Consider the following 113593-nt stretch of genomic DNA (forward strand, 5'->3'; position numbering starts at 1 on the left):
ATACGACCTGCGAATAGCGCCATCCCCGGCAGTGTTTGGGCAGGTGGCATTCACCGTTCGTTCACCGGGCGCGTCGTGACGATTCAAGGCCAATGCCCGTAGGCTTGATCCATGCGGACCGCGTACCACGAGCAACTGGATGCCTTGACAGCCCAGCTCGGCGAGATGTGCGGGCTGGCGGGCGCTGCCATGGAGCGCGCAACGCAGGCCCTGCTGCAGGCCGATTTGGTGCTGGCCGAGCAGGTCATCACCGACCACGAGCAGATCGCCGCGATGAGCGCCAAGGCGGAGGAGTCGGCTTTCGTCCTGCTGGCGCTGCAGGCGCCGGTGGCAGGAGATCTACGCGCCATCGTCGGGTCCATCCAGATCGTCGCCGACGTCGACCGGATGGGCGCCTTGGCCCTGCACGTCGCCAAGATCGCGCGGCGCCGGCATCCCAACCACGCGCTGCCGGAAGAGGTCAACGGCTACTTCGCCGAAATGGGCCGTCTGGCAGTCGAATTGGGCAACAGTGCGCAAGAAGTCCTGATCACGCGTGATCCGGAGAAGGCCGCAAGGATCCGTGAAGAAGACGACGCGATGGACGACCTGCACCGCCATCTGTTCACCGTCCTGATGGACCGGGAATGGAAGCACGGGGTGGCCGCGGCCGTCGATGTGACCCTGCTGGGCCGGTTCTACGAGCGGTTCGCCGACCACGCGGTCGAGGTGGCTCGTCGGGTCATCTTCCAGGTCACGGGCAAGCACCCGGACGAGGAAGAGATCCCCGCCCCGCGCTGATCCCGGCCGTCAGGGCCGCAGGATGATCTTGCCTCTGGTGTGGCGTTGCTCCAGCGTGCGGTAGGCGCGCTGGACGTCGGCGAGCGGAATCACCTCGGCAATCGGAACCTCCAGCTCACCGGCCGCGACGAGCCCAGCCAGCTCGGCGAGCACATCCGCGTTGGACGCATCGGCGTTGCCTGCCATTTGCACGCCGAACCGCTCAACAGCGGGGAAGTCGATGATGGTGTCCACACGCTCGGGAGCGATACCTAGCTCGGACACAGCCAGTTCGACGTAGCCGCCGCCGAAGAAGTCGAGAAACGCGTCGATCCGTCCACCCGGCGCGGCCTCCCGTAGCCGGTTCGCCAAGTCGTCACCGTAGTTGACCGGAATGACGCCGTGCTCGGTCAGCCAGTCGTCGTTGGCGGGGCCGGCGATGCCGAGCACCGTCGCACCGGCGCGCTTGGCGAGCTGTACGGCGATCGTGCCCACACCGCCTGCGGCACCGGCAATTGCGACGGTGTCACCCGGCTTCAGCGCGACCGCACGCACCGCGGCGTATGCCGTTGTGCCCACGACGTAAAGCCCGCCCGCGACGTCCCATGGCACCGCATCGGGTTTCGCGGTGAGCTGCTCGGCGGGCACGGCGACGAACTCGGCCTGGCTGGTGCGTTGGTCGGTGAAGCCGAGCACCTCGTCGCCGACCGCGAATGCCTCTACGTCGGGACCGATGTCCGCGACCACGCCCGCCAGATCGCTGCCTTGTCCGGACGGGAAGGTAGCCGGCCACCGGTCGTGAAGCGCGCCGCGGCGAATCATGGCTTCACCGGGATTGATTCCGGCCGCCTTGACCGCGACGAGTACCTCGCCTGCGGCCGGCACCGGCTTTTCGACGTCGCGCACCGCAAGGACGTCAACATCGCCGTACTGATCGAATTGCACTGCCTTGCTCATGGAAGTAACGACAGGGCAAGAGGGCGCACTATTCCGGCGCAGCGATCCGTACCCCGACTTTCTTGGTGGCGAGCAGATCGCGCAACACCTTGGAGATGACGGCGAGCTCGGCGTTGCTGTACCGCGACAGAAAATCGTGCAGTCCACCCCGCATCTCCTCGTGAAGTCGCCGGTGAACATCGGTGACGATCCGCCCGTCCGCGGTGAGCGTCAGGGTTACCTCCTTGCGGTTACCGGGGATGGGCGACCGCTCCACCAGCCCCGCTTCGACCAGGCGCTGCACGTGTTTGGATACCGTGCCTTTCAGTCGGCCTGAGCGCGTGGCCAATCCCACGATGCTCACCGGGCTCTCAGCGATTTGGGCAAGTAGGTGCATGCTCAGCGTGGGTAGCCGGCGCACAAGCGGTTCGAGTCGTTTCGGGCAGCGTTCGGCCATGAAGTCGCGTTCGGCGTCACGTTCGGTGTCGTCGAACTTGTCCCCGACGGCTCCGATGAGCTCGTTGATCTCGTCGACCAGCACCGTCTTTGTTTTCACGGAAACCATATTGCCATCTGGCCTCGGCCATGCATATAGTTTCTATAGAAACCATCTATTCGGAAACTTTAGGAGAGACGTGAAAGCAGCTGTAGTCCAGGAATGGGGCAGGCCACCGGTGTACACCGATTTCGACGAGCCGTCGCCGTCAGACGGCGCCGTCGTGGTCGACGTCGAAGCGTCGGCGCTGACCAACCTGACCCGGGGATTGATGTCAGGAAAGCACTACGCCAGCAAGGAGATTCGATTGCCCAGCGTCGCCGGAGTGGACGGCGTCGCTCGCCTGGCAGACGGCCAGCGCGTGTACACGGGAGCACTCGCGCCGTACGGGATGATGGCCCAGCGCGCGCTGATCAGCCCGCACGGTGCGATTCCGCTACCCGAGACGGTGGATGCGGTTACGGCCGCGGCCGTCCCGAATCCCGGGTTGTCCGCATGGGCATCGCTAGAGTATGCGGCGGGCGTACGCACGGGCGACCATGTGCTGGTGTTGGGCGCGACTGGTGTCACCGGCTCGATTGCCACCCAGCTCGCGAAATCGGTGTTCGGCGCTGGTCGTGTGGTCGTCGTCGGCCGAAATGCACAGCGGCTGCAGTGGTTACGCAACGTCGGGGCCGACGACGTGATCACGTTGGGTGATGACGACCTGGGCACGCGTGTCGGCGCGGCGCACGCGGAACGGCCGTTCGACGCGATCCTCGACTATCTGTGGGGTGAGCCTGCCGAACAAGTGCTCGCTGCGCTGGCATCGAGCCATCCTGCGGCGCATTACCACGCCACTCGATTCGTCCAGATCGGGTCGATGGCCGGGCCGACACTGAGCCTGTCGGCGGGAATCCTGCGCGGCAACGGGATCTCCCTTGTCGGCCTGGGACTGGGCAGCGTGCCGCCTGAGGTGCTGGCCCGCGCCCGTGTAGAGGGTCTGCCGAGGCTCTTCGAGATGGCCGCGACCGGCGAACTGCAGATCCAGACCAGACGCCGTCCGCTGTCCGAGGTCACGCAGGCCTGGACGGAAACAGAACCGTCGGGCGTCCGCGTGGTGTTGACGCCCTAGCCGAAGCGGCCGGAGATGTAATCCTCGGTGGCCTTCTGGGTCGGGTTGGAGAAGATCTTCTCCGTGTCGTCGATCTCGATCAGCCGGCCAGGCTTGCCAGTGGCTTCGAGATTGAAGAACGCGGTCTGGTCGCTCACGCGGGCGGCCTGCTGCATGTTGTGCGTGACGATCACAATCGTGTAGTCCTGCTTGAGCTCCGATATCAGGTCTTCGATCGCCAGCGTTGAGATCGGGTCCAATGCGGAGCAAGGCTCATCCATCAACAACACCGCGGGCTGTACGGCAATCGCGCGGGCAATGCACAGCCGCTGTTGCTGACCACCGGACAGGCCGCCGCCCGGTTTGTCGAGCCGGTCCTTGACCTCGTTCCACAGATTGGCGCCTTTGAGGGAACGCTCCGCGACCTCGTCGAGAGTCTTGCGGCCCCGCACACCCTGCAGCCGCAGTCCTGCCACCACGTTGTCGCGAATCGACATGGTGGGGAACGGATTTGGCCGCTGGAACACCATGCCAATGGTTTTGCGGACGCTGACCGGATCGATCCCGGCGCCGTAGATGTCCTCCCCGTCGAGGAGAACCGACCCCTCGGCTCTCGCACCGGGCAGCACTTCGTGCATCCTGTTCAGCGTGCGCAGCACCGTCGACTTACCGCAGCCCGACGGGCCGATGAACGCCGTCACGCTGCGCGGCGGGACGGACAGCGCGACGTCCGCAACGGCGTGAAATGAGCCGTAAAAGATATTGAGGTCTTTGATGTCTATGCGCTTGGCCATATCCGCTCCTAAGATCGTCAAGCTCGTTTGCGGGTCAACAGCCGGATCACGAACGCCGCGGCAACATACAGCGCTGCCACGATGATGATCAGCGTAAGCGCAGCACCCCAAACTCGGGCCCGTCCCGCTGCCTCCGGGTTGATCAGTTCGGTGTAAATCAACAGCGGCAATGACGCCATGTTGCCTTCGAACGGGTCGTAGTTGATCGACCTGGCGTAGCCGACCAACACCAGCACCGGAGCCGTCTCTCCGATCACCCGCGCCAGAGCCAGCAGGATCCCGCTGATAATGCCGGGCAGTGCCGTGGGCACGACGATCCGTGCGATGGTCTTCCATTTCGGAATGCCAAGTGCATATGACGCTTCGCGCAGCTCGTCGGGCACCAGTTTGAGCATCTCTTCGGTATTGCGCACAACGACCGGGAGCATCAGCAACACCAGGGCCAACGACACCGCAAAGGCGCTCTGCTCAAAGCCCATCGTGGCGATCCACAGCGCGAAAACGAATAGCGCAGCCACAATCGAAGGCACACCGGCCAAGATGTCAACCATGAATGTCGTTGTCCGCGCGAACCATCCGCGTCCGTATTCCACCAGGTAGATGGCCGCCATGACACCCAATGGCACCGCCAGTATCGCCGCGATCCCGGCCTGGACGATCGTGCCGTAGATCGCGTGGTACACGCCCCCGGCGAACTGCTCCGGAAGAACACCGGCCAACGACTTGTTCCACCACGTGGACGAAATGACCGCGCGATAGCCTCGCGAAATGACGGTGAACAGCAGCCACACCAGGGGCACCATTGCGATCAGGAAAGCTGTAGTGAAAAGCGTTTCCGCCAAACGATTCTTGGCCTTGCGGGCGAAGCTGATCTGATGAAAGGTCGGCGCCTTCACCGGGGCGTCAAGCGTGGCTTCGGTCATCCGCCGCTCACCCTTCCTCCGGCTGCCAAGCGAGCAACCGCGTTGACGACAAATGTCAGGGCGAAAAGAACGAAGCCCGCCGCGATGTATGCCCCGGTGGGCAGCGGCGCACTGAATTCCGCTGCAGCCGAAGCGATCTTGGACGCGAAGGTATATCCGCCGTCGAACAGCGACCAGTGCCCGGCCTGCGCAGCAGTGCGCAGAATGATCAGGACCGCGACAGTCTCACCGAGTGCCCGGCCCAATGCGAGCATCGAGCCGGCGATCATCCCGCTGCGGCCATAGGGATAGACCGTCATCCGGATGACTTCCCATTTGGTGGCACCCAATGCCTGCGCAGCCTCGACGTGCCCCTTGGGGGTGAGGCTGAACACTTCCCGGGACACCGACGTGATGATCGGCAGGATCATCACGGCCAGCACGACACCTGCGGTGAATATGGTGCCGCCACCCGCGAGCGAGACATTGCCCTTGCCGAACAAGAAGATCCAGTTCAAGTTGTCGTTGAGGAACCGTTGGATCGGCTCGAGTTTGGGAGCGAGTACGAAGATGCCCCACAGGCCGAAGACGATCGAGGGCACCGCCGCGAGCAGGTCGACCAGGATCGCGAACGGTCGCGCCAACCGACGCGGTACGTAATTGGTCAAGAATGTGGCGATCCCGATCGCAATCGGCACCGCGATCGCCAGGGCGAAGAACGAACTGAGCACCGTCACCCGGAACAGATCGGCGATACCGAAACGCAGATCGTGCTCGTCCGTCGTGACGAATTGTGAACTGGTGATGAAGTTTGCGTTGTTGGCGGCAAGCGAAGGAACCGCCCTAATCAACAGGAAAAGGCCCATCAGTGCGATGGCGCCGATGATTGTCGCGCCTGCCGCGATTGCGATCGAGTAGAAAACTGTGTCGCCCCACCGACGGTGGCCTCTCAGGGCCGACGCCGGTGTGGCTTTGGTCGACATATCTGGAGTATCCCCGATCTGCTGTGGGCTCGCCCCCGTTGTTGACGAGCCCACAGCGGTCGAGTCAGGCTTCAAAGTCATTGCTGCCTTTGACTAGGAGATGGCATTGATGGCCTCGGTCAGCTTGGCCTTGAACGTGTCCGGGATCGGAATGTAGCCAGCGTCCTGCAGGCCCTTCTGGCCATCGGTCGTCGCGACGGTCAGGAATGCCTTGACTGCGGGAGCGACCTCTGCGTCGGGGTACTTGGAGCACACGACCTCGTAGGTGCCGAGGATGATCGGGTACGCGCCAGCGACACTCGGCTTGTAGAAGGACGACGTGTCAAGCACGAGGTCGTTGCCCTGTCCCTTGATCTTGACCGCATCGATCGACTTTCCGGCGCTCTCCGCCGACAGCTTCACCGGATCAGGTCCAGCGGAGGTGATGATGTCCGCCACCTGCAGGCCCTGCTTGGTCGCATAGGACCATTCGTTGTAGGTGACCGATCCGGGGGTGCTCTTGATCGCCGCCGAGGTTCCCTCATTGCCCTTGGCGCCCTCGCCGACACCGCCGTTGAAGGTCTTGCCTGCGCCCTTGCCCCATGCGTCGCCACCGGCCGCGTTGAGGTACTTCTGGAAGTTGTCCGTGGTGCCGGACTCGTCGCTGCGGAAGACCACGTTGATCTTGTCGCCCGGCAACGTCTTGCCGGAGTTCAGCGCCGCGATCTCAGGGGCGTTCCACGTCGTAACGGCACCGTTGAAGATCTTGGCCAGAGTGGGCCCGTCGAGTGCCAAGCCGTCAACACCCGGCAGGTTGTAGGTCACGGCGATCGGGCCGAAGACAGTCGGCAGGTTCCATGCGTCGGCACCGCCGCAGCGGGTCTTGGCCTTCTCGACCTCACCCTTGTCGGGGTTCAGCGGCGAATCGGTGCCGCCGAAATCGGTTTGGCCACCGAGGAATTCAGACACGCCCGCACCCGAGCCGCTGGACGTGTAGTTCAGGGTGTACCCCGAGCACGCCGACTCATAGGCGGTGACGAACCGAGTGACAGCATTGGCCTGCGCCGACGAACCGCTGGCCTTCAGCGCCTTCTTGCCAGCGCAATTGACCTTGGCGGCGCTCCCCGAGGTTGAGGCGCCTGAACTGGACGTCGAGGCGTTGTTGTCGCTGCCACACGCGGTCAGCGTCAGCGCGGCGATCGCCGTCGCAGATAGTGTCGTGCCGAGCGCCTTGCCAATGCTGTTGAGCTTCACTGATCCCACTTTCGGTTGACGGCTTTGAACTCTCCGGCAACGTATGCGGCGCTGGTCAACGGCTCACGGATGGAAAGTGAACGCAAGGTGAACAGGTACAGCTAGGTCCCAGCTTCTAGCGCATAAGCGGCATCCACCGAAAACACGTCGAAACCTAGTCTTTGATACGTATTAACGGCCGCCGAGTTATCTGCCTCGACGTAAAGCATCACCGCCGGTTGTTCACTTTCCGACAACCGCTCTGCGAGATGGTGCAGTCCGATCAGGGTCAGCGCCGCCCCGATACCGCGGCCCTGAGAGGCGGGGTCGATGCCGACGACGTACACCTCGCCAAGGTCGCCTGAGTGCACCTTGGTCCAGTGGAAGCCCAGCAGCTTGCCGGTTGCCTCGTCTACGGCCATGAACAGACCAGCCGGGTCGAACCACGGCTCGCCGCGACGTTCGGCGATGGCGTCTTCCGTCCACCCGCCCTGCTCGGGATGCCACGCGAACGCGGCGTTGTTTACGCGCAGCAGCTCGGCGTCGTCAGCCGGACCGGAGTACGTGTCGATGCGAACACCGTCGGGCACCGTGATCGCAGGCAGGTCCGTGAGCGGCCGCCGCATCTGCCACAGTTCGCGCACGGCGACCAAACCCAGCGCGGCCGCCGTCGCGCGCGCGGGTTCGAGGTTGCCGTGAGCCCAGATCCTGGCGTCGTGCCCGCCCTCGGCGAGCCCGGTCCTCGCCATCGCCGATCCGATGCCGCGGCGCCTCGCGTCCGGATGCACGACCAGCTCAGCCATCGGCGGTGACGCGGTGAGGTTCAGATAGCCGACGACACCGGAGCTGAAGTCGTCGTCGACGGCGAGCAGGTGCTTGGTGCGGTCGTATGGAAGCTCTCGAAGGACCTGGTCGCCGACGGGGGCGACGCCGTCGAGAGTTGTGGCGGCAGTGATCAGCGAACGGATCTGGCGTTGCTCGTCATGGGACAAGCCCGTGCGCCAGCCGAAATCGGTCACTGACTGCGCAGCGGGTCAACCAGCGCGTCGGACAGGCTGTCGGGCGCGTCATAGCCGCCCACGTCGTCGACCATGTCGTCGGACATATCGGCCCCGGGCGCCGGCGGGCGCCCCCGCGCAGGCCGCACCGCCTTGTAGCCGACGTTGCGCACGGTGCCGATCAGCGATTCGTATTCGGGGCCGAGCTTGGCGCGCAGCCGCCGCACATGGACGTCGACGGTGCGGGTCCCGCCGAAGAAGTCATAACCCCAGACCTCTTGCAGCAACTGCGCGCGGGTGAACACCCGACCCGCATGCTGAGCCAGGTACTTGAGGAGTTCGAACTCTTTGTAAGTCAGGTCGAGCGGACGTCCGCGCAGCCGCGCGGTGTAGGTGCCTTCGTCGATGACGAGCTCGCCCAGGCTGATCTTGCCGACGTTCTCCTGATTGGCCACGCCACCGCGACGGCCTACCAGCAGCCGCAGCCGGGCGTCGATCTCGGCAGGCCCAGTGCTCGGCAACAGAATTTCATCGAGGCCCCATTCGACGTTGACGGCCACCAGGCCGCCTTCGTTCACGACGGCCACGACGGGCACCGACGTTCCGGTGGTGCCCAGCAGTCGACAGAGGCCGCGTGCGGCGGCCAGATCAGTGCGCGCGTCGACGATCGCCACGTCGGCTGTGCCGGCCTCCAATAGAGAGGAAACCTCGGTCGGCGCCGTCCGCACGTTATGCGCAAGCAGAGACAACGAGGGCAGCACAGATTCCGGATGTGGGTCGACCGTCAGTAGCAATAGATCCAACTGGCCCTCCAGCAGCCATAGGGACCTCGCCCGGACAACGATGTCGGTGGTGACTTCCCAGATTCACGCCTGACACATGGCCGTTACCCGGCCGATGGTCATCTAACGATAGCGCGCCACCTGCTCGTTAGCCGCGCTGAGCCGGGCAAGCCTCGTCTGTGGGCCAGAATGTGCGGGTGCGGAAGCTGCTGATCGGGGTGATCGCGACCGTGACGGCGATCGTGGTGGGCGCCGTCGGGGCCGACTTCGGGACGGCGATTTATGCCGAATACCGGCTGGCCAGGAGCATGCGCGCCGCCGCGAACCTGCACTTCGACCCCTGGGTCGGCATCCTGGGGTTCCCGTTCATCTCCCAAGCTCTGCGCCACCGGTACAACGAAGTCGAAATCAAGACCAGTGGTGTTGATCACCCCATCGTCGGCAAGGTGGGCCTGGAGGCGACCCTGCATTCGGTCGATCTCACCGATACGTCCTGGCTGATCAGGCCGGACGCGAAGTTGTCGGTCGGAAAGCTGGAAAGCCGCATCATCATCGACTCCACGCATGTCGGGCGGTTCATGGGTATCCCCGACCTGCTGGTGGAGGCGCCGACGCGGGAAAGCAATGACGCGACCGGCGGGACCACGGAGTCGGGCATCTCCAGCAATCGCGGGCTGGTTTTCACCGGGACTCCGCACAAAGCCGACTATGACAAGAAGGTCAGCGTTGCGGTCGACCTGTCCATCGCGGGGCCGGATCAGACGACGCTGATCTTCACCGCTACCGGCGTGCTGACCGGGGCGGGCACCGCCGACCAGCAGGTTCCCGAGGACAAGCTCCCCGCGGTGCTCGCCGCGTTTTCGACCAGCCTGCCTGGCCAGAAGCTGCCTTTCGGTGTGCGGCCGACCAGCGAGGGGGCGCGCGGCTCGGACGTCATCATCGAAGGCATCACCGAGGGAGTAACCGTCGCGCTCGATCAGTTCAGGTTGTCATGAGCTCTTCATGGATCGTCGTCATCGCGGTACTGATCGCGGCGTTCGGCGTGGCGTTGGTGGTCGGCAGGCTGATGACCCTGCGTGCCGGGATGCTTAAGTCCGCCGCCGAAGCGAGCAACGTCGACACGTCCGACCTAGGGCTGTCGTCGACCGGGCCGACCGTCGTGCACTTCAGCGCGGTGTGGTGCGGGCCGTGCGCCGCCGTGCGGAAAGTGGTCGAGCAGGTGTGCGACGACCTCGGCGGCGTGGCCCACCTCGAGATCGACATGGACGCGAATCCCGATGCAGCCCGACGGCTTTCGATCATGTCGCTGCCGACCACGTTGATTTTCGACAGCGACGGACGGCCGCGGTATCGCACCACGGGCGTGCCAAGGGCTGCTGACCTGCGGTCGGCGGTCGAACGGCTGTTGGCTTGAACAGGCCTTCATTGGGTAAGCTGTCGGGCGTGTCCCGCCTCGAGCCGATGCTCACCAAGCGCCGCGCAGTCGATCTGTGCCGCGTCGCGGGTTCTTGCTGTTGTTGTTGTAGCTGCTGAGCGCAGCCGCGCGGTCTAAGCGCGCTCGCTCGGAGCAGCCGTATCGGCTTGCTCGAAACCAGCCCATCCAACACAACAGGAGTGTGACTGTATGTCGACAAACACCAACATCGCCCAGGTGGACGTTCGTGGGCCCAGGTTCGCCGCCTGGGTGACGACGGCCGTGCTGGTGGTGACATTGGTGGTTTCGGCCGTCAGCCCGATCACGGCGGCGGTGATCCTCGGCGCCCAGGCCGTCGTATTCGCGATCGGCGCGGCGCTCGGTCCGCGTAGTCATCCGTATGGGCAGGTGTTCGCCAAGGTGATCGCCCCGCGGCTGAGCCCGGTCAGCGAGCGTGAACCGGTGCCGCCGCTCAAATTCGCCCAGCTCGTCGGGTTCGCGTTCGCCGTCGTGGGCACCATCGGATTCGCCACGGGCGTAATACTTCTCGGCTCGATCGCCACAGGCTTTGCTCTTGTGGCGGCATTCCTCAACGCGGCCTTCGGCATCTGCCTCGGTTGCCAGATCTATCCGCTCATCGCGCGGCTGCGCCGCGCGCCATCCCCCGCATAAACGTTCGAAAAACCAAGCAACCGAAAGGATTTCGTACATGGCACGCTCCGACGTCCTAGTCAGCACAGACTGGGCCGAGAGCAATCTCACTGCGCCGAACACGGTCTTCGTCGAGGTCGACGAGGACACCAGCGCTTATGACGGCGGCCACATCGAGGGCGCCATCAAGCTGGACTGGAAAGAGGATCTGCAGGACCACGTCAAGCGCGACTTCGTCGACGCCCAGCAGTTCTCCAAGCTGCTCTCTGAGCGCGGCATCGCCAACGACGACACCGTGATCCTCTACGGCGGCAACAACAACTGGTTCGCGGCCTACGCGTACTGGTACTTCAAGCTCTACGGCCACGACAAGGTCAAGCTGCTCGACGGCGGCCGCAAGAAGTGGGAGCTCGACGGACGCCCGCTGTCCAGCGAGCCGGTGAGCAGGCCCGCCACCAGTTACACCGCCAAGCAGCCCGACAACACGATCCGGGCATTCCGTGACGAGGTCATCGCGGCCATCGGCGGCAAGAACCTCGTCGACGTCCGCTCCCCCGACGAGTTCTCGGGCAAGATCCTCGCGCCCGCCCATCTCCCGCAGGAGCAGAGCCAGCGCCCCGGGCATATCCCCGGTGCCATCAATGTTCCTTGGAGCAAGGCGGCCAACGAGGACGGGACCTTCAAGTCCGACGAGGACCTGGCCAAGCTGTACGCCGAGGCCGGGCTGGACGGAGAGAAGGAAACCATCGCCTACTGCCGGATCGGTGAGCGCTCGTCGCACACCTGGTTCGTGCTGCAGGAACTGTTGGGACACAAGAACGTCAAGAACTACGACGGCAGTTGGACGGAATACGGCTCCCTGGTGGGTGCCCCGATCGAGTTGGGAAGTTGATATGTGCTCTGCACCGAAGCAAGGCTTGACGTTGCCCGCCAGCGTCGACCTCGAAAAAGAGACGGTGATCACCGGCCGCGTCGTCGACGGCTCGGGTCAGGCCGTCGGCGGCGCGTTCGTGCGCCTGCTGGACGCCTCTGACGAATTCACCGCCGAGGTCGTCGCGTCGGCCACCGGTGACTTCCGGTTCTTCGCGGCACCGGGCACCTGGACGCTGCGCGCGCTGTCCCCCGCGGGTAACGGCGACGCCAGCGTCGCACCGTCGGGCGCGGGCATCCACGAGGTCGACGTCAAGGTCGCCTGACGGCACGATCCCCGGCGAGCACTGACGTCTCGCCGGGGCGCCCCTCGCGGGGCACCCAGACAGCTGACCTGACGGCGGGCCACTAGACTCGTCGTCGTGGTGTTGTTCTTCGAGATCATGCTCGTCGCGGCCGTCGTCGTCATCACGTGGTTCGCGCTGTACGCGCTGTATCGCCTCATCACCGACGAGTCGTGACCTCAGGCGACGAGGCAGTCGCCGCGGCCGCTGAACGGGCCAAGACCACGGCGGCTCGCAACATCCCGGTATTCGACGACTTGCCCATGCCGGCCGATACCGCCAACCTGCGCAAGGGCGCGAACCTCCACGACGCTCTGCTTGCGCTGCTTCCCCTGGTCGGTGTGTGGCGCGGCGAGGGCGAGGGCCGCGGACCCCACGGCGATTATCGGTTCGGCCAGCAGATCGTCGTATCGCACGACGGCCGCGATTATCTGATCTGGGAGGCACGCAGCTGGCGGCTGACGGAAACGGGTGAATACGAAGAGCCGACGCTGCGCGAATCCGGCTTCTGGCGTTTCGTCAACGATCCCGCCGACCCTTCCGAATCCCAGGCCATCGAGCTGATGCTGGCGCACTCGGCGGGCTACGTCGAGCTGTTCTACGGCCGGCCCCGGACCCAGTCGTCGTGGGAACTCGTCACCGATGCTTTGGCTCGCAGCAAGTCCGGCGTGCTCGTCGGGGGCGCCAAGAGGCTCTACGGCATCGTCGAAGGCGGCGACCTGGCCTACGTCGAGGAGCGCGTCGACGCGGACGGCGGTTTGGTGCCACACCTGTCCGCGCGGCTGACGAGGTTCGTCGGCTAGTGCGTTCGATTCGGCTGGCCGCCACTCTTGGCGCGGCAGGGTTTCTGGTCGCGTGCTCGTCGACCACACCGGCTCCGCAGCAGTCGTCGACGTCCATCGCCCCGACCGGCCATGGCGCCCTTGCCCATTGCCTCGGTGAGCACGGTGTGCCCGCCGCGCCTGGGCCCGCGATCGCGCCGCCACCCGGCGTCGACCCAGGAACCTGGCACCAGGCCATGCAAGCCTGCTCGTCGCTGACTCCTGGGCCGTCGAACTAAGCCAGCACCGGCGCCTTGCCTGCACCGGCCAGCCACTCTTGCTGCAGGTGGGCGAGCGTTCCGTCCTGACGCAGCGTGTCGACCGCCCATGACACGCATCGCGTCAGCGGACTGTTCTTGTCGAGCACGATGCCGAACTGCTCGACATCGCCTGAGGCGTCAGGCAATTGACCGACCATCAGCCCGTTGCGCAACTCGTTGGCGACGGAGAACGCGGTGGGCAGGTCGGCGACCAACGCGTCGATCTCGCCGTTGGTCAACGCCATCTTCGCGTCGCCGTTGGTGTTGTAGACCTCTACCGGCTTGCTGCCGTCCACCGCGGTGGCCGCCGTGTAACTGGTGGTGCCGACCTGTACGCCGAGCCGCAACGCCCTCAGCTCCTGTAGCGTCTTGACGCCAGCCGCGGGCGACGACTTGACCGTGACCACCGCCTGCGTCACGTCCAGGTAGGGCGAGGAGAAGTCGACTGCGGCCCTGCGCTGATCAGTGATCGAAAACTCAGAAAGATTGGCGTCGAACGACTTTGGGCCCGGCGCCAGTGCGGCGTTGAAGGGCACGCGCACCCAGCGAACGTCGTCCCGGGTGTAGTTCATCTTGTCCGCAACGGCATAGGCGACCGCGGATTCGAAACCTTCGCCGCTGCCGGGATTGTCACCCATGTACCACGGCGGATATGCGGGCTGGTCGGTACCGAACGTGAAGATGCCGGAGTACAGCGTGCCCAACGCATCCTTCTTGCAGACTGCGGAAGTTGCCGTTGCGGTCTTGTCAGAGATCGGCGCGCATGCCGCGACGGTCGCCAGCGTGGTCGCCGCCACCACCGTGGCGAACTTCCACACAATGCGCATGGCCCGCATCATCGCGCACCTGGCTAACGCACGCCAGCACTAGTTACGTCATCCATAACCCCCGCCCAGCTTGCTGATAGTCGGCACCTATCCGGCCGCCATACCGTCGCGAGCGCCCACAACTCGAATCGAGGAGACAACTGTGACCCCTCTCTTTCTCCGACGCGCCGCCGTCGGCGTCATGGCCGCGGCGTTCGTGAGCGGTGTGATGGCATGCTCGTCGGGCACGCCCCCCGCCGCACAGAGCACCGCCTCGTCAACGAATCAGACCAGCGCGTCGCCCGGATCAGCGGGCAGCCATGAGGCCTTCACAGAGTGCATGGCGGACAACGGCGTGCCTGTTCCGCCAGAAGGCAGCGGCCCTCCGCAAGACGGGGCACCGCCGGAGGGTTCGCCGCCACAAGGGCCGCCGCAGCACGGCGGCTCGGGTACGCCACCGGCCCCGCCCGGCGTCGACGAGAACACCTGGGACAAGGCGATGCAGGCGTGCTCATCGCTGGCCCCTGCGCCGCCACAGAACTAGGCCCAGACATGGGTCGGCCCCCGAGCCGATGTTCCAGGTTGGACAGACCGAGGGCTCGGGGGCCGGGTGGCTGCGGGGAATTCGCAAGCGCGCGCTTTGGGATTCCTCGCTCGGCGCTGCTAGCGCGCAGCCACCTCACATGTCCATAAGTCACTCAATTTGACGGACCACCTCCTTCCCTGTGTACGAGCGAAAGTACTCGCGCACCGGCACACCGACAAGCGATTTTCGTATGCTGTCAGCGATCACTCAGGATGGCGGCGTCGATCAGTTCGGCGAATTCGCCTGCCAACGGTGCATGCCGCAGTAATTTGCCGTCCAGTGTGTGCACCCGCGCTGCGAGTGTGATGCTCGAGACCAACCAAACACCTTGCGCGGCAAAAAGATCCGCGGGTCGCAGGACGCGGTAGTCGCAGTCGTAACCCTTGTTGCGGGCCACCTCGAACAGCGCCTGCTGCGTGGTGCCCCGCAGGATCGGGTACCACGGCGGCGGGGTGAGCAGTGCTGGATTGCCGTCGAGCTCGGTGGCGATCACGACAGTCGAACGCGGACCCTCCAAGACGTCGCCGTCGGAGCTCACGAAGATCACGTCGCCCGCGCCGTTACGCTCGGCGTGCCGAAGCGCCGCCATGTTCACCGCATACGACAGCGTCTTCGCGCCCGCCAACAGCCAGGGCATGTCCGCAGCGCCGTCGGACGGCAATCCGCGGGCCAGCGTCAACGCCGCAACGCCCTTGCGACGGGCGTCGGCCACTCGGGTCGGCAACTCCCCGATCGTCGCGAAAGCGGTCGGGGGCGAGCCACTTTCGCGGCCGCGGCTGTACACCAGCCGAAGCACTCCCTCGGCACCGCCGTCGGCACACCAGCGCTCGACCCCCGCGGCGATCGCGGCGCGCCACAGAGGAAGGTTCGGCACGGGTAGGTCGGTCATGCGCGCGGAATGGGTGAGCCGGGCCAGATGCGACTCCAGCAGGCACGGCCTGCCGTCGCGGACCAGCAGCGTCTCGAAGATGCCGTCACCACGCACGGCGGCCAAGTCGTCCGCGAAAAGCAGGGGCGCTGACGGGTCGTGCAGTTCGCCGTCGAGAGTCACCACAACGCCGGGTTGGCTCGCCATGGCCAAAAAGCGTAGCTCCGTAGAGTTAGAGGTATGTCAGCTGTACCCGCGCCAGACTCCGGACCAGATGCCGGTGCCGTATGGCATCACGGCGACCCGCTCGGCGAGCAGCGCGCGGCGGCCGATGCGGCCGTAGTGGTGGACCGTTCACACCGCGCGGTGATCACATTGACGGGCGACGACCGTAAGACCTGGCTGCACAACATCTCCTCGCAGCACGTCAGCGAGTTGCCCGACGGCGCGGTCACCGAGAATCTGAGCCTCGACGGGCAGGGCCGTGTCGAAGATCACTGGATACAGACCGAACTCGACGGCGTCACCTATCTCGACACCGAACCATGGCGCGGCGAACCCCTGCTGGCCTATCTGCGCAAGATGGTGTTCTGGGCCAAAGTGGTCGTCGAACCGGCCGACCTCGCGGTGTTGACGGCGCTCGGGCCCCGGCTCTCCGACGCGTCCGTGCTCGACGTGCTCGGCCTGGATTCGCTGCCGGCAGAATCGACGGCCGTCGCCCTGCCAGACGGTGGTTTCGTCCGTCGCATGCCGGGTCCGACCATCGAACTCGACCTTGTCGTACCGCGCGACCAGGCGGCCGATTGGCGGCACCGCCTCGTCGACGCGGGCGTGCGGCCCGCGGGTGTCTGGGCGTACGAGGCGCATCGGGTGGCTGCGCGCCGGCCGAGGCTCGGCGTCGACACCGACGAGCGCACGATCCCCCATGAGGTGGGCTGGATCGGCACGGCCGTACACCTGGACAAGGGTTGCTACCGCGGCCAGGAAACCGTCGCGCGCGTGCATAACCTGGGTAAACCGCCGCGGATGCTGGTGCTGTTGCACCTCGACGGCTCCACGGATCGGCCCGCTACAGGCGATCCGTTGCTTGCGGGCGGACGCGCCGTCGGCCGGCTGGGCACGGTCGTCGACCACGTCGACGAAGGTCCAATCGCCCTGGCGCTGCTCAAACGTGGCCTGCCCGCGGACACCGCCTTGACCACCGGCGGTGAAAGCGAAGTCGCGGCGGTTATCGACGCCGACTCGATGCCGGCAGCCGATGGCGTCGGTGCCGGTCGGCTTGCGGTGGAACAGCTGCGCGGCCGAGCGCGTTGACGCGATGGGCCTGCCAGCGCACGACCGCCGGGCACGGTAAAGTGTTGGCAGGACGATAAACACACACAGATCGGAGCCGCCTTCTAATTGGGCCGCTCCGTTATTGCGCGAGGGGGTCCCCCCATGGGCCGCGGCCGGGCGAAGGCAAAGCAGACCAAGGTTGCTCGTGAGCTCAAATACAGCTCACCGCAGACCGATTTCGAGCGGCTTCAGCAAGAGCTGTCGGGCGCTCCTGCGCCGGACGACATCGACGGCGCCGACGACGAATGGGCGGACGAGAGCGAGTGGCGGCGCTAGTCCGCACGTGAGGCTGGGCGCTTGGCGCCCGGCGGCAATTTCTCTAGAAACGCGGGTGCTGACCCACGAGCTGGGCACGTGGACCGTCCTTGCCGCCCTTCTTGACGGTGCCGACGGTCCAGCAATCCAGGTGACGTGCGGTAAGCACCGCGAGCGCCCGGTCGGTGTCCTCTGGCGCGACGACCGCCACCATGCCGACGCCCATGTTGAACGTCTTCTCCATCTCGGCCCGCTCGACCCGGCCGCGTTGCGCGATCATGCCGAAAACCGGCGCGGGAGTCCAAGTGCCACGGTCGATTTCGGCCACTAGCCCCTGTGGGACCACTCGTTCGAGGTTGCCGGCGAGCCCGCCGCCGGTGACGTGACAGAAGGTCCGGACCTGAGTTTCGGCGGCCAGAGCCAGGCAGTCTTTGGCGTAGATACGGGTCGGCTCGAGCAGCTCTTCGCCCAGTGTGCGGCCGAATTCCTCGACATGCCCGGCCAGGTTCATCCGGTCGATCTCCAGCAGCACCTTGCGCGCCAGCGAGTAGCCGTTGGAGTGCAATCCCGTCGCGGCCATCGCGATGATCACGTCCCCCGGCTTGACCCGGTCGGGCCCGAGCACGTCGTCGGCCTCCACGACCCCAACGCCGGTAGCGGAGATGTCGTAATGATCCGGCGCCATCAGGCCGGGGTGTTCAGCGGTCTCGCCGCCCAGCAGCGCACAGCCGGCCATCACGCAGCCGTTGGCGATGCCGGAAACAAGTTCGCTGACGCGTTCGGGCACCGTGCGACCCACGGCGATGTAGTCCTGCAGAAACAGCGGCTCGGCCCCGCATACCACAAGGTCGTCGACGACCATGGCGACCAGGTCAATGCCGACCGTGTCGTGCTTGTCCATGGCCTGGGCGACCGCCAGTTTGGTGCCGACACCGTCGGTCGACGACGCCAGCAGTGGTTCGCGATAGCCGCCGCGCAGGGCGAACAACCCGGCGAATCCACCGATCCCGCCCAGCACCTCGGGCCTGGTTGCCTTTTTGGCCAGCGGTTTTAGAAGTTCGACGGCGCGGTCACCGGCTTCGATATCGACCCCCGCCGACGCGTAGGAAATGCCGTGTTGTTCGGCGCGCTCGGTCATCGAGAGCAAGGCTACCGTCGTTGGCTGTGGCTGGGTAACTGCGGATTCATGCGGCGGTTCCGCGCCGATCCGCGGCACGATCGCCGACGGTGTGGGAATGTGTCCGACCATGAAAACAGTTCGCTGGTTTGCGCTGGCTGCCACCGCTACCGTGCCGCTCTCGCTCTTGGTGTCTCCGACGGCGCTCGCCACTCAGCCGGTTGGCGTCGAGGCGGTCACCATCTCGCAGGCCACGGTCAACGGAAACGACTACATAACCCGTGAGATCACCATCCAGCCCGGCGGCAGCACCGGCTGGCATTATCACGACGGCCGCGTGTTCGGCGTCGTCCGGGAGGGCACGCTGACTCGCACCATGTCGGACTGCACGGACGTCGTTTCAGACACTGGCGCCGCGGTCATTGAGGACAGCGGCTCGAATCACGTGCACAACGGCCGCAACCTCGGCCCTGTTCCGGTGAAGCTGTGGGTGGACTACATCCAGCCGGCCGGCACACCGTTGGCGGTTGAAGTGCCCGATCCCGGCTGCGGACCCTGAGGCCAGATTCCCACCGCGGGTTTGCCCGACGACATATCTGGTCATCCGAGGGCGCATCGGCTCCGAATCCCTTCGAGAGCTGATGGTCCGAGGATGGAGATCAGATGTCAGAAGGGGAATTCCGCTGCCTGGTGACGGGGGCGACCGGCTATATCGGTGGGCGGCTGGCACCCCTGCTGCTCGACAAGGGCTACGCGGTGCGGGCCCTGGCGCGAAACCCGGACAAGCTGTCGAACTTGCCTTGGCATGATCGCGCCGAGGTGGTGCGCGGCGATCTCGGCGACCCGGATTCGCTGACGGCCGCATTCAGCGATGTCGACGTCGTCTATTACTTGGTCCACTCGATGGGCACTTCACCGGATTTCGAGGCGGACGAAACACGTTCGGCCCGCAATGTCGTCGCCGCCGCACGTCGCGCCGGCGTAGGGCGGCTCGTGTACCTCGGCGGGCTGCACCCACCCGATGCCGGCCTTTCGCCGCACCTTCGCTCACGAACGGCGGTCGGTGAGATTCTGCTCGACTCCGGCATCGAAACCCTGGTGCTGCAGGCCGGCATCGTCGTCGGAGCCGGGTCGGCGTCCTTCGAGATGATCCGGCACCTCACCGATCGCCTTCCGGCGATGACGACACCGAAGTGGGTGCACAACAAGATCCAGCCGATCGGCATCGACGACGTTCTGCACTATCTGATCGAAGCCGCGACGGCGGAGGTACCCAAGTCACGCACGTGGGACGTCGGCGGCCCCGATGTGCTCGAGTACGGAGAGGCGATGCAGGTCTACGCCGAGGTGGCTGGATTGCGCCGACGGTTGATCGTCGTGCTGCCCTGGCTCACCCCGACGATCGCCAGCCTGTGGATCGGGCTCGTGACACCGATGCCGTCCGGTCTTGCCCGACCGCTGATCGAATCGCTCGAATGCGACGCGGTCATGGCCGACCATGACATCGATACCGTCATTGCACCGCCCGCAGGTGGCCTGACGGGTTACCGCGATGCGGTCGCACAGGCGCTGCGCCGCGGCCCGCTGCCGAGCGATCCGGGCTGGGCAGGGCCGCGATGGAAACTACGGACGGGGTAGACCTTTAGCGGCGAATTGAAATTCTTTGTGTAACAGCGAGTTTCGTGCCCAGCGCCGAACCCCTCTGTCGGACACGAACAGGCGAGGTTACGGACGGCGTAGCGCCGAGGCGTTGTCGTTGTCTGGCTGGACCGGAACCCCGGTGCGGGCGGCGGTGGCCAGCATGTGTTCAATGACGTTCTTGCCCAAGGCCGTTTCGCCGGGAAGCTCGATCGGGTACTTGCCGTCGAAGCATGCGGTGCACAACCTGGAAGCGGGTTGTTCGGTGGCCGCGATCATGCCGTGCTGGCTGATGTAGCCCAGTGTGTCGGCGCCGATCGCATGTCGGACGGCCTCGAGCATCTCGTCTTCGCTCTCGACGGCGTTGGCGATCAGCTCTGCCGGTGTCGCGAAGTCGATGCCGTAGAAACACGGCCACTTCACCGGAGGTGAGGCGATCCGCACGTGCACCTCGACGGCGCCGGCCTCGCGCAGCATCCGCACCAGCGCGCGCTGAGTGTTGCCGCGCACGATCGAGTCGTCGACGACAATCAGTCGCTTGCCGCGGATGACCTCTTTGAGCGGGTTGAGTTTGAGCCGGATGCCCAATTGGCGGATGGTCTGCGACGGCTGAATAAACGTCCGTCCGACGTAAGCGTTTTTCGTCAGCCCCTGCCCGTAGGGAATGCCGGACTCCTGCGCGTAGCCGACGGCGGCGGGTGTGCCGGACTCCGGAACACCGATCACGAGGTCGGCTTCGACGGGCTTCTCCTGCGCCAGCCGACGACCGATGTCGACGCGAGCCTTGTGCACGGACCGGCCTGCGATGGTGCTGTCCGGGCGGGCCAGGTAGACGTATTCGAAGATGCAGCCCTTGGGCTCGGGGTTGGCGAACCGGGTGGAGCGCACGCCGTCGGCGTCAATGGCCAGCAGCTCGCCCGGCTCGATATCGCGGACGAACGAGGCGCCGACGATGTCGAGCGCGGCGGTCTCCGACGCCACCACCCAACCCCTGTCCAGGCGCCCCAACGACAACGGCCGCACACCGTAGGGGTCGCGGGCGGCATACAGGGTGTTCTCGTCCATGAACGTCACGCAGAACGCGCCGCGCACCGTGGGCAGCAGCTCGAGCGCGGCCTGTTCCAGCGTGGCATCAGCCGCGCCGTGCGCGAGTAGCGCGCCGAGAATGTCGGAGTCCGTGGTTGCCGTTGGCGCTCCACGCGTTCCCAGCAGCCCGGCCTCGCGGGCCCGGCCGGCCAGCTCGGTGGCATTGACCAGGTTGCCGTTGTGGCCGAGCGCGACGCCGGTGCCCGCAGCGGTGTTGCGGAAAACCGGCTGGGCGTTCTCCCACGTGGTCGAACCGCTGGTCGAGTAGCGGCAGTGACCGATTGCGACGTGGCCTTCCATCGCGGCCAGCGTCTGCTCGTCGAAGACCTGACTGACCAGGCCGAGGTCCTTGAACACCAGAACTTGTGAGCCGTCAGCGACGGCGATGCCTGCGGCTTCCTGGCCGCGGTGCTGTAGCGCATAAAGGCCGTAATAAGTGAGCTTGGCCACTTCCTCGCCAGGAGCCCAGACGCCGAATACGCCGCACTCTTCTCTTGGTTCGTTTTCGGGCTGCTCGCCGGTCACGGTATGGCTGCTCCAACGGGGCGGTGAGGTGACGCGTTCAGTCTACGGCCATCACGGGTTAATCACTGAATCGAGTGGTGTGTCGCACGTATGGATAGCAACAAGGGGGACCACCGACTCAATTCCCCGCGGCCAGCCGTGCTACTCGTCCAGACCCACCAATGGCAACCAGTCCGCGACGTCGGCCGCCCTGCTGCCCGACAGTCGCAGCGCGCCGCTGGATGAAGCCTCCGCAATCGTCGTCAGGCCAGTGGCAAGCAGCAGCCAGGTCCGGGGATCGGTTTCCACGACGTTGGGCGGATTGCCGCGACGATGCTCAGGACCCGAAATGCATTGCACCGCAATGAACGGCGGAATCCGAACCTCGACACTGGAACCGGGCGCGATGGCGGCAAGCGTGCGGGCGGTGAGTCGCACGGCCTCTGCGAGTTCCGCCCTGGCCGGCGCCGGAACGCTGTCGTCGCGCAGCCAGTCGCCCACCACGGACACGGCGGCGCGTGTCTTAGCTGGATCGGCACTGTCGCGGGCGGCCATACCTTACTGTCTCAAAGTGTTTGTCGACCGCCATCATCCGCCGTACAAGGCGGCTGGGGCGGTTCTCATGGCGGTGGTCGTGGTCGCGGCGGCCTTCATCTATCTGCAATTCCGCGGCGACCTCACCGACGAGGCTCGGCTGACGGTGTTGTCGCCGCGGGCAGGGCTGGTCGTCGAACCCGGCGCGAAGGTGACCTACAACGGCGTGGAGATCGGCCGTGTCGCGCGCATCGACATGGTCGACGACCACGGCACGCAGAAGGCCAAGCTGTCCCTCGATGTCAGTCCGCGCTACGTCGAGTCGATCCCGGTCAACGTCGCGGCCGAGATCAGGGCCACCACCGTGTTCGGCAACAAGTACATATCGTTGAGCTCGCCGGAAAGCCCATCGGTGCAACATGTTTCGAGTGGTGACACGATCGCCGCTGCCGCAGTCACCACCGAGTTCAACACTTTGTTCGAGACGGTCATAGCGATCGCCGAACAGGTGGATCCGATCAAGTTGAACCAGACCCTGACCGCGACGGCCGAAGCACTGACGGGCCTCGGCAACCGGTTCGGCGAATCGCTGCTCAACGGCAACCAGATCCTTGACGACCTGAACCCGCGGATGCCCGAGATCGCCGAGGACAGTCGCCGGGTGGCCGACCTCGCGGACGTCTACGCCGGCGCGTCACCGGATCTATGGGCCGGGCTCGAGAACGCGGTACGGACCGCGAGAACCTTCAACGACCACCGCGCGGATATCGACGACGCTCTGATGGCCGCTCTTGGCTTTGCCGGCAATGCCGCCGACAGCTTTGAACGAGGCGGTCCGTATCTGATCCGCGGTGCCACCGATCTCGTGCCGACCACCCAACTGCTCGACGACTACCGCGGGATGATCTTCTGCACGTTTCGCAACTTCGCCGAAATTCAACCCAGGGCCGCCGCAGTGCTTGGCGGCAACGGCTACTCGCTGGCGTCGTCGTCGGGCACCATCGGCGGCGGTGCCAACCCGTACATCTATCCCGACAACCTGCCGCGGGTGAACGCCCGCGGCGGCCCCGAGGGCCGTCCTGGCTGCTGGCAGAAGATCACGCGTGACCTGTGGCCCGCGCCGTACCTGGTGATGGACACCGGCGCGAGCATCGCGCCGTACAACCACCTGGAAATCGGCCAGCCGTGGCTGATCGACTACGTATGGGGCCGCCAAGTCGGCGAGTTGAGCATCAATCCGTGACGTTGACATCAACAAAAGTTGAGGTTCTACGTTGGCGGCATGACGTTCAAACCGCACGAAATCGAGTTCATGCACCAGGCCGACCTCGGCCGGTTGGCCACCATCCAAGCCGACGGGACGCCACAGAACAGCCCGGTCGGGTTCACCTTCAACGAGCAGCTGGGCACGATCGACGTCGCCGGTTACCGGATGTCGAAAAGCCAGAAATTCCGCAACATCGCCCGCAACAACAAGGTGGCGTTCGTTGTCGACGACATCACCTCACGCGACCCATGGCGGGTGCGGTGCCTGGAAATCCGCGGCACCGCCGAGCAAGCCGAGATTGCGCCGTCGCATGGCGCGGCCGGTGACGAGCTCGACACCGCGATCATCCGGATCACGCCACGGCGCATCATCGGCTTCGGCATCGACGATCAAGTCAGCGAGCCGCACCAGCTGGTGGCGGACATCCGCGACGTGTAGCGCGCTTTCGTTGCGCGAGCAGACGCAAAGTGTCCAAATTCATCGGCGTGTCGGGGGCTTTTGCGACTGCTCGCGGGGGCCCCGCCCGCGGGTGGCCCTGGCTTGCACGGCCAGGGCCGCCAGCCCTGCGGCCTCATTGACGGCCAGGTGTGCCAACATCGGTGCGGCCAGGCTGCCCGACCGCATGTGCAGCCAGCCGAACACCCAGCCGGCCGCCCCAGTCGCCAGCACCTCGCGAAGCACCGGCTGCTTGGTGACGCGGGCGTCGACGATGTGCCACAACCCGAACGCCGTCGCTTGCACCAGCCTGCCAACGACCGGACCGAATGCCTCTTCGGCGGCGGTGCCCAGCACCGCGCGGTACGCGAGTTCCTCGGGCCATACGGTCCCCACCGGGATATCCCAAAGCAGCCAGCGACCCGTCGCCTCGGGCAGCTCCCGCTCGGACATTTCTGCCCGCACTTGCGGCAGCGTCGTCGCCGCCGCAACACCCAGGCCCACCACCGCGGCCGCCGCCGCCCCATACCGCAATCCTGGCAAGAGCGCGGGCGGCCGCAGCCCCAACGGAGCACGGGTGATCGCGAGGAGCCCCGTTCCGAGCGCCGCGTTCGGCACCGGATGCCAGCGCACCTTGGGCGCCGCAAAGCTCCACCCAATCAGCGCCGCCGCCAATGCGAGCACCCTCGTCTTCTGAGAACTCTTGCGCTTCATTGGAATTCGGGACCGTTGGCCGACATGACCTTGTCCAACGAGCGACGGATTCGCTCAGTGTCGGCTTGGGTCCAGCCAGCCGGTGCGGCCACCGCCGCCCAACCGTCCAGCTGGGTGTCGTTGTAGTTGTGGCCGTGGCCCGCAGGCATCGCGGATGCATTCGTCATGTCGAAAGCGACCTGCCAAAACGTCACGGTCGGATACCAGCGCATGGATGCGGTGCGGTCTCGTCCCGGACGTTCCTTGAGCCAGTCCGGCCGTTCGAAAAGGAGATCAGGCGACCACCACACCACCGGATCAGATGCGTGCTGCAAGAACAACACCCGCGTACCGGACCACGGTGCCTCGGTGTCGGCGGCGACCTCCGCGGGGCTGGCCGCTTGCGAGAACCGCACCGTGCGGCCGTTGTCGTAGCGCGGCTCCACCTCCGGGGTGCCGGGGTCACGCCGCTGGGTGATCGCCTTCCACAGCGGGCTCGCGTTCGGCGGCCCCGCCCACAGCACCGACGAGAACCCCATGTCGACGACGTCGGGAAGGTAACCGAACGCACCCTGACCGGCCATCGACCCCAGGCTCTCGCCGTAGAGGAGAAGCTTCGGTCTGCGCTCCGCAGGCCAACGCAGCCACTGCCCGTGGATCGCATCGACTAGCGCCTTGCCTGCCTCCAATGACCGCTGCTGATCGGCGAGAAACGAAATCCAGCTCGGCAGATAGGAATACTGCATCGCGACCAGCGCGGTGTCCCCGTTGTACATCGACTCGATGGACCGCGCGGCGACCGGATCCACCCAGCCGGTTCCGGTGGTCGGGACTATGACCAGCACCTTGCGTTCGTACGCGCGGGTACGTTGCAGCTCACTGAGCAGGACCGCCAGCCGGCCTTCTTCGGTGTCGGCGCTCGCCAGCCCCGCGTAGATCCGGATCGGTTCCTTGGCAGGCCGGCCGTTGAGAGCGGCCAGTTCGTCGGCGTGAGGACCCGTCGCGACAAAGTTGCGCCCTTGGTAGCCAAGCGATTCCCACGACACAAAGGATTGCGGGCTGCCGGAACGTTCGGACTGGACCGGCTGCACCACCCCCGGGCGGGTGCTGGCGTTCTGCGGCTGAAACACCCGGCTCGCGCCGGCGATGAAACCGCGGTAGAGCACACCGTTGATGAGTGTGATGAGCAACACCACCACGATGGCGGTGCCGATGAATAACGCCACTTCGTCGTTCAGATGCCAGCGCCGAATCAAGAACCGGGCCATCGACTTGATGAGGTCCAGCAGCACCCGCGCCGTTGCGACGCACACGCCGCCGACGAGAACAGCGATGATCAGCGTGCGCATATAACCGACCGTGTTCGGCCCCTCGATACCCATCACCGCCGATACCTGGCGTTGCCAGGCTGCGGACGGGATCAGCATCAGGACACTGGCTGTCGCAGAAGCCACGACGATGAAGGCTTTCGACAGGTAGAGGACACGCTTCGACGGCGGCCACCATGTGCGGCGCCGTAATACGAAGCGGCGCAACATCCTTGAGAGGAATACACCGATGCCGTACCCGATCGCCGCGTTGAGTCCCCCGATCACGCCTTGAAAAAGCCAGGCACGCGGAAGCAGTGACGGGGTCAGCGACAAGCAGAAGAACAATGCTCCAAAGCCGACGCCGACGAAATCGAGATGAACCATTCTCCAGGCCCAGTCCAGCAACGGGTGCCGCTCTGGGCGCTGTGTGGTTTCGGCGACCGATTCGCCGGTGAGGTCGGTCGGGACACTCACCCGAACAACCCGGGAAGCACGCCCTCCGACGTGCTGCGCAGCTCCTCCAGGGAAACCGTGAATTGGTCTTGTACTTCGACGGCGTCGCTTCCCTGGTCCACAACGCCGATGCGGGTGGCCGGAAGTCCACGGGCCTCGCACATCGAACGGAACCTGCTCTCCTCGGTGCGCGGCACGGCGACGAGAACGCGACCGGCCGACTCCGAAAACAGCGTGACGAATGGGTTTTCGCCTTCGGGAATGATGATGCGGCAACCGGTTTCACCCGCCAGGGACGCTTCCACGACAGCCTGGATGAGGCCGCCCTCGCTCAAGTCGTGGGCTGACGACACCAGTCCGTCGCGGGACGCGGCGGTGAGCACGTCGGCGAGCAGTTTTTCGCGCTCCAGGTCGACTTTCGGTGGCACGCCGCCGAGATGGTCGGCGGCGACCTGCGCCCAGATCGACCCGTCGAACTCGTCGCGGGTGTCGCCGAGCAGGATCAGCGTCTCGCCGGGTTCGGTGCCGAGTCCGGTGGGGATACGCCGCTTGACATCGTCGATCACGCCCAGCACGCCGACGACGGGGGTGGGCAGGATCGGCGTGGTGCCGGTCTGGTTGTAGAAGCTGACGTTGCCGCCCGTAACCGGAATGCCAAGGGCCGCACAGCCATCCGCGAGCCCGCGCACCGCCTGGCTGAACTGCCACATTACGGCGGGGTCTTCGGGTGAACCGAAGTTCAGGCAGTTGGTCACCGCGACGGGCGTAGCACCCGTGACGGCGACGTTGCGGTACGCCTCGGCCAGCGCGAGCTGCGCGCCGGCGTACGGGTCGAGTTGGGTGTAGCGGCCCGACGCGTCGGTGGACACCGCGATACCGCGGCCGGTGGACTCGTCCACACGCAGCACGCCACCGTCGGCGTGTTCGGCCAGCACGGTGTTGCCGCGCACGTACCGGTCGTACTGCTCGGTGATGAACGCGCGGCTGCAGAGATGCGGACTGCCAACCAGCGCAAGCAAAGTCGCCTTCAGTTCGTCGCCCGTGGACGGCCGGGGCAGCTTGCCCGAGGTGTCGGCGTTCAAGGCGTCCTGGCTGTCCGGACGTTGCACTGGGCGCTCGTAGACCGGGCCCTCATGCGCGACGGTGCGCGGCGGCACGTCGACGACCGTCTCGCCGTGCCATGTGATCTGCAGCCGGTCGCCGTCGGTGACCTCACCGATAACGGTGGCCAGCACCTCCCACTTTCGGCACACGGCCATGAACTTGTCGACGTTCTCCGGGGCGACGACCGCGCACATCCGCTCCTGCGACTCACTGGACAGGATCTCGGCGGGGGTCATGTTGGCGGCGCGCAGCGGCACGGTGTCCAGCTCGACCCGCATGCCGCCGTCCCCCGCGGATGCGAGTTCCGATGTGGCGCAGGACAATCCGGCCCCGCCGAGGTCCTGGATGCCGATCACCAAATCGTTGGCGTACAGCTCGAGGCAGCACTCGATGAGCACCTTCTCCATGAACGGGTCGCCAACCTGAACGCTTGGCAGCTTCTTGCGGCCAGGTGCACCACTCTCGTCGCCGCCGAACGTCTCCGATGCCAGCACCGAGACACCGCCGATGCCGTCGAGCCCGGTGCGCGCGCCGAACAGGATGATCTTGTTGCCGGTGCCGGATGCGAACGCCAGATGCAGGTCCTCTTTACGCAACACCCCGACGCATAGCGCGTTGACCAACGGGTTGCCGGCGTAGGAGGCGTCGAAGACGGTCTCGCCGCCGATATTCGGCAGCCCCAGCGAGTTTCCGTAGCCGCCGATGCCCCGCACCACCCCGTCGACGACGCGGCGGGTGTCAGGTGCGTCGGCGGCGCCGAACCGCAGCTGGTCCATGACCGCGACCGGCCGCGCGCCCATTGCCATGATGTCGCGGACGATGCCGCCGACGCCGGTGGCGGCGCCTTGGTACGGCTCGATATACGACGGGTGGTTGTGCGATTCGACCTTGAAGGTGGCCGCCCAGCCGTCGCCGATGTCGACGACACCGGCGTTCTCGCCGATCCCGGCCAGCATCGCGGCCCGCATCGCCTCGGTGGTGGTCTCGCCGAAGTAGCGCAGGTGCACCTTGGACGACTTGTACGAGCAGTGCTCGCTCCACATCACGGAGTACATGGCCAGCTCGGCGTCGGTGGGCCGACGGCCGAGGATTTCGCGTATCCGCTGGTACTCGTCGTCCTTCAAGCCGAGTTCGCGGAACGGCTGGGGCTGATCGGGCGTGGCGGCGGCGTGGTCGACGGTGTCCAGGGCGTGGGTGAGCTCGGACGTCACGCAGACAGTCTAGTTTGGGCAACTCAGTGCGGGGTATCGCGACGCACATGGGTCAGACAGTCGCCGATTTCATCCTCGACCGACTTCGCGAATGGGGCGTCGCGCAGGTCTTCGGCTACCCGGGCGACGGCATCAACGGCCTGGTTGCCGCATTCGGTAAGGCAGACAACAAGCCGCAGTTCGTGCAGGCCCGCCATGAGGAGATGGCGGCGTTCGCGGCGGTGGGCTATGCCAAGTTCTCCGGCACTGTCGGCGTCTGCATGGCCACCTCCGGTCCCGGCGCCATCCACCTGCTCAACGGCCTCTACGACGCGAAGCTGGACCACACGCCGGTGGTCGCGATCGTCGGGCAGACGGCCCGCAGCGCGATGGGCGGCAGCTATCAGCAGGAAGTCGACCTGCAGTCGCTGTTCAAGGACGTTGCGAGCGACTACCTGGTCGAGGTCAACGTCGCCAGTCAGCTGCCCAACGCGCTCGACCGGGCGTTCCGCACCGCGCGGGCCCGTCGCGCGCCGACGGCCGTGGTGATTCCCTCGGATCTGCAGGAGCAGTCGTACGAGCCGCCCGGCCACGCGTTCAAGCAGGTCCCGTCCAGCGCACCGCACGACGCCGCGCCGGTCGTCGCGCCCGACCCGGCCGCCATCGGTCAAGCCGCGGAGATCCTCAACGCCGGAACGAAGGTGGCGATCCTGATCGGGCAGGGCGCACGGGGCGCGGCAGCGGAAGTCCAGGATGTCGCGGATCGCACCGGGGCGGGTGTGGCCAAGGCGCTGCTCGGCAAGGACGTCTTGACCGACAACCTGCCCTATGTCACCGGTGCGATCGGGCTGCTGGGCACCCGGCCCAGCTACGAGCTGATGCGCGACTGCGACACGTTGCTGATCGTCGGCTCGAACTTCCCGTACAGCCAGTTCCTGCCCGAATACGGCCAGGCCCGAGCAGTTCAGATCGACATCGACGGCGCCAACATCGGCATGCGCTACCCCACCGAGGTCAACATCGTCGCTGACGCGAAAACCGCACTGGCCGAGCTGCTTCCGCTCCTCGAGGCCAAACCGGATCGGTCGTGGCGGCAGACCGTCGAGGACAACGTCGCGCGGTGGTGGCAGACCGTGGAACGGCAGTCGATGCTGTCGGCGGATCCGGTCAATCCGATGCGGGTGGTGTGGGAGCTGTCGAGCCGCCTGCCCGAGAACGCCATCGTCACCGGGGATTCCGGCTCGTCGACCAACTGGTACGCCCGCTGCCTGCGGTTCGGGCCGAACGTCCGCGGGTCGCTGTCGGGGACGCTGGCCACCATGGGCCCGGCTGTGCCGTACGCGATCGGCGCGAAGTACGCCAACCCGAACCGTCCCGTCATCGCTTTGGTGGGCGACGGTGCGATGCAGATGAACGGCCTGGCCGAGCTGCTGACCGTTCGTCGCTATTGGCGGCAGTGGACGGATCCGCGTCTGGTGGTGTGTGTGTTCCACAACAACGACCTGAGCCATGTCACCTGGGAGCTGCGCGCGATGGGCGGCGCGCCGAAATTCGAGGAGTCTCAGACGCTGCCGGAGGTGTCCTACGCCGACGTTGCGCGCACGATGGGCCTACGCGCGATAGCCGTCGACGACCCCGACGCCCTCGGGCCGGCATGGGACGAGGCGTTGGCCGCCGAGGAGCCCGTCGTGCTCGACGTACGGACCGATCCCGAGGTGCCGCCGATCCCACCGCACGTCACCTTCGAGGAGATGAAAGCGATGACCGAGGCCATCGTCAAGGGCGACCCGAACGCCTGGCACGCGTTGGCCGAGATAGCGAAGAACAAAGCGGCCGAACTACTTCCGCGCTCTGGTTTGCACTCCAAGATCGACGGGTAGGCGGTCCTCGTCACGGCAGCAACAAGAAGGAAGGTGACGCATGAGCACGACCAGCGAAACCGGCTATGTGACAGGCACCAAGGACAAGAACTACAACCTGATCTGGTACACCGAGCAGTGCCTTGAGAACGCGCTGCGGCTGCAGACCTACGTCGAAGACGCCGAACGCGACGGCGACAACGAGCTCGCCGATCTGTTCCGCAAGGCCCAGGCCGACAGCAAGAAAGGCGCCGAAGAAGGCAAGCGCCTACTCGCGTCGCGGATCAAGTAGCGTTCTCCACGTCACCCCCGGCGACGCAGAACGCATTGCCGTCGGGGTCAGCGAGCACCACCCACTGGAAGTCCGGTCCGGCTTCACCCCGGCCGGTCTCGGTGGCGCCGAGGTCGACGAGCCGCTTCACCTCCGCCTCCATGTCGGCGGCGGCGAAGTCGATGTGCACGCGGTTCTTGCCGGGTGTCGGATCACCGACCTTCTGGAACGCCAGGCCCGGGCCGCCGGGGCGGCTCACGGTGACGAAAAACCCAGGCGCCAAAGCGTTTACGGTGCCGTCCACCGCGCGGGCCCACCAGTCGGCGAGCCGGTCGGGGTCGGTGGAGTCGAACGTGATGTTCACGACGTCAAGTGCCATGCCGGCACTCTAGATCAGCCCGGTGACAAGAACGCCCGAAGCGCCGACGAATAGGCGGCGACATCGTCGGCACCCATCACCTCACGCGCCGAGTGCATTGCGAGCTGGGCCGCGCCTACGTCGACGGTCGGAATGCCGGTGCGCGCAGAGGTCATCGGCCCGATCGTCGACCCGCACGGCAGGTCGGCGCGGTGCTCGTAGCGCTGCAGCGGGACACCGGCATGCGCGCACGCCAACGCGAACGCCGCCGCGGTCCGCCCGTCGGTGGCGTAGCGCAGGTTCGGCTGCACCTTGAGCACGGGCCCTGCGTTGACCTCGATGAGGTGGCCCGGCTCATGGCGCTCGGGATAGTTGGGATGCGTCGCGTGTGCCATGTCGCCTGACGCGACCATCGACCCCGGCAGCCTGCGCAGAAAGTCCTCTCTGCTACCGCCGGCCGCCAAGGTGATTCGCTCGAGCACGGTTAGCAGGAGCTCCGATTGCGCGCCGTGGTCCGATTGCGAGCCGACTTCCTCGTGATCGAAGAGCACCAGCACAGGCGAGTAGTCGCGAGGCTCGACGGCCAGGAACGCTTCCAATCCGGAGTAACAGGTGGCCTGGTTGTCCAGGCGCGGCGCACTGAGCAGCTCGCGGTCGACGCCGGTGAGCGCCGACGGCGTCAGGTCGTGGGTCATCAGGTCGGCGCCCAGAATGTCGGCGGCGTCGACGCCCGCCTGCTCAGCGATGTAGGCCAGAAACGAGCGCGGCCCGCTGCCGACGCCCCAGACCGCATTCACGTGCCGCTGCGGGTCCAGCGACACCGCCTTGCGGTCCTCGGCGAGGTGGATCGCCAGCTGCGGGACACGGAGGATCGGCTCGTCGACGCGGATCAGCCGGTGGTCGATCGTGTCGCCGGTACGCACGGACAGCCTGCCGCTGATGCCGAGGTCGCGGTCCAGCCACGAGTTCAGCCAGGCGCCGCCGTAGGGCTGCAGCGCGACCACCTGCCAGCCCGAGACGAACCGGTCCGGGTGCTGTTTGACGCGCAAGTTGGGGCTGTCCGTGTGGGCGCCGACGATCCGGAACGGCAGATGCGCATGCTCGGATTGCCAGGCGATCAGCGACCCCGCCCGCACGGTGAAGTACCGTCCCTCGCCCGGCCACGGGTCGCGTTCGGACAGCTCGGTGTAGCCCGCTGCGCTGAGCCGCTGTGCCGCCGTCAGGCACACGTGAAACGGAGACGGCGACGCGTCGATGAACTCACACAGCCCCTGGGCACTCGCGGACATGGTTCACCATCATGCCGACCGAGCTTTCGCTAGGGTCAAACGGTGCCCGCACCATTGCCGCAGCCGGTTCTGGCGCCGTTGACACCCGCGGCCATCTTCTTGGTTGCCACGATCAACGAAAGTGGCGAGGCCGCGGTTCACGATGCACTTCCTGACATCTCCGGTTTGGTCAAGGCAATCGGATTCCGCGATCCGGCCAAACGGCTGTCGGTGGTGACATCGATCGGGTCCGACGCATGGGACCGGTTGTTCTCCGGGCCGCGACCGGCCGAGCTTCATCCGTTCGTCGAGTTGAACGGTCCACGCCACCACGCACCTTCGACGCCGGGCGATCTGCTGTTCCACATCCGGGCAGAGTCGATGGACGTCTGCTTCGAACTGGCCACCAAGCTCGTCGCGGCGATGGACGCGATCACCGTCGTCGACGAAACGCACGGTTTCCGGTTTTTCGACAACCGGGACCTGTTGGGCTTCGTCGACGGCACCGAGAACCCGGACGGACCGCTGGCCGACAGTGCGACCCAGATCGGCGACGAGGACCCGGATTTCGCGGGTGGATGCTATGTGCACGTGCAGAAGTACGTGCACGACATGGACTCGTGGAATTCGCTGTCGACCGAGGAGCAAGAACGGGTCATCGGGCGCACGAAGCTCGACGACATCGAGCTCGACGACGACGTGAAGCCCGCGAATTCCCATGTGGCCCTGAACGTGATCGAGGACGAGGACGGCAACGAGCTGAAGATCGTGCGGCACAACATGCCGTTCGGCGAGATCGGCAAGGGCGAGTTCGGCACATATTTCATCGGATACTCGCGCACGGCCGCGGTGACCGAGCAGATGCTGAACAACATGTTCCTCGGCGATCCGCCGGGCAACACCGACCGCGTGCTGGACTTCTCCATCGCCGTCACCGGGACCATGTTCTTCACCCCGATCACGGATTTTCTCAATGACCCGCCGCCGTTACCGGATTCGTCTGTGGAGGACCGGCCGGCGGTCACTGTGGTAACTCCCGTGGGCCACGACGGCTCGCTCGGGATCGGCAGCCTGAAAGGAACCCGTCGATGAACAACCTGTATCGCGATCTGGCGCCGATCACCGAAGTCGCTTGGACAGAAATCGAATTGGAGGCGACGCGGACTTTCAAGCGGCATATCGCCGGGCGGCGGGTCGTCGACGTCAGCGATCCCGGTGGGCCGGTGACTGCTGCGGTCAGCACGGGCCATCTGCGCGACGTGGCGCCGCCGGGGGACGGTGTGGTGGCGCATCTGCGTGACAGCAAGCCGCTGGTTCGGCTGCGGGTGCCGTTCACGGTTTCGCGCAGCGCGATCGACGACGTCGAGCGCGGATCACAGGACTCCGATTGGGAGCCGGTCAAGGAGGCCGCCAAGAAGCTGGCGTTCGTCGAAGACCGGGCGATCTTCGAGGGCTACGACGCGGCGTCCATCGAGGGCATCCGCGCGTGCAGCTCGAATCCCGCGCTGGCGCTGCCCGACGACGCGCGCGAATTCCCCGACGTGATCACGCAAGCGCTTTCCGAGCTGCGGCTGGCCGGAGTCGACGGGCCCTATTCGGTGCTGCTGTCCGCTGACGCCTACACCAAGGTGAGCGAGACGACCGAGCATGGCTATCCGATCCGCGAGCACATCAACCGGCTCATCGACGGGGAGATCATCTGGGCGCCCGCGATCGACGGCGCCTTCGTGTTGTCCACTCGCGGTGGGGATTTCGATCTACAGCTGGGCACCGACGTGTCGATTGGGTATCTGTCCCACGACTTCGAGACCGTACAGCTGTACCTCGAGGAGACGCTGACGTTCTTGTGCTACACCGCCGAAGCGTCGGTGGCGCTGACTGCCTGACTCCGAGCTAGCTTTCGCCTGGCTAGGCGGCCAGCACCAAATCCAGCGCGGAGTAGAACAGGCCGAGCCCGTCGTCGGACGGGCCGGTCAGCGCTTCGGTGGCGTGCTCGGGGTGCGGCATGAGCCCGACCACCCTGCCGTTGGCCGACGAAATGCCCGCGATGTCGCGCATCGAGCCGTTGGGGTTGTCGCGGTAGCGGAACACCACGCGGCCCTCGCCCTCCAACTCGTCGAGCACCTTCTCGTTGGCGACGTAGCGGCCCTCACCGGACTTCAGCGGCACCAGCAGGTCTGCGCCGAGCTCGTAGCGCGATGTCCACGCCGTCGAATTGGACGCAACCTCGAGCCACAGGTCGCGGCAGACGAAGTGCAGGCCGGCATTGCGCGTCAACGCGCCAGGCAGCAGGCCCGCCTCGCACAGCACCTGAAAACCGTTGCAAATTCCCAACACTGGCAGGCCTTGCTCGGCGCCCCGGATCACCTCGCCCATCACCGGCGCGAATTTCGCGATCGCGCCGCAGCGCAGATAGTCGCCGTACGAGAAACCGCCGGGCACCACCACCGCATCGACGCCCTTCAGGTCGGCGTCGGCGTGCCACAGGCTGACGGGCTGCGCGCCGGAGAGCCGAACCGCCCGCGCGGCGTCGACATCGTCGAGTGTGCCCGGGAATGTGATGACGCCCACACGCGCGGTCACGACGGTTCCCTGCTGACGGTCCAGTCTTCGATCACCGTGTTCGCCAACAGCGATTCGGCGATCTCGGCGACGGTCTTGTCGTCGATGCTGTCATCGACCTCGAGCTCAAAACGCTTGCCCTGCCGCACATCTGAGACACCGTCGAAGCCGAGACGACCCAGTGCGCCGACGATCGCCTGCCCTTGCGGGTCGAGGATCTCGGCTTTGGGCATCACATGCACAACCACCCTTGCCACGGCGATCACTCTACCTGCGGCTACGCGTCTGCCGCCTCACCGGCACGACCCCAGATACGCGCTGCACAGCGGGGCCGCCATGGCGTCGAAGACCTGAGCATCGGCTACCGCAGGCCAGTCCACCTGCGGCGGCACCGTCGACCACATGGCCAGTTCGACGATCGTGCTGCTGTCGGGATGTACGAGCAGGTACTCGTGCATCACCTGGCTGCCCGCATCGCTGATCACGGCGGCGAGGTGCACCTCATCGCTGGTGGTGATCGACGGAGATGTCTTCGCCGAGGCCAACTGGCAGTCGTGCAGCCGTGCGCCGGCGGTCTTGAGCACCGCCAGCGTCGTCGGCGCGCCGATCGCGGTGTCACCACGCCAGTGGATGACCTGCACCAACAGATTCCACTGGCCCTCCGGGTGCAACACCACCGAGCGTGCCGCCACGGCGTAGCTGCGCGGGTCGTTGGCAACTGGCGGGCTGTCGCACAGCGCCTCGAAGCCGAACGTCGGCGACGGGGCCGTCACCGACAATCCGGCCAGGCCGGGCCAGCGATAGATCGGATAGAGCGGTACCGAGGTGGGCGCGATCCAGGCCGAGTCCGGGATGGCGTCGCAAATCGGCGGACACACCCCGGGGACCGCGCGCGCCGGCCAGCCTGCGTTGGGCGCGATCGCCAACCCGCAGGTGGCCAGTGCTACCGCCAGCATCAACCGCACGACTCAAGTACCCCCTGCAACCCCAACCCCGCCGCCACAATATAGGGATGGAACTCACGCATTTTGGACATTCATGCCTACTCGCAAGTTTCAAGAGCGAATCCGGTGATGACACGACGGTGCTGTTCGATCCGGGGAACTTTTCGCACGGATTCGAAGGCATCACCGGCCTCTCGGCGATCCTGATCACCCATCAGCATCCAGACCATGCTGACACCGAACGGCTGCCCGCGCTCGTCGACGCCAACCCGCAGGCCGCGCTGTATGCCGATCCGCAGACCGCCGCGCAACTCGGCGGCCAATGGAAGGCCGTGCATGTCGGCGACGAGTTCAGCGTCGGCCAACTGACGGTCCGCGGCGTTGGCGGACGGCACGCCGTGATTCACCCGGAAATCCCTGTGATCGACAACATTTCGTATCTCGTCGGCGACGGCTCACACCCCGCGCGGTTGATGCACCCCGGCGACGCGTTGTTCACACCCGGCGAACCGGTCGACGTGCTGGCCACTCCGGCGGCCGCGCCATGGATGAAGATCTCGGAGGCCGTGGACTATTTGCGGGCCGTTGCGCCGACGCACGCCGTGCCCATCCACCAGGCGATCATCGACCCGAATGCCCGCGGCATCTATTACGGACGGCTCTCGGAGATGACCGACACCGACTTCCAGGTGCTCGAACCGGAGCGCGGCACGAGTTTCTAGACGTCGCGCGCTGCCGCGCGCCCCGCGGCCCTACCCGAAAACACGCAGCCACCGAGGAACGTGCCCTCCAGCGACCGGTAGCCATGCACACCGCCGCCACCGAAGCCTGCGGCCTCACCGGCCGCGTACAGCCCGTCGAACACGGTTCCGTCGGAATGGAGCACGCGGGAGTCCAGATCGGTCTCCAAGCCGCCCAACGACTTTCGCGTCAAGATGTGCAGCTTAACGGCGATCAACGGGCCGGCCTTCGGATCGGTGAGCCGGTGCGGTGCGACGACGCGGCTGAACCGGTCGCCGAGGTAGTTGCGCGCGATGCGGATCGAGGCGATCTGAGTGTCTTTGGTGAACCGGTTGGCCACCTCGCGGTCGCGCGCGGTGACCTCGGCTTCCACGGTGGCGTAGTTGACGGGCAGCACATCGGGCACGGTATTCATCGCAGACACCAACTCGCGCAACGAGTTCGCACTGACGAAGTCCACACCCTTGTCGACGAACGCCTGCACCGGCTTGGGGGCACCGGCCCTCACCCTGGTCAGGACGTCGCGCACGCTGCGGTTGGTCAGGTCGGGATTCTGCTCCTGTCCGGAAAGCGCGAATTCCTTGGCGATGATCCGCGCGTTCAGGATGAACCAGGTGTAGTCCTGACCGGTCTGCGCAATGTATTCCAGCGTGCCCAGCGTGTCGAAGCCTGGATACAGCGGGGACGGCAGCCGCTTACCGTTGGCGTCCAGCCATAGGGACGACGGACCGGGCAGGATGCGGATCCCGTGCAGCGGCCAGATCGGGTCGTAGTTGGTGATGCCCTCGGTGTAATGCCACATCCGGTCGCTATTGATGACGTGCGCACCGGCGGCTTCGGTGATGCCGATCATCCTGCCGTCGACATGGGCGGGCACGCCGGACAGCAACTGCTCGGGCACGCGGCCCATCCGCTTCGGCCAGTTCTGCCTCACCAGGTCGTGGTTGCCGCCGATGCCGCCGCTGGCCACGATGACGGCTGGCGCGCGAAACTCGAACTCGCCGACGGTATTTCGCGATGTCGCCACACCGCGCACCGCGTCCGTCGGCTCCAGCACCGCGCCGCGCACACCGACGACGGCGCCGTTCTCGACGATCAGCTCGTCGACACGATGGCGATGGGCGAACCTGGCCTTGCCCACCAGCCGTCGCGCGAAGACGTCGACGATCGCAGGGCCGGTTCCCCAGGTGATGTGGAAGCGGGGCACCGAGTTGCCGTGTCCGCGTGCGTCATAGCCGCCGCGCTCGGCCCAGCCGACGATCGGGAAAATCTGAAGTCCGCGCTCGCGCAACCAGCTGCGCTTCTCGCCGGCCGCGAAGTCGACATAGGCGTGTGCCCACCGTCGCGGCCAGTGGTCTTCTGGCCGATCGAATCCCGCCGTGCCGAGCCAGTCCTGCAGTGCGAGCTCGTGGCTGTCCCGAATGCCCAGCCGCCGCTGTTCCGGGCTGTCGACGAAGAACAGGCCGCCGAACGACCAGAACGCCTGACCACCGATGTTGTTCGCGTTCTCCTGATCGACGATCAGCACCCTGCGCCCGCGATCGACCAGCTCACACGCCGCGACCAGTCCCGCGAGCCCGGCGCCCACCACGATCACATCAGCGTCTGCCATGGGACGCTACGGTACCGGCGCTTCAGGCGGCGTCGGTCAGCGCGGGGTACGGCTGCCAGGAATAGACGACCGGCGCGCACTGGTGCATCAATGCCAGGTCGACGGCGTCGAGCATGGCCTGGCGAGGACCGGGCCGCCGCAGGTGCCGGGCGGCGACCGCGACGCGCACGATGCCGTCGCGTCGGGCAGTGCGTTCGGCAGACAGCACCAGCGTGCGGCACCACCACGGTTCGGTCAGGAATCCCTCGCCGATGCCGAGCACGCGGGCCCGCACGGCCGTCTGCCGCACCAAGTCTGTGATTCCGCTCAAGCCTGCGAGCAGACGAAAGCCGTTGCGGGGCAACGCCGTTACGGTACCTTGCGACACCGTCCAACCTGGCGCGGCGAACAGACGGGTGCGCAATCCCAAATGTTCCAGCACGCGATCGGCCGCCATCAGCCGCAGGTTTGCTTCGTGGGCCTGCAGAGTGGCGAACTCCCCGCGTCGCTTCTTGGTGGCCGCCTCGTCGAAACCGTGCAGCACGATGGCGTCACCGCGGTCGCGCCGCCCGGCCAGCCAATCGACCGTCGGCGCATCGTTGTCGAGCCGGTAGCCGCCTTTGATGCGGGGCGCCACCAGGAATGAAGCAGGCACGCCGCGTGCGTCCAGCTGCGCACAGAACGCTTCGACGTCATCCCGTGTGCGGTCGCTGATGCCGGAGATCGAGACGATCAGTTGTCCAGCCACGCATTCAGTGTGGCAACGCCAGGTGTCGCAACGGTTTACAACACCCGGACAGCAGTTGACTATCTAGCGCGGCAAAACTGCTTCGATCGCGGAAACCACCTCTGGCGCATCGGGAACGGTGCGCGGGCGGAACCTCTTGACCACCTTGCCACCCGGGGCCAGCAGGAACTTTTCGAAGTTCCACTGGATGTCGCCCGCCTCGCCGGTGTCGTCGGCCGTCTTCGTCAATTCGGCATATAGCGGGTGCCGGTCGGCGCCGTTGACGTCGGTCTTGGCCAGCAGCGGGAACGTCACGCCGTAGGTGGTGGAGCAGAACGTCTGGATCTCCTCGGCGGTGCCCGGCTCCTGACCCATGAACTGGTTGCACGGCACGCCGATCACCGTCAGACCACGCCCGCCGTAGTCCTTCGCCAACTGCTCCAGGGCGGAGTACTGCGGGGTGAGGCCACACTTCGACGCGACGTTCACGACCAGAGCGGCGCCGTCGGCCAGTTCGGCCAGCGTGGTGGGTTGCCCGTCGAGCGTCGTCAGTGGGATGTCGGTCAGCGATGTTTCGGTCATGCCCGCAGGTTATCCGTCGAACAACATCGAGGCGATGCGCTGGACCTCGTCCATGGGGTCGCCGTCCGTGCTGATGGTCTCGTTGAGGCGAAGCATCGCGAACCCGTGGACGAGAGACCACGCGGCGAGCGCGGCGCTCTGCGGATCGGCCTTGGCACGCGGATCCTTCAGTGTCCCAACGCCTTGCGCCAGTTCGGCACCGGCCGCTTCCTCGGCAGCGGCGAGTTCGGCATCGTCCGGGTCCACCAATGAGCGGTCGAACATCACCGCGTAGTGGCCGGGATGGTCGAGCGCGAACCGGACATAGGCCAGCGCAGCGTCGATGAAGTCCGGGCGCGCCTCTGTCAACGCCTCGGCAAGCAGGCGCCAGCCCTGCGCAGCCAGTGCGGTGAACAGGCCCCGGCGGTCGGTGAAGTGGTGCGCGGGAGCGGCGTGCGAAACGCCCGCCTCGCGGGCCAGTTCGCGCAGCGAGATGCCGTCGGCGCCCCGTTCGGCCACCAGGCTCGCGGCCTTGGCCAAGATCACGGCCTTGAGGTCGCCGTGGTGGTAGGTGTCCCTGCTCATCAGGCCACTATAGCGGGAATCTTGACAGTGCCTAGATAGTTGCCTACAGTCGTCGTATCTTGACAGTGTCTAGATAGGGAGTTAGCGGTGGCCGTTCTCGTCATGTTGATCGTGGGCGCGCTCGGTGCCCGTGTAGTGGGCTGGCTGGGCCCCGAAAATTGGGACTATGCCGACAGTTGGCCTGAAGCCATCGCCGTCGGGCTCGCGGCGATGTTCGTCATGACCGGCGTCGCGCATTTCGTCCCGGGAATGCGCCGAGACATGATCGCGATCGTGCCGCCGCGGCTGCCGGCGCCCGGTCTGCTCGTGACGATCACCGGTGTGCTGGAACTCGTCGGCGCGGTCGGACTGCTGTACCCACCCACTCGAGTGGCTGCGGCGGTATGCCTGTTCATCCTGATGCTGGCCATGTTCCCGGCCAACGTGTACGCGTCGAGGATGCCGAACCCGCCGAAGTCGATGACATCGCGGCTGGACGTCCGGACAGTGCAGGAAATCGTTTACCTAGGCGCCGCCGTCGTGGTCGGCCTTGGCGGCATCCAGTAGCCATGCGTACTGGAACGCGGCCTCCTTCCAGCGTTCATAGCGTCCGCTGATACCACCGTGACCGGCGTTCATCTCGGTCTTGAGCAGGACCGGATGCTCGTCGGTCTTGGTGCACCTAAGCGCCGCAACCCATTTCGCCGGTTCGACGTAGAGCACCCGCGTGTCGTTCAGTGATGTCATCGCCAGGATCGGCGGATAACCCTTGGCCTCGACGTTCTCGTACGGCGAGTAGGACTTCATGTAGTCGTAGACGTCTTTGTCTTCCAGCGGGTTTCCCCACTCGTCCCATTCGGTGACGGTCAGTGGCAGCGACGGGTCGAGGATTGTGGTCAGTGGGTCGACGAACGGGACGGTGGCCAGGATGCCGGCGAACATCTCCGGTGCCATGTTTGCGACCGCACCCATCAACAGGCCACCCGCGCTGCCGCCGAAGGCGACGAGGTTCTCCGGTCGCGTCAGGTCGGTGTCGACGAGATGCTTTGCGACGGCAATGAAGTCGGTGAAGGTGTTCTTCTTCTCCAGCAGTTTGCCGTGTTCATACCAGGGCCGGCCGAGCTCGCCTCCCCCGCGCACATGTGCGACGGCGAACACCATGCCGCGGTCCAACAGCGACAACCGGGCGATCGAGAACCGCGGGTCTTCGCATGCCTCGTACGCGCCGTAGCCGTACAGCAGCGTGGGCGCGGGGAATTGCAGGCCCATCTTGTGGATGATCGAGATCGGAACGCGTGCACCGTCTTCGGCGACAGCCCAGTCGCGGCGCTCTACGTAATCCTGGGGTCGATAGTCACCGAGCACGGGCTGTTCGCGAAGGAGTGTGCGCTCCCCGGTGGCCAGGTCAAGGTCGTAGATCCTGACAGGGGTGACGAAACTTGTTGTACCGATGCGCAGTTTCGGTGAACTCCAGTTCGGGTTGCCAGAAAGGCCCGCCGACATCAGCTCGGAGTCGAACGTGATGTCTTCGGGGCGGCCGTACTCGCCGGTCGCGTAGACAGGCCACAGCTGGATCTTCGGCAACGCCTCGCTTCGGTAGCTGACCACCAGGTGGCCCTCGAACGCGTCGACGGTGTCCAGCCTTACATCGCTGCGATGTTCGATCAGCGTGCGAAACGCCGTGGGGTCTGCGACCGGCGCCTCGACGAGTGTGAAGTTCTCCGCACCGTCGTTGTGCAGGATGAGGAATCGGTCTTCACCGCCGACGACGGCGTGCTCGATGGAGTACTCGACCAGCTCGCGGCGCGGCCAGACGACGGTGAACTCCGCGGTGGCATCTGTGGCGTCGGCGTAACGCATTTCGGTCGTCACCGCGCTGCCGGCGGCGATGACGACATACTTGTCGCTGCGTGTGCGGCCGACCGCGAGCCAGTACTTCTCGTCGGGCTCGTGGAACACCTTTTCGGCCGGCAGGCCGGAGCCAAGGCGGTGGCGCCACACGGTGTCCGGCCGCCAGGCCTCGTCGACGGTGACGTAGTAAATGGTGCGGTTATCGGCGGCCCAGGTCGCGCCGGCGCCGATGCCGACGATCTGATCGTCGTACAGGCTGTCCGTGCGTAAGTCCTTGAACCGCAACGTGTATCGCTCGTCGCCCTTGACGTCGACCGAGTACGCCAGGATGTTGCCGTCGAGGCTGACGGTGGCGGCGCCGAGCGAGAAGAAGTCGTGGCCCTGCGCCTCGACGTTCTCGTCGAGCAGTATCTGCTCGCCGGCAATCTCGGTGTTCTCATCCAGCTCCGGCGGTACCCAGTCGTCGGGATCGGTTACCGGGCATCGGCAATGGACGCTGTACTGCTTGCCCTCGAAGCTGCGGCCGTAGTACCACCAGTCGCCGCGGCGGGTGGGCACCGAAAGGTCGGTTTCCTTGGTGCGGGCCTTTATTTCGTCGAAGATCGCCTGCCGCAACGGCGCAAGATGATCGGTGGCGTGTTCGGTGTAGTCGTTTTCGGCCTTGAGGTAGTCGATCACCTCAGGGTTGGACTTGTCGCGCATCCACTCGTAGGGATCGATGAACACGTCGCCGTGATGTTCGCGGCTAGTCTCGGTGCGTTTGGCCTCTGGTGGGATCACGGCTTGATCCAGTCGCCGAAATTGAGCCCCGAGATGCGTTCGTAGGCTTCGATATAGCGGTCGCGCGTGGCCTCGACGATGTCGGGCGGCAGCGGTGGCGGCGGTTTGTCGCCGTAGCGGTCCCAGCCGGACTCGGGGCTGGTGAGCCAGTTGCGGACGAACTGCTTGTCGAAGCTTTCTTGAACGACACCTTCCCGATACTGGTCGGCGCGCCAGTAGCGGCTCGAGTCGGGCGTGAAGACCTCGTCGGCGAGCCGCACGTTGCCGTGCTTGTCGACACCGAACTCGAATTTGGTGTCGGCGATGATGACGCCTTTCGTGAGGGCGTGATCGGCGCCTTGGATGTAGGTCTGCAGTGTGCGCTCGCGTAGTTGCTTGGCGCGTACCGCGCCGACCAGCTCGACGACGTCGGCGAAACTGATGTTCTCGTCGTGTTGGCCGAGCTCGGCTTTGGTGGCCGGCGTGAACAACGGCTGAGCGAACTTGCTCGCCTCGGCGAGCCCCGGCGGAAGCGCGATGCCGCAGACCTTGCCAGACTTTTGGTAGTCGATCAGACCGGAGCCGGTCAGGTAGCCGCGCGCCACGCATTCGACGGGCATCATCTCGAGTTCCTGCACCACCAGCGCCCTGCCGAGCACCTCCTGCGGGATGCGCTCGTCGTCGGGCGGGCCCGCGAGGTGGTTGGGCGCCTCGACGTAGTCGAAGAAGAACACGCTCATCGCGGTCAGGATGCGGCCCTTGTCGGGGATCTCCGAGTCGAGGATGTAGTCGTAGGCCGATATGCGGTCGGTGGCGACGAAGAGCAGCGTCTCGTCGTCGATGCGGTACAGCTCGCGAACCTTGCCGCTGGCCAGATGTTGGTAGTCGGACAGAGCGGGGCGCATCGGGCCAGCCTATCGGGCAGCATCGGTCCATGAGCTCCCGCTATCTGCCCTATGCCACCACACCGACGCGGCTCGTCGCGCAGTTGATCAGCGACATCGTGGTGATCGCCTGGACCACGCTATGGGTGCTGGTCGGGATGGCCGTTCACGCGGCGATCTCCGCGATCGCCGATGTCGGTCACCAGGTCGAGAGCGGGGCCAACGGCGTCGCCGACAATCTCGACTCCGCCGGCGAGCGCGCCGACAGGTTTCCGTTGATCGGCGACGCGTTGAGCAAGCCGCTGCGGGCGGCCAGCGAGGCGGCGCTGGACATCGCCGGTGCAGGCCACACCCTGGACACCACGGCTTCGTGGTTGGCCTGGCTGTTGGCCCTGGCCGTCGCGGGCCCGCCGATCCTGGCTCTGCTGATGCCGTGGCTGTTTCTGCGCGTGCGGTTCTTCCGCCGCAAGTGGACGGCGCTGGCGTTGGCTTCGACACCGGCGGGTGAGCAGTTGCTAGCGCTGCGCGCGCTGGCCAACCGCCCGCTGGCCAAGCTGGCGGCGATACACGGCGACCCCGTCGGCGCGTGGCGGATGCAGGACGCCGCCGCGATACACGGTCTGGCCGCGCTGGAGCTGCGCGCCGCGGGGGTCAGGGCCCGGGCCCGCCGCTAGCCCGGGGCGAGCCCGCCCGCCCCGGCGACTTGTGCACGTTTTGTCACGCTCAGCGATACAAAGCGTGCACAAATCGCGGGAAATGGAACGGCGGGCGGTCAAGCCACGTCAATTGTGAGTGCTCGACGAGTATCTGCGCCAACACGACGGCGTGATCACCTTGGCCCAAGCGAGTCACTGCGGGCTCAACCGCGCAGCCGTCAACCGCCGTGTCCGCTCAGGCCGCTGGCAGCAGTGCTCACGCGGCGTCTATTTCATTGAAGACCGCCCCTTCACCGATGCGGCGCGAACTCGTGTAGCGGTATGGGCCTATGGCGAAAGGGCAGTCGCCAGTGGCTTGGCTGCTGCGTGGTGGCACGGTCTCACCAAATTCGCCCCCAAAGTAGTCGAGGTCACGGTGCCCAAGGTCAGCAATCACCGCAAACGTCCAGACACTCGGCTGCGGCGGCGGGATCTATATCCCAAGGACATCGTCGAGCGAAACGGACTGCGAGTGACGGCGTTGCCGCTGACGGTCATCGAAGCCGCGGTAAGGCGTGGCGGCGGGGCAAAACTGATGGACTCGGCGTTACAGCGCCAAGTCGAGTTGGAACAGCTGTGGCGTGCACACGTTCGCAACAAGGGACGCCACGGCTCACCGGCGGCACGGCGCCTTCTGCAAGCCGCGTCCGACGGCGCGCGTTCAGAAGCCGAGCGCCTACTGGTGAAGCTGTTGCGTGACAACAAGATCACTGGATGGAAAACCAACTACCCCGTGGGCGGATACAAGGTCGACGTGGCTTTTCCCAAGCAGAAGGTCACGATCGAGACCGACGGCTGGGCCTTTCACAGCAGCCAGGAGGACTTCCAGAACGACCGCGAACGACAGAACAAGATCGCGCTACTGGGCTGGCAGGTATTGCGGTTCACATGGCTTGACTTGACTGAGTATCCAGACCGAGTTATCGCCGAGATAAAGTTCGCAATTGGCTGGCGGTGACAAAGACCCACGCCGCCAAGGCAATCCAGAGGAACGTCAGAGAGACCGACGTAAACCACCGCCAACCAGTTTCGACGAACATCGCGAACGTCGCCGACGAGTACATCCCCAGCGGGAACACAGTCGGCCACGAGATGCCTGCAAACCGCCGAACCATCGCGAAGACCAAGAAAGGGATCCACAACGTCGCTACAATCCAGGTCACGACCGTTACGGGCCACACACTTTCGAGTCCGGCCTTGTGGATGTGATCGCCGGCGAGTGTCGCGATTGCCGCGCCGCCCATCAAAATCCAACTGTCGGGTTGCGCCATATCGACATGCCGCAGAATCAGCACGGTCATCAGCAAGTACACACCGATCGCCAAGACCCAGAACAGCATCGCCAGGAAGACGATCTTCAAATCGGCTGACACGATGGCCAATCCGGATGTCGCAACGCTCGCCAGCTCCCAGCCGCCATGTGCCCGGTCGCGGAGGGCTCGGCGATCGCGCCACAGCCGCCGAGCCACCACCGGCGCCAGCGACAGCCAACCCTGCAACGCCATACCGGCAAGCACAAACAGCGCGATGTGATACTCGGCCAGTCGTGCCGCGAGCACCGCACACGCCGCCACATACGTGCACAGCCCCAGCGCCACATCGAGATCGGTGATCTCCCAGGCCTCTCGGCGCCACGCCATCGCGACCAAGACGACAAGGACGGGCAGCGCGACGGCCGCCATCACCAAGAAGATCTGGCTGACAATGCGATAGCCGTGATCCGCCGCTGCGATCGACACGATGCCGGTCGCCATGACCGCGGCGAACGCATCCGGTTTCACGCCCGCAGCTCGACCACCAGATGGCGAATGCCGGTGTGGCGGTTGGAGCGGGCCCACTCGACCGGCTTGGTCACCTGCACCAATGCAAACCGGCTCAGCAGCTCCTCGTACAGCACCCGCAGCTCCAGCCGGGCCAGATTCGCACCGAGGCAATAGTGCACGCCCTGCCCAAAGCCCAAGTGCGGATTGGGTTTACGCGTCACATCGAATACATCGGGATCCGAGAACACGTCAGCGTCCCGGTTGGCCGAGCCCTCCCAGATCTGCACCTTCTGGCCCGACTCGATCGCGCATCCACCCAACTCGATGTCGCGCGTCGCGGTGCGCCGCTTGGACGGTGACGGCGACGACCACCGCACCATCTCCTCGACGGCCGTCGGCAGCAGCTCCAAGTCCGATCTCAAAACTTCGAGCTGCGACGGATACTCGGCCAGCGCCAGCAGCCCACCCGCCACCGCGTTGCGGGTCGTCTCCGCACCCGCACTGAACAACAGGCTGAAGAACAGATACAGCTCTAGATCCGAAAGACCGTCATCCTCGACGGTGGCATTGGCCACCACGGACAGCATGTCGTCGGTCGGCTCCAAGCGCTTAGACGCGATCAACTGCTGTCCATAGGAGTACATCCGCGAGCCTGCCTCTTCGACCGACATCTGCCCAACGGATGCCTTGCGCGAGCCGCCAAAGTCGAACTGCGGCTCGATTGCGTGGAACAGCCAATGCCGTTCGGACTCAGGCACTCCCAGCAGGATGCAGATCATCTGCATCGGGAGTTCGGCGGCGATCTCGACCAGAAAATCGAACGGCACTCCCGGCTCGACGGAGTCCAACAGTCGACGCGTCCGCGCCCGCAGATCGTCCTCGACGCGACGGATCATCCGCGGCGTCAGACCCGAGCTGACAAGCCGCCGAATCTGTGAATGCCGCGGGTCGTCCATCATGTTCAAGACCTGACCGGCGATCGACAGATCCTGCAGCAGCGTGCCACCGTACGGCCGCGAGCCGCCGGTCACCGACGAATATGTCTGCGGATCACGAAAGACCGCAAGGGTTTCCGCGTACGTAGCCACCGACCAGAACCCCTCGCCGTCGGGCGTATTCTCCGTCGGCTCATGCCAATACACCGGCGCCTCGCGGCGATGCACCGTGAACAGGTCATGCGGAAAGCCGGCGGCGAAGTTGTCCAGATCGGTGAAGTCAATCTCGGCAAGGGACGTCACAGGATCGCACCCGAGGTGTACTTGGCCGCCTCGGGATAGCGGCTGACCAGTTCGTCGACAGCCTCGACGACGCCATCGACCTGCGGTCCCGCCGCGCCCGTGAACGCCTGCTTATCCGATAGAGCCGCATCCAGCGCAGGCCGATCCAACGGCAAACGCGGATCGGCGGCCAGCCTGTCCAAAAGGTCAGGTTCAAGGCCGCGTTCCCGCATCGCCAACGCCACGGCCACGGCGTGCTCCTTGATGACCTCGTGCGCTGCTTCGCGCCCCATGCCTGCACGCACCGCGGCGATCAGGATCCGCGTGGTGGCCAGGAACGGCAGATAGCGGTCGAGCTCGCGCTGGATCACGGCCGGGTAGGCACCGAACTCGTCGAGCACCGTCAGGAACGTCTCGATCTGACCGTCCAGAGCGAAGAACGCGTCGGGCAGTGCAACGCGCCGCACGACCGAGCAGAACACGTCGCCCTCGTTCCACTGCGCACCCGCCAACTCTGCCGCCATCGACGCGTATCCGCGCAGCACGACCTGCAGGCCGTTCACGCGTTCGCACGACCGCGTGTTCATCTTGTGCGGCATCGCCGACGAACCGACCTGCCCGGGCGCGAAACCCTCGGTGACCAGTTCATGGCCCGCCATCAACCGGATGGTGTGCGCCAGTGACGACGGCCCAGCGCCGACCTGGACCAACGCAGAGATGACGTCGTGGTCCAGCGAGCGTGGATAGACCTGACCGACGGACGTGAAAATCTCTGTGAAGCCGAGGAATTCGGCGACCCGCCGCTCGAGTTCGGCGAGGCGGTCGACATCGCCGTCGAATAGATCCAGCATGTCCTGCGCCGTGCCCATCGGGCCCTTGATGCCGCGCAGCGGATATCGGTCAATCAACGACTGCAGCCGCTCCAAGGCAAGCAGCAGCTCCTCGGCAGCGGACGCGAAGCGCTTGCCCAACGTGGTGGCCTGTGCGGCGACGTTGTGACTGCGGCCGGCCATCACCAGATCGCGGTAACTGATCGCCTTCTCGGCCAGCCGCGCAACGACGGCCACGCCATGCGAAAAAACGAGTTCCAGCGATCGGCGGATCTGCAGCTGCTCAACGTTTTCGGTGAGGTCCCGGCTCGTCATGCCTTTGTGCACATGCTCGTGGCCGGCCAGCGCGTTGAACTCCTCGATGCGCGCCTTGACGTCGTGCCGCAGCACCCGCTCCCGCGCGGCGATCGACGACAGGTCGACGTCGTCCAAGACGCGCTCGTAGTCCTCGACGACGCCGGGCGGCACGTCGACACCCAATTCCGCCTGCGCCCGCAGCACCGCCAGCCACAGCCGGCGCTCGGCGACGACCTTGGCCTCCGGTGACCAGATCGCCACCATCTCGTCGCTGGCATAGCGACTGGCCAGCACATTAGGGATCGTCACAGACACACAGCTTACGGCGCGGGTGCGGCAGGCTAGGCCTATGTACTTCGTTGGACTCGATCTTGCGTGGGGCGAAAAGAAGCAGACGGGTGTCGCGGTGGTCGATGTCAACGGGCGCCTCCTGCATGTGGGCATCGCGCAGGATGACGCCAGCATCAGCGACGCCGTAGCCCCGTTCACCGGCGGCGACTGCCTGGTGGCTATCGATGCGCCGCTCATCGTGAACAATCCCACCGGCTACCGGCCCGCCGAAACCGCATACAACCGCGATTTTCAGAAGTTCGATGCCGGCGCCTATCCGGCCAACACGACAAATCCGCTGTTCAATCCGCCACGTGCCGCTGCGTTGGCCAGCGCGCTCGACCTCGACATGGATCCTGCCTCGAATGCGAGCCGGCGGGCCATCGAGGTCTACCCGCACCCGGCGACGGTCGTGATGTTCGGGCTCGAGAAGACACTGAAGTACAAGAAGGGTCCTTTCGACGTGCGCCAACGCGAGCTACTCAAGTTGATGACGCTGATCGAAGGGCTCGACGACGCGACACCGAGGCTTCGCGCGAATCGCAGTGTGTCGTGGGTGGAGTTGCGTAGACGGGTCGAGGCGGCGACGAAACCCGCGCAACTCGACAGGGACGAGGATGCGGTCGACGCCGTGATGTGCGCGTACGTCGGGCTGTATTGGTATCACCGGCCTGACGACGTCACCATCTACGGCGACGCCGACACCGGTTACATCGTCACACCGACGCTGCCCGCAGAAACGGTTCCCGATCGTCGGCCCAGCCGATCCTCACTGGAGAATCGACTGATCCGGGCGATGGAGCTACTCGAGGATGCCCAACGCGAATTGACAGCGATCCGTGAGGCGCTCCGCTAATCCGGCGCCGCCCATATGCGTATGCCGCACTGCAAGCCAAATGCCTTGTGCGCGTAGCGCCTGCACCCCTTCGAGTTAGACGCGCACCACCCTGTCGTCGAAGGGCGCGAGCACGTCGATCACATCGATCAACGTCGCACGGGCCGACGCCCGTGGCCCGTCACCGTCGCCGACCAGTGCGGCCACCACCGCGCCGTCGACAGCACACACCAACGCCGTGAGAAGTTCGGCCCGCACCGAACGGCCGGACCGCTCGACGACCTCGACCACTGCGTCGGTGCGCTGCTGCAGAATTCTGCGCTCGATGTCGCGCAGCCCTGGCTGACGGGCGCATGCGATGTAGCGCTCGTAGCGAGAGATCAACTGCTCGGTGACGCGCAGCCCGTTCGCTTCACCGACCAACAGGTCCACCAAGACGTCGGCCGTGGACTCCGCACCCCTGCGCCGGCGCGACAGCGCGTCGACCCTCGCGCGCAACTGCTCGGCCTCACGCGCACCCGCATGCTCGACGGCCTTCGCGATCAAGTCCTCGAGCGAAGAGAAGTAGTACGTCGTCGACGCCAGCGGCAGGCCGGCACGACGGGCGACGGCACGGTGCCGCACGGCATCGAAGCCGCCTTCGCACAGCAGATCGGCGGCAGCGCTGACCAGCGCATACCGCCGACGTTCTCCCTTGGGAGTGACTGCTGCCGTCACGTCTAGCACTCTGCCAGTCACGACGTGACGGCATCGTGCTTTCGGCCAATCATCAGTCTTTACTCAGACAAGTCGAAGACGGGCGCACATGCGGCCGATGGCATGATGGCCCGCATGCCCGAACTGACCCGCCGCGCGATTCTGCGTCTGGGTGTCGGCGCGGCCGCAGGAGCCGCCGGCGCTTTCGCGCTCGGCACGTCGCAGCGCGAGCCAAGCACTGCCGCGCCGTCGGTGTCGATGACGAGTGCCGGCGCGCCCTTGGCTCCCGCCCCTCCACTGGAGCCGCCGCCTGCCGCGGCAGCGCCGACGTACATCGACAGCTCATTCGTTTCGGCGGCCCGCGGCGGTGTCACGACGAATTGGGCGATCGCCCGCCCGCCGGGGCAAACCGCGCCGCTGCGTCCCGTCATCGCGTTGCACGGCAAGGGGCAAGACGCCGCGGGCGTGATGGCCGGCGGTGTGGAGAACGGATTGGCGCAGGCGGTCGCAGCTGGCATTCCGCCGTTCGCGGTCGTCGCCGTCGACGGCGGTGGAAGTTACTGGCACAAGCGGACGTCCGGCGAGGACTCGGGTGCCATGGTGCTGAACGAACTCATCCCAATGCTGTCGTCGCAGGGGCTGGACACGTCGCGGGTCGGTTTCCTCGGCTGGTCGATGGGCGGGTATGGGGCGCTGCTGCTCGGCGCGCGCCTGGGTCCGGCCCGCACCGCGGCGATCTGCGCGGTCAGCCCCGCACTGTGGACATCGTCGGGCGGGGCCGCTCCCGGAGCGTTCGACGGTGCAGACGACTACGCCGCCAACACTGTCTGGGGGCTGCCGCAACTGGCGTCCATTCCGATCCGGATCGACTGCGGCAACAGCGATCCCTTCTATTCGGCGACGAAGCAGTTCATCGCGCAGCTGCCAAACCCGCCCGCAGGCGGCTTCTCGCCAGGAGGCCACGACGGCGCGTTCTGGAGTTCGCAACTGCCTGCCGAGATCGCGTGGATGGCGCCACTGCTGACGGCCTAGAGCTTGGTCCGCCCCTCGGCCGCCGCGAGGCCGATGTCGCTGCGAAAATGACTGCCGGGCAAGCGAATCGACTTGATCAGTGTGTAGGCAGCCTCCCGCGCGGCCACCAAGTCTTGGCCCGTGCCGACAACCGACAACACCCTGCCACCCGACGAAACGATCGCGCCGTCGTCGCGGCGTGCGGTGCCCGCGTGCAGCACACCGTCGGCTTCGGCGCCGTGGATGACGTCGCCAACCCGCGGCCGGCCCGGGTAGTTCTCCGCGGCGAGCACCACCGTCACGGCGGCCCCGTCGCGCCACTGCAGTGCGGGCTGGCCGGCCAGCTCACCGGTCGCGGCGGCCCGCAACAGCTGTCCGAGCGGGGTTTCCAGCAGCGCCAGCACTGACTGTGTTTCGGGATCGCCGAAACGGCAATTGAATTCGACGACGGCCGGACCACGCGAGGTGATCGCCAACCCGGCGTAAAGCAGACCGGAAAAGGAGCTGCCTCGCTTAACCAGTTCAGCCGCAACGGGTTTGATGATGTCGTCGACGATCTGGGTGGTCACCTCGTCGGGTAGCCACGGCAGCGGTGCATAGGCGCCCATGCCGCCGGTGTTTGGCCCGGTGTCGTTGTCGCCGACGCGCTTGAAATCCTGCGCCGCCAGCAACGGCACCACGGTTTCACCGTCGACGATGCTGAACAGCGATACCTCCGGGCCGTCGAGAAACGATTCGAGCAACACCGGATGGCCCGCTTCGAGCAGGCTGGCGGCGTGCGCGCGGGCCGCGTCGCGGTCGGCGGTCACCACCACACCTTTGCCCGCGGCCAAGCCGTCGTCCTTGACCACCCAGGCCGGATCGCCGCTGGGCGGCCCGAACCGGTCCAGCGCCGCGTCGAGGTGTGCCGGGTTGTCGACGATCTCGCTCGTCGCGGTTCGCACGCCCGCCGCGGCCATCACATCCTTGGCGAACGACTTCGACCCTTCGATACGCGCCGCGTCCTTCGTCGGCCCGAAGCAGGCGATGCCGGCGTCCCGCACGGCGTCGGCCACACCGAGCACCAACGGCACTTCGGGCCCGATGACCACGAGGTCCGCGCCGATCCGCTTGGCCAGTCCTGTGACGGCCTCACCCGAAGTGAGGTCGACGTCGTATTGGTCGGCGATGATCGCGGTTCCGGCGTTGCCGGGCGCGACGGCCAGCTCCTCGACCTCTGGATCGCGGCGCAGCGCCAGCAGCATCGCATGTTCACGGGCTCCGGATCCGATAACCAGGACACGCACGTGCCAACCCTATCCGCGGGTCAGGTAGCCGCGCGGTCCGCCACGATCATTGACATATCCCGCTCATTGTCGTAGGCATAAGACATGTTGGGGATTTTGTCTCATCGGGCACCTCATGCGGGCTGCGCCAAATACATCGGCCGCGTGGGTGCACTCGCGGTCGCATTGGGACTCGGTGTGGCAATCGCCAACAACGCGGGTGTCGCGGTCGCCGATACGGGCACCTCCTCCTCGCAGACCGATTCATCGCCCGCGGCGGACTCGTCGGCGGACTCCACCTCGGAGCCGACAGAGTCGACGTCGTCAACGTCAGGCTCCTCGGAGGCTTCGGGGTCGAAGACCGAGACGACCGAATCGACTGACAATCCGCAGTCGGGCGTCGTGCAGGCGTCCGGCGGGGCCAACACCACCGTCACGAACGAGAAGCCGAAACAGACCTCGCACAAGCCGGACAGCGATGAGGAAACGCCGGCCACACCACACCGCAAACCGGCGGTGAAGGCAGAGACAACCGTCACGCGGACTGCGGTCACCGCCACCGAAGACTCGACCACACCGAAGACCCAAGACACGCAGGGCAATTCAGAGCCCGAGCCGACGGTGCGGTTGCAGGCCCAGACGACTTCCGTTCCGGTACAAGCGGTTTCGCCCGCGGTCAGCACGCCGCCGCCACCTGTCAGCATCGTCACGGGGCTCGTCTCCGGTTTGTTGTCCTGGGCGGGATTCAGCCCGCAGGCGACCGGCAACCCGGTGGCACCTCCCGAGGCGCCGACACTGTGGGCCGTATTGGGCTGGGTGCGGCGCGAAATCGAATACACGCTGTTCAACCAGACCCCGACAATGGGGTACAAGTCGACGGAGAACAGCCAGGCCCTGGACGGGGTGGTCAGCGGCGACCTGCATGCGACCGACGCCGACGGGGACACGTTGACGTTCACCGTGACTTCGGCGCCGCAGCGGGGCACGGTCACGGTCAATCCGGACGGCACGTTCGCCTACACCCCCAACGCCGCACTGGCGGCGGCGGGAGGCACCGATTCGTTCACGGTCACGGCCAGCGACGTGCCGGGCAATCCCTTCCACATCCACGGCCTGAACACCTTGCTTGCACCCGACGCCGGCGCCACCGCGACCACGCGGGTGACGGTCCTGGTGAACCCACTCAGCGCGACGTCGACCAGCCCGCTGGCGACCGCCGATCAGCTCGCGGCCGAGCAACTGGTCGACCAAGTAGTCAACGACCCCATCGTCTGGCTTGCCAAGCAAGTGTTGAGGGCGCGGTGGCTCGCAGCGGCGCAGCAGCAGTTCGCGTTGGTCGGCGGTCCCGACGAGGAGAATCTCGCGCAGCTCGACAAGGCCGTCGACGAGTACGTGCGTCAGGCGGCGATGGAGGTGCTGCTGCTCGATCCCAACAATCCGAAGGTTCTGCAGCAGGTCATGCCACCGCACACGTGGTACGGGCAGACCGTCGGCGGCACGCGCATCGTCTACGACAACCCCGACACGATTTATCGGTTCATCCCGGTCAACAACGCGTCGTCGTATGTGATCACGGGCCGCTTCACGGGCGAGTTTCCTGCCGACACCAACTTCAGCGTGCTGACCGGACTGAACGGAGCCACGGCAGCGAATCTCAACGGCAAGGATCTCGTCGTCGCGCCCGACGGTACGTTCACGATCACACTGGATTCCAGCGCCGGCGTACCCGGTGAGAACCATCTCCAATTGCCCTCGGGCGCAACGCTGATTCTCGCTCGCAATACGCTGTCCGACTGGAACGCGCAGAACCCGATGAGCCTGTCGGTCGAACGGGTCAGCGGGCCTGCGGACAGCTTCTTCAGCCAGATCGGCGGATTGGACATCCCGTTGATCGGGCCGTTGGTGTCGGGCAATCCGCTGCTGCTGTCCCTGGTCTCGGTCATCCCCGCGTTCTCGTCACCACCGCCGTTGCTGATGGCCATCGAAGCGGCGGCGGTGACGCTGATCGGTCCGCAGGTGCCGGACTACATGGCACTGGCGACAACCGACAGCGAGACCGGACAGCTGCGGCCGCCCAACGAGTTCACGGATCCGGCCCACAACGCGGCATTCCTTGCGACTCAGTTGCAGAGCGTGGGGTACTTCCAACTCACCGATCAACAGGCGCTGGTCCTCACGATCGATCCCGGCAACGCCGGCTACTTCAGCGTTCCGGTGACCAATGACTGGACGATCACCGACAACTACTGGGACCAGCAGAGCAGCCTCAACAATGCGCAAGCCATCGCCAATTCCGATGGCACGTACACAATCGTGGTCTCCCCGACCGACCCGGGCGTGGCCAACTGGGTGTCCACCGCAGGGTTGAACCAAGGCACGATCTCGATCCGCTTCCAGCATTTCGACTCGAGTTCGACGGACAGCCCGACGGTGAGTTCGCAAGTGGTCTCGGTCGACCAACTCGGCTCGATCATCCCCGCGGATCAATTCGTCACCGCAGCACAGCGTGCCGCGCAGCTCGCGGATCGCAAGAGCGGCTTCAACAAGCGCTTCGCTCCGTATCCGCAGGCCTGACGCCAGGCCATACACTTGACACGGCAGTGTATGGTCGAGCTATGACGCAGACCACATGTCCGTTCGGACCTCGATACGACTTCACCGACCCCGACGTCCTGGTCAAGGGCATCCCCGTCACCGAATTCGCCGAGCTGCGCAAGACGGCGCCGGTCTGGTGGAACGAGCAGCCGGAGTCGATCTTCGACGACGGCGGCTACTGGGTGATCAGCCGCCACGAGGACATCAAGGCGATTTCGCGCGACGGCGACCTGTGGTCGACGAACCGCAAGGGCGTGGTCATGCGGCTGCCCGACGGCACCACACCTGATCAGCTGGAGCTGACCAAGGCGCTGCTGATCAACCACGACGCGCCCGAGCACACCCGACTGCGCAAGCTGGTGTCGCGCTTGTTCACCCCGCGGGCAGTGTCGGCTTTGGAGGAGAAGTTGGCCGTCGCGGCGCGCGAAATCGTGGCCGCCGCAAAGGAAAAGCAAAGCGGCAACTTCGTCGACGACATCGCGATGGGACTGCCGCTGTTGGCGATCGCCGATCTGATCGGTGTGCCCGAGGCCGATCGGGAGAAGTTGTTCCACTGGACCAACTCGATCATGAACACCGACGACCCGGACTTCGCGTCGGACTATGCGGCCGCCAACGCCGAGCTGATGGGCTACGCGTACACCATGGCCGAGGAGCGCCGCCGTTGCCCGGCCGACGATATCGTCACCCGCCTTGTGCAGGCCGATATCGACGGCGAATCCATGGAAGACGTGGAGTTCGCGTTCTTCGTGATCCTGCTCGCCGTCGCAGGCAACGAGACGACCCGCAACGCCATGACCCACGGCATGAACGCGTTCTTCGACAACCCCGACCAGTGGGAGTTGTTCAAGCGTGAGCGGCCCGAAACCGCGGCCGACGAGATCGTCCGCTGGGCCACACCCGTGCATTGCTTCCAGCGAACGGCATTGGCGGACACTGAGCTTGGCGGCGTCACGATCCGCGAGGGCCAGCGCGCCGGCCTGTTCTACAGTTCGGCGAACTACGACGACGCGGTCTTCGATCGGCCCTTCGAGTTCAACATCCTGCGCGACCCGAACCCGCACCTGGGCTTCGGCGGTAACGGTGCCCACTACTGCATCGGCGCCAACCTGGCCCGCATGGAGATCAAGCTGATCTTCAACGAGATCGCCGACCAAATCCCCGACATCGCCAAACTCTCCGAACCTCAACGGCTTCGGTCGGGGTGGATCAACGGGGTCAAGGAGCTGCAAGTCTCCTATCGCGGATAGCATCGGCGGGTGCGCACCCACGGCTGGTCGGGCTCGGCCCCCGCGACCGATGAGGAAGCCATCACCCGCATCCTCGAAGCTGCGGGCAAGGCCATCGACGCTAAGGGCGCCGACTTCTCCATCGCAGACGTCGCCCGCACGCTCGGCGTGACCCGGCAGACCGTTTACCGGTACTTCCCCAGCACCGATGCCCTGCTGGTGGCCGCCGCGGTGCATGCCGCCAGCGGCTTCCTGGACCGGTTGGCCGCCCATCTGCAGGGCATCTCGGATCCGGTCGACGCGGTCGCGGAAGCCGTTGCGACCGCGCTCGAGTGGTTGCCGCGGGACAAGCACCTCGGGCTGCTCATCGCTCCGGGTCGGCCGAATCCGCACGCCGAAGAAGTCACGTCGGATGTCGCGCTCGACTTCGCTCACTCGATGGTCCGTCGATTCGACGTCGACTGGGGCGGGCTCGGCTACGCCGACGCAGATCTCGACGAGCTCGCGGAGCACCTGCTGAGAATCATCCAGTCGTTCGTCATCGACCCCGGCCGGCCGCCGCGACAAGGCGAGCAGTTGCGGGATTATCTGCGCCGGTGGGTAGGCGCCGCTATACAACCGTCAGCGGCAGCGAGCGCCTCGGCTCGAACACGAACGTCGACCCGCCACTGACTTTAGCCACCGACACCTCGGGGAATTCCTTTGCCGCGGTGTCCGTCTCGATGACACGCGCGGTCCACTCGGTGTCGCGGCCCGCGACCTCCACGTTGAGGTGGGTGTCCACGGCCGCAACGATCGCCTGCAGCGGTCGGGTCTCGGTCGGCGTCACCAACGAGATCCAGGCGCCGTCCTCGTGTGCGGGTGAACGGTGGGCGTGGACGACGTCGGGCCCGAATTCCGCCGACACATACGCCGCGGGATTGAAAAGCGGATGCAGTTCCATGACCCGCATCGCACCCTCGACGCCGCCCGGCAGCGACAGCGCACGATGGATGCGTTCGGCGGCGATGCCCGCCAAGCCGATCAGCTGCTTGGTGCAGATCTCTTTCGCGAGTTCGGTGTTCGTCCCCGCCCGCTTACCCACGGCGATGACGAAGGACAGGTTCAGCAGGTGCATCTGCAAGCAGACCTCGTCCGCCATGCGCACCAGCGCGGAATGCGAGAAGGCGCCGAAGTCGAAATCAGACACAAGCTCACCCGAGTAGTCCGCCTGACCCTCATCGTCGGCATCAATGGGGTCGAGTTCGGTTCTGGCGGCACGGGTTCGGCCTATGACGTCAAGGACAGGATGGTCCTCCACGGGCGGATACGACTCGTCGATGATCACCGTCCACGCGCAGTGCGGATGGCGGTCGGCAGGCACGCGTGGCGGACGGTGAATCGGCCGGATCTGCGCCCTGCGATTGGTGGCAACCGCCGTGGCGTCGAACGTGGGGTCCTCGATGTCGTGACACATGCCGCGGACGTAGTCCTCGCCCATCGGCTCGACGTCGAGCAACGCACCGCAATGGTCGAGGTGAAACTCACCGTGCCAACGGTCGTGCACGGTGTAGCGAAAGTCCATGAATTGCGGTGGCGCACCGATGTCGAGCTGTAGGCCCTTGAAGATCGTGATGACGTCGTTGCCCTCATATCGCAGGGCCTTCTGCATGCGTCTGGTGTAGACCGGGCTGCACCCCATCCACTCCTCGATCGCGATCTGCAGCATCTCTTCGCGACCGAAATTCTGGATGCACCAAGCCATTCCGGACCGGTCGATCATCTGACCGATCAGCAGTAGCTCCGGCAGCAGCGTGGCGAGCGCCTCGCGCGACAGGGTGGCGTACCTACTTGTCATGGACCTTGCCCCCAGAGTGCATCTGGACGGCGGCATTGACGTTGGCCTTCTTGTCTTCGCCAGCACCCTTCTTGCGATTCTTGATCACCTTGGTGACCGCTCCGTCGAGCTTGGAACCCAACGGGAAACCCAGGTAATGGGTGAGGAAGATCGCCATCTCCTTGAGCTCGTCCTCGGTGATCTCACCGTTGGCCAGCGCGGCGTTGGCCTGAATCTCGGCGAGGTCCGAGATCCCCAGTGCCGTCACCACAGTCAGCGTCATGATGCGCTTGTCCCGCATCGACAGACCCGGACGGGTCCAGATGGTTCCGAAGAGATGGTCGGCCGTCAGCGCGAAGTACTCACCCGGCATGTCGGGCATCTCCCAGCCGTAGACCTCGTTCATCTTCTCGAGGCCTTTGCGGCGCAGCTCGTCCATGCTCACTCCTTCGTGTGCGGCACGCCGAGTCCGGCCGCCAGGTTCTTCAGCGCCAGTTCCGCCAACGGCATCTCGACCGAGTGTTCTTCAGCGAGTGCGAGCGCCAGGCTCAAATCCTTCTCGCCGAGTATGGCCGCATGGAGAAATGGCTTATACAGGAAGCTATCCTGCTCAATCGGTTTCGTGTCGTCGCGGTACATGATCGACCCGGCCCCTCCAGTGATCGCATCCGTGTGACGCACGACCTTCCCGAGGTCCTGCAGATTCAGCCCGCACTCTTCGGCCAACCTCGATGCCTCGCAGGCTGCGGCGAACGAAGTGTAATGAAGCATGTTCCGGGCGAGCTTCATCCGAGTCCCGGCACCTGGTAGTCCAGCGTGGACCACCAGGGACGCCCACAGCGCGAACGGTTCCTTTATGAGCGCGAATGCCTCATCCGTGGCGCCCACCATGATCGCCAACTCGCCTTTGTTCGCTGCCCGTCCTCCACCGCTGACCGGCGCGTCGACGACATGAATGCCCTGCGGCTGCAACTGTTCCGCCAGTTCGACAGCGGTTTCGGGGCTGATCGTCGAATGAATGGCGATCACGGCGCCAGGCGTCGCATTCGCCGCGAGTTCACCGATCACCTCACGCACCTGCTCGTCATTGAGCACGGTCACGCTGATGATGTCGGCGGCGGCGACGTCGGCCACGCTGTCAGCCAGCGTCGCGCCAACCTCGGCAAGCGGCGTCATCGCTTCGGCGCGGACGTCGAAAACCGTTACGCCGCCAGGCCACTCAACCAGTCGTTTGGCCATCGGCGCGCCCATCTTGCCGAGGCCGATGTAGCCCAGCTTCACCTGCTCACTCATGAGCGGATGATCTGTCCGCCGTCGACGTTGAAGATCTGGCCGGTGATCCACTTCGCCTGATCCGACAGCAGGAACAAGCACATGCCGACCAGGTCCTCCGGCTGACCCATTCGCGACAGCGGGATGCCCTTGACGATGTCGGCGACGATCTCCTGCGGCGTGGTGGTGCGGTTTGCTTCGGTGTCGATCGGTCCTGGCGCGATCGCGTTGATGCGGATGTTCTGCCCACCGAGTTCAGTGGCGAGCTGCTGTGTCAGGCCGTTGATGCCGACCTTGGCCAGGCCGTAGAAGTTCGAGTACAGCCAGGCCGCTGTCGACGACTGGTTGACGATCGCACCGCCGCCACGCTTGGCCATCTTGCGGTAGACGGCCCGCGTGCACACCAGCGCGCCGTCCATGTTCACGCTCATGAACTTCTTGTAGTAGTCCCAGTCGACGGTGATCAGGAAGTCCAGCTTCATGCCGCCGAAGATTGCGGCGTTGTTGACCAGGTAGTCGATGCCGCCGAACTCCGAAAGTGCCTGCGCCGCCATTTCTTTCGCGGATTCCGGATCGGAAACGTCCACCCGGACGGCTAGCGCATTGCCGCCTTCGCCTTTGATCCCGTCGGCGACCTTCTGCGCGCCTTCGGTGTTGATGTCGGCCACCACCACCGCGGCACCCTCGCGGGCCAGCGCCTCGGCGTAGGCCTGGCCGATGCCGCCACCTGATCCGGTGACGATCGCGACCTTCTCGTCGAACTGACCCATCCTGTTCCTTTCTCCTGTCGAGTGGCCGGTTAGTGCACGTTTTTGGCGAAACTACGTGTCACAACAGGCCACTCGGCGCTACACCGCTGTGGCAATAGCCTTGGTTTCCAGGTACTCCTCGAAACCGGCAAGCCCCATCTCCCGGCCGATGCCGGACTGCTTGTACCCACCGAACGGCATGTCGGCCGAATACCAGACACCGCCGTTGACGTTGACTGTGCCGACGCGCATCCGCGCGGCGATCCCTGCGGCACGGTCGGGATCGGCCGAGAACACCGTGCCAGACAGTCCGTAGGGCGAATCGTTCGCAATGCGCACCGCGTCGTCGTCGCCGTCGTGTGCGATCACAGTCAGGACCGGGCCGAAGATCTCCTCACGCGCAACCTTGGCGTTGTTGTCAAGTCCTGCAATGACGGTCGGCTCGATGAAGAACCCGGTGTCGCGATCGGCGGGTCGTCCACCGCCGCACGCGAACTTGCCGCCCTCGTCGGTCGCCGAATCCAGGTAACCCTGCACACGGTCGCGCTGGCGCGCCGAGATCAGCGGACCGCAGATCGTGCCCGCGTCGTTCGGGTCGCCGGGCTTCAGCGACGCCATCGTCGCCGCCGCGGCTTCGACGGCCTCGTCGTAGCGGGCCCGCGGCACGACCAGTCGGGTGGTGATCGCGCAGCCCTGCCCGGCGTGCATCGAGGCGGTGAACGCCGACATCGAACAGGCACCCGCCAGATCCGCATCGTCGAGCACGAGGAATGCCGACTTGCCCCCGAGTTCGAGGAAGACCTTCTTGAGCGTCGCCGCCCCGTCAGCCATCACCGCGCGTCCCGTCGCCGTCGATCCGGTGAACGAAACCATGTCCACCCGTGGGTCTTTCGACAACAGCGCACCGACACCGTGATCGCTGGAGGTGACGATGTTGAGCACACCCGGCGGGATGTCGGTGTGCTCGACGATGAGCTCACCGAGGATCGCCGCGCACCACGGCGTGTCCGGTGCCGGCTTGAGAACGACGGTGTTGCCCGCGGCCAGCGCCGGGCCGATCTTGGCCAGGTTGATCTGGTGCGGGAAGTTCCACGGGGTGATCGCCCCGACGACGCCGACGGCCTCGCGGGCGACAGTGCGATGCGTCTTGATTCCCATCGGCTCGGCGATCCCGAAGTCGGTGGTCCACTGATACGACTCGGCCGTATCGGCGCAGAAGCTCAGATCCGCGACCGGCCCTTCCAGCTGAGCGGCGGAGGTGAGCATCCGCGGCGCTCCGACCTCCGCGATGGTGAGCTCGCGCAGTTCCTCGACATGCTTGGTCAGCGCGTCTTGAAGCTGGCGCACACATCGCACCCGCAACTCGGTGTTGGTGGACCAGTCAGTCTCGTCGAACGCGCGGCGGGCCGCTTCGATTGCCCGGCCCATGTCGTCGACCGTCGCGTCGGCGGCGACACCGAGCACCTCTTCGGTGGCCGGATTGACGGTCGGGAACGTGCCGCCGCTACCCGCCACCAGCTGGCCGTCGATGAGCAACTGACTCTGGCGATCGTCTGTGATCCCCATACCAACTCCCGTTTGCGTTGCTGGACAACTGTCCGAATGAATTCACTCGAACGATAGCCCCAGAGCGCTGCGGGAAGCAAGGCTGCACATTCGACCTGGGCACTTGCCTGCAGACCGCCTCGTCCGATAACTTGGACATGTGTCCAGCGATGCCGTGGTGGCGATCACAGAGACATCGCGCAACCGCCGACAGGAAGAAACCTTCCGCAAGGTGCTTGCCGCAGGTGTGGAGATGCTGCGCGAGTCGTCCTACGCCGACCTGACGGTGCGGGCGGTGGCGGCGAGGGCCAAGGTCGCTCCGGCGACGGCCTACACGTACTTCTCCTCCAAGAACCACCTGATCGCCGAGGTCTACCTCGACCTTGTCCGCCAGGTGCCGTACTTCACCGATGTCAACGACACCAAGACGACGCGGGTCGAAAAGGCACTGCGGGCGCTGACGTTGATGATCGCCGACGAGCCTGAAGTAGCGGCCGCCTGCACGACCGCGCTACTGAGCAACAACGACCCGGCCGTCCGCGCGGTCCGCGACCGCATCGGCGCGGAGATCCACCGGCGTATCCGCTCGGCGGTGGGCCCCGACGCGGACCCCGCCACCGTTTCGGCGCTGGAGATGACGTACTTCGGCGCGCTGGTACACGCCGGCAGCGGCGTCGTCACCTACCACCAGATCGCCGACCGTCTCACGTATGTGGTCGGCCTCATCCTGGGAGAAGAACAGTGACTGTAGACACCAGTGATCTGGTGCTCGACCCGTACGACTACGACTTCCACGAAGACCCGTACCCGTACTACAAGCGCCTGCGCGACGAGGCACCGCTGTACCGCAATGACGAACTGAAGTTCTGGGCGCTGTCCCGCCATGCCGACGTACTGCAGGGCTTCCGCAACAGCACCGAGCTGTCGAACAAGTACGGCGTCTCGCTGGATCCGATCTCGCGCACCCTGGACGCGCACAAGGTGATGTCGTTCCTGGCCCTCGACGATCCGGCCCATCTGCGGTTGCGCACCCTGGTCTCAAAAGGCTTCACACCGCGCCGTATTCGCGAGCTCGAGCCGCGCGTCACCGAGATCGCCGTGCAGCACTTGGATGCTGCGTTGCAGTCCGAAAGCTTCGACTATGTCGACGAATTCGCCGGCAAGCTGCCGATGGACGTGATCTCCGAACTCATGGGAGTGCCGGAACCGGACCGGGCGCGCATCCGCGCCTTGGCCGACGGCGTCATGCATCGCGACGAGGGCCTGGCCGACGTGCCGGCATCCGCCATGCAGGCCTCGGCCGATCTGATGGTCTACTACGCCGAGATGGTCTCCGAGCGCCGCAAGAAGCCGAGTGACGACCTGACGTCGGCACTGCTGGAAGCCGAGGCCGACGGCGATCGCCTCACCGACGACGAGATCATGGCGTTCCTGTTCCTGATGGTGGTCGCAGGCAACGAGACAACGACGAAATTGCTTGCCAATGCGGCGTATTGGGGCTGGAAGAACCCCGACCAGCTGGCACCGGTATTCGACGACCACTCCAGAATCCCGTTGTGGGTCGAGGAGACGCTTCGGTATGACAACTCCAGCCAGATCCTGGCCCGCACCGTCGCCGGCGAGCTCACGCTTTACGACACCACGCTTCCCGACGGCGACGTAATGTTGCTACTGCCCGGCTCGGCCAACCGCGACGACCGCGTGTTCGAGGACGCCGACGAATACCGCATCGGCCGCGAAATCGGTTCGAAGCTGGTGAGTTTCGGCAGCGGCGCCCACTTCTGCCTCGGTGCGCACCTGGCCAGGATGGAAGCCAGGGTGGCGCTCACCGAGTTGTTCAAGCGAATCCGCGGATACGACGTCGACGAGGCCAACGCCGTCCGCGTCCACTCGAGCAATGTCCGCGGATTCGCTCACCTTCCGATCACGGTGGAGATTGCCTGATGCCCCGTTTCGAACCACTGCCCGACCGCAGGCCCGCGATCGTCGCCGGCGCCTCGTCCGGTATCGGAGCGGCGACGGCCGTCGAGCTCGCCGGCCGCGGCTTCCCGGTCGCGCTGGGCGCCCGGCGCGTCGACAAGTGCCAGGCACTGGTCGACGAGATCCGTTCTGCGGGAGGCGAAGCTGTCGCGTTGCCCCTCGACGTCACTGATGCAGAGTCGGTGAAGGGATTCGTGCACGGCGCCACCGAGGAACTCGGTGACATCGAATTGCTGGTCGCCGGTGCGGGCGATACATACTTCGGCCGGCTGCACGAAATCAGCACGGACACTTTCGAATCGCAGGTACAGATCCATCTCGTCGGCGCTAACCGGCTGGCCACCGCCGTGCTTCCCGGAATGGTGGAGCGCCAGCGCGGCGACCTGATCTTCGTCGGCTCCGACGTTGCGCTGCGTCAGCGGCCGCACATGGGCGCCTACGGCGCGGCCAAGGCGGCACTCGTCGCGATGGTCACCAACTTGCAGATGGAACTCGAGGGCACGGGCGTTCGCGCCTCGATCGTGCATCCCGGTCCGACGAAGACCGCCATGGGTTGGAGCCTGCCTCCGGAATCGATCGGGCCGGCGCTGGAGGACTGGGCCAAGTGGGGCCAGGCCCGTCACGACTACTTCCTGCGCCCGCAGGATCTGGCTCGGTGCATCGCCTTTGTCGCCGAAACGCCGCGTGGCGGGTTCATCGCGAACATGGAGATCCAGCCCGAGGCCCCGCTGGCCAGCGTCAAAGACCGCCAGAAGCTAAAGCTCGAGACGGAGGAATCGTGACAAGCCAAGAGCTCAAAGAAGTTCCGCGGGTTTCCGGCGGAGCCGAAGAGCACGGCCACCTCGAAGAATTCCGCACTGATCCAATCGGCCTCATGAAGCGGGTACGCGACGAGTGCGGTGACGTCGGCTGGTTTCAGCTCGTCGACAAGCATGTCATCTTGCTTTCGGGTGCAGAGGCCAATGAGTTCTTCTTCCGGTCCGCCGACGAAGATCTCGACCAAGCCGAGGCCTACCCGTTCATGACACCGATCTTCGGCAAGGGCGTGGTGTTCGACGCCAGCCCTGAGCGGCGCAAGGAGATGCTGCACAACTCTGCGCTGCGCGGTGAGCACATGAAGGGCCACGCGGTCACCATCGAGGGCGAAGTCAAAAAGATGATCGCCGATTGGGGCGACGAAGGCGAGATCGATCTGCTCGACTTCTTCGCCGAGCTGACCATCTACACCTCGACGGCCTGTCTGATCGGTCTGAAGTTCCGCAACCAACTCGACCACCGGTTCGCGCACTACTACCACGAGTTGGAACGCGGCACCGATCCCCTGTGCTACGTCGATCCCTATCTTCCGATCGAGAGCTTCCAACGCCGCGACGAGGCCCGCGTCAAACTCGTTGCGCTGGTGCAGGAGATCATGGATCAACGGCTCGCCAACCCTCCGAAGGACAAGAGCGACCGCGACATGCTCGACGTGCTCGTGTCGATCAAGGACGACGAGGGCAACGCCAGGTTCTCCGCGGACGAAGTCACCGGGATGTTCATCTCGCTGATGTTCGCCGGCCACCACACCAGCTCCGGCACGTCGGCGTGGACGCTGATCGAGCTGATCCGCCACCCCGACGTCTATAAGGAAGTCGTACAGGAACTTGCTGAGCTCTACGCCGACGGCCAAGAAGTGAGTTTCCATGCGCTCCGCCAGATTCCGAAGCTGGACAACGTGGTCAAGGAGACGCTGCGGCTGCATCCGCCGCTGATCATCCTGATGCGAGTGGCGAAGGGCGAATTCGAAGTCGCGGGCTTCCCGATCCACGACGGTGATTTCGTCGCTGCCTCCCCCGCCATCTCGAATCGGATTCCCGAGGACTTCCCCGACCCCGACGGGTTCAACCCGGACCGCTACGACAAGCCCGAACAGGCCGATGTGGTCAATCGGTGGACGTGGATTCCGTTCGGTGCCGGACGTCATCGCTGCGTTGGCGCGGCGTTCGCCACCATGCAGATCAAGGCGATCTTCTCGGTCTTGTTGCGCGAGTACGAGTTCGAGATGGCGCAGCCCGCGGACTCGTACCGCAACGATCACTCGAAGATGGTCGTTCAGCTCGAACGGCCGGCGAAGGTCCGCTACCGTAAGCGCTCCTCCTGAGGAGGCCAACCATGCCCTACAAGATAGAAGTCGACCTGGACCTGTGCCAGGGCCACGCCATGTGTGAGGTCGAGGCACCCGACTACTTCAAAGTGCCCAAGCGCGGTCAGGTCGAGATCCTCAATGACGAACCGTCCGAGGAGGATCGGGCGCAGATCGAGCAAGCTGTGTGGGCGTGTCCCACGCAAGCCCTATCCATCAAAGAGAAGGAAGACTGACAATGCCGTCACTGCCCCGCGAGAAACTGGAGGACTTCGTCGAGCAGTGGCTCGAGGCCAACCGGGAAGCCGAAAGAACCGGTGACTGGCGGGTTTTGGCGAACTTCTACTCCGACGACGCCACCTACGGCTGGAACATCGGGCCCAAGGAAGATGTGATGTGCGTCGGTATCGACGAGATCCGCGACATCGCGCTGGGCCAGGAGATGGAAGGCTTGGAGGGTTGGCGCTATCCGTACCAGCGGGTGATCATCGACGACAAGATCGGCGAGGTCGTCGGCTTCTGGAAACAGGTCGCTACCGACGGTGATGGCGTAGAGCAAGAGGTGTACGGCATCGGAGGCAGCTGGTTCCGCCTGAACGCCGATGTCAAGATCGAATGGCAACGCGACTTCTTCGACTTCGGACACGTCTCGGCGCTGTACATGGACCTGATCAAGGCAGGCAAGCTCTCCGCAGGCATGCAGAAGCGCATCGAGCGCGGCATGGCCGGCGAGAAAGTGCCCGGCTACTACCCGCTGGGCAAGGCCCCCTCACCAATCTGGTAACCCGCCGTACCCAAGTGTGACTTAGGTAACTTAGTCTGTCGCTACAGGTCTCCGACGAAAGCAGGACGCGATGAAGACAAAAGGCGCTCTCATCTGGGAGTTCAACCAGCCGTGGTCGATCGAGGAGATCGAGATCGGCGACCCGCAACGGCACGAGGTGAAGATCCAGATGGAGGCCTCGGGGATGTGCCACTCCGACCACCATCTGGTCACCGGCGGTATCCCGATGGGTGGCTTCCCGGTGCTCGGCGGTCACGAAGGCGCGGGCATCGTCACCGAGGTCGGTGAGGGCGTCGAGGATATCGCTCCCGGCGATCACGTCGTGCTCTCGTTCATCCCGTCGTGCGGCAAGTGCCCGTCCTGTCAGGCGGGTCTGCGCAATCTCTGCGACCTCGGCGCCGGGCTGCTCAACGGCGCGGCCGTCTCGGACGGCACGTTCCGCATCCAGGCAAAGGGCCAAAACGTCTTTCCGATGACGCTCCTCGGCACCTTCTCGCCGTACATGGTGGTGCACGAAAGCTCCGTAGTGAAGATCGACCCGTCGATCCCGTTCGAGGTCGCCTGCCTCGTCGGCTGTGGCGTGACCACTGGTTACGGCTCGGCGGTGCGGACCGCCGACATCAGGCCCGGCCAGGACGTCGCGGTCGTCGGCGTCGGCGGTGTGGGAATGTCCGCGCTGCAGGGCGCTGTCAACGCGGGCGCGCGGCACATTTTCGTCATCGAGCCGGTCGACTGGAAGCGCGACGCTGCGCTGAAATTCGGTGCCACTCATGCCTATCCGGACATCAATGCGGCGCTGATGGGGATCGGCGAGGTCACCGCCGGCTTCATGGCCCACAAGGTCATCCTCACCGTCGGCGAGCTGAAGGGTGAGGACATCGACAACTACCTGATGATCACCGCCAAGGGCGGCACCTGCGTCGTAACCGCGATCGGCAGCCTGCTCGACACCCAGGTCACGCTGAACCTGGCGATGCTCACGCTCATGCAGAAGAACCTGCAGGGCACCATCTTCGGCGGCGGCAACCCGCACTACGACATCCCGCAGCTGCTGTCGATGTACAAGGCAGGCAAGCTCAACCTCGACGACATGATCACGCGCCAGTACAAGCTGGAACAGATCAACGAGGGCTACCAGGACATGTTGGAGGGCCGCAATATTCGCGGCGTTATCCGCTACACCGACGACGACAGGTAGGACCGGATGAGCAGCCCGTTGCGCGTATTCCAGGTGGCGTCGGGAAACGTCGGCACCGAGATGATCAAGCGCATCCAGAACCATCCGGATCTGGAGCTCGTCGGGCTGCACTGCTATTCACCGGACAAGGTTGGGCGCGATGTCGGCGAGATCGCCGGCATCGGCCCGCTCGGCTTGACCGCAACCGGAACTGTCGACGAGATCCTGGCCGCGCGTCCGGATTGCGTGACGTTCCATGGGGTTTGGCCCGACATCGACCTGTACGTGCAGGTGCTCGAGGCCGGTATCAATGTCGTCACCACGGCCGACTGGATCACGGGACACCACCGCAACACCAACCACCGCCGCAACGGCGAATGCGAATCCGACATCCTGCAGGCCGCGTGCGAGCGGGGTAGTTCGACGTTCTACGGCACGGGCATGAACCCCGGGCTCGCGCAGATACTGACGATCGTGCATTCCGCCGACGTCGCCGACATCGAGAGCGTCACGTGCATCGAGTCGGTGGATGTGTCCTGCCACCACTCGGCGGAGACATGGGAGAACTGCGGCTTCGGCAGGCCGGTCGACGATCCCGAGGTGCCGCGGCTCCTTGAACTCGGAACGCGGGTGTTCGAGGACGGCGTGCGCTTGATGGCCGACTGCCTGGACATCGATCTTGACGAGGTGCAGTTCCGCTACGAATTGGGCGCTTGCACAAAGGATGTCGACCTGGGCTGGTACCAGTTGCCCGCTGGATCGCTGGGCGGTTGTGTGCTCAGATACGTCGGCACGGTGGACGATGAGAAGCGGGTCGAGCTGCGCATGGACTGGCAGATGACCCCGCACACCGATCCGAATTGGGACATCCAGGGCTGCTACATCACCAAGATCGAGGGCGATCCGTGCATCTACAGCAAGCACATGATCCTGCCGAAGCCGGGCACCGACTTCTCCTCGGTCGAGGCGTTCGCGACGATCGGCATGACCGTGACGGGGATGCCGGCGCTCAACGCGATCCGCGGGGTCTTCGACGCCCCGCCGGGCATTCTCACTAGCGCAGACCTACCGTTGCGCGCGTTCGCCGGCCGATTCAAACGGTGACTCGGCTTTCCGCTCTTCGCCCGAGCGGCTCATCGCCATTCCGGCTCTTGCTCCAGCCGGGCCAGATCGGCTCGATGGCGCTGCGGAACCGGCTGGTGATGTCTCCGATGGAGACGATGTACGGCACGCCGGAAGGTCTGCCGTCGGAACGGACGCGCGACTACTTCGCCGCCCGCGCCAAAGGTGGCGTCGGGCTGATCACCGTCGGCGCCACCGGTATCGACCACCATCACCCGGAGACGCCGGGCGGTTTACATCTCGCCACCGATGCGGCCGTCGACGCCCACCGTGCTCTGGTTGAGGCGGTCCACGAGCACGGCGCCAAGATTCAGCCGCAGATCGTGCACGCCGGCCCGGACGGCCTGGGGCCGGAGATGCACGGGGTGACTTCCATTGGGCCGTCGGTCATTCCGTCGTATCTGACCGGCCGGCCGTCAGCCGAAGTCACCCGCGAACAGCTCATCGAGGTGTTCGATCTTTTCAAAGCGGCGGTACGGCGGGCCGCCGAGGCCGGATACGACGGCATCGAGCTGCACGCCGCACATGGCTACATGTTCCTCGGCTCGTTCCTCGCGCCGCAGCGCAACCGGCGCACCGACGACTACCGCGGAGACTCCGTCAAGGGTCGCATCCGGGTGGTGCTCGAGGCGCTGGCCGCCATCCGCTCGGAGATCGGAGATGCGCTGCCGATCACGCTACGCATCTCGGGCTATGAACGCGTCGCGGGCGGCCGGCCGATGTTCGAAACCGCTCAGGTGGCACCGCAATTGGTCGCCGCAGGCGTCAATGCTTTTCACGTCAGCGGCGGGGTGATCGACCGGCTCGTCACCGGTATGGTCAACTCTGCCGACGACGGCGACACTCTCAACGTCGGTGCGGCCGCCGCGGTCAAGCAGGTCGTCGACGTGCCCGTCATCGCCGTCGGGCGTATCCACGATCCCGAGCGCGCCGAGCAGATCCTCGCCGACGGTCGCGCGGACTTCATCGCGATGGGCCGCCCGATGCTCGCCGACGAGGAGCTGCTCAACAAGGTGGCGTCCGGCGATGTCAGCCGCGTCCGTAAGTGCATCTCGTGCGAAAACTGCATCGACGCCATGGAACAACGCTTCTCGGTCGACTGTGCGGTCAACCCGCGGACCGGCAAAGAGCGCGAACTTGCCATACACCGCCCGCCGCGCGCCAAGCGAGTGGTGGTGATCGGCAGCGGGCCTGCGGGCATGGAGGCGGCGCGGGTGGCCGTTGAACGCGGGCACGACGTCACGCTGTTCGAGCGCAATAACCAGACCGGCGGCGCCCTGCTGTGGGCGTCGATCCTGCATCCCGAAAACGAGCCCTTCCTGAGATGGCTGCGCGACGAGGTGGGCCGCAGCCCGGTGAAGGTCGAACTGGGGCACGAGGTTTCGGCCGACGACGTCGTCGGCCTGCAACCCGACGCGGTGGTGGTGGCCAACGGCGGCCAGGTCGTGGTGCCCATCATCCCCGGCGCGGATTTGCCGCACGTGCAGACCGGGCAGGCGCTGCGAGAGCGGTTCGGTGGCTGGCGTCAACGACTCGTCCGGCCAAGGGCCGTCCGCATGGCGTCGAAGGCGTGGATGCCGATGGGGCGCCGCGTGGCAATCGTCGGAGCCGATCTCGTGGCCTTGGAACTCGCCGAATTCCTTGCTGCCCGTGGACGTCTGGTGACCGTACTCGAAGCGGACAAGACCATCGCGCCGGAACTCGGCAACAAACGAAAGACCGAACACATGGATCGGCTGGATCGACTCGGAGTGGCCGTCCATGTCAGGGCGGCCGTCGAGCGGATCGTGCCCGACGGCGTCGTCTTCACACCCTTCGGGGGCACAAGCCGCCAGCTCGCCGCCGACAGTGTCGTCGTCGCGGGCACCCTGCAACCGAACACCGAGCTATACGAGAAGCTCGTTGCCGCCCTCCCCAATACCGCCGTGCACGCTGCAGGTGACTGCACCGGGCTCGGACTGATCCGTAAGGCCACCGAGGACGGCGCCCGCGCCGCCTGCGCCATCTAACAAAGGAGTGAAATGTCCGAAAACAGCACTGAGACAGTAGAGAAGACACCCGTAGTGATTGCGTCGGAGTCGTCGTGGCGGTGCGTGCAGGCAGGTGACAAGGACGGCTGGCTGGCGCTGATGGCCGACGACATCGTCATCGAGGACCCGATCGGCGATGCGTTCACGAATCCAGGTGGCACCGGCGTGCGCGGCAAGGAGGCCGTCGCCGCGTTCTTCGACACCAACATCGGTCCGAATCAGCTGACGGTCACTCGCGAAGAGACGTTCACGTCGAGCTCGCCGACGGAGATCGCCTACATTCTGGTGCTGCGCACCAAGTTTCCAAACGGCTTCACCGCCACGGTGCGGGGCGCGTTCACGTACAAGGTCAACGACGCCGGCCTGATCACCAACCTGCGCGGCTACTGGAACATGGACGCGATGCAGTTCTCGCAGGAGGAGCGCAATTAGCCTGAGCGGCCACGGTGCCGTCGTCGTCGGCGGTACCCGCGGAGTCGGGCTTGCGGTGGCCGAACTGCTCGCCGAACAGGGCGCCGGCGTGATCGTCAACGGACGCGACGCCGACGCTGCAAGTGAAGCGGCTCAACACATTACCGGTGCAGTGGCGTATCCGGGTTCGCCCGCGGATCCATCGACGGCCGACGCGCTGATCGACACGTGCATGCAGGAGTTCGGTCGGATCGATATTCTGGTGAACTGCGCGGGAACCGCGGGACTGGCCAGCGAGTCGATCCTGAATGTCACCAGCGCGCAGTTCCGAGACCTGCTCGACGCGCACGTCGGCACCACGTTCGAGACATGCCGCGCCGCGGCACCGCACATGGTCAAGCAGGGGTCGGGGTCCATCATCAACACCAGCTCATTCGCATATCTCGGCGACTACGGCGGAACCGGCTACCCGGCAGGCAAGGGCGCGGTCAACGGTTTGACGATGGCGATCGCAGCCGAACTCAAAGAGTACGGCGTCCGCGCCAACGTCATATGCCCCGGCGCGAAGACGCGGCTGTCGACCGGTCCGGAGTACGAGGCCCACATCATCGGGTTGCAAGCGCGCGGTCTGCTCGACGACGCGAGCACCCAGGTCGCCCTCGACGCTCCGCCGCCCGAGTACGCCGCACCGATGTACGCCTACCTCGCGAGCGATCTGGCCAAGGACGTGACGGGCCAGATCTTCATTGCTGCGGGTGGGTTCGTGGGGCGCTTCGACCGGCTGGCACCTTCTCTACTGGCCTACCGCGACCACCACGACTCACCGCCGTGGACCGTCGAAGAGATCCACGGCATGCTGGCAAAAGATTAGCGCCACTCGCCACTTCGCCTGGATACATCTCGGCAAACTAGAGTTTCCTGTGAAAACCCATGCAGAGCGCGACAGCGGTGGAAGCAGCTAATATCATCGATTTTCGTGAGCCTGCTGGCCAACCCCGCTTCCTCAACAGCACGGATATCCGTCCGCGCTGGGCGGTCAAGATCATTAGCTGAACGCGCCGCCGCCGAGGCATTTGTCCATCTAATGCACCGCTGCCGGGTTCGTCAGTACGACATCGCCGCCGAATCGTGGATGCAGGCCGATGACCGCCCCGTCGCCGGCGGGACAAGCCGCGAGATCGTGCGCCACTACCGGCTGGCGCCACCGTTCTGGCCGCTGACGATCAAATCCGACGAGCCCGCGTTGACCGGCTTTGGGGTCAATGCTCATGCGGTGGTGATCCGGTACGCAGAACGGACCTTCCCGTTGAGTGGCCCAGGAGACGGCTTCACCGCTGTGCGTACACAATTCGGCCCCGGCTGCCGCGAGGTGTTACGCCGCGCCACCGGGACCAATCCGTCCTTCATCTGCGAGCCGCTGTCGCCATTGGAGGCGGAAGAGGTCGTGAGGGCACACCTCATTGATGCGGCGATGGCGTTGGCAGAGGGGCGAGGCCCACTCGTCACGCGCGCGCCCAACGCCTAACCGGGTGTCGGATTCGTGTAGACGCGGCGAGGAGCGACCAGCACGGCGGCCCGTCGTTCTTCTGCCATGACTCGGTCATAGGTGTCCCAATCGTCGTGTGTTCCACCGGCAGCCTTGAAAATGTCACGCAACAAGCCGGCCAGGGCCGGACCGTCGAAGTCGGGATGCGGGTCGTCGGGGCCGAGGATCTCGGCGTTCCCCTCGACCGTCGCCCACTGCCAACCGGCCCGCGCAACGATGGTGGCGCGGGGGTCCGCACGCAAATGATCCAGTTTCCGCGTACCACCGGCCGCCACGAGCCCGACGACCTGCTCACCGGTCAGTGGATGCGGCAGAACTCCGGCGTTGACCACCGACGACTGGGCGCTGCCGTCCTCACGCAACGTGGTCAACACGCAAAGCCCATGATCCATCGGCACCAGCTCCGCGAACGCTCTCACATCAGTCATGAAAATTTCCTTCCAGAGTGTCGATCCATTTTTCGAGCCGCCGAGCCCGACGACTCATCAGGTCCGGTTGCCCCAGTGCATTGGTGAGAACCGCGCTGCCCTGGTAGCCGACGAGAAGGTCGACCGCCAGGTCGTGTGCATCGCGCCGTCCCATATCACGGAATTGCCGCTCAGCCCAATCCAATTGGATCTGCATCAACACCGAACCTGATCCGTGTGCCTGCTTGGCCAGCTCCGTACACAAGGACCCGTGCGGGCAGCCGTACTGAGCCATCGCGTCGGCCTGCTCTGCCAGGAACCGCACCAACGCTTTGAGCCGCGCCTTGGGACTGCGATGCCGCCGTTCGAAATCCGCAAGTGTTGATTTGATCTGCTGTGCTTGCGTCTCCACGACCGCGCCAATGATGTCGTCTTTGGTCTTGAAGTAGTAGTAGACGTTGCCCACCGGCACATCCGCCGCCTCGGCGATGTGGGCGAGCGTGGTCCGGGCGACGCCTTGGCAGTACACCAGCCCCTGCGCGGCCGTCACCAACCGCTCTCGCTTACCAGGTCGCTCGGAGTCAGACATCGCACCCACCGCTTGTTGTCGGACCCCCCAGCCTATGTTAGTTGGGTAACTAACTCAAGCGAGAGACCAAAGACAGGCCTATAGCTGACTACAGCCGTCGAAACTGCTGACAGATCGCAAAATCAGCGAAAATCGCGATCTCCCCGCAGTTTCGGCACAGGGGCTAGGCGCTGAAAACCCTTCGCAGCGCGACGAACCGGATCAGCGTCGCAACAAGATTCGCAACGACCAGCACCGACAGTTCGGCCCCCTTGCCGACCGTCGGGTCGAAACGGTGCAGCACGAACAACGAGCCGCTGGTGATGGCCAACCCGAACGCGAACACCAGCAGGCCATGTAATTGATGGCGCGCGACGCCGGTGCGTCCGCGGATCCCGAACGTGAACGCGCGGTTGGCCGCCGTGTTCGCGACGGCGGTGAGCAACAACGCCGCCAGGTTCGCGGCCTGCGCGCCCATCGCCGGATGCAGCAACAGATACAGCAGCGCGAACGCCACGGTACTGGCGATGCCTACGATGCCGAATCGCACCATCTGGCCGACCATGCCGCGCGGGACGCCGGGCACCAGCGGCTCGCGGCCGAGGCTGTACTGAAGCTCGCGCACCGGCAGCGCGCCACTCGCCAGCGCGCGGCCCACCCTCCAGCAGCCTTTGAGGTCGTTGATCGCGGTGCTCACGATGTCGACGCGCGAGTCCGGGTCGTCGACCCAATCGACGGGGACCTCGTGGATGCGAAGGCCCGCACGTTCTGCGATGACGAGCAGCTCCGTATCGAAGAACCAACCGGTGTCGGCGACGAGCGGCAGCAGCCGACGGGCCACGTCAGCGCGTAACGCCTTGAACCCGCACTGCGCATCGGAGAACCTGGCGCCGAGCGCACTGCGAAGGATCAAATTGTAACTGCGCGAGACGAATTCGCGTTTCGGACCGCGAACCACCCGCGATGTGGCGGCCAGCCGCGAGCCGATAGCGATGTCCGAGTGCCCCGAAATCAGCGGCGCCACAAGTGGCATCAACGCCGCCAGGTCGGTGGAAAGGTCGACATCCATGTAGGCGACCACGTCAGCGTCCGAGCCCATCCACGCGGTGTACAACGCCCCACCGCGCCCCTTCGCATCCAGGTGGATGACCTCGACATCGTCGAGCTCGGTTGCGAGCGCACGCGCCACCGCCAACGTGTTGTCGGTGCTGGCGTTGTCCGCCACGGTGATTCGGGACCGGTACGGCACCTCAGTCGCCAGGTACTGATGCAGTCGCCGGATGCTGCCCGGCAGATCGCGTTCTTCGTTGTAAACCGGGATCACGATGTCGAGCACGCAAGTGCTCACCGCCAGCTCGGTCACGCTTCATACAGTCTCCGAACAAGCTGCTACCCCACTGCCGCGTACCTGGGAGCTTGCTGGAATGCTCGTGCCCATGGCGACCGTCTTCACCAAGATCATCAACGGCGAGATCCCCGGCCGGTTCGTCTATGAGGACGACGACGTCGTCGCGTTCTTGACGATCGCGCCGATCACGCACGGCCACACCCTCGTGGTGCCGCGCGCGGAGATCGACCAGTGGCAGGACGTCGACACCTCGGCCTTCAACAAGGTGATGGGCGTCGCGCAGCTGATCGGCAAGGCCGTGACCAGGGCATTCGACGCCGACCGCGCCGGCGTGATCATCGCCGGACTCGAAGTGCCTCACCTACACGTGCATGTGTTCCCGGCACGCGAGCTGAGCGACTTCGGGTTCGCCAACGCCGATCAGAACCCGTCGCAGGAATCCCTTGACGAGGCACAGGCGAAGATCAAAGCGGCCCTTGCCAAGCTGAGCTGACCCTCAGCGCACGGGCGCGGGTACGTCGGCGATACGCGGCAGGTTGACGGTGAAGCGGCACCCTCGGCCGGGTGCGGTCGTGACGCTGACGGTGCCGCCGTGGGCGTAGACCAGCGAATCGACGATCGACAGCCCTAGGCCGGTGCCGCCGCTGGCCCGGGCGCGGGACGAGTCGGCGCGATAGAACCGCTCGAACACGCGGTGGGCGTCTTCGATGCTCATGCCGGGACCCTCGTCGCACACCTCCAACACCGCGTGGCCGTCGACGGTGCCAACCCGGACAGTGATGCCTGCATTTTCGGGAGTGTGCTGCAGGGCGTTGGCGACCAGATTGCCCAGCACTTGACGCAGCCGGGCCTCGTCGCCGAGCACTTCGGGCGTGCCAGGTCCGTCGAACACCTCCAAGGTGATATTGCGTTGCGGCGCAATGGATTGCGCATCGTGGACGGCGTCACTGGCCAACGCAAGCAGGTCGACGCGGTGCCGTTCGAGCGGTCGTTGCGCGTCGAGGCGGGCAAGCAGCAACAGATCCTCGACGAGCAAACCCATTCGGCGAGACTCGCTTTCGATGCGGCTCATCAACATCTCGATGTCGTTGGCGGCGCCTTGGCGGTACAGCTCGGCGAAGCCGCGGATCGTCGTCAGCGGTGTGCGCAGTTCGTGGCTGGCGTCGGTGATGAACCGTCGCATCCGGTCCTCCGACGTGCGGGCCTGCTCGGCAGATGACTCCGACGTCGCCATGGCCCGCTGGATCTGTGCGAGCATTCCGTTGAGCGCCAACGAAAGTCGGCCGACCTCGGTGCGCGGATCACGCTCGGGAACACGGCGGTCGAGTTGACCGGCGGCGATCGCGGCTGCGGTCTGCTCGACTTCGACCAGCGGGCGCAGGCTGCGGTGAACGACCCAGTAGCCGGCGACGCCGAGGACGAGCAGGACCGCCGCGCCGATGCCGACTTGGGCGTAGGTCAGCGCGCGAACTGTCGACTGCACATCGGATAGGTCGATCGCGACCGTGGTGAGTTCGCCGCGGAGGCCACGCACGGTCATCGCGCGCCATTCGACCTTCGAATGGTTGATCGAGCCGAGCGTGACGGGTACGGGACCGACGTCGTTGTCGTCGGGCAGCGCCGGTTCGGCGTCGCGGTCGTTGACCGCCATCCACGTACGACCGTCGGGATCGATGCCTCGAACGTAGAAGTTCGACGGTGGCCGCGCGGGGTTCGGGCCTTCGACGGGCGGGGAAGGCCGGCGAGGGGCCTGGGCCCAGCTGCGCGAGGCGTCGAACAATGTCTGGTCGACGCGGTTGATCAGGCTGTGCTGCAGGATCGATGTGACCGCGATACCGGAGGCGAGCAAGCCGCATGCCACCAGCACGAGGGTGGCGGCCACCAGCCCAACTCGCAGGGGTATGCCACGTCCGCGCAGTACGGCCACCCCTCTATTGTTCGCCAGAAGCTAGCTGCGTTCTCGGCGCTTCACGCAAGCGCTCATCGCGGTTCACGCAGGACGTACCCAACGCCCCGCAGTGTGTGCAGCAGTCGCTTCTCCCCGGTGTCGATCTTGCGGCGCAGGTAGGAGACGTAGGACTCGACGACGTTGACGTCGCCGCCGAAGTCGTAGCGCCACACGTGGTCGAGGATCTTGGGCTTGGACAGCACGGTGCCTGCGTTGATGATGAAGTAGCGCAAGAGGGTGAACTCGGTCGGGGACAGCGAGACGGGCTGGCCGGCTTTCCACACCTCGTGGGTGTCCTCGTCGAGCTCGATGTCGGCGAAGGTGAGGCGCGACGTGCGCTGCTCTTCCACACCACGCCCGGACCGTCGCAGGATCACCCGTAGCCGCGCGACCACCTCTTCCAGCGAAAACGGCTTGGTGACGTAGTCGTCGCCGCCGAGCGTCAGGCCGGCGATCTTGTCCTGCAGCGAGTCGCGGGCGGTCAGGAACAGCGCGGGCGCATCGATACCGTCTGCGCGCAGGCGTCGTAGCAGCCCGAAGCCGTCCATGCCGGGCATCATCACGTCGAGGATGACTGCGTCCGGGCGGACCTCGCGCGCCTTGTCCAGGGCGGCGGGCCCGTTGGACGCCGTGTGGACCTCGAACCCTTGGAACTTGAGGCTCACCGAGAGGAGCTCGACGATATTGGTCTCGTCGTCGACGACGAGGACCCGCGCCTCAGGAGTGTTCTCGGGTAGTGCAGCCATCGCCATCCCGCTAATGTCGCTGACCTCGCTTGGAATTATCCTGCGTGAAGTCTGTCAACTTCCTGTGAGTTTAATTCCAGGCACTATGCCCAAGCAGCGAGTACGCCGACCCTACGCTCATAGACTGAACTGCATGAACCTCGGCAAAACGCTGACGGACCTGGCAACCGCACCGGTAAAGGTAGGCCTGGCGGTCGCCGACGCCGGCCTCGAGATCGCCAATGACGCGCTCGGGCGGGCCAGGTCAGGGTCGGGTTCGGTGGCGCACATACTCGGCATCGACGACGCGGTCGAACGCGCGAATCGCCTGGCCAGGCTGATGGACGAGGACCAGCCGCTTGGCCGCGCGCTCGCGCAGGACGGGCCGGTGGACCGGTTGCTGCGGCCGGGCGGTCTGGTGGACCGGTTGACCGCGCCAGGAGGAGTGCTGGATCGGCTGACGCAGGAAGACAGCGGCCTGATGCGTGCGCTGGAGCCGGGCGGTCTGGTGGACCGGCTGCTTGATGACGACGGGATGATCGAGCGGGTGCTGGCCGAGGACGGTGTGGCCGAGCGGCTGTTGGCCGAGGGTGGGGTCATCGACACGTTGACCGCGCGCAACGGCCCGCTGGAGCAGCTGGCGTCCGTGGCGGACACGTTGAACCGGCTGACGCCGGGGTTGGAGGCGCTGGAGCCGACGATCGAGGCGCTGCGCGAGGCGGTGATCACGCTGAGTCAGGTGGTCAACCCGTTGAGCAATATCGCCGACCGGATTCCGTTCCCCGGGCGTCGGCCTCGCGGGCGACCGTCGTCGTCACGTCCCGTGACGTCGCAACGCATCGTCGACGTCGACGAGTGACGTCAGTCGTCGCCCTCGACCGTCTCAATGCTGTCAGAGATGCTGTCCGGAGTCGGGGGTCGCTCGTCCTTCCCCCATTTCTGAAGTAGCAATACGACGGCACCGCGCAACATGCGCACGTACTCATCGACATCGCCCGAATCCTTGTATTCCTTGATGCGGCGTGCGATGTCGGGCACCGACGGTTCAAGGGCGGTTGCGATGCTCAGCCCCAAACGGCCCTCAGCACTGGCGCTCTGGTCAAGGAGAGTCAGTAGCCGCTCGATTTCGGGCCTCGTCAACCCTGGATAGACATTCGTGAAGTCGCTCAACAAATCGTCTTTGACACTCAACAGCCCGCCACACTTTCGTCCACGGGCAGCGGGGTGCCCAGCCGAGGCACCCGATAAACTCTGTGCCGCAGGCCTCCTTAGCTCAGTGGTAGAGCATTCGCCTTGTAAGCGAAAGGTCATCGGTTCAATCCCGATAGGAGGCTCCACTGGATGCGGCTCGCTGGAGCAGGGCTCAAGATTCGGCAGCGAGCGTTTGCAGCTGCCCGCCGACTGAAGCTGCGACTTCCCCGAGTTCACAACGTAACTACCCACCTGTCGGCGCCGATTGGATTTGCAAGTGGCGGCGTGCGCAAACCCAACTCCGGTGAGTTTGTGTTCGCTACTGTTGAAAATCGCGAATCATCCGGCTGACAGGGGAGGACGATCGGCACTATGGCCGGAGAACGCACGGAGGCCACCCCACCCCCGGGACGGGGCGGGATAGCTGCGGAGTTGACAGCGGCGGGCTTCGTGGACGCCGTCGAAGTCGGTCGGGGCGGCGCGGGCGTTGTCTACCGCTGCTACCAAACGTCACTCGCGCGAAGCGTCGCCATCAAGGTGATGGCGTCTGATCTGGACGAAGCGGATCAGGAACGTTTTCTGCGTGAGGGTTACGCGATGGGCGGGCTCTCCGGACATCCGAACATCGAAAACATCTTGCACGTCGGAGTGACCGACACCAACCGGCCATACATCGTCATGCCTTTCCACGCAGCCGGCTCCCTGGCGGAGCGGCTACACCGGGTTGGCCGGATCGCGTGGCCTGATGCATTGCGGATCGGAGTGAAGTTGTGCGGGGCGCTGGAAACGGCGCACCGGGCCGGCACACTGCACCGCGATATCAAGCCCGCGAATGTGCTCGTCGACGATTACGGCGAACCGCAATTGAGCGACTTCGGGATCGCGCGCATCGAAGGTGGATACAAAACAGCGACCGGGGTGTTCAGCGGCACCATCTCCTACACCGCGCCGGAGGTGCTGTCCGGAGATCCGCCGACGATCGCGGCAGACGTGTACTCCCTTGGCGCCACAATTTTCGCCCTGATCGCCGGGACTGCCCCACACGAGCGCAAACCCGGCGAGGAGCTCGTCGCCCACTACCTGCGGATCCGTTCGACGCCCGTGCCGGACCTACGTCCACAGGGAATCCCGGCCGACGTGTGCGCCGCCATCGAGAAGGCGATGTCGACTGACCCTGCGGCACGGCACACATCCGCGGCGGAATTCGGGCGCGAATTGCAGTTGGCGCAGCGTCACAACGGACTGATGCCGGACTCGATGGCGCTAAATGAGCCCAAACGTGAGCCAGAGCCGACACTTGGCATGCCGCCGATGCCCCTGTCGGGGCCTACCGGTGAGACGTCTTCAACCGCTCCCCCCTCGCAGGGCGAACCAAGCGGGCCACCGGCGCCTCCGCCACCGCCGGACGCGCCCCTGCCGAGCGCGCCTTGGCCGATCCAACAGCCCAGCGGGCCAACCGCTATCACACGAATGAGGCGCAACCGCAAACCCCTGCTGATCACCGCTGCGGCCGCCTTTGGAGTGCTGGTATTGGTGCTCGGCGGTGTCTATTTCATTTCATCGCGCGATTCAAAGCCCGAAGCCAACGACGGCATCGCACACCCGAGCCGACCGACCGCCGAAACGCAGGTGGGTTGGCAACCGATCACGAATGCGCGCGTGGCCCGTGAGGCGGTGGCGACCACCCAGGCCGACGGCACCATCTGGATTTTCGGCGGCCTGGGAGGGGACGGTCACGTCAGCGGGCGCCACGAAGGCTATGACCCTGCCATTGACAACTGGAAGGGCGGCGACGACCTACCCGTTCCCGTGCAGCATGCGATGGCGGTGACCTGGCAGGGGACCCCGGTTGCGCTTGGCGGCTGGCGGACCGAGGGCAGCAATCCAAAGGTCGCGACGGACCGTGTTTGGCGGGTCGTCAACAGCCGCTGGGTGGAGCTACCGCCTCTCTTGCAGCCTCGGGCGGCAGGGGCCGCCGCGGTCGTCGGCGACCGCATCGTCGTCACCGGTGGTGTGGACACCAACGGCAAGCTGCTGAACACCACCGAGATCTTCGACGGCAATTCTTGGACGCTTGGCAACGCACTCCCGACTCCGCGACAGATGTTGGGTTCGGCATCAGATAGCAAGGTGGTGTACGCCGTTGGCGGAACCAACGGGAGCTCTGACCTGAAGACGGTCGAGGCGTACGACCCGGCCGCAAACACGTGGACTACCTTGCCCGATCTTCCGGAGGCGCGCAGTGACCTCGGCGTGGCGGTCACCGACGGCCGACTGGTGGCTGTCGGAGGCACGTCGGCGGATCAAGTCCTCAAGAGCGTGACGGCGCTTGATCTCGCGACACTGACGTGGGCTGGTTTGCCGGACATGGACACGGCGCGGCACGGCATGGCGGTCGCCGCTGTGGGGAAGTCGGTGTATGCAATCGGCGGGTCCACCGCTGTTGGCGACGGTCAGGTCACGTCGTCGGCGGAATCGCTGAAGCTGGCAGCGCGCAGGACGCAGCCCGAATCGCAATGGCGGACCCTGCCGAACGCGCCGACCGCGAGGCTGCAGATGGCGTTCACTGAGCTCGACGGCAAGATTTGGATCATCGGCGGTATGACCAAGGGCGGCACCGCGTTACGGACCGTCGAAAGCTACGACCCGCAGACCGGAGCGTGGCAGCCGCAGCCTTCGCTGCCCATCCCCTTACACCACGCGACGGCGGCGGCCTACCGCGGCGAGGTGGTGGTCATCGGGGGCGCCAGCGAGAACCTCGCGCAAGCGTCGAACAAAGTTTTCGCGCTGCGTGGAGGAAGCTGGGTGGAGCTGCCGACCCTCGGACATGCCCGTGCAGCGGCGGCGGCAGCGGTCGTTGGTGACATGCTCGTGGTCGTCGGCGGGCAGAACTCGAAACAGCTCGTCCCGCAGACTGAGGTGTTCGACGGGGCGTCCTGGAAGCAGGCGGCCGACCTGCCGACCCCGCGCGAACACCTCGCCGCGGTGTCGGATGGCGTCTACGTGTACACGGTGGGTGGACGGTTCCTGTCCTCCGACAAGAACACCGCGGCGTTTGAGCGCTTCGACCCGCAATCCGGGAAATGGGTCGAGCTGGTGGACATGCCGTCTCCGCGCGGGAGCTTCGGCGCCGCGTTCATCGATGACCGGATCGTGGCTGTCGGTGGCGAGGAACCCACCCGGGTGCTGGGCACGGCAGAGATGTACGACATCGCTGAGTCGAAGTGGATCACGCTGCCGCCGATGCCGACCCCGCGGCACGCAGAGGCGGTCGTCGCGGACGGTTCGACCGTGTATTGCATCGGGGGCGCCGACCGGCCCACACATGAAGGCCCAGTTCCGACGATCGAGGCCCTCGACTTCTCCTAACGCCCGCGATTCGCCATGCTTCGAATCCGATTGCAGCGCAGACCATTTCGATTCACGGGAGTGGGCTCACCCTTCGGAAGTACCGTCGTCGCGCAACATGGCGATGGTGACAGCCCCGCGCCGGAGGGCCTCATTGGCCAGACGGACCCGACGCTCACCCTCTGTGGGGATCGCGAACTTGTCGTACAAATTCAGTAGGTGCTGTTTGATCGCCGCCTCTGAAACGAATAGCTCCTGAGCCATCCGACGAACCGACGCAGCCTCGGGAAACGGGTCGTCGGAAACCAGGGGGCGGCACAAGACCACTAGGACCTCGAGTTCGCGCCGGGTCAGGCGCGGCGGGAGCTGTGCGGGGACAGCAGAAACCGTTGGTTCACGAGACGTCGTTTCGTCGCCTTCCTTTACCTCCCAGAAGATCAACCGTGACTTGCCGACTCGCAACTCGTCGCCAGAACGCAGGACTCGTTCGGCCCCGATCTTCTCTCCGTTGAGATAGGTGCCATTGCGACTACCCACATCCCGTACCGACCAAGCAAACCCGAGGTTTTCCAAAACGGCGTGCAAGCGGGAGACGGTCGAATCGTGCTTGAGCGACACGTCATTGGTTGAGGCCTTACCGACGGTCACTCGTTGGCCGCCCAGTGTCATCAGCTCCCGTCCTGACGGCTTCCAGATTTCCAGGTGGGAAGGCATATACAGAGCCTATTGGTCTTAGCCAATTCTCGATTGCTTACCGGGCGGCTAGAAAATCCTTGCCTTTCAGCGGCGGAATCTGGCTTGCCAACGATTACGCAGCGACGACCTGATCACGACCATTTCTTTCATGAATCAGGTCACCGTCGAGTACGTCGACGAATGCCTACAGAACAGCAGCTCGTTGCGTCGGGCGGCTGCCGAGGTCGTTCTTCCGCACACGTACTCCAAGTCGTACGGAAACCTGATGCTCGCCCGTCCGCTGTTCGTCGACCACGACGAGATCACCGGCTTCGCCGACGACCTGACCGCCCTGTTCACCTTGCTGACGTCGTTGCCCGCGCGCTACTTCGACGGGGATCTGCGACGGTATTGCGCAGCGTTGGGCATGGACGAGCGGTTGGCCGACCTGATGCGGTTGGGCGCCACCGGCCACCCCAGGCTGTACGGGCGCGCGGATGCCTACCACGACGGCAGCTCGTTCAAGCTGCTCGAGTTCAACGTCGGCAGTGAGCTCGGCGGAATCGATGCCGCCCAGGTGAATCGGGCCTTCCTCGACGTCACGTCCTTCCGCGAATTTCGCGACCGCCATCAACTGGCGTACATCGACACCGCCGCCGTGCTCGCTGATGCGCTGCGTTCCGCCGCGCAACAGGTGACCTCACGCGGCGAACCCGTAGTCGCGCTACTGGAGGGCCCCGGTGGCCTGAACGAGCACGAGCACGTCTTCGCCGCGATCCAGGAGGCCATGGGTAGCCACGGCATCGACCTGCTGCTCGGCGAGATCGACCAGGTGAGTTTCCGCAACGGCAAGCTCGTGCTGGACGGCGTCCCGGTCGACGTGGTGCTGCGGTACTTCGCAGCAGGCCAGCTGCTCGATCACCCGGCCGGCCGCGACACCCTGGACTTGCTCATGCGGGCCCACCACACCGGCCGCACAGTCGTGTTCACCCCGCTCGAGAGCGCCCTGTTCGCCAGCAAGAGCTGTCTTGCCCTCGTACACGACCCCCGCCTGCGCGAAGAGTTCACCGTCGCCGAGCGCGAACTCGTCGACCGGATCGTCCCGTGGACACGAATGGTGGGCTCCGGCTCGGCCGAGCTCGTCGATGCCTGCCGCGCTCACCGCGAGGGACTCATCCTCAAGCCCGGCGTCGGCTACGGCGGCGTCGGGGCCGTGCTCGGCCGCGAGGTCAGCGACCACGAGTGGTCGGAGATCTTAATCGCGGTCAAGGACCAGGACTACGTCGTGCAACGCATCGTCTCCGCCGCATCGGAGCCGGTGTGCAATCCCGACAGCGGTGCGCTGGAGGACTGGCGCGCGAACTGGGGCATCTTTGCCACCCAGGCGGGCTACGCCGGTGCGTTCGTGCGGGCTCTGCAGGCCGACGACGGCTCCGTCATCTCCTACTCGAACGCGGGCACACGTGGTGCCTGCGTCTACACCTATCCACATCGCACCGGCGCGGAGAGGAACCTCAAATGAAACCCATTGAGCGCCAAGGTCTTCGGCCACACATCGTGGTGATCAACCGCTGGCAGGAGCGCTACGCCGAGTACGGTCGCTACCTCGACCACGAGCAATACCAAGTCAGCTACATCAGCACTGCGGTGGGGCTGGCGTCGGTGCCGCCGGGGGCCGCCGCGACAGTCGTGGTGGACGCCACCGACGATCTCGCCGCTGTGCGTGCAGCCGTCCGTGACCTGGCGGTGCGACACGGTGCGCCGGCCGCGGTGGTGGCGCTGAAGGAAGACGACCTCCTCGTCGGCGCCCAGCTGCGGCAGGAGTGGCAATGCCCAGGCGGGCCCCGCCCGCATGACCTCGTGGTGTTCCGCGACAAGGGCGCGATGTGCCAGGCCATTCACCAGGCCGGACTGGCAGTTCCCGCCTTCGCCGAGGCCCACAATGCCGACGCCGTGCGCGATTTCGCCGCCGACCACGGGTGGCCGGTGATTGTGAAACCTCACATCGGCAGCTCCAGCGCTGGAGTGGTGCGGCTCGAGCGACCGGCCGACCTTGCCGCGGTGAACTTCGACGCCGAGCCGCTGTTGGTGCAGGCGTACTGCGCAGACCCGATCTACCACGTCGACGGCGTGTTCGACGGCAGTGATGTGGTGACCTACCGGGCCTCCCGATACCTCAACACCTGCCTCGGCTTTCGCAGCGGCAGCGTCCTCGGCTCGGTCGAAGAGGACGATCCTGTGCGCCACAACGCGATCGGTGAGGCAGCCACACGCTTCCTGGCTGCGCTGTCGGAGGCGCCCACCGTGTTCCATCTGGAGATCTTCGTCGGCGCCGACTCACAGTCCCGCCCGGTGTGCACCTTCCTTGAGGTAGGCGCCCGCACCGGCGGCGCCGAAATCCCGTTCGTCTGGCGCGAGTTGCACGGCTACGACCTGATGGAAGCGGCCATGCGCACCCAGCTCGGCTGGGACATCCCATCGGTGCGATCTGCGGCGCCGAGCACCGGCGCCGTCGGCGGATGGCTACTCGTTCCGGCGCCGGCAGGCCGACCCTGCCGGATCACCGAGGCGACGCCAATGGTTGGCCGGGTGCCCGGCCCGTACGCCGAGTCCGTCCTGCGCCCTGGACAGATACTGCCTGCTGCTGACGCCTACTACGAGCATGTCGGCGGCCGATTCCGGTTCCGCGGTGCGACCAGCTCCGAGGTTGAGCACGCCATCGTCAGCACCGCTTTGCACTACCGGGTCGCGGCCACCCCGGTGCCACACACCGAGGCGGTGCCGGCATGAGCTCAAAGGACTACTCGGTACCCGTGCTCGACGGCGCGGGCGACAACGACTACGCGCGGTACATGCGCACCGATGCGCTGCTGTCATTGCAGCGCCGGCCCGAGGAGGTCATCCACCGCGACGAGCTGCTGTTCCAGACCGTGCATCAGTCCACTGAATTGTGGCTCAAGCTCGCCTGTTTCGAGCTCCAGGAGGCTGCTCGCCAGGTGCGCGCGGGAGCCGTCGACACCGCCGCCCGGCTGCTGGGCCGCGCCGCGCTTGGGGTCGAGCTCATCACCGGACAGCTGGAGATGCTGCGGCATCTGAGTCCGTGGAGCTTCCAAACCATTCGCACTGTGCTTGGTCACGGGTCTGGATTCGAATCACCCGGATGGCGCGCGGTGCAGCGGACCAGCCAGCGCCTCGGCACTGCCTTCGACGCGTTGGTTGCGCAGCGTGGCGTCGACCTTGTTGAGCTCTACCAAGGAAGTCCGGACACCGACCTGTACCGGCTGGCCGAGGCGATGATCGAGTGGGACGAGCGCATCGCGGTATGGCGGGTACGGCATTACAAGATCGCCACGCGGATCATCGGCCACCAGTCGGTAGGCACCAAGGGCACCCCGGTCGACGTGCTCAGCCGTCTGATCAGCCACAAATTCTTCCCCGAGCTGTGGCGAATCCGGACCGTGCTGACCGAGAGCGGCCCGATGGCCGCCCACTGCCCCGTCGACGAGGCCAGTCCGCTGGTCTGCAGTGCGGGCGGTGCGTCATGACCACGTTCAAGGCGGTGCGCACGCCCGCGGACTTCCGCGCCGAATTCCCGTCGTTCAGAAGTGTTGTCCACCTGGCTAGCTGCTCGATTGGCGCGCGCTCGACGGCGCTGGACACCGCGCTCGGCCGGATGCTGGACACGATGAGCGCCGGCCCGGCGGCCTGGTCCGAGTTCGAACATCAAGCTGAGGGCGCCAGGCAGCGATTCGCCTCCTTGATCGGCGCCCATCCGGACCAGGTGGCGATAGTGCCCAACGCCTCGGTCGGCGCGTACCAGGTGGCCTCGACTCTCATGTTTGGCTGCCGGGACCGGGTGATCACGACGGCCGACGAATTCCCCTCGATCGCGCACGTCTGGCTCGCGCAGCGGCCCCGCGGCGCGCAGGTGGTCTTCGCGAACTCCGATGCCGATCCGGTGGACGCCGGACATTACCGGGCTGCCGTTGACAAACACACCGCGCTGGTCTCGGTGCCGCTGGTCACCTATAACCACGGGAGACTTCTGCCCGTCACCGAGGTGGCCGAACTGGCACACGCTCACGGCGCGCGAGTGTTCGTCGACGCCTATCAGGCCGTCGGGGTGCTCCCGGTCAACGTGGATGAACTGGGATGCGACTACCTCGTCGCGGGCACCTGCAAGTACCTGCTCGGGCTGCCCGGCGTGGCGTTCCTGTACGTCCGCGACGGCGTCGCCGGCGGCCTGGATCCGGGGCTGACCGGATGGTTCGGGCGCGTCGATCCGTTCGCGTTCAACCCACGGCGGCTCGACTTCCCCTCCACCGCACGGCGTTTCGAGACCGGTATACCGGCCGTGCCCGCGCTCTACGCGGCCAACGCGGGCCTGGACCTGATCGTCGACCTGGACCTGCACGAGGTGCGACGACATGTCACCGGCCTGATCGAGCTGGCCACACAGCAACTCACCGCCCAGGGAGAACGCGTCCCGGAGGCGTCCGCGGCTGCCACTCACGGCGCGCACGTCGGCCTGGCCGACACCGACCCGGCGGCGCTTGCGGCCCAGCTGGCCGAGCACGGGATCGCGGTGAGTCCCCGCGGACCCGTGGTCCGGCTGTCCTTCCACTACTACAACGACGCGCACGACGTCGAGCTGTTGTGTGCCGCGCTCCGGCAGTGCCGCCGGCTGTCCCGACCGATGTCCCAACGAGCAGAAACCCGTGTGCACCGATGAAAGAGCTGACTTCGTGGCTTCGCCACCCGAAACCGACGAGGTTTCCCTACGACGCCGTGGTCGATGAATTCCGCAGGGTGGGTAAGCATTTCGTCGCCGAGGATCTGTTGACGACGCTGGCGCTGGCCCGCGACGTGGTCGAGGACCTTCCCGACCCCTACCACGGTTCGACGCTGCTGCACCGGTTTTTGCAGACCGCCCTTGACAAGTTTGACGGCCGCTACGACTACCCGACCTACACGGGGTTGGCTCTGCTGCCGGTGCCCAGCGTGGACGACCCGCCGGAGCAGCTGCCCTACGCGCTGGCGCGCCGGGACCGGCTGGTGGTCCAGCTCATCGCCGACCTGCTCGATTTCGAGCTGGCCGCCGGCGACGGCCGCACCGAGCTGCTGCCCCATATGCGACCGGACGCGCGCACCACGGCCAAGCGATACCGCCTGGCTCGCAAGGTCGTCGCCCCCGCGCTGCGGCGCCTCGGTCTGGTCGACGAGGTCAGCGCCGCCGACCCCGAGCAGGCCGCCCGGGACTTGTGTGCGGCGGTGCAACCGGAGCTGTCTGCGTTGGATCGGCGCATCCTGCAGCTGAGCATGTTGCCGGTGTACGTCGCGCACGACGAGTACATGTTCATTCGGGTTCTGCAGCTGTTCGAGATCACGTTTGCGCTGCTCGCCGCGGAGCTTCGCGGCGCCGTGTACGCGCTCGTCGCCCATGAGGACTGCGCCACTGCCACCCGCTGTGTCGACGTGGCGGAGACAGTGCTGCGTGAGTCCGCGCCGCTGTTTTCCTTGGCGGCGACCATGCAAGTAGAGGCGTTCCGGACCTTCCGGGAGTTCACCGACGGCGCGAGTGCGATCCAGTCTCGCAACTACAAGATTCTCGAATCACTTTGCCGCACACCTGATCCCGATCGGCTCGCATCGGCGGCCTACTTGTCCGTCCCCGAAGTCCGCGAGCGCGTCATTGCTGGAAACTTCACGCTCGATGAGGCCTTCGAGGCGGCGTGCGCCTCCGGATTTCTCACCGGCGTCGAGCGCGAGAAGCTGACCGCGGCGATGGGCCGCTTCGCGGCAACCATGCGGCGATGGCGCCAGACCCACTACAGCCTCGCCGTGCGCATGCTCGGCGACCAACGGCCCGGCACCGGCGCTACCGAAGGAACTCCCTATCTCAAGGCCGTGCGGACGATTCCGGTTTTCCGCTCGGTCCAACACGCGGAAGGAGACGTCGACCGTGAATCGGCCTGATACTCCCCCCGTCGGCATCGTCGGTGCCGGCCCGGTAGGCATGGCCCTTGCGGCCCGCCTGGCCTCCCTCGGCATCCGCAGCGTCGTGCTGGAAGCCGACCCACACCTGCGCAAGCAGGGCTCAAAGGCATGCCTGATCCAAGGCGACGTCCTAGAGGTGCTGGACAAGTTCGGCTGCGCCGAGCAGATCCGAACCGAGGGCGTCACCTGGCACATCGCTCGGACCTACGTGCGCGACAAAGAGATCCGCGCCACCGTCTACCCACAACGGATCGGCTTCGGCCCGTTTGTCAACATCTCGCAGTACCGCATCGAGCAGATCCTGCTGGACAGGGTGGAGGCCGATCCGCTGTGCCAGGTGCGATGGTCGCATCGGGTCACCGGGATCTCGCAGGACGCCGACGGTGTGCGGGTGCAGGCGGAGACCCCAGATGGCCACGTGCAGTTGCAGTTTCAGTACCTGGTGGCCTGCGACGGGGTGCGCAGCGCGCTGCGCAACCTGGTCGGGGTGGCGTGGACCGGCTACAGCCACGCAGACCGGTTCCTGATCACCGACATCCGGGCCGGGCTGCCCCTGGCCAAGGAGCGCCACTTTCATTACGACCCGCCGTTCAACCCGGGCCGGCAGGTGGTGATCCATCCGCAGCCGAACGACATCTGGCGTATCGATTGGCAGTTGCCGCCTGACGCCGACATCGAGGCCGAGCGGCGCACCGGCGCCTTCGACCAACGAGTACGTGCGGTAATCGGCGAAATCCCTTACGAGATCGACTGGTTGAGTACCTACCGCTTCCACCAGCGGGTCGTTGACCGGTTCGTGGTTGGGCGGGTGTTCTTCGCGGGCGACGCGGCGCACTCCCTGCCGCCGTACGGCTCGCGCGGCATGAACAGCGGCATCCAAGACGCCGACAACCTCGCCTGGAAGCTCGCGCTTGTGCTGCAGGGCCACGCGGACCACAGCCTGTTGGCGACCTACCACGACGAGCGCTACGCCGCCGCCCGGGAGAACCTGGCCGTCACCGAGGCGACGATCCGCTTCATGGTGCCCCCGAGCCGGTCACGGCGATGGATACGCGCAGCGCTGCTGCGGCTGGCCAAGCCCGTCGGCGCGGTACGCCGGCACATCAACAGCGGGCGAATGGCCGAGCCGTACGTCTACAGCGACTCGCCACTCGTGGACGCCACCAGCTGCCACCCGCTCCTCGGCCACTTCGCCCCGGACGGCTGGGTGTCGGCGGCAGGACACCGCGAACGCATCCGCACGCTGTTCGGCGCGCAGTTCGTCGCCGTGTACTTCGGCACGGATGTGGGCGCGGCACGGCGGTTCGTCCATGACTCCTTCACCGGGCGTTCGGACCTGCCGGTCCGTCTGGTGCTCGTCCTGCCGACCGGCACCGAGATCGATGATCTGCCTGCCCAAGTCACCGTCGTGCATGACGAAACCCCCTGGCTGCGAACGGATTACCACGTTCGGCGGCCCACCTGGATGCTCATCAGGCCCGACGGGCACATCGCGGCGGCTGGCGCCGCCCCGGCCGGCCAGACGACGGGGTTGCGGCTGCGTGCGGCGCTGCTGCAGTGCACACGCGCCACCGAACGCCATTTCATCACCGATAAGGAGATCACCAATGTCGCTAGCTGAAGCAATACCGGCACCGGCCTACGCCTGGCTGAACGGGAGCATCGTGCCGTTCGACGAGTGCGTGATTCACGCGCGCACCCAGGGCGCATTCTGGGGGGCCAACGTGTTCGAGGGGCTGCGCGGCTACGTGCGCGAGCATGACCGGGAGATGTCGGTCTTCCGGGTCGACGACCACCTGGCCCGCCTGGGCCGCTCGATGAAAAGCCTTCACATGCCGCCGGCATACACCGATGAGGAAATCAAGCAGGCCTGCCTGGAGCTGTTGGCCGCCAACGACTTTGGTCAGGACGCCCACGTGTGCGTGGTGGCCTACTTCGGCATGGGGCCCAACTTCGAAACGATGAGCCACACCGAGGACGTCGGTCTGCATATCACTACGACGCCGGCACCCCGCTCACGCGGCTACCACCACGGTGTGACCGCGTCGATCTCGTCATGGCGCCGCATCAGCGACGACTCGATGCCACCGCGCATCAAGGCCGGTGCCAACTACCACAACAGCCGGTTGGCGCATCACGAGGCGGTACGCAACGGTTTTAACACCGCGTTGCTGCTCAACCATCGGGGCAACGTCTCCGAAGCGCCGGGCTCATGCGTGGTGATGGTCCGTGACGGCGTGCTGATCACCCCGCCGGGCACCAGCGGCGTGCTGGAGGGGATCACGCTGGCCACGGTGGCCGAACTCGCTCAAGAGCATCTGGGCATCGCGGTCGAACGCCGCGAGATCGACCGCACCGAGCTCTATGTCGCCGACGAACTGTTCCTGTGCGGAACGCTCGCCGAGATCCAGCCGCTGGTCTCGATCGACCGCCTCCCGGTAGGGGACGGCACGCCCGGCCCGCTCACCCGCGCGCTGCAGCAGCTGTACGAGGCAGCAGTACGCGCCGAGCCGGCATATGCGAAGTGGTCCACGTTGGTGCCCGCATCCGATTCCCGTCTGCGGCCTATCCCGGCCTGACCGTCCGTAACCAGAAGAAGAAAGAGGAACGACATGACAGTGCTGCAGGCTTTGGTCGGCGCATTACGCGACGGGACGGTGGATGTCATCGACCTGACCGCTCTGCTGTCCGAGGAGACACCCGTCATCGACCTGCCACCGGAGCGTGGCCAGCCGTGGCGCTTCGGACGCGAGGTGATCAGCCGCTACGACGCGGCCGGACCGACGGTGTACTGGAACAACATTCGGCTGTCCGAGCACACCGGAACCCACTTCGACGCTCCGGTGCACTGGTTGCCTGGCAGGGAGTTGGAGGACGTCTCACAGGTCCCGGCACACAAGCTGGTGGCCCCGGCGGCAGTGCTGGACTTCTCCGCAGAAGCCACAGCCGACCCCGATTTCCTGCTGCGCCGTGAGCACATCGACGCGTGGCAGGACGAGTACGGGCAGCTGCCGGAGCACGGCTGGCTGCTGTATCGGACCGGCTGGGACTCCCGGTGCGGCGACGCCGTGAAATTCCTCAACGGCGGGCACACCCCCGGCGTGGCGCCCGAGTGCGCGCGCTGGCTGGCTGAGCAGACCTCGCTCGTCGGTATCGGTGTTGAGACCGTCGGTACGGACGCCGGTGGTGCTGCTTCTTTCGAGGATCAGCCCTACCCGTGCCATTGGTACTTCCAGGGAGCCGGCAAGTACGGACTGACCCAGCTGCAGAACCTGGCTCAGCTCCCGCCGCAAGGCGCGGTGCTGCTGGCCGGTCCGCTGCCGATCGTGGGCGGCTCGGGTAGTCCGACCCGCGTGCTTGCGCTCGTCGAACGCGATGGGAGCCGGCCATGACAGGGCGTGGCTTCGCCCGCGGGCAACAGCTGTTCCGCAGGCATCTGGACGACCTTGACCGGCAGACAGAATTCGAGCTGTTCGGCCAGAGGTGGACACTGCTGCCGGGCGTGTTCGCGCCGACCTACACGCCGGTCACCGAGCTGTTCACCACGTGGATCCCGTATCCGGTCGGCGGCACGCTGCTGGAGATGGGCTCGGGCACCGGGGTCACAGCGGTCAGCGCCGCGCTGGCCGGCTGCCGACGCGTGACGGCCTTGGACATCAGCGCTGCCGCGGTGGAGAACACCCGACGCAACGTTGAGCGGTATGGGGTAGCCGACCGGGTGGTCGTCCACCAGAGCGACCTCTTCGACGCTCTGTCCGCCGATGAGCGGTTCGACGTCATCTACTGGAACTCCAATTTCGTTGAGGCGCCAAGCGATTTCGTCAACGCCAGCGATCTCCATCACGCGTTCTTCGATCCCGGCTACGAGACGCACCGCCGCTACCTCCTCGAGGCGCGTCACCACCTGTGCGAGGCCGGCAGGCTGCTGCTCGGATTCAGCGACTTGGGCAGCTGGGAGCAGCTGCAGGCGGCGTGCGATGACGCCGGCTTGACCACCGAGGTCCTGCGCGCGCAGCGATGCCAACTCGAGATCAGCATCGAGTTTCAACTGTTGGAGCTGAAGCTGCGATGACGTCCGATGCCAAGGCTCTGCTGGATCTGCTGAACAGCGAACACCGGGGCGTACTCGTCACCATCAAACGGGACGGCAGGCCCCAACTGTCCAACGTGGACTACACCTACGACTCCGCAACCCGCGTGCTCCGCTTCTCGGTCACCGACGGCAGAGCCAAGACGGTGAACCTGCGACGGGACCCGCGCGCCAGCTTCCATGTCACCACCGCAGGCGGATGGTCCTACGCGGTGGCCGAGGGCATCGCCGAACTCAGCCCGGTCGCCGCCGATCCCGCCGACGCCACGGTGGAAGAACTCATCGACGTCTTCCGTGCGATCCAGGGCCAGCACCCCGACTGGCAGGAGTACCGCGACGCCATGGTCACTGACCGCCGGCTCGTACTTCGAGTGCCCGTGCACCGGGTCTACGGCTGGATCCGCCCCAACTAGCCAAAAGAGATTCACCCCCATGAGGAGGAAACCATGACCAGTTCGAAAACCAGGCCACATGTGATCGTGGTCGGCAGCGGGGGCCAGCCCTACCGGGAGTACGCCTTCGCGACCCTCGCGCGGCGCTACCGGGTCTCGGCGGTGCTGCCCAGCGAACCAACCTGGCAGCAGCGCTACATCGGCGACTCAGCGGTGGCCGATCTGACCGATCCCGATGCCATCGCCGCCGCCGTGTCGGCACTCGCCGGAGGGCAGGCCGAGACCGGTCTGCTCACCTGGGACGAGACGGTGCTCGAGGCGACCGCGCAGGCCGCCGAGAAACTGGGGCTGCCGCACATGTCGGCTCAAGCGGCGGCACGATGCCGGGACAAATACGCGACCAGGACGCTGCTGGAACATGCCGGGCTCGCATCGGTGCGGCACCGGCTGGTCACGTCGCCGCAAGAGGCGATCCAGTGCGCGGAGTCGTTCGGTTACCCCGTCGTGGTCAAGCCGCGAGCGCTCGCAGGCAGCCTCGGTGTGGCACTTGCGGAGGACGCTGCGGCGGTGCGCGGGGCGTTCGCACTGGCGGAGTCCTCACGGTTCGCCGACCTGCCGACCGGTCACGGGGTCCTCGTCGAGGAGTTCCTCGACGGCCCGGAGATCAGCGTCGACAGCGTGGTCTTCGAAGGCCATGTGGATTGCGTGCACGTGGCCCGTAAGCGTCTCGGCTTCGAGCCCTACTTCGAAGAGGTGGGGCATCTGGTGACCGAGTGGGCACACGAGCCTTGGGCTCAGCCGGTCCGCGAACTGGTGCTCGAGGCGCACCGCGCGCTCGGCGTGACGCATGGCGTCACGCACGCCGAGATCCGCCTCACCCGCGAAGGGCCCCGACTGGTCGAGCTCAACGGGCGGCTGGGTGGTGACCTCATTCCGTTCATCAGTGCGATGGCGACCGGGGTGGACCTCGTCGCCGCGGCCGCAGAACTCGCCCTCGGCCGGTCGCCGGCACTGACACCGACCCGGTCGCGCGCGGCGGAGGTCCGCTTCGTGTACCCGCCGCACGATTGCGTGGTCGGCTCGGTCGAGGTGGACCCAGCCGCGCGGGTGCCGGGCATCGCGCACGTCGCGGTGCTCGCCGAGCCCGGCAGCCGCCTGCTCCTGCCGCCGCGTCAACCCATTCCGCGACTGGCCGCACTGGTCGCCGTGGGCGACGAGCGGGACTGCGTTCGCGCGCTGGACGAGGCCGAGCGCGCAGTCGTCGCCGACCTGGAACCGCTCGCGGCACCGCTTGCCGGTTGAGCCCGAAGGAAACCAGCGCATGGACCACATCACCGAGCTGCCAGAGGCCGCGCCCCCGCGGCCTCTGGTGGCGCCCACTTCGCCGCGCCGCGGGGCAGCGAACCGGATCATCGCCCTGCACGGCGTGTCCTCGTTCTGCTACGGCCTGGTCTTCCCGTTCACCGGGATCTTCCTTGCGGACCGGCCGGGCATCGGCACCCATGGGGTCGCCCTCTATTACGCGGTAGCCGGGGTGGCGAACCTGGCGGTCGCGCTGGTGCTCGCGACGGGTGTCGTGCGACCACCACGGGTGGCCCTCGGGGTGTTCGGCAACCTGCTGTCCTTCGCCGGTTACCTCCTGCTGCCGTCGGTCGGCTCGCTGTCAGCGGTCGGCCTGGCCGCGGCCGCGAACGGCGCGGGCCAAGGGTGTTTCCTCGCGGCCGTCATCCCGATCGTGAATTCCCTTGTGCCGGAGGCTGATCGACGCCAGGTCTTTGCGCGGCGCTACCAGGTGCTCAATGCCACCCTCGCCCTCGGCTCGCTGGTAGCGGGTGTGGCGATCAGCGCGTCGTCGCGCGACGTGATCCCCTGGCTGTTCGTGGTGAACGCGATCGGCTACCTGCCGATCGCCTGGGCCCTACTCAGATCCCGCAGCGCCGCCACGGCAGGCGAGCAGGCGCAGGAGCGGCCCGCACCCACCGCCTTCCCAGTGGCGCAGCTGCTCAAGGCGTCGTTGGCGGTATCGCTGTTCCAGTTCGGTGTCTACCTATTCGGGTATAGCCAATTCGAGGCGACCGCTCCGCTGGTCACGGACAAGTTGATGCACATCGGCCTGGGATGGATCTCGGTGCTCATCGCGGTCAACGTCGCGGTGATCGTCACCGCTCAGAAGTGGGTGACCCGGCTGCTGGAGCCCCACGCCGAGGTGATCGGCCTGCGAGTGGCGATCACGCTGTGGGTGGCCGGCTACCTGATGGTGGGCATGCTGGCCTTCGCACCACCGCCGGCAGGGCTGGCTGGTCTGCTGCTCTTCGGGGTGCTGTTTGCCTTCGGCGAGTGCGCGTACTCGTGTTCGTACCATCCGTGGCTGATCTCCAAGGTGCCCGACGCCGAGCTGATGAGGGCGAACGCGCTGTCGAACTCGATGATGGGCATCGGCTTGTTCTTCGGACCGTCCATCGGCGTCGGCCTGGTCGGCACCGGCAGCGCAAGCGTCGTGTGGCTGACGCTCGGCACGCTGTGCGGGCTGGTCGGCATCACCACCGCACGGCGCCGTCGGCGGTGAACTACTTACCCGGCGGACAGGAAAACCTTCCCCATCCGTAGGCGAATCTGGCTTCGCAGCGATTACGCGGCCACTGCTTGATCACGACTATTGCCTCATGACCACGTACTGGGAAGAACCGCAACCCATCTGGCATGCATCGGAGCCCGTCTCTCCGTCTCAGTGGGCCCGCGCGGTGGACGCTTGGCCGCAAACTCTCAGCCACGCCGACCAACGGCGATTGGACCAGTGGGGCTATGTCGTCCTGCATGATGTCGGAAACCTAGCCGCCGCAGAGGAACTCGTCCGTTCCGTGGGCGAGCTGATCCCGCAATACAACGGCAACCTCACTCATGAGGTCACCTACCGCCCGGGAAATGACGATCGGGCGTATTCGCAAAGCGCGAACACGATCTTGGCCCATACCGAGGCTCCCGGATGGCATCCCACTCCCGCCTACCTCGCGCTGTTCTGTCACCGGCAGGCTCGCTGCGGCGGAGGCCACACCGACCTCCTGGACGTGCGGAAGCTGATCGGGGCGCTCACTGACGACGAGCTGGCCTTGATGACCGACGCCGACCTCTACTTCCCAGGACCGAGTGGCGGCGTTGCCAGCCCGATGCTGAAGACCGATTTCACCGGCCGCAGCGTCACCCGTTTCAGCTACAACCTGCTGACCACCTCCGAATACGACCCAACGCTGGGCGCCGATGTCGATCACCTAGAACTGCCGCTCGGCGAAGCAGGGCGCAGGTTGGCGCATCGCGTCAGCGAGCTCTTCCGCGAGCTGCGCACCAGCGTGCTGATCCCCGACGGCGCACTGCTGATCTGGGACAACCAGCGCATGCTGCACGCACGGTCGGAATACGCCGATCGCTCCCGTCATCTGACCCGGTTCTGGAGCACCGACTGGAGGCGGGCGTGACCATCGACGACCTCTCGCTGCCCACGGACGCCGACGGGCTGGTGCACCTACCGGGCCTGCCGTCGTTCGATCCGCAAGACGCCGCCGAAAGCGCGGTCATCAGCCGCCTTGCCGGGAACTGGCGCCGGCGCGCAACGGTCAAGCGCGACGAGCCCGACCTCGACGCCCTCTTCGACGCCGACCGACCCGACTACCCCGAACGGATCATCCCCTTCCGCGACCACCCCACCTGGCAAGCGCTGCCCGACGAGTTGCGCTCGCGCCTGTTGAGCTGGGCCTGGATCGCATACAACCGGCACACGGTGCTCGCCGAGCAGCGGGTCGCAAACCCGGCCTTCGCGCTGGTGATGGAAGGCGAGTTCCCCGGCCTCGGCGGCCAGGACATGGACATCGCGCTCGCTCAGGCGATGGTCGACGAGCAGTACCACAGCCTGATGCACATCAGTGCGAGCGCGTTGACGAGACGAAAGCGAGCGTACGAATTCGCTGACAGCGTTCTCCCCGAATCACACACGGCCAGAACGCATCAGCGGCTGCGCGCGCAATCCGCCGAACGGTGGCAGCGCAGCCTGACCACGTTGGCCTTCGCAACGGTCTCGGAGATCTCGATCAACGCGTATCTCGATCTGCTCGCGGATGATCCCGACATTCAGGTCGTGAATTCCACGACGGCCAAGCTGCACAACCGGGACGAGTACTGCCACGCGTCGATCTCCGACGAGATGGCCAAGCTCGTCTACGACGTGCTTGACGCGGAGAAGCGCCGCTTCTTCCTCCACATGCTCGTGGCGGGGCTCGAAGCGTTCGTTGCAACCGATTACGCAACGTGGATGGCGATCCTTCAGTTCGAGGAGATCCCCGGCTGGGGCCGCATGGTCGCCGACATCCAAGACGACAAGTCCACCTCTCGTCTGGTCCGCGACTACACCGGCCTGCATTCGCTGATGTCGGAGATGGACGTCCTAGGTGAGGTTGACTTCGACTGGGGACTCGCGGAGGTGAAGAAATGACCTCACTTACCTATGACGACCGTGCCGCCCTTGCCCCTCGGTCGGTCAGCGGCGACCGGCTCTGCCGGCTGATCGCCGAGCGCACCGGCGACACCGATCTCGCGCACGACGCGCGCGTGGTGTCCCAAGTCCTGCCGTTCAAGGTCAGCAGCTACGTGATGGACGAGCTGATCGACTGGGATAGGGCGCCCAACGATCCGATCTACCGGCTGACGTTCCCGCACCGCGACATGCTCGAGACCGAGCACTTCGATTTGGTCGAGCAGGCGGTGATGGCCGGCGATAAGGACAGCATCCGGCAGGCCGTCGCCAAGGTTCAGTACGCATTGAATCCCCACCCCAGCAACCAGCTCGGCCTGAACGTTCCCCAGAACGGCGAACTCGATGCCTGGGGCCTGCAGCACAAGTATCCGGAGACGCTTCTGGTTTTCCCACGTCAAGGGCAGACCTGCCACAGCTACTGCGGCTACTGCTTCCGCTGGGCGCAATTCGTCGACAAGCCGGAGCTGAAACAGGCAGTGCCCGGGCCGGAGACGATGGTCAGCTACCTCAACAAGCACCCAGAGGTCACCGACGTGCTGCTGACAGGGGGAGATCCCATGGTCATGCGCACTGATCTGCTGGCAAGTTATGTCGAGCCGCTGCTCGAACCAGGCCGGGACCACATCGAGACCATCCGGATCGGTACGAAGGCCCTGTCGTTCTGGCCGTACCGATTCCTCGCCGGCCAGGAGGCCGACGACCTGCTTCGCTTGCTTGAGCGGCTGACCGCGGCCGGCAAGCACGTCGCACTGATGCTGCACCTGTCGCACGCGGCGGAGTTGAAGACCGACGCGGCGCAGACAGCGCTCTCGCGGCTGGCGTCGACGGGTGCCGTGTTGCGGGCGCAGGCCCCGGTGGTGCGGCATGTCAATGACGACCCCCACGCATGGGCGGAGCTATGGCAGGCCGAAGTCCGCAACGGCGTCGTGCCCTACTACATGTTCGTCGAACGCGACACCGGTGCACGGCGGTACTACGGTCTACCGCTCGCCAGGGCGGTCGACATCTATCGCGGTGCCCTGCAACGGGTTTCCGGTCTCGGGCGAACCGCCAGGGGCCCGGTGATGTCCGCGACGCCCGGCAAGGTGGCCATCGATGGCGTTGTCGAACTGGACCGTGGGCCCGCGTTCGCGTTGCGCATGCTGCAGGCGCGCCGACCCGACATCGTCGGCAGGCCGTTCTTCGCCGCCTATGACCCGCACGCCCAGTGGTGGGACGAACTTCGTCCGTACGGCACGCGTGATCGCGAATTCTTCGGCCCAGACGTCGCAGTGGCCCACCCATGAAGGTCACCGCACACGAGATCAGCCTGACCCAGCGTCATCTTTGGCGCTCGACCAGGGAGGCGATCCCGGTTCAGCACGCGCTGATCGTCGAAGTGGAGCAGGACGGCCTGACCGGGTTCGGCGAGGCGTCCGCGTTCATGACCGACCACTACAACTCGAGTCTGGAACAGCTACACGGTGACCTTCGCCGGATTGCACCCCTGCTGGCAAAACTGCGCCCGGACAACCCCTTTGACGTATGGGAGCTGCTCGCCGCCGAACTGCCCGGCTCGCCCTTCGCGCTCGCTGCCATCGACACTGCCGTGCACGATCTGCGAGCCCGGCTGCTCGACGTGCCGCTGTGGAAGGCCCTCGGTCTCGACCCGCCGCAGGGGCTTCGATCGAGCTTCAGCATCGGTCTCGACAAGCCGGCGGTGATGGTCCGCAAACTGCGTGAGCGGTTGGGATGGTCGGCGTACAAGGTCAAGCTCGCCGACCCCGGCGACTTGACCGTCCTGCGGCGACTCCGCCGTTACACCGACGCACCTTTCTACGTTGACGGCAACTGCGGCTGGGAACTGTCCCAGATCGTTCCCGCGCTGGCCGAGATGGACGCGCTCGGGGTTGCGCTGATCGAACAACCCTTTCCGCGGGTGGCCTGGGAGCACGCCCGAATCCTGAAGGGACTCAGCCCGATCCCCGTGATCGCCGACGAGAGCATCACCTCGCCGGCCGACCTGGACGCGTGCACCGAGGCGTTCCACGGCATCAACGTCAAGCCGATGAAGGCCGGAGGAATCACACCGTCCCTTGCGCTGTTGCGCGCTGCTCGCCAACGCGGCCTGATCACGATGCTGGGCTGCATGCCCGAGTCCGCGGCGGGTATCTCCGCCACCGCCCACCTCGGCGCGCTAGCCGACCACTTGGACGTCGATGCCGTCGATCTGCTGGCCGTGGACACCGGACACGGGCTGACGCTCGACAGCCGGGGTGGGGTCACCGTGCCCGACCGGCCGGGGTCCGGTTACGTTCCGGACCCTACGGCGCTGGGCTGGCGTGTACGGCCAGCACCCGCCGCCGAGGTGTGGCCGATTCGCCACAAGGTGTTGCGCCCTCGTCAACCCGCGAAGCTCTGCTCCTACCCCGAGGACGATCGACCAGGTGCCCGGCATTTTGCCGCGCTGCACAAGGGTCGTACCGTCGGCGCGGCGTCGGTGTATCACGAAGATCCGCCTACCGATTTCGCCGTCCCAGGCCTGAAACATGGCCGCGGCTGGCGGCTCCGTGGCATGGCCACGGTCGATGAGGTACGTGGCACCGGTGTGGGCAGTGCGCTGCTGCGGACCGCTCTCACCCACTCCGTACTCGCCGGCGCCGAGGTGGTGTGGTGCAACGCCCGAACCTCGGCAGCGGGTTTCTACCGTAAACACGGGTTCCACACCGTGGGTGAGGAATTCGAGATGCCCGGGATCGGGCCGCACTCCTTCATGTACTGGAGTGCAAGCTGACCACGGGCCGTCGATTGACCGGCGCGACGTTAACGTCGGGGCGCTTGAGCAGGTGATAGCAGGCGAAGGCCCTGCGCCGGATTCCGAGGAATCCCTGGCGCAGGGCCCAGTTGAACGACCGTCACTGGGTGGCGGTCAAGATCGGCCCGTCTGCGATCACGTGCGGCGGAACCTTCGTCGGCGGCGTGGGCTGCACCGGCTGGACATCCCAGAAGATTTGCGACGACTCGACGCGGCTGGGCACCCTGAGGTCGTCCGGATTGATGCAGGCGCCGTTGCGCATCACGCCACCGGCGTGTTCGCAGCAGTAGTCCGTGGGCATGTCGCGCTCCAGACACGATGCGAAGTCGCTCTCCTTGTAATCGGCGTTCGCTACGGCGAGGCCGGCTAGCGGGCTGATTACGAGGGCAAGCGCGGCCGCGGACAGGGTGGTGCGGACGATCCGACGTGTGGCGTTGTGGTTGGCGGTCATGGCGATTTCTCCTTCGGTGCGTCGCGGCCCTTGGAGGAAGCCGCATTGTCGTGACGTAAGTGTCCGACGGGCGGCTTGGGTCCCGTAATCGCTGGGAAGTCAGATTCCACTGCCAAACAGGGAAGGATTTCCTATCCGCCAGGTAAGAAACCCGGTCCTATGTCCCGAGTTGCAACGACTAGCCGTTCGAAACGCGCTCCGCGCTCTCTCATGTGCTGGCCCAATCGGATTGGCTTACCGGGCGGATAGGAAACCCTTCCCTTTCGCTAATGGAATCTGGCCCCGCGGGTGATTACGAAACCGGTCCCCGATCGCGACGATCTCTTTCATGACTTCGTACTGGCCACGGCAGCAAGAGGTTCCGGTTATCACGGAACGCGAAGCTCGCACGCTCACGCGGATCGCACTGACGGACGCCGGGGTCCCGGCCGAGGACGCCAATCAGGTGGCCGACGCGCTCGTGGACACCTCTCTACGCGGTATCGACACTCACGGCTTGCGGTTGCTACCGCAGTATCTGGACGAGCTCGCGACAGGCGTCGCCAAGGCGGATCCCAATATCCACGTAGTCAAGGACCGCGGTGCAGGACTGATGGTCGACGCCGACGGCGCGCTCGGCGTCCTTGCCGGGCTGGCTGCCGCGCGGTGCGCTGAACAGCGCGCCCGGGCGTACGGCGTTGCGGCCGTCGGTGTCCGCAATTCCAACCACTTCGGCGCGGCCTCCGTCTACACCCGACGGCTCGCCCGTCACGGTTTGGTCGGCATCGCGGTGACTTCGGCGGCATCCCGGGTGGCCCCGTATGGCGGTGTCGAGCCACTGTTCGGCACCAACCCGATCAGTGTGGCCGCCGGCGACGACGACGAGTTCGCGCTCGACATGGCCACCAGCCAGGTCTGCTTCGGTGAGATCAAACATCGCCGGGCCCAACAGCGGCCGCTGGAGAACGGTTGGGCGACAGACGCCGACGGGCGGCCGACGACGGAACCCGATGAGGCGTATGCGCTCTCGCCGCTCGGTGGCTACAAGGGCCAAGGCCTGGCCATGGCGGTCACCCTGCTCGGGAGCGTGCTGACCGGGACGCCATTGGACTGGCAGCTTTCTCAGGTAGGTCAGGGCACGCCCGGCCGAGGACGTGGCGTCGGCCACCTCCTGCTCGCCCTTGACCCGGGTGCCTTCGCCGGACAGGCGGATTTCAGCGCAGGGCTGGCTGACTTGTTGGGCACCGTACGCGCGGCGACGCCGGCGGTTCAGAGTCAGCCGGTCCTCGCGCCGGGCGACCCGCAACGCGCACATGAGCGCCAGCGGCGACTGCACGGGATACCGCTGGACGCGCGGACGGCCGATCTGCTGTCGGCCATCGCCACAAATCAGGAGATCGCGTCGTGATACTTGTGTTGATCAGTCCCCGGAACGCCGGTTTGCCCTTCGCTCAATGGCTTTCGGAGGAGCGCGGTCGATTGGTGGCGGTCACCGCGGCTGGTGTCGAGGTCGGCGACGGGTTCGCCGAGGTCGTCACCGTCGCCGACTACACCGACGATGACGCGGTGCTCGACGCGGCGATGGCAGCTGCCAGGCGGCACCGGCCCCGGGCGATCCTGGCCCTGGCCGAAATCGACGTCGACCGGGCCGCCATGCTCCGCGGCGAACTCGGCCTGCCCGGACTCGGGACGGTCGCCGCGACCGTCTACCGCGACAAGATCCCGATGAAGGTGTTCGCGCGGGCCGCCGGCATTCGAGTGCCGAATTTCGCTCCGGTGACCAACACCGGCGAGATCACCGACTTCATGGCCTCCTTTCCCGGGCGGGTCGTCGTCAAGCCGCGCGGCGGTTCCGGTTCCACCGGCGTGTATGTGATCGACACTCCCGAACAGGCCGCCGAACTCGACGGCGTCGTATCGACCGAGCCGTACGAAGTCGAGGAGTTCGTCGACGGTGTTCTTCATCATGTCGACGCGTTCCGAGTCGACGGGGTCCCGGTTGCGGCGGTCGCGTCCCGGTACACCGGCCAGGGATGCCTCGAACATTGGACCGACGCCCCCTTTGGTTCCCGCACCCTGGATACCGCTGACCCGCTGAGCAATCGCCTGGTGCAGGAAACCTGGCGGCTTGTGGACGCACTTCCGTCGCCGCCCACTGTCTGTGTGCACGCCGAATTCTTCGTCACCGGCGGCGGCGAGATCGTGCTGTGCGAAGTGGCCGCCCGCATCGGCGGCGGACCGATACCGCGGATGCTCAGTCAGATCCTTGGAATCGACCCGCGAGAGCTGTGGTCCCGGGTGGAGTGCGGGTTGCCGACCAACCTCGACGCGGTGCGCGCGCGAGTGTCGACCGCCCCTCTCGCTGCCTTCTACGGCGTTCCGCCCAGGCAAGGCCGAGTGCTGCGTCTGCCCGACAAACCTTCTGGAGTAATCGATTTCATGATCAACACGTATGTCGGTGACGAATGGAGCACCGAGCGCTACACCCGTCGCAAGTCCGCCGACTTCCTGGCCAGCTGGGTGGTCACCGACACCGACGGCGTGTCGCTCGGGGCGAAACTCGACTCGACCGCCGCGGCCGTGAGCGCCGGATTCGGTTGGGACGTCGTTGCATCCCAAGGCGCAGCATGACCTACTCCAGCCATCTGTTGCCGCCCAACGCCCGTCCGACGGCGCAGGACTTCGCCGGCCTCGCCGAGCCGGACATCATCTGGGAAGACGCCCGCTGGTGGAGGTTCACCGAACGGACGGACCTGCACGAGGTGCGGTACCTCGAAGTACGCGACGACGGCCGGGCCGTCGCACTTGCACCGCTGCTGATTACGACGAAGCCTGGCGGCCTGCTCTTCTACGATCCGCCCAGACTGGCTGGCACCGCCGGCGCGCTGGCGGAGCCCGAGCTGCTCGACACAACCGACCAACAGCGCTGGGCCGAGCTGACGGCGAGCCTGCCCGATCCGGACCAGTATCCGTCGCTGGCGCTCGCCACCTTCGGTAACCACCACGGCGTCGCACACGCTCCTGATCGAACCGCCGACCAGCGCCGCGCGCTCATGGCCGCTCTCCCCGAACTGATGCTGGACGCCGCCGCTGAGCTGAGTTGCCGCAGTGTCGCGCTGTTGTATGTCGGCGAGCCGGAGGCCGCTGCCATCGACAAGTCCGCCTCTCGTGCCGGCTACGCGGCCACTCTGCTCGGCGCCGAGGGCGTGCTCGAACTACCCGACACAAGCTGGGAGGGCTACCTGGCCGGCCTCAGCAAGCGTCGTCGGTACCAAGCACGCAAGGAGCTGCGAAATTGTGAGACGGCCGGGTTTCGCACCGTGGTTCGCACCGGTCCCGATGCGATCACCGACGTCTTGGACGACTTGGTAGACCTGCAGGTCGCCCACCGGGCCAAGTACGGGCTGCCGGGCGGCGAGGACCGCGTTCGCCGCGACTTGATCTCCGCACGCGACGAATTGGGTGAGACCTGCGTCGTATTCACCGCCGAAAAGGACGGCCAGATCGGCAGTTTCACCCTCTATCTGCGCACCCGGGACGCGCTGTTCGCCCGGACTGGCGGCACCGCGCCAGATGCGAGGGGCTGCTACTTCGCGGTCGACTATCACGAGACAGCTCGCTGGGCCGTCGAAAACGGAATACGGCGAATCCACTACGGAATGGCGGCCTACGAAGCCAAGGTCACGCGAGGCTGCGAGCTGCGGCCCAGGTGGGGCTGGTTCGCATTCCAGGGCGCGCACGGCGACACGTATCGCGAGGTGCTCGCGCTCCAGTCACAAAGCATCGAGCGCCAGCTCGAACTCGTGGGAGCCCCTGCTGCTCCCGTCCCGTCCCGAATTACCTTAGTTGCCAACGTAATTGGAGCACAACAGTGAAACTGACGCCGACCGGCACCATCTGGATGGACGGAGAGTTCGTCCCGTGGGATCAAGCACAGGTCCACGTGTTGACTCCCAGCCTGCATTACGGCTGGGGCGTCTACGAAGGCATCCGTGCCTATCCGACCGCAGATGGTCCGGCCGTCTTCCGGCTGCGAGACCATCTCAAGCGGCTGCACGACTCGGCCAGGGTCTACCTCATGGAGCCCGGCTGGACGGTCGACGAGCTCACCGAGGCGTCACTTGAACTGATGCGGCGCACCGGTCTGGAGTCGGGCTATCTGCGTCCCATCGTCTATCTCGGCTACGGCGCGATGGGCGTGGCCCCCGCGCTGGACAGTGCGCGGGTGGCCATCGCGGCCTGGCCCTGGGGATCATATCTGGGCGAGAAGGCGGACCAGGAGGGATGCCGACTCGTCGTCAGCAGCTGGCAACGCAATGGGATCCACTCGGTCCCCCCGCTCGCCAAAGCGACTGGGGCATATGTGAACTCGGCGCTCGCCAAGGTCGCTGCGATCCGAGCCGGCTACGACGACGCACTGATGCTCACCCCAACCGGACACGTGGCCGAAGCGTCCGCGGCGAACATCTTCGCGGTCCGCGATGGTGAGCTGATCACGCCGCCGGTCAGCGACAACATCCTCCCCGGCGTCACGCGGGACACCATCATCACCCTCGCTCGCGACCTGGGCTTCACGGTCAGGGAACAGAGCCTGACCCGCAGTGAGCTCTACGTGGCTGACGAGGCGTTCCTCACCGGAACCGCCGCCGAGATCGTGCCGGTGGCCTCGGTCGACGACCGCCCGACGGCAGCAGCCGGTTGCGGGCCGATAACGAAGCAGCTGCGCGATGCGTTCGATGACATCGTCCGGGGCCGGAACCCCGCCTACCGGCACTGGCTGGAATACGTGCCCGGCGCAGAGTCCGCGCAGACCGCCGCGGCCCCGGCCGCCGACGGCCTGGCGGCGCTCGAGGATGGTGTCGCGCGGCTGGCCGATGCCGCGGCCGCACTGTTCGATGACGACAGCCCGGCCGCCGTCGCCCGCCGCGAGGACGCCGCAGACCGGGCCGTGGATCTGATCGCGGCTCGGGCCTGGCACGCCCTTCCAGGCTCCTCGCATGGCCCGGCCCAGATCGCCGCCGCGCGGTGTGCCGCGTACGTGGTCGCCACCGACACCGCCCTGGCGGATCGGCAAGACGCCCCGTCAGACCGGTTCGCGCTGACCGACGAAGCACTCGTGCTGCTCACCCACGCCGAGCATTTCGACGCCGTCGTCGACCGATCGAGGGAGCTGCTTGGGGCCGCACCGGAAGGTCGGCTCTCAGCGGCGTGGCAGATGGTGAACGACGCGCTGCTGACGCTGAACACCACCCGCCACGAATGGGTCGGAGCCGACCCGTCGACGGTGGCCGCCGCCGGATGGGTGCTCGTCGACCGGCTGGGCCGTCTGCTCATCGCGGCCGCCCTGGTGGCGGAGGCGGCCAAGGGCGGCCCCGCAGCCGACACCGAACTGCTGGTCAACGCCGCTCGGCGCTACGCCTGGAACCACCTTCGCCGCCCCGCGCCCGAAGCAGCCACGGCCACTCACGTTCAACGATCCGCTGGACTCGTCCGCGCGGTACTGCCCCGGGATGTGTCGTGACAAACGTCTCGCTGCAGCGGCTCGGTTCAATGCTGTTGCCCAGCAGTCCAGCCGGCCGCACACTGGCGATCGGCGCCGGCGTCGACTCGCTGGGCACGGGCATGTTTTTCGCCTCCTTCGCCCTGTACTTCGTCGGTGTCGTCGGCATCGCCGCGACCGACGTCGCCCTGGCGGCCACTCTTGCCGGAGCTGTCGCCTTACTTGCGCCGGTGCCACTGGGTCGGCTCGCCGATCGGCTTGGGACGGGACGGTTCTACATCGCCCTCCTGCTGCTGCGCGGTCTGGGTTACGCGTGCTTCGCGTTTGTGTCCGACTTCAAGGGCTTTCTTGTGCTCACTGTGTTGCTCACCGCCGCCGACCGGGCGAGCTCGCCGATCCAGCAGGCCGTTGTGACGGCGTTGATTTCAGGCCAGGACCGCACCCGGACGATGGCCTCCATCCGGGCTGTCCGCAACATCGGCCTGACCGTCGGTTTTCTCCTCGCCGGTGCCGCTTTTGCCGCCGCTGAGCCATCCGTGTTCGTCGCGATATTCCTCGGTAACGGACTGTCGTTCGTCGTGGTCGCCGTCATGGTGCGGCACGTGCTGACAAAGGCAGGCGCGGTTGTCGAGCGCACCCCACCCGCCCCGCCGGCCGCGGCCGCTGTCCGATCCCCGTTCCGCGATCGGTGGTTCATGGTCTTTACCGTCGGCAACGGCGTCCTGTCGCTCTACGACACCGTGCTGATCGTTCTGCTGCCGATCTGGGTGATCGAGCACACCGCGGTACCGGTTGCGTTGGTGCCGGTCTTGATGGCGGTCAACACCGTGCTCACGGTTCTGCTGCAGGTCTACGTAGCCAGGTTCGCCGACGGGCCGGCCGCAGCGATCCGGCTGCTGGTGTTGTCCGGCGTGTTGATGGCGGTCTGTTGCGGTTTCTTCGCGATGGCTCAGGCGGCGTCGGCCAGGATGGCGATCCTCGCGATATTGGTTGCAGTCGTGGTGCTTTCGGTCGCAGAGAACATCCAAGAAGTCGCGGCGTGGGAGCTGTCCGCGGAACTGTCGCCGGACGCCGCCCGCGCCCGTTATCTCGGTGCGTTCAGTCTGGGATTCAGCGGCCAGAAGGTCATTGGCCCCAGCGTGCTGGTCGTGGTGTTGATGCCGATGGGCCTGATCGCCTGGCCGCTGCTGGCAGGAGCGTTCGGCACCGCCGCCCTGGTCTCGCGAACAGCGGCGCGCCGCTGTCTCGCCGAGCGCAGTCCTTTCCATCCCCAACCGATCGAGGTGAATTCATGACGGAGCACGTTCTCGTCGTCGGCAGTGGCCGCGACCTTCCCGCCCGCGTCCGAAAGGCGTTGCCCGGCACCGAGACTTCGGTCATCTGCCGCTTGGAGTTCGTCGCCAAACTCCGCGAACTCACCGAACACACCCGGATCATCGCGGTGCGACACGACGCCCCGGACGAGGAGTGGGTGGCACTAGCCAGAGCCGCCCACGAGCTACATCCCTTCACCCGGATCGCCACCTTCGGCGAGACCGACCAAGACCGCTGCGCCGTGATCGGGGAGGCGCTCGGCATCGCCACCCACTCCCCGCGAACCGTTGAGCTGGTGCACGACAAGCACGCCATGCGAACCAGGCTTCGCGAAACTGGCGTCGACGCAACGGCTTCCGCGGTAGTGGCGGATTTGGATGCCTTGGGCGCCTTCGTCGGCGCGCACGGTTTCCCGTGCGTGGTCAAGCCGGTGGCCGGCGCCGGAAGTGCCGGCGTTGCGCTGGTCAGGCATGAAGGCGAGCTGGCTTCGGCGTTCGAGCGCGCCAACACCCGATTCGACGACTTGCCGGATGCCGGGGTGGTGGTCGAGCAGTTCCACGAAGGCCCTCAGTTCAGCGTGGAGGCGTTCTCCGAGTTCGGCGAGCACCAGGTCGTTTCCATTACCCGCAAGTTCTCCGATCCGACAACGTTTGTCGAGCTCGGGCATGTGGCCCCGGCGGACCTCGCATCCCTGCAGCAAAAGGAGGTCGAGTATTACGTGGAGAGAGTGCTCGACGCGTTGGGGGTGGAGTTCGGTGCCACGCACACGGAGATCGTCCTGTCCGAGGCTGGCCCACGGATCATCGAAACCCATGTAAGGCAGGGCGGTGACGAGATCCCGGCGCTAACCTTCGACGCCACCGGTGTCGACCTCGCCGAGTGCGTCGTGCGGCAGACCGTGGGTGAGAAGGTACTTCCGGACATCCGCGCGGCCTTGGAGCAGGAACGGCCCCGGCGCTGCTCCGCCATCTGGTTCGCCGCCGCTCCCGTCGCCGGCGTGCTCGCAGATGTCAGCGGCCTCGACGAGGCTGGTGAGGTCGAGGGAGTCACCGAGGTCAACCTGCTGGTCCGCCCGGGCAGCACAATCGGACCCTTGCAGTCCTCGGATTCGCGTGTCGCATACGTGCGTGCCGTGGCGGAAACGGCCGATCTGGCGGTGAACGCCGCCCGAAAAGCCGCGGCGCACCTCGATTTCCAGTTGCGAGTGCGCGCGGTCGGCGAACAGACGGTGTGACCTATCACGGTGGCGGCGGCGGGGGAGGTGGCGGTTCCTCAGGCGGCGGCGGTGGTCCCAGCAGCGGCACGGTGATCGGCGGTAGCCCCGGAATCTCCACGACCGTCATGCCGACAGTGGGAGGGGTCGGCGGGCCGCCCGGCTCGCCCGGCGGAGGCTCCGGCGGTGGCGGGGGTGGCGGTGGAACGCCGTTGCTGATGTTGATCGTGATGATCGAGCCCGGAATCGTCTGACCGCTCGGACTCGTCCCCACCACAGCTCCATAAGGCGCGCCGCTGCTTACCGGCGTCGTCTGATCCGCGACTTGAAAACCGGCTTCCCGCAACCGCTGTCGCGCGGCATCCACCTTCAGGCCTGTGACACTGGGCACTCGGCCACCCGGCGCGCCCTCGACGTATCGCGGATCCGTCGGCGGCAGATGCACTTCACCGAAATCGACTGCGATCGGCTTCATCGCCTCGAACCACGTGCGGGCGGGCTCACTTCCGCCGTACAGGTCGCCGCCGGAGCACTTGCGCAATGGAAACGAACAGATTCCGCCTGGACTACTGGAGTCGTCGAAGACGTATACCGCTCCTGCGTAATGGTTCGTGAATCCCACAAAGCCCGCGGACCGATGCGATTCGGTCGTGCCGGTCTTGCCCGACATCGGCAGATCCCATCCCACCGACGCCGCCGCGCCCGAGGCAGTGCCCGGGCTCAAGCTGTCCTTGCTCAGCGCGTTCGCGAAGGTGTTCGCCAATCCCTCGGGCACCGCCTGCTCACACGGCTGGCTTGCGAACGACACCTCGTTCCCGTGGCGGTCGAAGATCTTGTCGATCGGGCTCGGCGGGCACCACACGCCCCCCGACGCCAGCGTCGCCGCCACATTGGACAGCTCTAGCGCGTTGAGCTGGAACGGGCCCAGCGTGAACGAGCCGATGTTCTGTCGCTTGATGAAGTCGGCCAGGCTCTCGTTGCTTTCAGGGTCGTAGGCCCGCGCCGTTCCGGGAAGTGCGTAGGACCGAAGCCCCAGCCGTACCGCCATATCGACCGCGCGAGTAACCCCAACCTGCTGAATCAATTTGGCGAACGCCGTGTTCGGCGAGGTGGCCAACGCATCGGTGACATTCATTGAGCCGCGGTAATTCCCGGCGTTTTTCACGCACCACGTCTCCTTCGGGCAGCCTGGGGTGTCACTGCTGCCGAGGCCCCTGGCCTGGAACGAGCCCGGCACCTGCAACTGAGCGTTGATGCCCATGCCCATATCGAGCGCCGCCGTCGTCGTGAAGATCTTGAAGATCGAGCCCGCCCCGTCACCGACGAGCGAGAACGGCAGCGGCTGCATCGATTCGTGGGCGTCGGCATTCAGGCCATACGTGCGGTTGCTCGCCATCGCCATCACCCGGTGCGCGTCCTTGCCGGGTTTGATCATGCTCATCACGCTGGCGACACTGTCGAGCGTCGGGCTGGCTATCTTGTCGATGGCCGACTTGACCGAGGCCTGCACCTTCGGCTCCAGCGTCGTGCGAATCAGATAGCCGCCGCGGGCCACTTGCTCCTTGTTGATGCCGGCCCTCGCCAGATAGTCGAGCACATAGTCGCAAAAGAAACCGCGGTCGCCGGCGGCGATGCAGCCGCCAGGAAGCCCGTTCGGCTGGGGCAGAACGCCCAGTGGCCGGGCTTTGGCGGCACGCAGCTCGTCGGCGTACTTGGGAAGGTTCTCGATCATGGTGTCCAACACGACATTCCGCCGGTCGAGCGCACCTTGCGGGTTGGTGTAAGGGTCGAGCGAACTCGTCGACTGCACCACTCCGGCAAGCAGCGCTGCCTGCTGCCAATTCAGCTCCGAAGCGTTTATGCCGAAGTAGGTTCGCGCCGCGTCCTGGATGCCGAACGCACCGTTTCCGAAATACACCAGGTTGAGGTAGCGGGTCAGGATCTCGGCTTTACTGAACGTCTTGTCCAGCGTCAACGCCATCCTGATCTCACGCAGCTTGCGTGCAGGCGTGACCGCGACGGCCGCACGCCTCTCGGAATCGCTCTGTGCCGACACCAGCAACTGATAGTTCTTGACGTACTGCTGCTCAAGGGTCGAGCCACCCCGCGTATCGAGGTCACCCCGCAGGTAGCCCGTCAGCCCCGTCAGCGTGCCCGGCCAGTCCACGCCGTTGTGCTCGGCGAACCGCTTGTCCTCGATCGACACGATCGCGAGCTTCATCGTGTTCGCGATCTGATCGGTCGCGACCTCGAACCGGCGCTGGTTGTAGATCCATGCGATCGGATTGCCGTCGGCATCGACGATCGTCGAGACCTGCGGCACCTCGCCCGAGATGAGTTGCGCCGAGCCGTTAGCAACCACGTCGGCAGCGCGATTGGACATCAACCCAATGCCGCCGACCAACGGGAACATCAGCCCCGCCGCCACCACTCCGGCCATGAAGCAGCAACCCGCCAGCTTCCTGACAGTCCCCCAAGTCGGCCGCCCCTCCGACATTCCTCCAGGCTATCCGCCGCCCTGCTCGAATTCGGTGCATTGGCCCAAACCTCAAGCAACAGGCGGCGAGTCGCGCGGCGGCGAGAGCGAACTGACTTCCAGCCCGTCTTCACCGCAGGCCGTGAGCGTGAAATTTCGAGTCGAAGATGCCCCCTGGGTGGGGGTAGCATTTTGGTTTGCCGAGCGCCTCGCTGGGGTAGTAACAAGATCGCGCGGAGCGAGCAACTGGCCCAGCCGAGCGTCGGGAAATTCCATCAGAAGAATAAAAGGCGGTGGGTCGGGATGATCGTCGTCAGTCGTCTGTTCGGTGCAGCGGTGCTCATGGCTTCGGCGCTGCTGGGCCCTGGCATTGCTTCCGCAAGCGCGGCACCATGCCCCGATGTCGAGGTGGTGTTCGCGCGCGGCACGTTCGAACCGCCGGGTGTCGGATTCGTCGGCGAGGCGTTCATCGATTCACTCCGCACGCTTACCCCCGGGAAGTCGGTCGACGTATATCCGGTGAACTACCCCGCGTCGTTGGACTTCGCCACCGCCGCTGACGGCGTCATCGACGCGAGCAACAAGGTTCGCGACATCGCCACGAGCTGCCCGAATACCAAGATGGTGCTCGGCGGCTACTCCCAGGGGGCGGCCGTGATCGGTTACATCACTGAAGAGGCGGTGCCTCCCGGCTTCTCTCTGCCGGCCGGCATCACCGGGCCGATGCCCGCGTCGGTCGCCGACCACGTGGCCTCCGTGGCGTTATTCGGTAAGCCCTCGAGCGGCTTCCTGCAGACGATCAACACCGCTGCGCCGCCGATCACAGTCGGTGCACTCTATGCACCCAAGACCCTCGACCTGTGCATCCCCGAGGACCCGATCTGCTCGCCAGGTGGCAACGACAACGGCGCACACACTCTGTACGCGGCGAACGGTATGACCGCCCAAGCCGCGGGAGACGCTGCCCGCCGCCTCTCAACGGGAGCGAACGCCAGATCCTAGGGGCCCCTCAGTACCTCCGGCGGTGCCCTAACCTGCAGTTTAAGTATTCGGACACTGATACGCCCTAACCCTCTCGCGATTACGATCTGGCGGGGAGGGGTGAATGACATGGGGTCTCCGCCCACGCTGGCCATGAGGGGTTCCGTGCCGTGGGCGCGACGTTTCGCCCGCACGACGCCCGGCGTCGTCAGCATCATCGCGGTCGCTGTCGCGTCCTTCTGCGTGCTTGCCGGACTGGTATGCGGCGGACAGCTCGACGGGCGGATCGCGAAGCACAACGCTGTGCTCGACCGCTCCGAGCCGCTCGCCTACTCCGCGCAGAATCTGTACGCCGCGCTGTCGGCCGCAGACGCCGCCGCGGCATCGGCGTTCCTTTCTGGCGGGATCGAGACGGGCGCGGTGCAGGCGCGCTACAGGCAAGCCCTCGCCGACGCCGCGTCGGCACTGACGGATGTGACCGCGGGGACCACCGACACAGAAACCCGCACCGCCGTTGCGGATATGTCGGCGAAGCTGGCTGCGTACACAGGACTGGTCGAGTCGGCCCGCGCGAACAACCGGCAGGGCTTTGTAATCGGGTCCGCGTACCTGCGGGAAGCGTCGTCATTGATGCAGACCGCACTGCTTCCGAGTGCCCAGAAGATCTACTCGGGGAATCTCGCGGCGCTCAACGGTGATCAACGCGACGTCGGTTCGGTGCCGACGATCAGTCTCGTGCTGCTGGGGATCGTCCTGGCGGCGGTTGTCGTCGGATCGGTGATCCTGGTCGGCCGCACGAACCGGCAGTTCAATTTGGGGCTAATCGTCGCCGCGGTCGCGGCGCTGCTGGTCATCGGGTGGATCGTGGTGGCCACCCGGTTCGCGGCGGGCAACATCGAACACAGCCAAGCCGAGGGAACC

At 65.8% G+C, this 113593-nt stretch carries 116 protein-coding genes and 1 tRNA gene (2 of these 117 running past the window's edge); 71 read left to right on the forward strand and 46 right to left on the reverse strand.

The window, feature by feature from the left end; all coding sequences use genetic code 11:
* Together ACWW36_RS05320 and phoU are read left to right on the forward strand one after the other, a co-directional pair.
* On the forward strand, positions 1-17 hold the final stretch of the coding sequence (locus tag ACWW36_RS05320; RefSeq protein WP_456140549.1) for an LCP family protein. The gene continues 2029 nt to the left of window position 1, outside the view; 17 of the gene's 2046 nt are visible here — the last part of the coding sequence; its start codon lies off the left edge, out of view; it ends in the stop codon at positions 15-17.
* Positions 18-111: 94 nt separating this feature from the next.
* Complete coding sequence (gene phoU / locus ACWW36_RS05325) at positions 112-780, forward strand: phosphate signaling complex protein PhoU (RefSeq protein WP_456140550.1); 669 nt, start codon at positions 112-114, stop codon at positions 778-780.
* A 9-nt stretch (positions 781-789) separates the two neighbouring features.
* On the opposite strand, the gene ACWW36_RS05330 is transcribed toward phoU, so the two are convergent.
* Positions 790-1716: an NADP-dependent oxidoreductase gene (locus tag ACWW36_RS05330; RefSeq protein ID WP_456140551.1), complete on the reverse strand. Its 927-nt coding sequence runs from the start codon at positions 1714-1716 to the stop codon at positions 790-792.
* A 28-nt stretch (positions 1717-1744) separates the two neighbouring features.
* Entirely contained in the window at positions 1745-2251 is a 507-nt protein-coding gene (locus tag ACWW36_RS05335; RefSeq protein WP_456140552.1) for a MarR family winged helix-turn-helix transcriptional regulator, read from the reverse strand.
* Positions 2252-2330: 79 nt separating this feature from the next.
* Between ACWW36_RS05335 and ACWW36_RS05340 the strand changes: the two genes are divergently transcribed.
* A complete protein-coding gene (locus ACWW36_RS05340; RefSeq protein WP_456140553.1) occupies positions 2331-3305 on the forward strand; it encodes a quinone oxidoreductase family protein in 975 nt (324 codons plus the stop codon).
* Here the strand turns inward: ACWW36_RS05340 and pstB are convergent.
* The 6 genes from pstB to ACWW36_RS05370 all read right to left on the reverse strand — a co-directional run bounded on the left by pstB (position 3302) and on the right by ACWW36_RS05370 (position 8976).
* Positions 3302-4078, reverse strand: a complete 777-nt coding sequence (gene pstB / locus ACWW36_RS05345; protein WP_456140554.1) for a phosphate ABC transporter ATP-binding protein PstB — start codon at positions 4076-4078, stop codon at positions 3302-3304. The genes ACWW36_RS05340 and pstB overlap by 4 nt on opposite strands.
* A gap of 17 nt (positions 4079-4095) precedes the next feature.
* Entirely contained in the window at positions 4096-5001 is a 906-nt protein-coding gene (gene pstA / locus ACWW36_RS05350; RefSeq protein WP_456140555.1) for a phosphate ABC transporter permease PstA, read from the reverse strand.
* Complete coding sequence (gene pstC / locus ACWW36_RS05355) at positions 4998-5963, reverse strand: phosphate ABC transporter permease subunit PstC (RefSeq protein ID WP_456140556.1); 966 nt, start codon at positions 5961-5963, stop codon at positions 4998-5000. Before pstC ends, pstA begins: the two co-directional genes overlap by 4 nt.
* 93 nt (positions 5964-6056) lie before the next feature.
* Positions 6057-7196 carry a phosphate ABC transporter substrate-binding protein PstS gene (gene pstS / locus ACWW36_RS05360; protein ID WP_456140557.1) on the reverse strand — a complete coding sequence of 380 codons (1140 nt, stop codon included), beginning with the start codon at positions 7194-7196 and terminating at the stop codon, positions 6057-6059.
* Positions 7197-7297: 101 nt separating this feature from the next.
* Positions 7298-8194: a mycothiol synthase gene (mshD, locus tag ACWW36_RS05365; protein ID WP_456140558.1), complete on the reverse strand. Its 897-nt coding sequence runs from the start codon at positions 8192-8194 to the stop codon at positions 7298-7300.
* Entirely contained in the window at positions 8191-8976 is a 786-nt protein-coding gene (locus ACWW36_RS05370; protein ID WP_456140559.1) for a winged helix-turn-helix transcriptional regulator, read from the reverse strand. Before ACWW36_RS05370 ends, mshD begins: the two co-directional genes overlap by 4 nt.
* A gap of 158 nt (positions 8977-9134) precedes the next feature.
* Between ACWW36_RS05370 and lmeA the strand changes: the two genes are divergently transcribed.
* From lmeA to ACWW36_RS05410, 8 genes are all read left to right on the forward strand, one after another.
* Positions 9135-9950 carry a mannan chain length control protein LmeA gene (gene lmeA, locus ACWW36_RS05375; protein ID WP_456140560.1) on the forward strand — a complete coding sequence of 272 codons (816 nt, stop codon included), beginning with the start codon at positions 9135-9137 and terminating at the stop codon, positions 9948-9950.
* Entirely contained in the window at positions 9947-10369 is a 423-nt protein-coding gene (locus ACWW36_RS05380; RefSeq protein ID WP_456140561.1) for a thioredoxin family protein, read from the forward strand. The genes lmeA and ACWW36_RS05380 overlap by 4 nt, the downstream gene beginning before the upstream one ends.
* 29 nt (positions 10370-10398) lie before the next feature.
* The gene (locus tag ACWW36_RS05385) at positions 10399-10488 is read left to right on the forward strand and encodes an Ms5788A family Cys-rich leader peptide (protein ID WP_414684976.1); all 90 of its coding nucleotides are present in this window, start codon (positions 10399-10401) and stop codon (positions 10486-10488) included.
* A 91-nt stretch (positions 10489-10579) separates the two neighbouring features.
* Positions 10580-11041, forward strand: a complete 462-nt coding sequence (locus ACWW36_RS05390) for a DUF4395 domain-containing protein (protein WP_456140562.1) — start codon at positions 10580-10582, stop codon at positions 11039-11041.
* Positions 11042-11078: 37 nt separating this feature from the next.
* Positions 11079-11912 (forward strand): sulfurtransferase, encoded by an 834-nt coding sequence (locus tag ACWW36_RS05395; protein WP_456140563.1) that lies wholly within the window; start codon positions 11079-11081, stop codon positions 11910-11912.
* Between the two features lies 1 nt (position 11913).
* Positions 11914-12216 carry a DUF1416 domain-containing protein gene (locus ACWW36_RS05400; protein ID WP_015309369.1) on the forward strand — a complete coding sequence of 101 codons (303 nt, stop codon included), beginning with the start codon at positions 11914-11916 and terminating at the stop codon, positions 12214-12216.
* A gap of 191 nt (positions 12217-12407) precedes the next feature.
* On the forward strand, positions 12408-13037 hold the full coding sequence (locus tag ACWW36_RS05405) for an FABP family protein (RefSeq protein ID WP_456140564.1): 630 nt from the start codon (positions 12408-12410) through the stop codon (positions 13035-13037).
* On the forward strand, positions 13037-13294 hold the full coding sequence (locus ACWW36_RS05410; RefSeq protein WP_456140565.1) for a hypothetical protein: 258 nt from the start codon (positions 13037-13039) through the stop codon (positions 13292-13294). Before ACWW36_RS05405 ends, ACWW36_RS05410 begins: the two co-directional genes overlap by 1 nt.
* On the opposite strand, the gene ACWW36_RS05415 is transcribed toward ACWW36_RS05410, so the two are convergent.
* Positions 13291-14142 (reverse strand): ABC transporter substrate-binding protein, encoded by an 852-nt coding sequence (locus ACWW36_RS05415; RefSeq protein ID WP_456140566.1) that lies wholly within the window; start codon positions 14140-14142, stop codon positions 13291-13293. The genes ACWW36_RS05410 and ACWW36_RS05415 overlap by 4 nt on opposite strands.
* Positions 14143-14284: 142 nt before the next feature.
* Here ACWW36_RS05415 and ACWW36_RS05420 point away from each other — a divergent pair, with 142 nt between their 5' ends.
* Positions 14285-14665 (forward strand): hypothetical protein, encoded by a 381-nt coding sequence (locus ACWW36_RS05420; RefSeq protein ID WP_456140567.1) that lies wholly within the window; start codon positions 14285-14287, stop codon positions 14663-14665.
* A gap of 238 nt (positions 14666-14903) precedes the next feature.
* Here ACWW36_RS05420 and ACWW36_RS05425 read toward each other — a convergent pair whose 3' ends face one another.
* A complete protein-coding gene (locus ACWW36_RS05425) occupies positions 14904-15782 on the reverse strand; it encodes an aminodeoxychorismate lyase (protein WP_456140568.1) in 879 nt (292 codons plus the stop codon).
* A 33-nt stretch (positions 15783-15815) separates the two neighbouring features.
* On the opposite strand from ACWW36_RS05425, the gene ygfZ reads away from it, so the two are divergent.
* Positions 15816-16889, forward strand: a complete 1074-nt coding sequence (ygfZ, locus tag ACWW36_RS05430) for a CAF17-like 4Fe-4S cluster assembly/insertion protein YgfZ (RefSeq protein WP_456140569.1) — start codon at positions 15816-15818, stop codon at positions 16887-16889.
* 123 nt (positions 16890-17012) lie between these two features.
* Entirely contained in the window at positions 17013-17186 is a 174-nt protein-coding gene (locus ACWW36_RS05435; RefSeq protein WP_456140570.1) for a DUF3073 domain-containing protein, read from the forward strand.
* Positions 17187-17229: 43 nt separating this feature from the next.
* Here the strand turns inward: ACWW36_RS05435 and purM are convergent, their stop codons facing one another.
* Positions 17230-18303, reverse strand: a complete 1074-nt coding sequence (purM, locus tag ACWW36_RS05440) for a phosphoribosylformylglycinamidine cyclo-ligase (RefSeq protein ID WP_456140571.1) — start codon at positions 18301-18303, stop codon at positions 17230-17232.
* 109 nt (positions 18304-18412) lie between these two features.
* Here purM and ACWW36_RS05445 point away from each other — a divergent pair, with 109 nt between their 5' ends.
* Both ACWW36_RS05445 and ACWW36_RS05450 read left to right on the forward strand, forming a co-directional pair.
* Positions 18413-18841, forward strand: a complete 429-nt coding sequence (locus tag ACWW36_RS05445) for a cupin domain-containing protein (protein WP_456140572.1) — start codon at positions 18413-18415, stop codon at positions 18839-18841.
* A gap of 104 nt (positions 18842-18945) precedes the next feature.
* Positions 18946-19920, forward strand: a complete 975-nt coding sequence (locus ACWW36_RS05450; RefSeq protein WP_456140573.1) for an NAD(P)H-binding protein — start codon at positions 18946-18948, stop codon at positions 19918-19920.
* 87 nt (positions 19921-20007) lie between these two features.
* Here the strand turns inward: ACWW36_RS05450 and purF are convergent, their stop codons facing one another.
* Both purF and ACWW36_RS05460 read right to left on the reverse strand, forming a co-directional pair.
* On the reverse strand, positions 20008-21531 hold the full coding sequence (purF, locus tag ACWW36_RS05455) for an amidophosphoribosyltransferase (RefSeq protein ID WP_456140574.1): 1524 nt from the start codon (positions 21529-21531) through the stop codon (positions 20008-20010).
* Positions 21532-21672: 141 nt separating this feature from the next.
* The gene (locus tag ACWW36_RS05460; RefSeq protein WP_456140575.1) at positions 21673-22065 is read right to left on the reverse strand and encodes a sterol carrier family protein; all 393 of its coding nucleotides are present in this window, start codon (positions 22063-22065) and stop codon (positions 21673-21675) included.
* Between the two features lie 16 nt (positions 22066-22081).
* On the opposite strand from ACWW36_RS05460, the gene ACWW36_RS05465 reads away from it, so the two are divergent.
* Positions 22082-23287 (forward strand): MCE family protein, encoded by a 1206-nt coding sequence (locus tag ACWW36_RS05465; protein WP_456140576.1) that lies wholly within the window; start codon positions 22082-22084, stop codon positions 23285-23287.
* A gap of 39 nt (positions 23288-23326) precedes the next feature.
* Positions 23327-23749, forward strand: a complete 423-nt coding sequence (locus ACWW36_RS05470) for a PPOX class F420-dependent oxidoreductase (protein WP_456140577.1) — start codon at positions 23327-23329, stop codon at positions 23747-23749.
* 39 nt (positions 23750-23788) lie between these two features.
* Here the strand turns inward: ACWW36_RS05470 and ACWW36_RS05475 are convergent, their stop codons facing one another.
* The 3 genes from ACWW36_RS05475 to purL all read right to left on the reverse strand — a co-directional run bounded on the left by ACWW36_RS05475 (position 23789) and on the right by purL (position 28517).
* Complete coding sequence (locus ACWW36_RS05475) at positions 23789-24460, reverse strand: Rv0804 family intramembrane glutamic endopeptidase (protein ID WP_456140578.1); 672 nt, start codon at positions 24458-24460, stop codon at positions 23789-23791.
* Positions 24457-26133, reverse strand: coding sequence for an alpha/beta hydrolase (locus tag ACWW36_RS05480; protein ID WP_456142370.1), 1677 nt, complete (start codon positions 26131-26133; stop codon positions 24457-24459). Before ACWW36_RS05480 ends, ACWW36_RS05475 begins: the two co-directional genes overlap by 4 nt.
* Positions 26134-26219: 86 nt before the next feature.
* Positions 26220-28517, reverse strand: coding sequence for a phosphoribosylformylglycinamidine synthase subunit PurL (gene purL, locus ACWW36_RS05485; RefSeq protein WP_456140579.1), 2298 nt, complete (start codon positions 28515-28517; stop codon positions 26220-26222).
* 47 nt (positions 28518-28564) lie between these two features.
* Between purL and ACWW36_RS05490 the strand changes: the two genes are divergently transcribed.
* Positions 28565-30376 (forward strand): thiamine pyrophosphate-requiring protein, encoded by a 1812-nt coding sequence (locus ACWW36_RS05490; protein ID WP_456140580.1) that lies wholly within the window; start codon positions 28565-28567, stop codon positions 30374-30376.
* Positions 30377-30416: 40 nt separating this feature from the next.
* A complete protein-coding gene (locus ACWW36_RS05495; protein ID WP_456140581.1) occupies positions 30417-30647 on the forward strand; it encodes a hypothetical protein in 231 nt (76 codons plus the stop codon).
* Here ACWW36_RS05495 and ACWW36_RS05500 read toward each other — a convergent pair.
* Positions 30640-31005, reverse strand: a complete 366-nt coding sequence (locus ACWW36_RS05500) for a VOC family protein (protein ID WP_456140582.1) — start codon at positions 31003-31005, stop codon at positions 30640-30642. The genes ACWW36_RS05495 and ACWW36_RS05500 overlap by 8 nt on opposite strands.
* A 14-nt stretch (positions 31006-31019) precedes the next feature.
* A complete protein-coding gene (locus ACWW36_RS05505; RefSeq protein WP_456140583.1) occupies positions 31020-32273 on the reverse strand; it encodes a M18 family aminopeptidase in 1254 nt (417 codons plus the stop codon).
* Positions 32274-32315: 42 nt separating this feature from the next.
* Here ACWW36_RS05505 and ACWW36_RS05510 point away from each other — a divergent pair, with 42 nt between their 5' ends.
* Together ACWW36_RS05510 and ACWW36_RS05515 are read left to right on the forward strand one after the other, a co-directional pair.
* Positions 32316-33344: a Dyp-type peroxidase gene (locus tag ACWW36_RS05510; protein WP_456140584.1), complete on the forward strand. Its 1029-nt coding sequence runs from the start codon at positions 32316-32318 to the stop codon at positions 33342-33344.
* Positions 33341-34138, forward strand: coding sequence for a family 1 encapsulin nanocompartment shell protein (locus ACWW36_RS05515; protein WP_456140585.1), 798 nt, complete (start codon positions 33341-33343; stop codon positions 34136-34138). The genes ACWW36_RS05510 and ACWW36_RS05515 overlap by 4 nt, the downstream gene beginning before the upstream one ends.
* 22 nt (positions 34139-34160) lie before the next feature.
* Here ACWW36_RS05515 and purQ read toward each other — a convergent pair whose 3' ends face one another.
* The 3 genes from purQ to ACWW36_RS05530 are packed head-to-tail and all read right to left on the reverse strand — an operon-like array spanning position 34161 to position 35779.
* Positions 34161-34835, reverse strand: coding sequence for a phosphoribosylformylglycinamidine synthase subunit PurQ (gene purQ / locus ACWW36_RS05520; protein ID WP_456140586.1), 675 nt, complete (start codon positions 34833-34835; stop codon positions 34161-34163).
* Complete coding sequence (gene purS, locus ACWW36_RS05525) at positions 34832-35071, reverse strand: phosphoribosylformylglycinamidine synthase subunit PurS (protein ID WP_456140587.1); 240 nt, start codon at positions 35069-35071, stop codon at positions 34832-34834. The genes purQ and purS overlap by 4 nt, the downstream gene beginning before the upstream one ends.
* 36 nt (positions 35072-35107) lie before the next feature.
* The gene (locus ACWW36_RS05530) at positions 35108-35779 is read right to left on the reverse strand and encodes an ATPase (protein WP_456140588.1); all 672 of its coding nucleotides are present in this window, start codon (positions 35777-35779) and stop codon (positions 35108-35110) included.
* Between the two features lie 47 nt (positions 35780-35826).
* On the opposite strand from ACWW36_RS05530, the gene ACWW36_RS05535 reads away from it, so the two are divergent.
* Positions 35827-36480, forward strand: a complete 654-nt coding sequence (locus ACWW36_RS05535) for an MBL fold metallo-hydrolase (RefSeq protein WP_456140589.1) — start codon at positions 35827-35829, stop codon at positions 36478-36480.
* On the opposite strand, the gene ACWW36_RS05540 is transcribed toward ACWW36_RS05535, so the two are convergent.
* From ACWW36_RS05540 to ACWW36_RS05555, 4 genes are all read right to left on the reverse strand, one after another.
* Positions 36477-38111, reverse strand: a complete 1635-nt coding sequence (locus ACWW36_RS05540; protein WP_456140590.1) for an FAD-binding dehydrogenase — start codon at positions 38109-38111, stop codon at positions 36477-36479. The two genes, ACWW36_RS05535 and ACWW36_RS05540, sit on opposite strands and share 4 nt — an antisense overlap.
* Before the next feature lie 22 nt (positions 38112-38133).
* The gene (locus tag ACWW36_RS05545; protein WP_456140591.1) at positions 38134-38838 is read right to left on the reverse strand and encodes a DUF2334 domain-containing protein; all 705 of its coding nucleotides are present in this window, start codon (positions 38836-38838) and stop codon (positions 38134-38136) included.
* A gap of 63 nt (positions 38839-38901) precedes the next feature.
* Entirely contained in the window at positions 38902-39399 is a 498-nt protein-coding gene (locus ACWW36_RS05550; protein ID WP_456140592.1) for a glutathione peroxidase, read from the reverse strand.
* 9 nt (positions 39400-39408) lie between these two features.
* Positions 39409-39963: a TetR/AcrR family transcriptional regulator gene (locus ACWW36_RS05555; protein WP_456140593.1), complete on the reverse strand. Its 555-nt coding sequence runs from the start codon at positions 39961-39963 to the stop codon at positions 39409-39411.
* A gap of 87 nt (positions 39964-40050) precedes the next feature.
* On the opposite strand from ACWW36_RS05555, the gene ACWW36_RS05560 reads away from it, so the two are divergent.
* Positions 40051-40509, forward strand: coding sequence for a DoxX family protein (locus tag ACWW36_RS05560; RefSeq protein WP_456140594.1), 459 nt, complete (start codon positions 40051-40053; stop codon positions 40507-40509).
* On the opposite strand, the gene ACWW36_RS05565 is transcribed toward ACWW36_RS05560, so the two are convergent.
* Together ACWW36_RS05565 and ACWW36_RS05570 are read right to left on the reverse strand one after the other, a co-directional pair.
* Positions 40468-42573: a S9 family peptidase gene (locus ACWW36_RS05565; RefSeq protein WP_456140595.1), complete on the reverse strand. Its 2106-nt coding sequence runs from the start codon at positions 42571-42573 to the stop codon at positions 40468-40470. The two genes, ACWW36_RS05560 and ACWW36_RS05565, sit on opposite strands and share 42 nt — an antisense overlap.
* Entirely contained in the window at positions 42570-43457 is an 888-nt protein-coding gene (locus tag ACWW36_RS05570; protein WP_456140596.1) for a phosphoribosylaminoimidazolesuccinocarboxamide synthase, read from the reverse strand. The genes ACWW36_RS05565 and ACWW36_RS05570 overlap by 4 nt, the downstream gene beginning before the upstream one ends.
* Before the next feature lie 29 nt (positions 43458-43486).
* On the opposite strand from ACWW36_RS05570, the gene ACWW36_RS05575 reads away from it, so the two are divergent.
* Together ACWW36_RS05575 and ACWW36_RS05580 are read left to right on the forward strand one after the other, a co-directional pair.
* Positions 43487-44110: a hypothetical protein gene (locus ACWW36_RS05575; protein WP_456140597.1), complete on the forward strand. Its 624-nt coding sequence runs from the start codon at positions 43487-43489 to the stop codon at positions 44108-44110.
* 118 nt (positions 44111-44228) lie between these two features.
* Positions 44229-45089, forward strand: a complete 861-nt coding sequence (locus tag ACWW36_RS05580) for a DUF559 domain-containing protein (protein WP_456140598.1) — start codon at positions 44229-44231, stop codon at positions 45087-45089.
* On the opposite strand, the gene ACWW36_RS05585 is transcribed toward ACWW36_RS05580, so the two are convergent.
* The 3 genes from ACWW36_RS05585 to purB are packed head-to-tail and all read right to left on the reverse strand — an operon-like array spanning position 45052 to position 48547.
* Entirely contained in the window at positions 45052-45912 is an 861-nt protein-coding gene (locus tag ACWW36_RS05585; protein ID WP_456140599.1) for a tellurite resistance/C4-dicarboxylate transporter family protein, read from the reverse strand. The genes ACWW36_RS05580 and ACWW36_RS05585 overlap by 38 nt on opposite strands.
* Positions 45909-47132, reverse strand: coding sequence for a cytochrome P450 (locus tag ACWW36_RS05590; RefSeq protein WP_456140600.1), 1224 nt, complete (start codon positions 47130-47132; stop codon positions 45909-45911). Before ACWW36_RS05590 ends, ACWW36_RS05585 begins: the two co-directional genes overlap by 4 nt.
* A complete protein-coding gene (gene purB / locus ACWW36_RS05595; protein WP_456140601.1) occupies positions 47129-48547 on the reverse strand; it encodes an adenylosuccinate lyase in 1419 nt (472 codons plus the stop codon). The genes ACWW36_RS05590 and purB overlap by 4 nt, the downstream gene beginning before the upstream one ends.
* 40 nt (positions 48548-48587) lie before the next feature.
* On the opposite strand from purB, the gene ACWW36_RS05600 reads away from it, so the two are divergent.
* Positions 48588-49424, forward strand: coding sequence for a DUF429 domain-containing protein (locus ACWW36_RS05600; RefSeq protein WP_456140602.1), 837 nt, complete (start codon positions 48588-48590; stop codon positions 49422-49424).
* Positions 49425-49499: 75 nt separating this feature from the next.
* Here ACWW36_RS05600 and ACWW36_RS05605 read toward each other — a convergent pair whose 3' ends face one another.
* Complete coding sequence (locus tag ACWW36_RS05605; protein WP_456142371.1) at positions 49500-50129, reverse strand: TetR/AcrR family transcriptional regulator; 630 nt, start codon at positions 50127-50129, stop codon at positions 49500-49502.
* Positions 50130-50222: 93 nt separating this feature from the next.
* Here ACWW36_RS05605 and ACWW36_RS05610 point away from each other — a divergent pair, with 93 nt between their 5' ends.
* Positions 50223-51131 carry an alpha/beta hydrolase gene (locus ACWW36_RS05610; protein ID WP_456142372.1) on the forward strand — a complete coding sequence of 303 codons (909 nt, stop codon included), beginning with the start codon at positions 50223-50225 and terminating at the stop codon, positions 51129-51131.
* Here the strand turns inward: ACWW36_RS05610 and purD are convergent.
* Positions 51128-52396 (reverse strand): phosphoribosylamine--glycine ligase, encoded by a 1269-nt coding sequence (purD, locus tag ACWW36_RS05615; protein ID WP_456140603.1) that lies wholly within the window; start codon positions 52394-52396, stop codon positions 51128-51130. The genes ACWW36_RS05610 and purD overlap by 4 nt on opposite strands.
* Before the next feature lie 144 nt (positions 52397-52540).
* On the opposite strand from purD, the gene ACWW36_RS05620 reads away from it, so the two are divergent.
* From ACWW36_RS05620 to ACWW36_RS05630, 3 genes are read left to right on the forward strand one after another with little or no spacing between them, the layout of a single operon-like run.
* Positions 52541-54949: an Ig-like domain-containing protein gene (locus tag ACWW36_RS05620; protein WP_456140604.1), complete on the forward strand. Its 2409-nt coding sequence runs from the start codon at positions 52541-52543 to the stop codon at positions 54947-54949.
* 41 nt (positions 54950-54990) lie between these two features.
* Entirely contained in the window at positions 54991-56220 is a 1230-nt protein-coding gene (locus tag ACWW36_RS05625; RefSeq protein WP_456140605.1) for a cytochrome P450, read from the forward strand.
* Positions 56221-56229: 9 nt separating this feature from the next.
* Positions 56230-56871: a TetR/AcrR family transcriptional regulator gene (locus tag ACWW36_RS05630; RefSeq protein ID WP_456140606.1), complete on the forward strand. Its 642-nt coding sequence runs from the start codon at positions 56230-56232 to the stop codon at positions 56869-56871.
* Here the strand turns inward: ACWW36_RS05630 and ACWW36_RS05635 are convergent.
* From ACWW36_RS05635 to ACWW36_RS05655, 5 genes are all read right to left on the reverse strand, one after another.
* Positions 56810-58036, reverse strand: a complete 1227-nt coding sequence (locus ACWW36_RS05635; protein WP_456140607.1) for a hypothetical protein — start codon at positions 58034-58036, stop codon at positions 56810-56812. The genes ACWW36_RS05630 and ACWW36_RS05635 overlap by 62 nt on opposite strands.
* The gene (locus tag ACWW36_RS05640; protein WP_456140608.1) at positions 58026-58454 is read right to left on the reverse strand and encodes a carboxymuconolactone decarboxylase family protein; all 429 of its coding nucleotides are present in this window, start codon (positions 58452-58454) and stop codon (positions 58026-58028) included. Before ACWW36_RS05640 ends, ACWW36_RS05635 begins: the two co-directional genes overlap by 11 nt.
* 2 nt (positions 58455-58456) lie before the next feature.
* Complete coding sequence (locus tag ACWW36_RS05645; RefSeq protein WP_456140609.1) at positions 58457-59308, reverse strand: NAD(P)-dependent oxidoreductase; 852 nt, start codon at positions 59306-59308, stop codon at positions 58457-58459.
* On the reverse strand, positions 59305-60057 hold the full coding sequence (locus tag ACWW36_RS05650) for an SDR family oxidoreductase (RefSeq protein ID WP_456140610.1): 753 nt from the start codon (positions 60055-60057) through the stop codon (positions 59305-59307). The genes ACWW36_RS05645 and ACWW36_RS05650 overlap by 4 nt, the downstream gene beginning before the upstream one ends.
* Positions 60058-60135: 78 nt before the next feature.
* On the reverse strand, positions 60136-61602 hold the full coding sequence (locus ACWW36_RS05655) for an aldehyde dehydrogenase (RefSeq protein ID WP_456140611.1): 1467 nt from the start codon (positions 61600-61602) through the stop codon (positions 60136-60138).
* A gap of 139 nt (positions 61603-61741) precedes the next feature.
* Here ACWW36_RS05655 and ACWW36_RS05660 point away from each other — a divergent pair, with 139 nt between their 5' ends.
* The 12 genes from ACWW36_RS05660 to ACWW36_RS05715 all read left to right on the forward strand — a co-directional run bounded on the left by ACWW36_RS05660 (position 61742) and on the right by ACWW36_RS05715 (position 72732).
* The gene (locus tag ACWW36_RS05660; RefSeq protein WP_456140612.1) at positions 61742-62326 is read left to right on the forward strand and encodes a TetR family transcriptional regulator; all 585 of its coding nucleotides are present in this window, start codon (positions 61742-61744) and stop codon (positions 62324-62326) included.
* The gene (locus ACWW36_RS05665) at positions 62323-63525 is read left to right on the forward strand and encodes a cytochrome P450 (RefSeq protein WP_456140613.1); all 1203 of its coding nucleotides are present in this window, start codon (positions 62323-62325) and stop codon (positions 63523-63525) included. Before ACWW36_RS05660 ends, ACWW36_RS05665 begins: the two co-directional genes overlap by 4 nt.
* A complete protein-coding gene (locus ACWW36_RS05670) occupies positions 63525-64343 on the forward strand; it encodes an SDR family oxidoreductase (RefSeq protein WP_456140614.1) in 819 nt (272 codons plus the stop codon). Before ACWW36_RS05665 ends, ACWW36_RS05670 begins: the two co-directional genes overlap by 1 nt.
* Positions 64340-65701 (forward strand): cytochrome P450, encoded by a 1362-nt coding sequence (locus ACWW36_RS05675; RefSeq protein WP_456140615.1) that lies wholly within the window; start codon positions 64340-64342, stop codon positions 65699-65701. Before ACWW36_RS05670 ends, ACWW36_RS05675 begins: the two co-directional genes overlap by 4 nt.
* Positions 65702-65712: 11 nt before the next feature.
* Positions 65713-65919, forward strand: coding sequence for a ferredoxin (locus tag ACWW36_RS05680; protein WP_456140616.1), 207 nt, complete (start codon positions 65713-65715; stop codon positions 65917-65919).
* A gap of 2 nt (positions 65920-65921) precedes the next feature.
* Positions 65922-66467, forward strand: a complete 546-nt coding sequence (locus ACWW36_RS05685; RefSeq protein WP_456140617.1) for a nuclear transport factor 2 family protein — start codon at positions 65922-65924, stop codon at positions 66465-66467.
* Positions 66468-66537: 70 nt separating this feature from the next.
* Complete coding sequence (locus ACWW36_RS05690) at positions 66538-67665, forward strand: NDMA-dependent alcohol dehydrogenase (RefSeq protein ID WP_456140618.1); 1128 nt, start codon at positions 66538-66540, stop codon at positions 67663-67665.
* A 6-nt stretch (positions 67666-67671) separates the two neighbouring features.
* Entirely contained in the window at positions 67672-68748 is a 1077-nt protein-coding gene (locus ACWW36_RS05695) for an NAD(P)H-dependent amine dehydrogenase family protein (protein WP_456140619.1), read from the forward strand.
* Complete coding sequence (locus tag ACWW36_RS05700; protein ID WP_456140620.1) at positions 68745-70775, forward strand: oxidoreductase; 2031 nt, start codon at positions 68745-68747, stop codon at positions 70773-70775. Before ACWW36_RS05695 ends, ACWW36_RS05700 begins: the two co-directional genes overlap by 4 nt.
* A gap of 12 nt (positions 70776-70787) precedes the next feature.
* A complete protein-coding gene (locus ACWW36_RS05705) occupies positions 70788-71228 on the forward strand; it encodes a nuclear transport factor 2 family protein (protein ID WP_456140621.1) in 441 nt (146 codons plus the stop codon).
* On the forward strand, positions 71224-72078 hold the full coding sequence (locus tag ACWW36_RS05710) for an SDR family NAD(P)-dependent oxidoreductase (protein WP_456142373.1): 855 nt from the start codon (positions 71224-71226) through the stop codon (positions 72076-72078). Before ACWW36_RS05705 ends, ACWW36_RS05710 begins: the two co-directional genes overlap by 5 nt.
* Positions 72079-72183: 105 nt before the next feature.
* A complete protein-coding gene (locus tag ACWW36_RS05715) occupies positions 72184-72732 on the forward strand; it encodes a hypothetical protein (RefSeq protein WP_456140622.1) in 549 nt (182 codons plus the stop codon).
* Here the strand turns inward: ACWW36_RS05715 and ACWW36_RS05720 are convergent.
* The 3 genes from ACWW36_RS05720 to ACWW36_RS05730 all read right to left on the reverse strand — a co-directional run bounded on the left by ACWW36_RS05720 (position 72729) and on the right by ACWW36_RS05730 (position 75091).
* Positions 72729-73181: a TIGR03618 family F420-dependent PPOX class oxidoreductase gene (locus tag ACWW36_RS05720; protein ID WP_456140623.1), complete on the reverse strand. Its 453-nt coding sequence runs from the start codon at positions 73179-73181 to the stop codon at positions 72729-72731. The two genes, ACWW36_RS05715 and ACWW36_RS05720, sit on opposite strands and share 4 nt — an antisense overlap.
* Complete coding sequence (locus tag ACWW36_RS05725) at positions 73174-73749, reverse strand: TetR/AcrR family transcriptional regulator (RefSeq protein ID WP_456140624.1); 576 nt, start codon at positions 73747-73749, stop codon at positions 73174-73176. The genes ACWW36_RS05720 and ACWW36_RS05725 overlap by 8 nt, the downstream gene beginning before the upstream one ends.
* Before the next feature lie 163 nt (positions 73750-73912).
* On the reverse strand, positions 73913-75091 hold the full coding sequence (locus ACWW36_RS05730; protein WP_456140625.1) for a glycosyltransferase: 1179 nt from the start codon (positions 75089-75091) through the stop codon (positions 73913-73915).
* A gap of 73 nt (positions 75092-75164) precedes the next feature.
* Between ACWW36_RS05730 and ACWW36_RS05735 the strand changes: the two genes are divergently transcribed.
* Positions 75165-75569, forward strand: a complete 405-nt coding sequence (locus ACWW36_RS05735; RefSeq protein ID WP_456140626.1) for an HIT family protein — start codon at positions 75165-75167, stop codon at positions 75567-75569.
* A gap of 3 nt (positions 75570-75572) precedes the next feature.
* On the opposite strand, the gene ACWW36_RS05740 is transcribed toward ACWW36_RS05735, so the two are convergent.
* Both ACWW36_RS05740 and ACWW36_RS05745 read right to left on the reverse strand, forming a co-directional pair.
* Positions 75573-77003 carry a sensor histidine kinase gene (locus ACWW36_RS05740; protein WP_456140627.1) on the reverse strand — a complete coding sequence of 477 codons (1431 nt, stop codon included), beginning with the start codon at positions 77001-77003 and terminating at the stop codon, positions 75573-75575.
* 53 nt (positions 77004-77056) lie between these two features.
* On the reverse strand, positions 77057-77776 hold the full coding sequence (locus tag ACWW36_RS05745) for a response regulator transcription factor (protein WP_456140628.1): 720 nt from the start codon (positions 77774-77776) through the stop codon (positions 77057-77059).
* A 127-nt stretch (positions 77777-77903) separates the two neighbouring features.
* On the opposite strand from ACWW36_RS05745, the gene ACWW36_RS05750 reads away from it, so the two are divergent.
* Positions 77904-78608 (forward strand): hypothetical protein, encoded by a 705-nt coding sequence (locus ACWW36_RS05750; RefSeq protein WP_456140629.1) that lies wholly within the window; start codon positions 77904-77906, stop codon positions 78606-78608.
* A gap of 2 nt (positions 78609-78610) precedes the next feature.
* Here the strand turns inward: ACWW36_RS05750 and ACWW36_RS05755 are convergent, their stop codons facing one another.
* Positions 78611-78919 (reverse strand): hypothetical protein, encoded by a 309-nt coding sequence (locus ACWW36_RS05755; protein WP_456140630.1) that lies wholly within the window; start codon positions 78917-78919, stop codon positions 78611-78613.
* Positions 78920-79011: 92 nt separating this feature from the next.
* On the opposite strand from ACWW36_RS05755, the gene ACWW36_RS05760 reads away from it, so the two are divergent.
* Positions 79012-79086 (forward strand) — tRNA-Thr (locus ACWW36_RS05760).
* Between the two features lie 226 nt (positions 79087-79312).
* On the forward strand, positions 79313-82309 hold the full coding sequence (locus ACWW36_RS05765) for a Kelch repeat-containing protein (RefSeq protein WP_456140631.1): 2997 nt from the start codon (positions 79313-79315) through the stop codon (positions 82307-82309).
* A gap of 66 nt (positions 82310-82375) precedes the next feature.
* Here ACWW36_RS05765 and ACWW36_RS05770 read toward each other — a convergent pair whose 3' ends face one another.
* Positions 82376-83002 (reverse strand): FHA domain-containing protein, encoded by a 627-nt coding sequence (locus ACWW36_RS05770; protein ID WP_456140632.1) that lies wholly within the window; start codon positions 83000-83002, stop codon positions 82376-82378.
* A gap of 130 nt (positions 83003-83132) precedes the next feature.
* On the opposite strand from ACWW36_RS05770, the gene ACWW36_RS05775 reads away from it, so the two are divergent.
* The 16 genes from ACWW36_RS05775 to ACWW36_RS05850 all read left to right on the forward strand — a co-directional run bounded on the left by ACWW36_RS05775 (position 83133) and on the right by ACWW36_RS05850 (position 100737).
* Complete coding sequence (locus ACWW36_RS05775) at positions 83133-84485, forward strand: hypothetical protein (RefSeq protein ID WP_456140633.1); 1353 nt, start codon at positions 83133-83135, stop codon at positions 84483-84485.
* Positions 84482-85753 (forward strand): ATP-grasp domain-containing protein, encoded by a 1272-nt coding sequence (locus ACWW36_RS05780; RefSeq protein ID WP_456140634.1) that lies wholly within the window; start codon positions 84482-84484, stop codon positions 85751-85753. The genes ACWW36_RS05775 and ACWW36_RS05780 overlap by 4 nt, the downstream gene beginning before the upstream one ends.
* On the forward strand, positions 85750-86508 hold the full coding sequence (locus ACWW36_RS05785) for a tryptophan 2,3-dioxygenase family protein (protein ID WP_456140635.1): 759 nt from the start codon (positions 85750-85752) through the stop codon (positions 86506-86508). The genes ACWW36_RS05780 and ACWW36_RS05785 overlap by 4 nt, the downstream gene beginning before the upstream one ends.
* Entirely contained in the window at positions 86505-87695 is a 1191-nt protein-coding gene (locus ACWW36_RS05790) for an aminotransferase class V-fold PLP-dependent enzyme (RefSeq protein WP_456140636.1), read from the forward strand. Before ACWW36_RS05785 ends, ACWW36_RS05790 begins: the two co-directional genes overlap by 4 nt.
* The gene (locus tag ACWW36_RS05795; RefSeq protein ID WP_456140637.1) at positions 87692-88939 is read left to right on the forward strand and encodes a tryptophan 2,3-dioxygenase; all 1248 of its coding nucleotides are present in this window, start codon (positions 87692-87694) and stop codon (positions 88937-88939) included. The genes ACWW36_RS05790 and ACWW36_RS05795 overlap by 4 nt, the downstream gene beginning before the upstream one ends.
* Complete coding sequence (locus tag ACWW36_RS05800) at positions 88926-90581, forward strand: FAD-dependent monooxygenase (protein WP_456140638.1); 1656 nt, start codon at positions 88926-88928, stop codon at positions 90579-90581. Before ACWW36_RS05795 ends, ACWW36_RS05800 begins: the two co-directional genes overlap by 14 nt.
* Positions 90568-91539 carry a branched-chain-amino-acid transaminase gene (gene ilvE / locus ACWW36_RS05805; RefSeq protein ID WP_456140639.1) on the forward strand — a complete coding sequence of 324 codons (972 nt, stop codon included), beginning with the start codon at positions 90568-90570 and terminating at the stop codon, positions 91537-91539. The genes ACWW36_RS05800 and ilvE overlap by 14 nt, the downstream gene beginning before the upstream one ends.
* Before the next feature lie 33 nt (positions 91540-91572).
* On the forward strand, positions 91573-92352 hold the full coding sequence (locus ACWW36_RS05810; RefSeq protein ID WP_456140640.1) for a cyclase family protein: 780 nt from the start codon (positions 91573-91575) through the stop codon (positions 92350-92352).
* Positions 92349-93032, forward strand: coding sequence for a methyltransferase domain-containing protein (locus ACWW36_RS05815; RefSeq protein ID WP_456140641.1), 684 nt, complete (start codon positions 92349-92351; stop codon positions 93030-93032). The genes ACWW36_RS05810 and ACWW36_RS05815 overlap by 4 nt, the downstream gene beginning before the upstream one ends.
* A complete protein-coding gene (locus ACWW36_RS05820; RefSeq protein WP_456140642.1) occupies positions 93029-93463 on the forward strand; it encodes a PPOX class F420-dependent oxidoreductase in 435 nt (144 codons plus the stop codon). Before ACWW36_RS05815 ends, ACWW36_RS05820 begins: the two co-directional genes overlap by 4 nt.
* Positions 93464-93496: 33 nt before the next feature.
* Positions 93497-94744, forward strand: coding sequence for an ATP-grasp domain-containing protein (locus ACWW36_RS05825; protein ID WP_456140643.1), 1248 nt, complete (start codon positions 93497-93499; stop codon positions 94742-94744).
* 19 nt (positions 94745-94763) lie between these two features.
* Positions 94764-96008, forward strand: coding sequence for an MFS transporter (locus ACWW36_RS05830; protein ID WP_456140644.1), 1245 nt, complete (start codon positions 94764-94766; stop codon positions 96006-96008).
* Between the two features lie 97 nt (positions 96009-96105).
* Complete coding sequence (locus ACWW36_RS05835) at positions 96106-96912, forward strand: TauD/TfdA family dioxygenase (protein WP_456140645.1); 807 nt, start codon at positions 96106-96108, stop codon at positions 96910-96912.
* Positions 96909-97922 (forward strand): AurF N-oxygenase family protein, encoded by a 1014-nt coding sequence (locus ACWW36_RS05840; RefSeq protein ID WP_456140646.1) that lies wholly within the window; start codon positions 96909-96911, stop codon positions 97920-97922. Before ACWW36_RS05835 ends, ACWW36_RS05840 begins: the two co-directional genes overlap by 4 nt.
* A complete protein-coding gene (locus ACWW36_RS05845; protein ID WP_456140647.1) occupies positions 97919-99250 on the forward strand; it encodes a KamA family radical SAM protein in 1332 nt (443 codons plus the stop codon). Before ACWW36_RS05840 ends, ACWW36_RS05845 begins: the two co-directional genes overlap by 4 nt.
* Positions 99247-100737, forward strand: a complete 1491-nt coding sequence (locus tag ACWW36_RS05850; RefSeq protein ID WP_456140648.1) for a GNAT family N-acetyltransferase — start codon at positions 99247-99249, stop codon at positions 100735-100737. Before ACWW36_RS05845 ends, ACWW36_RS05850 begins: the two co-directional genes overlap by 4 nt.
* A 121-nt stretch (positions 100738-100858) precedes the next feature.
* On the opposite strand, the gene ACWW36_RS05855 is transcribed toward ACWW36_RS05850, so the two are convergent.
* Positions 100859-101209, reverse strand: a complete 351-nt coding sequence (locus ACWW36_RS05855; RefSeq protein WP_456140649.1) for a hypothetical protein — start codon at positions 101207-101209, stop codon at positions 100859-100861.
* A gap of 328 nt (positions 101210-101537) precedes the next feature.
* Here ACWW36_RS05855 and ACWW36_RS05860 point away from each other — a divergent pair, with 328 nt between their 5' ends.
* The 6 genes from ACWW36_RS05860 (at position 101538) to ACWW36_RS05885 (ending at position 109236) form a co-directional block, all read left to right on the forward strand.
* The gene (locus tag ACWW36_RS05860) at positions 101538-102596 is read left to right on the forward strand and encodes an Ldh family oxidoreductase (RefSeq protein WP_456140650.1); all 1059 of its coding nucleotides are present in this window, start codon (positions 101538-101540) and stop codon (positions 102594-102596) included.
* 74 nt (positions 102597-102670) lie between these two features.
* On the forward strand, positions 102671-103819 hold the full coding sequence (locus ACWW36_RS05865; RefSeq protein ID WP_456140651.1) for an ATP-grasp domain-containing protein: 1149 nt from the start codon (positions 102671-102673) through the stop codon (positions 103817-103819).
* Positions 103816-105063, forward strand: coding sequence for a GNAT family N-acetyltransferase (locus ACWW36_RS05870; RefSeq protein WP_456140652.1), 1248 nt, complete (start codon positions 103816-103818; stop codon positions 105061-105063). Before ACWW36_RS05865 ends, ACWW36_RS05870 begins: the two co-directional genes overlap by 4 nt.
* The gene (locus tag ACWW36_RS05875) at positions 105060-106709 is read left to right on the forward strand and encodes a branched-chain amino acid transaminase (RefSeq protein WP_456140653.1); all 1650 of its coding nucleotides are present in this window, start codon (positions 105060-105062) and stop codon (positions 106707-106709) included. The genes ACWW36_RS05870 and ACWW36_RS05875 overlap by 4 nt, the downstream gene beginning before the upstream one ends.
* Positions 106706-107983: an MFS transporter gene (locus ACWW36_RS05880; RefSeq protein ID WP_456140654.1), complete on the forward strand. Its 1278-nt coding sequence runs from the start codon at positions 106706-106708 to the stop codon at positions 107981-107983. Before ACWW36_RS05875 ends, ACWW36_RS05880 begins: the two co-directional genes overlap by 4 nt.
* Positions 107980-109236, forward strand: a complete 1257-nt coding sequence (locus ACWW36_RS05885; protein ID WP_456140655.1) for an ATP-grasp domain-containing protein — start codon at positions 107980-107982, stop codon at positions 109234-109236. The genes ACWW36_RS05880 and ACWW36_RS05885 overlap by 4 nt, the downstream gene beginning before the upstream one ends.
* Positions 109237-109240: 4 nt before the next feature.
* Here ACWW36_RS05885 and ponA2 read toward each other — a convergent pair whose 3' ends face one another.
* Entirely contained in the window at positions 109241-111712 is a 2472-nt protein-coding gene (gene ponA2, locus ACWW36_RS05890; protein ID WP_456140656.1) for a transglycosylase/D,D-transpeptidase PonA2, read from the reverse strand.
* A 321-nt stretch (positions 111713-112033) separates the two neighbouring features.
* On the opposite strand from ponA2, the gene ACWW36_RS05895 reads away from it, so the two are divergent.
* Together ACWW36_RS05895 and ACWW36_RS05900 are read left to right on the forward strand one after the other, a co-directional pair.
* A complete protein-coding gene (locus tag ACWW36_RS05895) occupies positions 112034-112693 on the forward strand; it encodes a cutinase family protein (RefSeq protein WP_456142374.1) in 660 nt (219 codons plus the stop codon).
* A gap of 108 nt (positions 112694-112801) precedes the next feature.
* On the forward strand, positions 112802-113593 hold the 5' portion of the coding sequence (locus tag ACWW36_RS05900; RefSeq protein ID WP_456140657.1) for a hypothetical protein. Its footprint extends 471 nt past the window's final position; only the first 792 of its 1263 coding nucleotides appear in the window; its start codon is at positions 112802-112804; its stop codon lies beyond the right edge, outside the window.

It is taken from the genome of Mycobacterium sp. MMS18-G62 (genome assembly GCF_053877835.1).

Coding starts and splice junctions, on each gene's coding strand:
- ACWW36_RS05680 (WP_456140616.1), top strand. CDS start 65,713: ATGCCCTACAAGATAGAAGTCGACCTGGACCTGTGCCAGGGCCACGCC.
- ACWW36_RS05685 (WP_456140617.1), top strand. CDS start 65,922: ATGCCGTCACTGCCCCGCGAGAAACTGGAGGACTTCGTCGAGCAGTGG.
- ACWW36_RS05810 (WP_456140640.1), top strand. CDS start 91,573: ATGACAGTGCTGCAGGCTTTGGTCGGCGCATTACGCGACGGGACGGTG.
- ACWW36_RS05425 (WP_456140568.1), bottom strand. CDS start 15,782: ATGGCGAGCCAACCCGGCGTTGTGGTGACTCTCGACGGCGAACTGCAC.
- ACWW36_RS05460 (WP_456140575.1), bottom strand. CDS start 22,065: ATGGCCGCCCGCGACAGTGCCGATCCAGCTAAGACACGCGCCGCCGTG.
- ACWW36_RS05640 (WP_456140608.1), bottom strand. CDS start 58,454: ATGGACGAGCTGCGCCGCAAAGGCCTCGAGAAGATGAACGAGGTCTAC.
- ACWW36_RS05490 (WP_456140580.1), top strand. CDS start 28,565: ATGGGTCAGACAGTCGCCGATTTCATCCTCGACCGACTTCGCGAATGG.
- purM (WP_456140571.1), bottom strand. CDS start 18,303: ATGACCGAGCGCGCCGAACAACACGGCATTTCCTACGCGTCGGCGGGG.
- ACWW36_RS05400 (WP_015309369.1), top strand. CDS start 11,914: ATGTGCTCTGCACCGAAGCAAGGCTTGACGTTGCCCGCCAGCGTCGAC.
- ACWW36_RS05850 (WP_456140648.1), top strand. CDS start 99,247: ATGAAGGTCACCGCACACGAGATCAGCCTGACCCAGCGTCATCTTTGG.
- ACWW36_RS05330 (WP_456140551.1), bottom strand. CDS start 1,716: ATGAGCAAGGCAGTGCAATTCGATCAGTACGGCGATGTTGACGTCCTT.
- ACWW36_RS05775 (WP_456140633.1), top strand. CDS start 83,133: ATGAATCAGGTCACCGTCGAGTACGTCGACGAATGCCTACAGAACAGC.
- ACWW36_RS05610 (WP_456142372.1), top strand. CDS start 50,223: ATGATGGCCCGCATGCCCGAACTGACCCGCCGCGCGATTCTGCGTCTG.
- ACWW36_RS05725 (WP_456140624.1), bottom strand. CDS start 73,749: ATGTCTGACTCCGAGCGACCTGGTAAGCGAGAGCGGTTGGTGACGGCC.
- ACWW36_RS05550 (WP_456140592.1), bottom strand. CDS start 39,399: ATGACCGAAACATCGCTGACCGACATCCCACTGACGACGCTCGACGGG.
- ACWW36_RS05540 (WP_456140590.1), bottom strand. CDS start 38,111: ATGGCAGACGCTGATGTGATCGTGGTGGGCGCCGGGCTCGCGGGACTG.
- pstA (WP_456140555.1), bottom strand. CDS start 5,001: ATGACCGAAGCCACGCTTGACGCCCCGGTGAAGGCGCCGACCTTTCAT.
- ACWW36_RS05635 (WP_456140607.1), bottom strand. CDS start 58,036: ATGACAAGTAGGTACGCCACCCTGTCGCGCGAGGCGCTCGCCACGCTG.
- ACWW36_RS05495 (WP_456140581.1), top strand. CDS start 30,417: ATGAGCACGACCAGCGAAACCGGCTATGTGACAGGCACCAAGGACAAG.
- ACWW36_RS05655 (WP_456140611.1), bottom strand. CDS start 61,602: ATGGGGATCACAGACGATCGCCAGAGTCAGTTGCTCATCGACGGCCAG.
- ACWW36_RS05815 (WP_456140641.1), top strand. CDS start 92,349: ATGACAGGGCGTGGCTTCGCCCGCGGGCAACAGCTGTTCCGCAGGCAT.
- ACWW36_RS05435 (WP_456140570.1), top strand. CDS start 17,013: ATGGGCCGCGGCCGGGCGAAGGCAAAGCAGACCAAGGTTGCTCGTGAG.
- ACWW36_RS05745 (WP_456140628.1), bottom strand. CDS start 77,776: ATGGCGATGGCTGCACTACCCGAGAACACTCCTGAGGCGCGGGTCCTC.
- ACWW36_RS05555 (WP_456140593.1), bottom strand. CDS start 39,963: ATGAGCAGGGACACCTACCACCACGGCGACCTCAAGGCCGTGATCTTG.
- ACWW36_RS05735 (WP_456140626.1), top strand. CDS start 75,165: ATGGCGACCGTCTTCACCAAGATCATCAACGGCGAGATCCCCGGCCGG.
- ACWW36_RS05390 (WP_456140562.1), top strand. CDS start 10,580: ATGTCGACAAACACCAACATCGCCCAGGTGGACGTTCGTGGGCCCAGG.
- ACWW36_RS05855 (WP_456140649.1), bottom strand. CDS start 101,209: ATGACCGCCAACCACAACGCCACACGTCGGATCGTCCGCACCACCCTG.
- ACWW36_RS05450 (WP_456140573.1), top strand. CDS start 18,946: ATGTCAGAAGGGGAATTCCGCTGCCTGGTGACGGGGGCGACCGGCTAT.
- ACWW36_RS05720 (WP_456140623.1), bottom strand. CDS start 73,181: ATGACTGATGTGAGAGCGTTCGCGGAGCTGGTGCCGATGGATCATGGG.
- phoU (WP_456140550.1), top strand. CDS start 112: ATGCGGACCGCGTACCACGAGCAACTGGATGCCTTGACAGCCCAGCTC.
- ACWW36_RS05500 (WP_456140582.1), bottom strand. CDS start 31,005: ATGGCACTTGACGTCGTGAACATCACGTTCGACTCCACCGACCCCGAC.
- ACWW36_RS05645 (WP_456140609.1), bottom strand. CDS start 59,308: ATGAGTGAGCAGGTGAAGCTGGGCTACATCGGCCTCGGCAAGATGGGC.
- ACWW36_RS05380 (WP_456140561.1), top strand. CDS start 9,947: ATGAGCTCTTCATGGATCGTCGTCATCGCGGTACTGATCGCGGCGTTC.
- ACWW36_RS05765 (WP_456140631.1), top strand. CDS start 79,313: ATGGCCGGAGAACGCACGGAGGCCACCCCACCCCCGGGACGGGGCGGG.
- ACWW36_RS05885 (WP_456140655.1), top strand. CDS start 107,980: ATGACGGAGCACGTTCTCGTCGTCGGCAGTGGCCGCGACCTTCCCGCC.
- ygfZ (WP_456140569.1), top strand. CDS start 15,816: ATGTCAGCTGTACCCGCGCCAGACTCCGGACCAGATGCCGGTGCCGTA.
- ACWW36_RS05505 (WP_456140583.1), bottom strand. CDS start 32,273: ATGTCCGCGAGTGCCCAGGGGCTGTGTGAGTTCATCGACGCGTCGCCG.
- ACWW36_RS05870 (WP_456140652.1), top strand. CDS start 103,816: ATGACCTACTCCAGCCATCTGTTGCCGCCCAACGCCCGTCCGACGGCG.
- ACWW36_RS05825 (WP_456140643.1), top strand. CDS start 93,497: ATGACCAGTTCGAAAACCAGGCCACATGTGATCGTGGTCGGCAGCGGG.
- ACWW36_RS05860 (WP_456140650.1), top strand. CDS start 101,538: ATGACTTCGTACTGGCCACGGCAGCAAGAGGTTCCGGTTATCACGGAA.
- ACWW36_RS05670 (WP_456140614.1), top strand. CDS start 63,525: ATGCCCCGTTTCGAACCACTGCCCGACCGCAGGCCCGCGATCGTCGCC.
- ACWW36_RS05835 (WP_456140645.1), top strand. CDS start 96,106: ATGACCACGTACTGGGAAGAACCGCAACCCATCTGGCATGCATCGGAG.
- ACWW36_RS05690 (WP_456140618.1), top strand. CDS start 66,538: ATGAAGACAAAAGGCGCTCTCATCTGGGAGTTCAACCAGCCGTGGTCG.
- ACWW36_RS05705 (WP_456140621.1), top strand. CDS start 70,788: ATGTCCGAAAACAGCACTGAGACAGTAGAGAAGACACCCGTAGTGATT.
- ACWW36_RS05845 (WP_456140647.1), top strand. CDS start 97,919: ATGACCTCACTTACCTATGACGACCGTGCCGCCCTTGCCCCTCGGTCG.
- pstC (WP_456140556.1), bottom strand. CDS start 5,963: ATGTCGACCAAAGCCACACCGGCGTCGGCCCTGAGAGGCCACCGTCGG.
- ACWW36_RS05480 (WP_456142370.1), bottom strand. CDS start 26,133: ATGGTTCATCTCGATTTCGTCGGCGTCGGCTTTGGAGCATTGTTCTTC.
- ACWW36_RS05790 (WP_456140636.1), top strand. CDS start 86,505: ATGACCACGTTCAAGGCGGTGCGCACGCCCGCGGACTTCCGCGCCGAA.
- pstB (WP_456140554.1), bottom strand. CDS start 4,078: ATGGCCAAGCGCATAGACATCAAAGACCTCAATATCTTTTACGGCTCA.
- ACWW36_RS05695 (WP_456140619.1), top strand. CDS start 67,672: ATGAGCAGCCCGTTGCGCGTATTCCAGGTGGCGTCGGGAAACGTCGGC.
- ACWW36_RS05650 (WP_456140610.1), bottom strand. CDS start 60,057: ATGGGTCAGTTCGACGAGAAGGTCGCGATCGTCACCGGATCAGGTGGC.
- ACWW36_RS05820 (WP_456140642.1), top strand. CDS start 93,029: ATGACGTCCGATGCCAAGGCTCTGCTGGATCTGCTGAACAGCGAACAC.
- ACWW36_RS05395 (WP_456140563.1), top strand. CDS start 11,079: ATGGCACGCTCCGACGTCCTAGTCAGCACAGACTGGGCCGAGAGCAAT.
- ACWW36_RS05470 (WP_456140577.1), top strand. CDS start 23,327: ATGACGTTCAAACCGCACGAAATCGAGTTCATGCACCAGGCCGACCTC.
- ACWW36_RS05770 (WP_456140632.1), bottom strand. CDS start 83,002: ATGCCTTCCCACCTGGAAATCTGGAAGCCGTCAGGACGGGAGCTGATG.
- ACWW36_RS05895 (WP_456142374.1), top strand. CDS start 112,034: ATGGCTTCGGCGCTGCTGGGCCCTGGCATTGCTTCCGCAAGCGCGGCA.
- ACWW36_RS05535 (WP_456140589.1), top strand. CDS start 35,827: ATGGAACTCACGCATTTTGGACATTCATGCCTACTCGCAAGTTTCAAG.
- ponA2 (WP_456140656.1), bottom strand. CDS start 111,712: ATGTCGGAGGGGCGGCCGACTTGGGGGACTGTCAGGAAGCTGGCGGGT.
- ACWW36_RS05830 (WP_456140644.1), top strand. CDS start 94,764: ATGGACCACATCACCGAGCTGCCAGAGGCCGCGCCCCCGCGGCCTCTG.
- ACWW36_RS05785 (WP_456140635.1), top strand. CDS start 85,750: ATGAGCTCAAAGGACTACTCGGTACCCGTGCTCGACGGCGCGGGCGAC.
- ACWW36_RS05475 (WP_456140578.1), bottom strand. CDS start 24,460: ATGAAGCGCAAGAGTTCTCAGAAGACGAGGGTGCTCGCATTGGCGGCG.
- ACWW36_RS05750 (WP_456140629.1), top strand. CDS start 77,904: ATGAACCTCGGCAAAACGCTGACGGACCTGGCAACCGCACCGGTAAAG.
- ACWW36_RS05780 (WP_456140634.1), top strand. CDS start 84,482: ATGAAACCCATTGAGCGCCAAGGTCTTCGGCCACACATCGTGGTGATC.
- ACWW36_RS05625 (WP_456140605.1), top strand. CDS start 54,991: ATGACGCAGACCACATGTCCGTTCGGACCTCGATACGACTTCACCGAC.
- ACWW36_RS05575 (WP_456140597.1), top strand. CDS start 43,487: ATGAGCTCCCGCTATCTGCCCTATGCCACCACACCGACGCGGCTCGTC.
- ilvE (WP_456140639.1), top strand. CDS start 90,568: ATGTCGCTAGCTGAAGCAATACCGGCACCGGCCTACGCCTGGCTGAAC.
- ACWW36_RS05445 (WP_456140572.1), top strand. CDS start 18,413: ATGAAAACAGTTCGCTGGTTTGCGCTGGCTGCCACCGCTACCGTGCCG.
- ACWW36_RS05515 (WP_456140585.1), top strand. CDS start 33,341: ATGAACAACCTGTATCGCGATCTGGCGCCGATCACCGAAGTCGCTTGG.
- ACWW36_RS05415 (WP_456140566.1), bottom strand. CDS start 14,142: ATGCGCATTGTGTGGAAGTTCGCCACGGTGGTGGCGGCGACCACGCTG.
- ACWW36_RS05570 (WP_456140596.1), bottom strand. CDS start 43,457: ATGCGCCCCGCTCTGTCCGACTACCAACATCTGGCCAGCGGCAAGGTT.
- ACWW36_RS05600 (WP_456140602.1), top strand. CDS start 48,588: ATGTACTTCGTTGGACTCGATCTTGCGTGGGGCGAAAAGAAGCAGACG.
- ACWW36_RS05795 (WP_456140637.1), top strand. CDS start 87,692: ATGAAAGAGCTGACTTCGTGGCTTCGCCACCCGAAACCGACGAGGTTT.